Below are 115343 nucleotides of genomic sequence, written 5' to 3' on the forward strand. Positions count from 1 at the left end.
AAATTCTTTTACGACCTTCCTTTTAAAGACCTCACTGAAAGTTTGGGGAGGCAATGGATTTTTAGAATGTTTTCTTTCTGTTGACATAATTACATCTATTATAGTCAACTTTTTTCAGGACGAGACAAATTATAAAAAAACCGCCTCAATCAAGAAGCGGTTAAGTTAGACTTAGTGTAGCGGTATTATATTTTTATTTATTTTTCAATAGATCTCTAATTTGTGTAAGCAATTCTTCCTGAGTTGGTCCTGCTGGCGGAACAACAACTTCTTCTTTCTTTTTGGCGTGATTTATCCCTTTGATGATAATAAACAATACAAAAGCAACTATTATAAAGTTAATTACTGCTGACAGAAACAAACCGTACTTAACACCTCCAAACGCAGTTAATTCTTCGATAGTTGATAAATGAGCGGCATCTAAAGCAGGCTTCAACAATAAAGGAGTAATTACATCCTCAATAAATGAGCTTACAATTTTACCAAAAGCAGCACCAATGATCACACCGACAGCTAAATCAACTACGTTGCCTTTCATTGCAAATTGTTTAAATTCTGAAAAAAATCCCATAATTGTTACGTTTAAGTTTATAAATATTGATACCGAAAATACGTAATTTTCCTTAAAAAAACCACATTTTTCATTCACATTTAAACCACACAAGTCATATAAGAAATTATAAGCCCTGTATAATTGAAATGCATAATCAACCAAAAAAAGAAACAAGTCCAACTAAAATGAACTTATATCACTTATATGGTTTAAAAATAATGCTATCTAAAAAATACCCGCTTCACACGCTGCGAAATACTAGTCATTATCTCATATGGAATCGTTTTTAGTGCCGCAGCCATCTCAACAACTGTAGGGCTTTCGCCGAAAATAATCACTGAATCGCCTTCTTTACAATCGATATGACTTACATCTACCATCAGCATATCCATACAGACACTGCCTACAATATTTGCTTTCTGATTTTTAATAGTAACAAAACCAACTTCATTTCCCCATAATCTCGAAATTCCATCAGCATAACCAATTGGTATTGTAGCAATTTTTGTTTCTTTCTGAGCCATAAAACGACGTCCGTACCCTACGCTGTCACCACTCGGAATAACGCGAACCTGAGAAATAATCGATTTTAAAGTTCCTACATTCTCCAGGTATTTTTGTTCTGTCGGATCATTAGAAACGCCATACAAACCAATTCCTAAACGAACCATATTAAATTGCGCATTCGGGAAATTGCTAATTCCGGATGTATTTAAAATATGACGAATTGGGTTTATATTTAATTCTGCTATTAATTTTGAAGATAATTGTTCGAATAAAGCTATTTGCTTTTCAACAAATCCAAAGTGTTTTGGTTCATCGCTTGTCGCCAGATGTGATAAAACACTTTGAACACGAACGCTTGAATTGTGTTTTAAAGTTTCAATTAATTCCTCAATTGTATTTTCTTCAAAACCCAAACGGTGCATTCCTGTATCTAATTTAATGTGAATTGGAAAATCTTTCAGATTCTTTTCTTTTGCAATTTTCAAAAAAGCGTTCAGTCCTTTTAAACTATAAATCTCCGGTTCTAACTGGTACTGAATAATCGAAGGAAAACTGGTCGATTCAGGATTTAAAACCATAATAGGCAATTTTACTCCGCCATTTTTCAATGAAATTCCTTCATCGGCGAAAGCCACACCTAAATAATCTACTTTATGATGTTCAAGTAATTTGGCAATTTCCAAACCTCCGTTTCCGTAACCAAAAGCTTTTACCATCACCATGATTTTTACATCACTCGCCAGTTTTGATTTGTAATAATTTAAATTATGACTTATAGAATCCAGATTGATTTCGAGTACTGTTTCATGTGTTTTTTCTTCAAGAAGCGAAACAATTTCTTCAAACTGAAATGACCTTGCTCCTTTTATCAAAATCGTTTCATTACTGAAGTTTAGATTTTCAATTTCTGCTATAAATTCGGCCGTATTTTCAAACATTATACTGTTTGGGAATTTACTCTTAAAAGAAGAAATCGTTGATCCAATTCCAATCATTCGGCTTATTTTATTATCTGAAACCAGTTGCGCCAGTTTAGAATACAACTCTTCATTTGAAAATCCGCTCTGGAAAATATCCGATAAAATAATGGTTTTCGTTGCGTTCTTTTTTTGCTGACTTTCTAAAAAATCCAAAGCAATTTTGAGCGATTGAAAATCAGAACTGTAACTATCATCAATTATACTGCAATTATTTATTCCGTTTTTAACCTCCAGGCGCATGTGCACCGGATATAGCATTTTGACTCTGCTTTGGATCGTATTAAAATCGTATTTAAAATAAAGCAAAACCAGCAAACAAGAAATGGTATTTTCTACAGAGGCTGAATCATTAAACGGAATTTCTAAATCGAAAGTTTCATTCTGATACTGATACTGAATGAATACATTATCGTTTTTAGTTTCTTTTTTCAGAATAAAAACATCTGCAGTATTATCTGTAAAACTCCATGAAAACAGCACTCTTTCTTTAACTAAATATTGATTACAAAAAGTTTTTAGACTTTGATCTACCAACTGCTCTTTTTGATAAATAATTACGCTCGATTCTTTAAAAAGCAATAATTTCTCCTGGATTTTTTGCTCAAGATCATCAAAACCTTCATCATGCGCAGAACCAATACTGGTTAAAACTCCAATGGTTGGTTTAATTATTTTTTCGAGATTAATCATTTCGTTAATCGTCGAAATTCCGGCTTCAAAAATTCCTAAATTATGTTTCTCATTGATCGCAAGAACCGATAACGGAACGCCAACCTGAGAGTTATAACTTTTGGGACTTCTGATAATATTATAATCAGGGCTCAATAAAAAGTTAAGCCATTCTTTCACTATTGTCTTTCCATTACTTCCGGTTAAACCAATAACCGGAAAATGATATAAATCGCGATAAAAAGCGGCCAACTGCTGAAATGCACTTAAAGTATTTTTTACCACCAAAAAATTGGCTTTGTCTTTTACATTTTCAGGAATATATTGCACCACAAAATTCTGAACTCCTTTTTCAATAAGTTCAGCAATGTATAAATGAGCATCATTATTTGCACCAGACAAGGCGATGAATAAAGTTTGCGATCCGTTTTGCAACGAACGACTGTCGATTGAAATGTGATCTACAAAAATATCCGTTTCATTACCCAACCATTTGGCATCAAGAACCGGGACAAGGTTTTTAAGATTTATGCTCATTTTAGAAATTCTTTTTGTCAAATTTAAAAAAAGGTTTGCCACGAATTGCTTCTTTAGAGGAAAAAGTTTGCCACGAATTACACCAATTTCCTCTAATTTTATTTTTTCCTTTGCCACTGATTTTATATCTCTTTAATCCTCTTATCCCGATAGCTATCTGGAGTAGCGAAAAATAAATCAAATGTTAATTAACAAAAATCAAATTCGGGAAAATTCGTGTAATTCGTGGCAAAAACCATTATTTGATTATATTTGTTTTTACACCCTTAAATACCGCATTTTGAAAAGAATCCTGCCATTATTCTCCTATATCTTACATCCTGTTTTTATTTCGATGTATGCTACCTTATTTTACCTTTTTTGTAAAGATGATGCATTTACCAATCAGGAAAAATACTTTGTATTGTTTCAGATTCTTATTATTACGATTCTGGTTCCTGTTTTATTTTTCCTGTTGCTAAAATCAACCGGTCATGTAAGTTCAGTTATGGTACATGAAACTTCGCAGCGCAAAATTCCGCTTATTTTACAATGCTTTTTGTATATTTTATTGGTAAAAAGAAGTATTATTATAGCACGTTATCCAGAATTGCATTTCTTTTTTCTGGGGGCTTTATTCAGTACTATTTTGGCTTTAGTCTGTTCTTTATTCAAAATAAAGGCAAGTTTACACACTTTGGCTATAAGTGGTTTTGCGATTTTTGTAATTGGTCTGAATATGCATTTGCAAATGCAAAACCCATATTGGCCGGCATTATTAATCCTTCTAACAGGCGTTGTAGCTTCATCAAGATTAGAAATGAATGCTCACACGCCCAAAGAAATTGTTATTGGTCTTGCAATTGGAGTAATACCGCAGCTTTTATTTTTGTATTTGTGGCTATAAAATGTAGAAGATCAATCCGGCATTTAGTGTTTTTAATTTGATCTCTTCGCCACTTATAGTTCTAACCGATTTATACAACGGAGCAGCTCCGTAATACACATAAATATTCCATGTATTAAATCCTGCCGAAAGATAAGGACCATATTGAAATTGATTAATATTTGGGTTGTTATTTATCCTGTATTTTGTTTCTCCGTCATCTAAAAGAGAAGAACTTGAAAACACATAACTTAATTTCACACCCAAATATACCCTCCAAAACTTAGTGCTTTCAAAGGTTGAAGTACGCCATCTAAACTCGATAGGAACATCTACAGAGTATTGTCTGTATCGATTAGAAACAAACTCTCCATAATCGGAAACACTATAAACTATTTGATCTGATCCGTCTCTGGACACCGTCAGGTTTTGGTAATAATTTTGATAACTCAATCCAATACCTGCTGCAATTGCATATGTACGGGCTTTATTGATGGGCATATCACGCAAAAAACCTCCAGAAAGTCCGGCTGAGAATTTATTTTGCTTGAAATTATCCGGCAAATTTGTAAACATATTATACGTTACCGTGAAATAAAACTGATCTTCACGATATAAAGAATCAATTTTAACGACTGGTTTTACTTCGGGTTTCACCTCATCCTGAGAAAAAGCATTGAAAAACGAAACTAAAAACAAACAACTAAAAAGTATTCGCATATCGTATTTTGGTTTAATGGAAGTTTTCAAGTAAACGTTTTTTGGGGTTGATTTATTTTACATACAAATATAATATAATGCTAGTTCAAGATGAGATTTGAAAGCAATAATTCTCTTTTTCACGACGAACAAAATCTTTTGTTGCACTTTTTTCAATAAATCAGTAATAGAATTAAAAAAATGAACCACTTTTTCATTGCTCTTTTATACCTTTGTCCTTAATGAAGAAAAAGCAGCTCATAATAAGTCTTTCTATGGCGCTGACAATATTGTTCTCAATATTGTTTCAGTCTGTACATAGTTATGAGCACATTATAAAGCAGCTTTCAGAAAAACAATGTCATCACGATTACAATGATCCAAGCGGAGAAATAACGCATCAGCATCATAATTATGATCTTTGTTATGTTTGTAATTTTGCTTTTGGAAGTTACATTGTTCCTGAAAACTTTTCCTTTCAGTTTTATACTTTTCATAAAGAAATCCCTTATTTCTTTGCCTTTTCAGAAAATATAGATTCATTTTCAGAAAGCGCTTATTTCTTACGTGGCCCCCCAACTGCTATAGTTTCTTAAATTTTCGGAATATCCGAATACAACAACATCTTTAAATCTGAATTTAAAATCACGACGAGTTTCCTCATCCTATTTACTAATTAGGATCAGAAAGCTTAGACGTCTGTTTTATATTCATTTTGAAAGAAAATCAATTAACTATAGCATCATTTTCAAATGAAAAAAATAATATTAGCCCTTATTCTGGGGTTTTCGAGCCTTTTATCTGCTCAAAATTCTGTAACAGGAATTGTTACCGACGTTCAAAATAAACCTGTACCGGGTGTTTCAGTTTATGCCCCGGAATTACATAAAGGAACTACAACAGACGAGAACGGAAAATATGAACTAAAAAATCTGCCAAACGGAACTTTGCGTCTTGCTTTTTCTTTCGTTGGATTTGCTCCTCAAAATAAAACAATTGCAAAATTAGTAAAGCAAAACACCTTAGATATTACACTTTTAGAATCTATTCTGGAAATGGATGAAGTGGTAGTTTCAACGCCTTTCAACAAATTGCAATCGCAAAACGTAATGAAAATTGAGCATGAAAGCATCAAAACATTACAACAAAAAGGAACTTCAACTTTAATCGAAGGTTTAGCCACAATTCCTGGAGTTTCTCAGATTTCTACAGGAACTTCCATCGGAAAACCTGTTATTCGAGGACTTAGCGGAAATCGTGTTTTAGTGTATTCTCAGGGAGTTCGTATCGAAAACCAACAATTTGGAGATGAACACGGTTTAGGTTTAAACGATGCCGGAATCGAAAGTGTTGAAGTGATTAAAGGTCCTGCTTCTTTATTATATGGTTCTGACGCGTTGGGTGGGGTTTTATATTTTAATCCTGAAAAATTTGCTGATGCCGGAACTTTTAAAGCTAATTTCAGTCAAAAATATTTTACTAATACACAGGGAAGTAATTCTTCTATCGGATTAAAAACATCTACAGATAACTGGAAATTTTTAGCGCGTGGAAGTTACAACACGCATTCTGATTATAAAATTGCAGATGGCGATCGCGTAACAAATTCACGTTACAATGAAACCGATTTTAAAACCGGAATCGGATACAGCAACTCCACTTTTTCAAGCGTTTTAAGATACAATTACAACAAACTGGACATTGGAATTCCGGAGGATGGAATTGCAGAACAATCTTCAAGCAAAGACACACAATTTCCAAGACAAGGCATATTCAACCATTTATTGAGTTTGAATAATGTTGTCTTTTTTGAAAATTCCAAACTGGATGTTGATTTAGGTTATATCGCAAATGACAGAAGTGAATTTGAAGACAGTAACGACGCTTCTCTTCACATGAAACTGAATACTTTCAATTATAATGCAAAATATCATTTTCCAAAATTCGGAAAAATCGAAACTATTTTAGGCGTTCAGGGAATGCATCAAACGAATAAAAATTCGGGTGAAGAGTATTTGATTCCGGATGCCACTACAAATGATTTTGGTGTTTTTGGAACTGCAAATTACGAATGGAACAGCAGTGTTATTCAGGCTGGATTACGTTTTGACAACCGGAATATTAATTCTATTGCACACGGAACAGCGGGTGAAGAAGGCTATTTTGAGGCTTTGGACCGATCTTTTGACAGTTTTAATGCTTCTCTGGGGTACAAAACTAAATTAGCTGAACCTTTAACGCTTCGTTTAAATATAGCAACCGGTTTTAGAGCTCCAAACTTAGCTGAATTAACTTCTAATGGTGTTCACGAAGGAACAAACCGATATGAAATTGGAAATGCTGACTTAAAGACAGAACAGAACGTTCAGACCGATCTAAACTTAGAGTATAAAAATACGCATTTTGAGTTCTTTGTTAATGGATTTTACAATCATGTAAACAATTATATTTATACTTCACCAACCGGAGAAACTTTAGACAATAACGATGTTTTTGCTTATATTCAGGATAATGCAAAATTGTATGGAGGAGAAGTTGGTTTACACTTTCATCCGCATCCTTTGGATTGGTTGCATTTTGAAACTAGTTTTGAAACCGTGACCGGTAAAAAAGACAACGATGATTACTTACCTTTAATTCCGGCTAACAACTGGAACAACACACTTCGAACTGAATTCAACATTAAAAACTGGTTAAGTGAAGGTTTTGCTTCTTTGAATGTTTCCTCAACTTTTAATCAGGATAATGTTAGTGGTTTCGAAACGGCTTCAAAAGGATATACTTTGGTAAATCTGGGCTTTGGAGGAACCGTAAAATTGGGAAAAACAGCTTTTGATGTCAACTTAAACGGAAACAATTTATTCGATAAAAAATATATTGCACATCTTTCGAGATTAAAAACAGACGGTATCCCGAATATTGGAAGAAATATCGTTCTTGGAGTTAATTTTAACTTATAATTTCCTTTACCATATAAGCCATATAAGTACACTTAATCAAGACTTTGCTAATATTTACTTATATGACTTATATGGTTTAATTTTTCAAAACAAAAAGTGCTATTTTTGTTAAAAACCGACAAACTTATTTATGAAAAAAACATTTTTACTAATGGCCATTACTACTGCAGGAATTTCATTTGGACAAAATAAAATTCAATATCCGGAAACCAAAAAAGGAGAAACTGTCGATGTCTATTTTAATACAAAAGTAAGCGATCCTTACCGCTGGCTTGAAGACGACAAATCTGATGAAACCGGTGCCTGGGTTAAAGCCGAAAACAAAGTAACATATGGTTATTTAGAACAGATTCCGTTTCGCGAAGAACTTAAAAAGCGAATGGAAAAGCTTTGGAATTATGAAAAAATTGGCGCTCCGCATACCGAAGGAAAATTTACTTATTATTCTAAAAATAACGGTCTTCAGAATCAATCTGTTGTTTACCGAAAAGATAAAAGCGGTAAAGAAGAGGTTTTTCTTGACCCAAATACATTTTCTAAAGACGGAACCACTTCACTTGGTGGTTTAGATTTTTGTAAAGACGGCAGTAAAGCCGCATATTCAATTTCTGAAGGAGGAAGCGACTGGAGAAAAGTTATTATTATTGATGTTGTTACTAAAAAAGTTTTAGAAGATACTTTAGTTGATGTAAAATTCAGTGGCATTTCATGGCACGGAAATGAAGGTTTTTACTATTCTAGTTACGACAAACCAAAAGGAAGCGAATTATCTGCCAAAACAGATCAGCATAAATTGTATTTTCATAAGTTAGGAACTTCTCAAAAAGAGGATAAAGTTATTTTTGGTGCCGACCTAAAAAGAAGATATGTTGGTGGTTACGTTACTGAAGACAGCCATTATTTAGTCATTACAGCGGCGAATTCTACTTACGGAAACGAATTGTATATTAAAGATCTAACGAAACCAAACAGCCCTATTGTCACAATCGTAGATAACTTTAATAGTTCAAATTCTATCATTGAAAACGAAGGTACAAAATTGTTTATCGAAACTGATTTTAATGCTCCAAACGGACGTGTTGTTACTGTTGATGTAAGCAATCCGAAACCTGAAAACTGGAAAGATTTTATTGCTGAAACACAAAATATTTTATCTCCTTCTACTGGTGCTGGTTATTTCTTCGCTAATTACACGAAAGATGCTGTTTCATTTGTGCAGCAATATGATTACAACGGAAAATTAGTTCGCGAAATCAAACTTCCTGCAGTTGGTACAGCAGGCGGATTCGGTGGAAAAAAAGACGAAAAGACATTATACTACAGTTTTGCAAATTACACCACTCCGGGAAGCATTTACTCTCTTGAGGCAAAATCCGGTAAATCTGAAGTGTATCAAAAGCCAAAAGTGGATTTTAAAAGTGAAGATTATGAGTCTAAACAAGTATTCTATACTTCAAAAGACGGAACAAAAATCCCGATGATTATTACCTACAAAAAAGGAACTAAATTAGACGGTAAAAACCCAACTATTCTTTACGGTTACGGTGGATTCAACATTAGTTTAACGCCAAGTTTCAGCATTGCAAATGCTGTCTGGATGGAAAACGGAGGTGTTTACGCTGTTGCCAATTTAAGAGGCGGTGGTGAATATGGCAAAAAATGGCATGACGCAGGAACAAAATTGCAAAAACAAAACGTATTTGATGATTTTATCGCTGCTGCCGAATATTTAATTGCTCAAAAATATACATCTTCTGATTATCTGGCTATTCGCGGAGGATCTAACGGAGGTTTATTAGTTGGTGCAACAATGACACAACGCCCTGATTTAATGAAAGTAGCTTTACCTGCGGTTGGTGTTATGGACATGCTTCGTTACCACACTTTTACAGCTGGTGCGGGTTGGGCTTACGATTATGGAACTGCTCAGGATAACAACGAAATGTTTGAATATTTAAAAGGTTATTCTCCGGTTCAAAATGTTAAGAGCGGAGTAAAATATCCTGCAACAATGGTTACAACTGGTGATCATGATGATCGTGTGGTTCCGGCTCACAGTTTTAAATTTGCTGCCGAATTACAAGATAAGCAAGCTGGAGATAATCCTGTTTTAATTAGAATTGATGTTAAAGCTGGTCATGGTGCAGGAAAATCTGTTGCGGCTACAATTCAGGAAAATGTAGACATTCAGGCGTTCACACTTTACAATATGAACTATAAAGCTTTACCTAACAAGTAAACCTTTAAACTATTTTTTTAGCCGCGAATTCACGAATTATTTCTGAATATCGTGGCTTTTTTTGTTTCACGCAGATTCAGCAGATCTAAGCCGATTTAATTTAAAAACTGTACTCATCTTTTCAAATATGCGTGAAAAAATAATTCGTGAATTCGTGGCCATCTTTTTCATAAGAAATTAAGTGGATTAAAAAAATCTGCACATATCTGCTAAAATCTTTTTAAATCTGCGCGAAATAAATTCGTATAATTCAAGCAATTTAGTACCACATTTTTAAACATGCAGATTAAAAAAATTCGTGAATTGCTTCGCCTATTCGCTATCGCTCGAGTCGTGGCTAACTTTTTTCTCTTAAATTTGAGAAACTTAAAAAACTTAAAATGAAAATTATAAAATGGGGAATTATAGGCTGCGGGAATGTAACCGAAGTTAAAAGCGGGCCAGCATTTCAGAAAGCTCCCAATTCTGCCTTGGTTGCCGTGATGCGCCGTGATGCAGCACTTGCCGAAGATTATGCCAAACGCCATAACGTTCCGAAATGGTATTCTAACGCAGAAGATTTAATTAATGATCCTGAAGTCGATGCCGTTTATATTGCAACTCCGCCTTCTTCACATAAAGAATATACCATTTTATGCGCCAAAGCCAGAAAGCCTGTTTATGTAGAAAAACCAATGGCTTTGACTTTTGAGGAATGCAACGAAATGATCAGCGCATGCAAAGAGCACAATGTTCCTTTATTTGTGGCCTATTACAGAAGAAGCCTACCCAGATTTTTAAAAATTAAAGAAATAATTGACGAGGGAAAATTAGGCAACATCAGACACGTAAATTGTGTTTTATATCATCCTTTTGAAGAACGTTACGATGACGAAATAAATCTTCCATGGACCGTTTTGCCACATATTTCAGGAGGAGGAATATTTGTTGATCTCGCCTGCCACACTTTAGATTTTCTGGACTTTGTTTTAGGTCCGATAAAATCGGTTCGCGGACACGCAACTTCTCAGCTTAAAGCATATCCTGCCGAAGATTCAGTCTCGATGTCATTTTTATTTGAAAATGGAATTCACGGTTCCGGTTTATGGAATTTTGCCAGTTTTGAACGATACGATAATACCGAAATTGTAGGTGACAAAGGAAAAATTTCTTTTTCAACATTTGGAAATGATCCAATACATATTCAATATACCAATGGAGAAAAAGAAAGTATCACAATCGAAAATCCGCTTCATATTCAACAACCTTGCATTGAAACTGTTGTTGCTGAACTTTTAGGTAATAATGATGTTTCGCCATCTAAAGGAACTTCCGGCGCGAGAACAACCTGGGTTATTGATGAAGTTTTGAAAGAATTTAGGGCATCGAAGTAAAACCCTGTCATTTCGACGTAAGGAGACTCGAGCGGCAGCGAATAGACGAAGTAAATCGCACTCGGGATTACGCAATGAGAATCGCCAATCTTTGTCGAGTTTCTAGTGCGATTTCTCCTTACGTCGAAATGACAAAAAACAAAAAAAGAGGATATTCTTTCGAATATCCTCTTTTAAAAACTATAAAAAAAATGGAAAATTATAGGCTATACTTAACTCCTAAAGTTAATCCTAAACCAGAGATTCCAACATAAGAGCTTAACTCATCCATTGGTTTATCTTTGTTTACACCATTAGGATTAGTTAATGCGTTGTTTGAATTAACATCTAAACCATCTCTGTAGTTTGTATGAATTTGAGCTGTTGATCTTGTAGCTAAAGCATCATTACCATTAACTGTAAAATCTGTTGTTTCTTTAGTTTTTCCGTGTACTGTGAAGTTACGGTATTCTAATTCAGCGAAAGCTGAAATATGTTTTCCTAATTTATAAGAAGTTCCCATTGCAGCTGTAAATCCTAAAGTAGGATTAGGCTTCACTTTATCAACACTATGAACATTACCAAAAGCTGTTGGAACTCCTGTTGGGCTAAACGCAATTGGAGCATAGGCATCAGAAGTAATTTCTAAATCCCCATGAATAGGAACTAAAACACCTACTTTTGTATATGGTTCAAAACCGTGAGCTTCACCTAAAAACATTACAAGGGCAGGAGCTACATCAAAAGCAGTAATTTGACCTACTGATTTAAAGCTATAAACACCAGCTGGTGTAATAGGTAAATCTGAAGTTGTTTGGGCCATTTTCTTATCATTACTAGTGTAGTAATTAACACCTAATTCAACACCTAAACGTACTGAAAAACGGTATCCAGCTGCTATACCCGTTCTAAAACCTTGTCCAAAAGAACCTGTAACACTTTTTTCAGATACTAATTTTCCTCCAACATAAGTTCTGTCCATTGCGTCATGTCCTCCAACAGTTGGAAATTCAGTTGAAGCAGTTTGGTTGAAATAAGATCCACCCAATTTAAAATACCAGCTTTCTGGCTTATCTGCTTTTTCTGTTTGCGCCATTGTGGCCATAGAGCAAACTAATAATCCTAATAAAAATAGGTTCTTTTTCATAATTCTGATTTAATTAATTTATGCAAACATAAAATATTTTAACATATTCTTAAGGTCTGCAAAGTTAGACTTGGTACGAAAACGTTGTAATTTCGGGCAATATTACTAAAAAACTATTATGCATGCATAATTTTAACATAAAAATTTTCAATATTTCTAAATTTTAACTGTTAAAATTTAATTCAGCTTAAAGTTTATCTGCATTTTTTCTAATTCCTGCAATAATTCCGTTGAAATTCTTATCTTAAGCCTACGACTTGGCATAGTCAATTTGGTAACAACTTTTACCTCTTCTACCTCTTTTACTTCCTGCATTTTAGCTTCTCCGGAAACTGTTTCATTGTCGTCATTTTCATCAACAAAAACAGCATCTTCGTTATCTTCAAATTCACTTGTGGTTTCGACTTCTATTAAACGCTTTACGTTTTCGATTTCCATGATTTCAAAAGTCACCGAATTATCGCCTTTATTCTCATTAAATAAATGACTTAATCTATGAATAAATTCCGTTTGAAGATCTTTAATATTTAATAATAAAACTAATTTTTTAGCAAAAAGCCCTAGTATATCTTGTAGTTGTTTTGCGTCTACAAATTGCATCCTCGGATCTGATTTTTTACCAGTATCTCTATTAACCCAACCGTCTTTTATCAGAATTTTAAAAAAAACGAAATTATTAGGTAGTAAGTATCTATGAAAGTTTAAATACTCTTCTCCAAAAATCTTAAATTCAAAACTCTCATCATAGCCTTCTAAATTAAAAGAAGCCCATTCTTTACCATTCTTAGCGACACGTCTTTGTACATTCGAAACAATACCCGCAAAATTCAAATTTTTCCCAACATAGTCATTCATGTTTTTCAACATTTCCAAGCGAGAATTACAGAAATATTTCATCTCAAATCTAAAATCATCAAGTGGATGACCCGATATATAAATTCCAACAACTTCTTTCTCTTTTGCTAGTTTTTCCATTGTACTCCAATCTTCACATGCAGGAATAATTGGTTCTTCAATCTGCACTTCACTTGCTTCTCCAAACAAACTTACTTGTGAGGAATTTTCATTTTCCTGAAACTTCGATCCATAACGAATTGCTTTTTCATAAAACGTAATCCCGTCGCCATCATTATGAAAATATTGTGCTCTGGTTGTTCCTTCAAACGAATCAAAACCTCCTGCAAGCACTAAATTTTCAATCGCTTTTTTGTTGGCCGCACGCAAATCAATTCGCTTCGCTAAATCAAAAATCGATTTATATCTTCCGTCTTTTCTGTTTTCTACAATCGTTTCTACTGCTCCCGAACCTACACCTTTGATCGCCCCCATTCCGAAACGAACGGCATAATCATCGTTTACCGTAAATTTATAGTAGGATTCGTTTACGTCTGGACCCAAAACTTGTAATCCCATACGTTTACATTCTTCCATAAAAAACGAAACTTGTTTAATATCGTTCATGTTATTCGAAAGTACCGCTGCCATATATTCTGCAGGATAATGCGCTTTCAAATACGCCGTTTGGTATGCAATCCATGCATAACAAGTCGAGTGCGATTTGTTGAAGGCATAACTCGCAAAGGCTTCCCAGTCTTTCCAGATTTTCTCCAGAATTTTGGCATCGTGGCCTTTTGCAGCTGCTTGCTCGACAAACTTAGGTTTCATTTTATCTAGGACTTCAATTTGCTTTTTACCCATTGCCTTACGTAATACATCGGCATCACCTTTTGAAAATCCAGCTAAAGATTGAGACAAAAGCATTACCTGCTCTTGGTAAACCGTAATTCCGTAGGTTTCTCCCAGGTATTCTTCGCAAGCATCTAAATCGTATTTGATTTCTTCTTCGCCGTTTTTTCTTCGAACGAAAGACGGAATATATTCAATTGGTCCTGGACGATACAAGGCATTCATCGCAATTAAATCTCCAAAAACCGTTGGCTTCAGGTCTTTCATGTATTTCTGCATTCCGGGTGACTCGTATTGGAAGATTCCAACCGTTTCTCCTCTTTGGAAAAGTGCATAGGTTTCTTCATCATCAATTGGGAAAGTATCCGGATCCAGATCAATGTTGGTTCTGTATTTTACCAGTTTAACGGTATCTTTTATCAGCGTAAGGGTCTTCAGACCCAAGAAGTCCATTTTTAGCAGTCCGGCACTTTCTGCAACCGAGTTATCGAACTGAGTTACATATAAATCAGAATCTTTGGCAGTCGTAACAGGCACATAATTGGTAATATCCGACGGCGTAATGATTACCCCGCAAGCGTGAATTCCCGTATTACGCATCGATCCTTCCAAAATTTTTGCCTGCTGAATGGTTTCTCCAGCCAAATCATCTTCATTGGCAATGGCGATTAATTCTTTTACAAGTTCAAATTCATCAGCACCTTTTAATGCTTTTTTAACATCATCCTCTGATTCAGAAAGGAAACGCGCCAGATTCCATTTTCCCGGCATCATTCCCGGAATCAGTTTTGCAATTCTGTCGGCTTCAAACAAAGGTAAATCCAGTACACGCGCCGTATCACGAATTGCCGATTTGGTTGCCATTTTACCATAAGTGATAATCTGAGCCACCTGTTTTTGACCGTATTTATTGATTACGTAATCCATCACACGTCCACGACCCTCGTCATCAAAGTCGATATCAATATCGGGCATCGATATACGGTCAGGATTTAGGAAACGCTCAAAAAGTAAGTCGTATTTAATCGGATCAATATTAGTAATCCCAAGACAATACGCAACGGCAGAACCCGCTGCAGATCCACGGCCGGGACCAACCGAAACGTCCATTTTTCTAGCTTCGGCGATGAAATCCTGTACAATCAAGAAATAACCCGGATATCCTGAATTCGAAATCGTCAGTAACTCAAAATCCAAACGTTCCTGAATCGATTCGGTAATTTCACCATATCTTCGTTTGGCACCTTCCATAGTAAGGTGTCGCAAATAAGCATTTTCACCACGAACACCATTGTCTTTTTCATCTTCAGGATCGACAAACTCTTGTGGAATATCAAATTTTGGAAGCAGTACATCTCGGTAAAGCGAGTAAATTTCTACTTTATCGACAATTTCCTGAATGTTAATAATAGCTTCGGGAATATCAGAAAAGAGTTTTTTCATCTCATCCTGAGACTTATAATAATATTCCTGATTTGGAAGTCCGTAACGATAACCACGACCACGTCCAATTGGCGTTGCCTGTTTTTCACCGTCTTTTACACACAATAAAATGTCGTGTGCATTGGCATCTTCTTTATTTAAATAATAGGTATTATTGGTTGCAATAAGCTTTACATTGTTCTTTTCGGCAAACTCAATCAGGGTTTTATTTACACGATTTTCATCTTCCTGATTATGGCGCATCAATTCAAGATAAAAATCATCTCCAAATTGCTCTTTCCACCAAACTAAAGCTTCTTCGGCCTGATTTTCACCAATGTTCAGAATTTTACTCGGAATCTCCCCGTATAAATTCCCGGACAAAACCATGATGTCTTCCTTGTATTGTTCAACAATAGCACGGTCAATCCTCGGAACATAATAAAATCCGTTGGTAAAGGCAATCGAAGACATTTTTGCCAGATTGTGATAACCATTTTTGTTTTTGGCTAATAACACAATCTGATTTCCGTTGTCTTTTTTGCTTTTGTCTAAGTGGTTTTCACAGACATTAAATTCACAACCAACAATTGGTTTAATTTCTGTTTCTGTTGGTTCTTCTCCGGCTTCAACCAAAGCTTTGTTTTTTCCGGAAGCCGCTTTATTATGATTCATAACAGCGCTCACAAAATGGAAAGCTCCCATCATGTTTCCGGTATCCGTCATTGCAACGGCCGGCATTCCATTTTTGGCTGTAGCCGAAACAATATTTCCAATTCCGATAGTCGATTGAAGAACCGAAAACTGCGTATGATTGTGTAGATGCGAATATTTTGCGGCTTTAAAATCTGCTCTTTCTGAATCTGAAACAGCAGGTTTTTTATCATCAACCTGTAAAGCTTTAATCTGCTCTCTGATTTTATCAGAAGCCGCTTTTAAATTGATGTGTTTTAAACCAATTAAAGGAAATTCCTGTGGATTTCTTTCTTTAAATTCTTTAAAATATTCCTTCGGAACATCCAGTTCTTCTTTCGTAAAAACTTCTCTTCTTACTAACTCTAAGAAACAACGCGTAGTTGCCTCGACATCGGCAGTTGCGTTGTGCGCTTCGGCGAAAGGTTTATCGAAAAGATAACTGTGTAATTCTGTTAATGTTGGAAGTTTAAATTTTCCTCCACGACCTCCCGGAAGCTGCAATAATGAAGCGGTAACTTCGGTACAAGTATCAAGAACAGGCATAGAACTCATTTGAGACTCTACTCCCATTCTATGAAATTCGGCGCCCATAATATTAACGTCAAAACCTAAATTCTGACCTACAATAAATTTGGTTTTGCTTAATGCGATGTTGAATTTCTCCAAAACCTCAGCCAGCGTAATCCCATCGGCTTCAGCCAATTCCGTCGAAATTCCGTGAATACGTTCGGCGTCATACGGAATATTAAATCCATCTGGTTTTACCAAATAATCCTGATGCTCGATAAGCTGCCCCATTTCATCATGAAGCTGCCAGGCAATCTGAATACAGCGAGGCCAGTTATCTGAATCGGTGATTGGCGCGTTCCAGTTTTTTGGTAATCCGGTTGTTTCGGTATCGAATATTAAATACATAGAATTGTAAAAAGTCAAGTTTTAAAGCTCCAAACTCCAAGTCATTCCTGTTGCAAAATACTGACAACATGAAACATAACAAAATGCGAAATGAAAATGGAAGGAATTCAAATTTACGCTTTTTTATCAGAAAGAAAATGGATAATTTCTTAAAAAGACATTCTTATTTTTTTATCAGATTTTCTCTTAAAATTCATAAAATTTAATAAAAAATCACTTCTTGGATGTCGTAGTATTTTGGCGTTTTATTGATTCTAAATAAGACGAAATAAAGCCTCTTTCGAGCTTGAAAAAACAAAAAGAACATCACTTTACAATAGAATTCAAAAATAACAATTATTACTATTTTTACTCCTTTTGTTACATTTTTTCAAACAAAACACTCTATTTGATAGTGATTTTAAGATAAATTTGCCAACTATTAAAATTAAAACAAGTGAAGCAAAATTTAAATTAAAAAAGAAAATCAAAATTAATTTATGTTTTATTTTTTGATCAAAATTCAAAGTACAAAACTGTATTCGCAATTTGTATTTTAGTTTGGGTATCGTATATAATGAAATATTGAAATTGACGCTTTTGCATCTTTTTTTACTTTTGTTTTGCTATTATAATGAACAGGGAATTGCTGTGGTTATAGAAATTACAATTAAAAAAAAATAAAAATGAGTAAGACATTATTTGACAAAGTATGGGATTCACATGTTGTGCGTAAAATTGAAGATGGACCAGATGTGTTTTTTATTGATCGCCATTTCATTCATGAAGTTACGAGTCCTGTTGCTTTTTTAGGATTAAAAGCCAGAGGCGTTAAGGTTTTATACCCAGAGCGTACTTTTGCAACTGCAGATCACAATACCCCTACTATAAATCAACATTTACCAGTTGAAGATGCACTATCGGCAAATCAGCTTAAAGCACTTGAAGATAATGCTGCCGAATACGGAATTTCACACTGGGGATTAGGTCACCAAAAAAATGGAATTGTACACGTAGTTGGTCCTGAAAACGGAATTACATTGCCAGGTGCTACTATTGTATGTGGAGATTCACATACATCTACTCACGGTGCCTTTGGAGCTATTGCTTTCGGTATCGGAACTTCTGAGGTTGAAATGGTACTTTCTACACAATGTATCATGCAGCCTAAACCAAAGAAAATGCGTATTAACGTAAACGGACAACTTAGTAAAGGTGTTGGTCCAAAAGACGTTGCATTATATATTATTGCTCAGTTAACTACTTCTGGAGGTACAGGTTATTTTGTTGAATATGCTGGTGATGTTTTTGAAAACATGACCATGGAAGGCCGTATGACGGTTTGTAATTTAAGTATCGAAATGGGTGCTCGTGGAGGAATGATTGCTCCTGACCAGACTACTTTTGATTTCCTTGAAGGAAGATTATACGCTCCAAAAGGAGAAGCCTGGACTAAAGCTGTTGAATATTGGAAAACACTTAAAACTGATGCCGATGCTGTTTTTGATGCTGAATTAAACATCAAAGCTTCGGATATTGAACCAATGATTACTTATGGTACTAATCCTGGAATGGGAATTGGTATTTCTAAACATATCCCAAGTGCAAAAGAAGTTGAAGGTGGTGAGGAAACTTACAAAAAATCTTTGGCTTACATGGGCTTTCAGGAAGATGATGTAATGATCGGAAAACAAATCGATTACGTTTTCTTAGGAAGTTGTACAAACGGTCGTATTGAAGATTTTAGAGCTTTCGCTGAAATTGTAAAAGGAAGAAAAAAAGCAGATAATGTTACGGCTTGGTTAGTTCCGGGTTCTCACGTTGTTGAAGCTCAAATTAAAGAAGAAGGAATTTTAGACATTTTAACAGAAGCTGGTTTTGTATTACGTCAGCCTGGATGTTCTGCTTGTTTAGCCATGAACGATGATAAAGTTCCTGCTGGGAAATATGCAGTAAGTACCTCAAACAGAAACTTTGAAGGTCGTCAGGGTCCTGGTTCAAGAACGCTTTTAGCAAGTCCGATTATGGCCGCTGCAGCTGCTGTTACAGGAAAATTAACAGATCCGAGGGAATTATTCTAATTCTCGCTGTAAGCTTTAAGCAATAAGCTTTAAGCTAAAAACACAATACATAATACAACCTGTAGGAAAAGTCTAAAGCTTAAAGCCTACAGCCTAAAGCAAAAAATAAAATGGCATACGATAAATTTAATATACTTACAAGCAGTGCAGTGCCACTGCCAATCGAGAACGTAGATACGGATCAAATCATCCCGGCTCGTTTCTTAAAAGCTACAAAACGTGAAGGTTTTGGAGATAACCTTTTTAGAGACTGGCGATATAACGGAGACGATACTCCAAAAGCTGATTTCGTTTTAAACAATTCAACTTACTCTGGAAAAATCCTTGTTGGAGGAAAAAACTTCGGTTCAGGATCTTCAAGAGAACATGCTGCATGGGCTGTTTACGATTACGGATTCCGCGCTGTAGTTTCTAGTTTCTTTGCCGACATTTTCAAAGGAAACTGTTTAAATATTGGTGTTTTACCAGTTCAGGTAAGTCCTGAATTTGCTGAAACTATTTTCAAAGCTATTGAAGCTGACCCAAAAACAGAATTAGAAATTAATCTTCCAAACCAAACGATCACTTTATTGCCTACCGGACAACAAGAATCTTTTGCTATTAACGGATACAAAAAGAACAATATGATTAATGGCTTTGATGACATTGATTATTTGCAAAATATTAAAGAAGATATTGTGGCTTTTGCCGATAAGCTTCCTTACTAACAACCAACCTAAAAAAAGCAGTTACTCAAGACTCAACTTTAAAGGTTGATCTTGGTAACTGCTTTTATAATTTAAAAGTGAATTCCATCGAAAATTAATACCAACCAATTAAGCACTTACCAAAAATGGATGACAATCGTATTGAATTACCCAAATCTTACTCAGATATCAAAACTGATTCTGAAAAAATTTCATTTTCAATGCCTTCAGATCTACAAACAGGAAGTCTTCTCAGAACATTGGTTGCAACAAAAAAAGAGGGTAATTTTTTAGAATTAGGAACCGGAACTGGTTTATCTCTTGCATGGATAGCGGATGGAATGTGCGAAAATTCAAAATTGACTTCTATTGACAATTTACTAGAATATCAGAACATTGCAAAAAAACACATTCAAAATCCAAACATTTCATTTGTTTGTGAAGATGCCGAAAAATGGATTTTAAATTATACAGATTTAAAGTTTGATTTGATTTTTGCCGATGCATGGCCTGGAAAATACTCTGTTTTAGAAGAAACGCTAAACTTGCTGAATTCGGGCGGGATTTATTTGATTGACGATATGTTACCGCAATCAAACTGGCCAAAAAATCACGGTAAAAATGTCGAAGTTCTTATTCAGGATTTAGAAAAGAGAAAAGACATTCAATTAACAAAAATGCGTTGGTCAACGGGCTTAATTCTGATCACCAAAAAATAAATAGTAATGAACTTGTAGATCATTAAAGCTTACAATATAATAATGGAAAAAAGAAAAATTGAAATAATGGATACGACGCTTCGTGATGGTGAACAAACCTCGGGAGTTTCATTTTCTGCTGCAGAAAAACTGACCATTGCACAATTGTTGTTGGAGGAATTAAATATTGACAGAATCGAAATTGCTTCAGCACGTGTTAGTGAAGGAGAATTTCAAGCCGTAAAAGGCATTACTTCGTGGGCTGAAGAAAAAGGATACATTAATAGAATTGAAGTGCTTTCATTTGTTGATGGAGGTGTTTCTATTGAATGGATGAAAAAAGCCGGTGCCAAAGTGCAGAATTTATTGACCAAGGGCTCAATGAACCACTTAACACATCAATTAAAAAAAACTCCAGAACAGCATTTTTCCGAAATTGCACAAATTATTGCATCAGCAAAAGAGAATAATATTGAAACTAATGTTTATCTGGAAGACTGGAGCAACGGAATGCGAAACTCTCCTGAATATGTTTTTCAATTTCTGGATTTCTTAGCAACACAACCTGTAAAAAGAGTTTTACTTCCTGATACATTGGGTGTTTTAATTCCGTCTTTAGCATTTGAATTTATTTCTAAAATCAGAGCCAGATATCCTCATATTCATTTTGATTTCCACGCACATAACGATTATGACTTAAGTGTTGCCAATGTGATGGAAGCCATAAAAGCCGGTATAAACGGACTTCACGTTACCGTAAACGGCATGGGTGAACGTGCCGGAAATGCACCGCTAGAAAGTACTGTTGCCGTAATAAATGATTATCTGCCGGAAGTTAGCATCAACATTAAAGAAACATCTTTGTATTCTGTAAGCAAGTTAGTAGAAACTTTTACCGGTTACAGAATTCCAGCCAACAAACCAATTGTTGGTGATAATGTTTTTACGCAAACTGCCGGAATTCATGCAGACGGAGACAACAAAAACAATTTATATTTTAATGATCTTCTTCCGGAACGTTTTGGAAGAAAAAGAAAATATGCTCTTGGAAAAACTTCGGGAAAGGCCAATATCGAAAAAAACCTTCAGGAATTAGGCTTAAAACTGAACAACGAAGATTTGAAATTGGTTACCCAGAGAATTATCGAATTGGGCGATAAAAAAGAAACCGTAACCAAGGAAGATCTTCCATACATTATTTCTGATGTTTTGGACAGCCACACTTACGAGGAAAAAATAAAAATCGAATCTTATATATTAGTTCACTCAAAAGGAATGCGTCCGTCAACTACTTTATCCTTAAATCTTAATGGAGAAATTATTGAAGAAAACGCACAAGGAGACGGTCAGTTTGATGCTTTTATGAATGCTTTATCTAAAATTTACAAAAGCAAAAAACTAACACTTCCAAAACTGATTGACTATGCCGTAAGAATCCCACCGGGAAGTAGTTCTGATGCGTTGTGCGAAACCATTATTACATGGGTAAACAACGGAAAAGAATTTAAAACCCGCGGATTAGATTCAGATCAAACCGTTGCAGCAATTATTGCAACGCAGAAAATGCTTAATATAATTACCTAAGGCACTAAGAGACTAAGGTTCTGAGGTTCTAAGATTTTTCTTTGACCTAAGAACCTTAGCAACTTAGAACCTTTAAAAAACTAAGCCCTAAAAACAAAACCTTAGCAGCTTAGCAACTCAGAACCTTAGAACCTTTTTAAAAAATAAAAAATGAAATTTAACATAGCCCTTTTAGCCGGAGACGGAATCGGACCAGAAGTAATAAACGAAGCTGTAAAAGTATCTGATGCTATTGCAAAAAAATTTGGACATGAAATCACATGGAAACCAGCTTTAACCGGTGCTGCCGCAATTGATGCAGTAGGCGAACCTTATCCAGACTCAACACATGAAGTTTGCAAAAATGCTGATGCCGTTCTTTTTGGAGCGATTGGTCACCCAAAATACGATAATGATCCTTCTGCGCCTGTAAGACCAGAACAAGGTTTACTAAAAATGCGTAAAGCATTAGGCTTATTTGCCAACGTAAGACCAACTTTTACATTCCCATCTTTATTAGATAAATCTCCTTTAAAAAGAGAAAGAATCGAGGGAACTGATTTGGTTTTCTTAAGAGAATTAACAGGCGGAATTTACTTTGGCGAAAAAGGAAGAAAAGACAACGGAGATACTGCTTACGACAATTGTGTTTACACAAGAACAGAAGTGCAGCGTTTAGCTAAAAAAGGTTTCGAATTAGCCATGACACGTTCTAAAAAATTATGCTGCGTTGACAAGGCAAACGTTTTGGAAACTTCTCGTTTATGGAGAGAAACTGTTCAGGCAATGGAAAAAGAGTATCCAGAAGTTACGGTTTCTTATGAATTTGTTGATGCGGTTGCTATGCGTTTAGTACAATGGCCAAACTCTTATGACGTATTAATTACTGAAAATTTATTTGGAGATATCTTAACAGATGAAGCTTCAGTAATTTCTGGCTCAATGGGATTAATGCCTTCTGCATCTATGGGAGCTGAAGTCTCTTTGTTTGAACCTATTCACGGTTCATATCCACAAGCTACAGGATTAAACATTGCAAACCCAATGGCTACCATTTTATCAGCTGCTATGATGTTTGAAAACTTCGGATTAATGGAAGAAGGAAAAGCAATGAGAGATGCTGTAAACAAAGCTTTAGAAGCTGGAATAGTTACTGAAGATTTAGCTGATGGCGGCAAAGCTTATGGTACTAAAGAAGTAGGTGACTGGTTAGCTGCGAACATTTAAAGTTATTTTTGTTTCAAGTTTTCAGGTTTCAATCCCGATAACTATCGGGACTGAAACTTGAAACAAATAAAACCTGAAACAAAAAAAGGGATCAACTTTCGTTGATCCCTTTTATATTTTAGAAAAAAAATATTAATATCCTCCTCTGTTTCCACCACGGTCGTTTCCACCACGGTTGTTTCCGTAACCTCCGCGGTCATTTCCACCACGGTTGTTATTGAAGCTTCTTCTTTCTCCTTCAGGCTTTGGCTCAGATTTATTAACCACAATTGTACGACCTTGAACAGTAGCTCCGTTCAATTCATCAATTGCTTTTTGAGCTTCAGCATCGTTTGGCATCTCTACGAAACCAAATCCTTTGCTTCTTCCAGTAAATTTATCAGTGATAATTTTAACTGAATCAACTGCTCCATAAGCCTCGAAAGACTCTCTTAAATCTGCTTCCTCAATACTGAATGGAAGGCTTCCAACAAAAATGTTCATATGTACTTATTTATAATAATGTAGCAAATGTACTCTTATTTTTTTCTAATCTACTATATATTAGTTAATTTATGTTTTTATTTTGATTTGAAAAAACATTTAATAAGAATGAACGAATTCATAGTTAAAGATTAGAATTCTGCGTTGGAATAACCGGAATCTTATAAAAAACACCTTCTGTAAAATTGCGTGTTGTTTTTTCAGTATCAGTAAGATCTTCGTTTACTGCAGTAAATTTGAATGTCCCTGAAATAGTGTTAGTTTGTGTATTAAACTCTGTAATTACAACTTGTCCGCTCCCTATATTTTCTGCTGTCGAAAAATTCTCCTTTTGCTCCGGAAGAATATTAATATAAGATGCTTTTGACACATCATCAACTCCCAATACATACGTTTTTGGGGTTGGCGAAGCAGTCTGCAAAACAATTTTCTCATACCCTAAAAAACCTTCAATAACCATATTACCATTTGTGTTTAAGTAAGCCGTGTAACTGGTCGATCTCCAAAAAACATTATCTTTTAAAGTTTGAAATGCAGGATTATTAAACTTTATTTCATCAACACAGGATGTAGCAATAAAAAATAGTGATAAAAGAAAGAAGTGTTTTTTCATAAGAGTATGAATTTTAATGCAAAAGTACTGCATTTGAGATCATTAAGTAAAAAATTTAGTTTAAATCACCAAAAAAACGGTAAAAAGCTCCTTGGAAAAGATTTAATATGGTTTGGAACGTGTAATTGATAAAAAAATTATATCTTTGCGCCCTTAATTAACGGAGGTCGAGTACCTCAAAATTTAATCATAAGATTATGTCAGTAAAAATTAGATTACAAAGACACGGTAAAAAAGGAAAACCTTTTTACTGGGTTGTAGCTGCAGATGCACGCTCAAAAAGAGATGGTAAATACTTAGAGAAAATCGGTACTTACAATCCAAACACTAACCCAGCAACTGTTGAGTTAAACCTTGACAGTGCAGTTAAATGGTTACACAATGGTGCACAACCAACTGATACTGCAAGAGCAATTCTTTCTTACAAAGGTGCTTTATTGAAACACCACCTTGATGGAGGTATCCGTAAAGGAGCTTTAACTCAAGAACAAGCTGATGCTAAATTAGCTGCTTGGTTAGAGTCAAAAGCTGGAAAAGTTGATGCTAAAAAAGATGGTTTATCAAAAGCGCAAGCTGATGTTAAAGCTAAAGCTTTGAAAGCTGAAAAAGAAGTAAACGCTAAACGTGTTGCTGCTGCTGCTCAAGCTGAGGCTGATGCTATCGCTGCTGCAACTGCTACTGAAGAAGTTGCTGAAGTTGAAGCTGCTACTGAAGAAGCACCTGCTGCTGAAGAGAATAACGAAACAACTGAAGCATAATTTTATTTAGCGAGAATGCGTAAAGAAGAATGTTTTTATTTAGGTAAAATCGCTAAAAAATTTAGTTTCAAAGGTGAAGTTCTGATCTATTTAGACACAGACGAACCTGAGTTATACGAAAATCTGGAATCAGTGTTTGTTGAACACAACAAACACTTGGTTCCTTTTTTTATTGAAACAAGTTCTTTGCACAAAAACGACTTTCTTAGAGTTCGTTTTGAAGACACAAACACCGAAGAAGATGCAGACGCCTTGATTGGAAATGCAGTTTATCTTCCTTTAACAATGTTGCCAAAACTTTCCGGCAACAAATTTTATTTTCACGAAGTTATTGGTTTCGAAATCGAAGATCAGCGTTTAGGCGTTTTCGGCAAAATCACTTCTATTAATGACTCTTCTGCTCAACCTCTTTTTGAAGTTTTAAATGGCGAAGTAGAAATCTTAGTTCCGATGATTGATCATTTCCTTGTAAAAATTGATCGTGATAACAAAAAAGTGATCATGAATCTTCCTGAAGGATTGGTTGAAATGTACCTTTAATTAGATTTTTAGACCTTTTAGATTCTTGGATTTTTAGACTGTTGTAATCTTTCAAATCCATTTTTAACTTTAATCAAAATCAAAATGTTTCAATTTAAGCAATTTTCTGTGAAACAAGACAAAACTGCTATGAAAGTGGGAACCGATGGCGTTTTACTTGGTTCGTGGGCTCCAATAAATCATAATCCGTTTAGTGTTTTAGATATTGGTGCAGGAACCGGAATTATAGCTTTGATGCTTGCGCAGCGTACTCATGCGGAACAAATTGATGCTCTTGAAATTGACGAAGATGCTTACGAACAAGCTGTTGATAATTTCGAAAATTCTCCTTGGGGAGATCGTTTATTTTGTTTTCATGCCGGTTTGGATGAATTTATTGAAGAACCGGAAGATGAGTACGATTTAATTGTTTCAAATCCGCCTTTTTATGCTGAAGATTATAAAACCGAAAATGAGCAGCGTGATTTAGCCCGTTTTCAGGATGCAATGCCTTTTGAAGAAATTGTTGAAGCTGCAGATTTATTACTTTCAGAAAATGGAGTTCTGGCTATCATCATTCCTTTCAAAGAAGAGGAAAAATTTATTGCTTTAGCCAAAGAAAACGAATTATACCCTATCAAAATTACACGTGTAAAAGGAACCCCAACATCTGAAATAAAACGCAGTTTATTAGCCTTTAGCCGAAATGAAATTTCAGAAATAGAAATCGATGAACTAATAATCGAAATTGACAGACACATCTACACGCCTGAATACATTCAATTGACTAAAGATTTTTATTTAAAAATGTAATAACTCAATGCAATATTTGTAAAAAAACATCAAACTTGTTCGAAAATGCTTTTAAATTGATACAGCACTCTTTCTATTAATCGTAAATCTTCAGTCACAATTTCTGCACTTCCTTTCATTTCCTGTTGAAATACAATTTGTTTTTTATAAGAAGTCTCCAATCCGTTTGGTAATGCAACGTCAAGCAATAAATTTCCGTCTTTATCAGGCACCAGTGAAATATTCTGAATCGTGCCTCTTAAAACACCAAACTCCCTGTCCGGAAAGTTAGCGAGACGAATATTTACTCTTTGTCCGACTTTTATTTTTCCTGAATTTAAAGCTGGGGCTTTTACTTTCCCAATAAATCCATTTTTTGCATCCGGAATAATTGAAAAAACATTATCACCCACATTTATGGTCTGATTTTCTGTCCAAACCTGTAAAAAAGTCACCACGCCACTTACAGAGGATTTTAGTGTATAAGCCATTTCCCAGTCTTTTATCACTTTTTTGAGCTGATAAAAGGATTGTGCCATGTTGCGACCAAGGTTAACTTCTTCTTTGGTACTGTTTATATGCGAATTCTGACTTGATTTTGTATTATCAATCAAAGACGACCTTAATTGAGAAATTGACGACAAAAGGCTTCTGTAATTCTTTTGCGCTTGCAGAAAACTAAGCTTTTTAACTTCCATTTCCTGAGCTGAAATTATTCCTTTATTGAATAAAATCTCAAAACGGGCAAGTTCATTTTTTTGAAGTTCGAGTTCACCTTCATTGATTGCTTTTTGCTGTTGCAAAATATTTAATCGTTCCTGTATCTGAATTTTTTCAGAAGATTGAGCGCGACTCTCTACTTCAAAAGGATGTAAATCTTCATTTAGTTTTTGTGCCTGATAATCTTTTTGAAAAACAGCATAAGCGCTTTCTATTTCTCCCAATTGGGCATTTTTCAATTTTGAAAATGGAAAATCGCTTTTTGGATCATTAATATTATAAGCATTCACTATACTGTTTAATAAAAACACATCTTGATAATTGGCTGTATTTTCTATAATTGCAAGTGTTGTATTTTTAGGCACTGTCGCTTTATTCTTTACCAAAATTGCTTCTATACGTCCGGAAGATTTTGCCACGATTTTCTCTGGTGGAATATTCGTTGTAATTAAAATTTCGGTATTAACCACATCCGGGTATTTTACAAACCAGGAAACAAAAAACAACATGACTATAATAACAAATATTAAAATAGTTCCCCATCGAATCATCCAATGCGGCACTTTGGAGAGGATATCCTGAACCTCTTCACTTCGTAACTCAAATGTAGTAGTATCTTCAGCCATATATTAATTCCCTAATTGCAGTTGATTTTTCACCAGTTCAAAATAATTCCCTTTTTGCTCTACCAGTGTTGAATGATTTCCTATTTCAATAATTTTTCCTTTGTCCAAAACCACAATTTGATCTGCATTCATTACCGTACTTAATCGGTGTGCAATTACAACAACTGTTTTATTTTTAAAGAATATATCGAGTTTTCTCATGATTTCTTTTTCATTATTGGCATCCAGAGCCGATGTCGCTTCATCAAAAAATAGTATTTCAGGGTTTTTATAAACGGCTCTTGCTATAAGTAATCGTTGTTTCTGTCCGGTACTCATTCCTACCCCTTCAGAACCAATTTTAGTATTGTAACCAAGCGGTAAACTACTAATATACTCTTTTATATTTGCCACATCTGCAGCATATAGCAAACGTTGTTTGTCTACTTTATCTACACCAATTGCAATGTTATTGGCAATTGTATCACTAAAAATAAAACCTTCCTGCATAACAGCTCCAATGGTAGATCTCCAGGCTTTTTGAGAGATATTTGACAGTTGCGTATTGCCAATAGTAATTTCGCCCTTATCCGGATCATAAAACTTAAGAAGTAATTTCATTAAAGTTGTTTTTCCGCTTCCACTTACACCAACAATGGCTGTAACTTTATTTGAGGGAATTACCAAATTTAAATTTTTAAGAACCGGAATATCAGATCCCAAATAGCGATACGACAGATTTTTTATTTCAATATCAGAATCATACAAAACATCATTTGTCTGATGAACTTCCTGTTGCGTCTCATCTTCTTTTTCATGAATTTCAGATAACCTCGCCAGGGAAATTTTTGCATCCTGAAGCTCTCTCACAAACTCAATAAGTTGCGTAATTGGTCCGTTTAAACTACCAACAATTGAACTGATGGCTAACATCATCCCTAACGTTATAGAACCGTCAATTACCAATTTGGCCGAAAGAAATATTATAAAGATGTTCTTTAACTCATTTATTACTGAGGAACCAATTGTTTGTGTTTGTTCTAAAATCAATCCTTTTATCGAAACTCTAAAAAGTCTTGCCTGCACATATTCCCATCCCCATCGTTTTTGTTTTTCGGCATTATGGAGTTTAATTTCCTGCATGCCGTTTATAAGTTCAATAACCTTGCTTTGCTCTTGAGAAATTTCGGCAAATCGTTTGTAATCCAGAATTTCTCTTCGTTTTAAGAACAAAGTGATCCAACCAAAATAGACTAGACTTCCGACAAAAAAGACAAAAAATATCTGAAGATTAAAATAGGCCAGTACGCCGCCCATTACAAACATATTAATAACCGAAAAAAGAACATTTAACGATGATGTGGTCAGGATTTTCTCGATTCTTCGATGGTCATTAATTCGCTGCATGATATCGCCCGTCATTCGTACATCAAAAAAGGCTATTGGCAGATTCATTAATTTAATAAAGAAATCTGAAATCAATGAAATATTTATCCTGGTGGAGAGATGAAGCAAAATCCAGCTTCTGATTAATTCTAAACCTGTTCTTCCGGCAAAAAGAAATAATTGTGCAAAGAGAATTAAATAAATAAAATGGATATTCTGATTTTGTATCCCAATATCAACTATACTTTGGGTTAAAAACGGAAAAATCAACTGCAGCAAACTGCTCGCCAACAATCCTATACTTAATTGGATCAGAAATGATTTATATCGTAAAACATATTGTGACAAAAGTCCAAAACCTAAAGCCTGATTATCTTCTTTGTCAAAATCTGATTGAAAAAATTTTGGTGTAGCTTCAATTAATAATGCAATCCCTTCTTTAGTCTGATCGTCTGCATTATTTCCGATCCAGAATTTTAAAAAATCCTGCAGATTATACTCTATCAAACCAAAAGCAGGATCTGAAATATAATAGATTCCTTTTTTGATTTTATAAAGTACTACATAATGATTTTGGTTCCAGTGCAAAATGCATGGTAAAGGAGCTTCTATTAAACGTTCGCTGCTTAATTTTACTCCCAAAGTCCTAAAGCCAATTTTCTCGGCAGCATCGCTTAAAAAAAGCAAATTACTTCCTTCACGAGTTGTTTCGCTTATGTCTCTCAACTCCTGAATATTGATTGTTTTGCCGTAGTGCTTTGCTATAATTTTTAAACACGTCGGACCACAATCCTTATAATCTGCCTGTTTATAATTGGTGAATTTTTTCAACTATGATTTGGTTTATCTTACAACAATATTATACAAAAATTCTTAAAAAAAAGAAAAAATCATTGTCTAATATGCTAAATATAAATTTTATTCATAATCGCTTTAATCACTATTCACAAGTAGCTTCAAGTCAATATATTGAAACAGGAACCTGATACTGTCTGTGATAACTATCGAAATATTTTTTAATCTTGTAAGAATCAATAAGTAATTTTTCTAATTCTTCAGGCCTAATGTTTTTTCTAATAATCTCTCCTTTACTATTAAGAAGATAATTAGTGGGAAATGAGAAGATTTTTTCTTTAGATGCAAAGACAGCATTCTCATCAAGATAATTTTTCCAAGGTATCTGTTTTTCGATTATTCTTTTCTGCCAGTACTTTTCTATGTTTTCTGTTTTATCTGTAGAAATACCAATAATATTAAGTCCATCTGTGCCGAATCTTTGGTAAAGATCCACCCATTTCGGTATTTCTTGTAAGCAAGGGAGACAACGGCTAAACCAAAAATCAATTAAAGTATATTCCGCTTCTGGTATCAGTACTAATTCCGGGATTAAATCGATATTTTTTAAAACTATTTCTGGAAACTTATGATTTACTTTTATCTTGATATCTGAAAGTTCCTTGTCTAAAATTTTCCAAAGTTTTTCATTTTTCATCTTTTTTGAAAAAGAATGCAGGCTTTTTTCATATACTTCATTATATCCCTCTAAATTAAATCTTCCGATTAGAAACCAAAGGGCAACATAGGAATCGGGATTCTCATTGATATAACTGTATAACTTCTTATCTAAATTTTCATCAAAATTGTAAAAATTAAAACTTCCTTTTTTTTCTTTAAAAACATACGGAATAAATTTTTCTAAAAATTCTTCATTAGTTACTCCATTTGATTTTTCTAGTATGTAACTAGAATCAAAAGTTATTTCAGTTGTAGTATTATCAATAAAACAACAATCAATTCTAAATCTACCACTATTTTTTTCACTATCTAGAGCCAACATATACATTTGTGGATAAGGAGAACTAAAATCTAAATTGAATATATTATTAGTAATTTTTGCTTTTAGAACCTTATTTTCATAGTATTTCTCGCCAGAAAACAAACCTTCCACAAAAGTAATACTATCGTTTATGGCTTCTTTTGCCAAAATGTTTCCGTGTACTGTAACTATAGCTTGCGAATAAATCAAACTACAATTAAACAGATAAAAAAGTATCGCCTTCTTTAACATCTTCTAATTTTTTTAAACAAATTTCACTACAGTATTGTAGTAATTAACTCACTTCAAAACTACAGAACTTAACCTATAGTTTTTGCTATTGTCTAGGATTATTTTAGGATTTTATTTACAAAATAAATATTTTAGTTATCTTTCTCTTATGTAAAATGGATCTTAAACTTAAATTATGAAACAGGAAAAACTAAAAAATATTAGAAAAGAGAAAGGACTTTCACAGGTTGAAATGGCGCAAATGGTAGCAATGGAACAAACAACCTATTCAAGAAAAGAAATAGGAAAATCGCCAATTAAAGATCATGAATGGTTAAAATTTGCAGAAGTACTAAAAGTTTCTGTAAAAGAAATAAAAGAAGTAAATACCACTTTAAGAGAAAATAATCCTGTTTTAGTGGAAATAACGAAACTTAAAAAAAGTTTTAATAGCTGTCAAAATGCATTTGACATTGCTGTTAAATACAATAAAATACTTGAAACAGAGAATGAAATACTAAAACGTGAAATTTTAGATTTGAAACATCAATTTAAAAGAAAATAAAAATGCCTTTTTGGGAAATATTAATTTAGACAAATACAAGCTTACACGGTATTTCAAACAAAAAGGCTTTGTTAAACAACAAAGCCCATTTTTATTCAAATTTATTTAAAAATTAGTGATCCAGTAAACAGCTCTCTTCAATAACCGACTGGCAACTTTCACCTTCATTTACATGTATAACTCCTGCAAAAGAACCATCAGGACAATAACATGCCTCAATACCGCCTCCACCTCCAAAAATACTTTTCTTTTCAACAACACTTAAAACTTCAACTCCAAATAAATCTTTTAATTTTTTCATAATTTGTTTTTTTGATTTGTTATTGCTTCAATCCTTCTAAGACAGTCGAAGCCTCTGTCTTATCATTTTTCATTATAATGCTTGTTGGGTAAAAAAGAGAGAGGAATAAAAAATTCCTCTCTGAGATTTGTAAACCATGTCAAAAATTAACAAGTTCACTGTATTTAAAACGTCTATTCACATGGCTCATTAGGATCGCTTACGCAAATCCAATAAGCTGGTGAGGTTGCCGTTCTTGGACATCTTTTTGCAGTAGTATTTTCTTCGCAAACTGGCGCATTACCACCATTAATTCCTTTTTGTTCTTCTTTGCTTAATTCAGCAGCTCCATGTAATTCAAAAATTTTCTTTAACATAATTTGTGGTTCTTTTGTTTTTTGTTAATGCTTCAATCCTTTTAAGACATTTGAAGCTTCTGTCTTTTCAGTTAAATTGTAGTTAAAAAAAAAGCAGCCAGAAATTCTTTTCTTACTGCTTATAATTATTTCAATTATTTTCACTTAATTTCTCTAGGATCTGCCACTGGTTAACCCTAACCAATTAAAATCAACACAGCGGCTAACTTCCTGAGAATCCCGACACCAATCATCAATGTGGGGATATTTGCTCAATGTTCCACGATCGAGCGCCTACAAATTAAAAAAAACATGACTAAATTTTAATAAGGCTTAATATTGTACTACTAATAAATTTTTACTGTTAAAAAAACTTAGCAACACAAGCGGTTTGTTCCACATATTCCAGGGGTTGTCTCTACAGGACAAATCCCACCGGTTGGTATTAAAACACAACCTGCTTCAATTGCAAAAACCCAGCATTCAGGAATTCCACCCGACATGTTTTTTTGCTCAGCTTTTGTAACTTCCTGAGCATTTTCCAGATTTAATATATTTTTTAACATTACTATTTAATTAATTTTTAATCCTTTGAGAGTTCTATCTTCCATTACACTGCTTGATAGTGAGCCGGATCATTCAAACAAACAATTTCACTTGTATACCATGCCGTATAACCACATATTGGTTCTTGAGGATATACTTCACTATTAATATTTTTTTTCTCATTTATTGTTAATTCATGAGATCCTTCCAGATTTAAGATACTTTTCACCATAACAATAGTTTTTTATTTGGGTATACCTCAAGCTTTTAAAGACATTTGAGGCTTCTGTCTCTTACTTTTAAGCTATTTTTTCAAGAACAGCTTCCTTTTCATCTGTTAAATCATTTAAAAAATACTTTAACTCACTTAATTCATATTCACTTGGAAATAATTTTTCATTTACAATCCTTACCGGGGTATAGTTAAAATTATTCTTAGAACACCATTCGTATTGTTTGTTTATTTCCTGGCCCACCATCATACTCACATTCTCAACATGCCATTTCTTTAGCCACTTTTTCAGATTCATTTTTTTAATATGCCAATCTGATATTGCTTCGACCGTTTTTCCCGGAGTTGATCTGTTAATGGTCAACAATCTTTCTACCACAACCTTAAATGGATTTTCGGTATTATCAGGATTTATATTAAATAATATATTTAAATTCACTTTTTCCGGAAATTTCAAAACCATATCAAAAGCTTCCTGAAATGTTTTATGACAATGTCCGCAGCTAGGACTTATAATTATGGTTAATTTCACTGTCGCATTTCTATTACCAAAATTTAATCCTCTTAAATTTTCAAATCCATTTGTGAAGGAAACTTTTTTTGATAAAAAATTTAATAATGAATAATTCCTCTTAAATTTTTTCAAATCCTTTAAGCTGTTTTCGGTCTCCAAAACTCCTTTTAACATTGATTTAGCCACTAACCAAGTTGGTAACAGAACCGCAAATGAAAATACAAACGGAAAGATACTTTCAAAGCTAAATGTCAATGTAAAAAGATCGGATGCAAACCATACAATACTTTGCACTAAAATTAAGAACGAAACTGCCAGACACATCATGCACCATTTTTGAATTTCAAACTTCTGAATCCAAATTGACGATACAATTACCGGAATTGTCAATAAGCTCAAAAAACCAATAAAAACGGCAGATTCTAATGGCTGTATTAAAACTGCAATAACACTTGAAGCGAAAAACAATAACGGCAAATCTGAAAAACTAAATAATCTGTTTTTATTCTCCTCTTTATAATTTATAACTGAAGCACATGATGAATTTGAAGTTAGATTACAAAACTTTGTAATGATACTATTTTTAAACCCTAACTTTTCCTGTACTATAAAAACACTGACTATAAGTCCTGTTATAGACGTTGTTAAAAAAACAAGACTAAACAAATCAAACGAGTTATAAAAAAGAGCCAACCCAACTATTAGGATAAAAGGAAAAGAATACTTTAACCAATTATACTCAATTTTAAAATTCTCTTTTGCAACAGCATTATTTGGCTCAATTGCTACAATTACCCCATTCCAGTCTAACAGAAATTTTTCGTACGAAATTTTTTTGCTTCCTTTTTTTATTGTTGTTATACGAACATCATTTTTAAATTTTTCAACCAACGTAAGTTCCTCTTTAAAATAAGCGAGAAAATTTGTTGGCAGATCAACTATCTGTTCTTTCGAAACTCTGACAGCTGCATTTTCTATTGCTAATAAATCTAACGAATCTGTTATCGCAAATAAACTTGGATAATTAGGATGAGAAAGAAATAAATCTTTAAACTCATTTTTAATTTCCGAGTATCTATTTATTTGGAGAAATTTTTGAATAAGTTTTAACATCTTTTTCGAATCGTTTAATTCATAATTACACTGCAAAGATTGCTGTTTTTATTGATAAAATTCTCGTGACAGCAGACATTTTATCAATTATACTACATACAATTTATAAATTATGCCTATCAAAACAAAGTGTTAATCACCTGAAAAATAAAGCATTACGTCGATAAAATCTTCTTCAAAACCCTCAAAAGCCAAATCTCGACCAAGCGTTTTGCTTTTTATCTAGCTTTGACATATCAGTAATCCAGACAAGTTAAAAGAGGGAAAAATTTATAGTAAAATACTAGATCTCTTTTGAAATAAAAAGATCAAAAAAGACGAAAATTCATATACTGAAACGAGTTTTAAAACGATATAATTTATAAGTTAAAAACTACAAATTATAAAAATTTTTAACTCCAAAAAAACGAATAACTAACCCCTTTATATCTCAAATTAATAATTAATCAACATCAAAAATTTGAAAAATATGAGGAAAAAAGTGAACAAAAAGTAGTTTAAAAAAGAAAGCCGCGGAATTACAACATGGCAAAAGACCCCAAAAATAGCGTAAAAAACAGCTATTATGTTTTACAAATAAATCAATATATAACTATAATCTTATTATCATGACAACTAACAAAATGACATTCGACAATTTTCAAGCCGAAAAACTAACTAAAACGCAACAAAAAACGGTACGTGGCGGAGATACCGTAGTCGTAGATCCAACAGATCCAAAATATGATCCTACTAAAGGTGGAGGCGCTGGAAATGGATAAATAGTAGCCCCAAACCAAGTCAGATATTTTCGCAAAAGAACTGGAATTCCCATTTCTTTTGCGAAATATTTTTTTAACCAATAATCAAATATTGCTTGCAAATTGAGCGGGAGAAACACCGGTTCTTTTACGAAATGATTTTGCAAACGAAACGGCATTTTTAAATCCGACACTTTCTGCAATTGCCTGGGTCGAATATTTGCGATACATATGATTGGTAATCATTTCATTGATTACGTAGTTGATTTTTAATTCATTCGAATATTCCCCAAATGATTTTCCAAATCGTTTATTAACAACGTATGACAAATAGGTAGTGTTTGTTTTTATTTTTTTCGCTACGTATGGCAAAGTAAAATCGGCATTTAGGTATTCTAATTTACTTTCGAGTGCTAGTAACTTTTCGACAATTTTATTTTCTTTGGCTTCATCAATGCTTAAATTGACATTTTCTTTTTTAAGCTGAACATCTTCCAGTTCTTCTTTTTCAATTACGACTTCTTCAATAACCTCATTTTCCTTTTTCTCCAAATTGGCTTTAAATTCTTCAATTAAAGCATTCATTTTTTTATGGGCTTTATTTTTATCCCGTATATTTTTTATGAGTAAAAATATTATTCCAACAACAAGTAAAACATAGAATACTTTGAGTGCCTTATTGAGCAAAACTTCCGTTTTATATTTCTCCTGAATAGTAACCATTTCGGTTCCCAAATCTTCCAGACCTAATTTATAGTTTACCTCCAGAGCTTCATCTCTTAGCTTTGTTTCAGATTTTTCATAACTATCCAGATAAATCTTCGAATGCTTGTAAGCCTGTTCAGGCTCATTCATTATATTATAAATCTTTGCCTGCAAATAATTTGACTTCAAATAACTGGCATCCAAAACTTTATTCTTTAACGAAATAGAATCTACTTTCCTGAAACAAACCAAAGCTTTATCGTATTTCTTGTTCCAAAAATACAAGTCACCTAAATTATAGTTTGCAGCCTGAAACAATTGCTCCGAATTATTTTGCTTAGATAAAAACAAAATGTCAAAATATGTTTTTTCAGCATTCACAAGATCATTTTTTATTAAATAAATGTTCCCTAAGCTCATTTTTGCAGAAATCTTATTGGTCACAAAATTTTCTGAATAAGTAACTGCTTTTTTATAAAAGTATTCAGCAGAATCAAGTAAATACATCTTATCGCGATTCTTCATATAATAACTTTCATATGAGCCTGCTAAATTCATATTAATGTTACTTTTACTATTTTGAAACTGTTCTTTTGTGTAAACACTTTCATTTTTATTAATGAAGTCATTATTTTGCCTCAAATTCTTGATTGACAATTGATAATTTCCAATCTCTTCATTAATTAAAGCAATATTACTTTTAAATTTTACCATTTGAACAACATCATTCACTTCTGTCGAAAACTTGATGCCTTTTTGATAATTATCGAGTGCTTTGCCCAGGTTTCCTCTTTTCCATTCTGATAAGCCTTTATAATTATAGAGATATCCTGTTACTTTTGTTTTCTCAGGAGAGGCTGGCATTTTATCTAAATATTGAAAAGCTGTTTTGGAGGCTTGATCAGATTTGGCAACATTACCTTTCAGTTGATATAAATACGAAGCTGCGCCGTTGGCAAAAGCCAAATGCCCGTCATTAGTAGATTTCATCAATTCTTTAGTGTATGCAAGACCCTGATCGAAGTTTGAATTCATACTGAATCGAATCTTGTCCTGCAACTCTAAATATTCCTGCTCGCTTATTTGAATTTTTTGTGCAAACCCAATTGTGAGAACATGAAAAAGTAAAAAAGAGATGATTAGCCTCATTTATTTGTTTTTGGTATTCAAAAATAGTTCATATATTTTCAATAAACTAAAATTAATTTGCTTATCCATTGTTAATTTTGTTACAAAATTAAAATAATACAACAATTTTACTTTGTTTTGTTATATTTATATTACGTAAATTTGTTTTGAAAAATCTTATACAAAATGAAACCAGACTTATTTCAATCTCCAGATTATTACAACCTTGACGATTTATTAACAGATGAGCACAAATTGGTTCGCGAGTCTGCACGTGCATGGGTAAAGAGAGAAGTTTCTCCTATTATAGAAGAATACGCTCAAAAAGCAGAATTCCCAAAACAGATCATAAAAGGTCTGGGAGAAATTGGCGGTTTTGGCCCTTATATCCCTGTTGAATATGGTGGTGCAGGTTTAGACCAAATTTCATATGGTTTAATCATGCAGGAAATTGAGCGTGGTGATTCTGGTGTAAGATCAACTTCATCCGTACAATCTTCTTTGGTAATGTATCCGATCTGGAAATACGGCAACGAAGAGCAACGTATGAAATATTTACCAAAATTAGCAACTGGTGAATACATAGGTTGTTTTGGTTTAACAGAACCTGATCATGGGTCTGATCCCGGAAGCATGATTACCAATTTTAAAGACATGGGAGATCATTATCTTTTAAATGGTGCAAAAATGTGGATTTCAAATGCCCCTTTTGCTGACATTGCGGTAGTTTGGGCAAAAAATGAAGAAGGCAGAATTCATGGTTTAATCGTTGAGCGCGGTATGGAAGGTTTTACAACTCCGGAAACACATAACAAATGGTCGCTGCGCGCATCAGCAACCGGAGAATTGATTTTTGACAATGTAAAAGTTCCGAAAGAAAACCTTTTGCCAAATAAATCAGGATTAGGCGCACCACTAGGATGTTTAGATTCTGCACGATACGGCATCGCGTGGGGAGCAATCGGAGCAGCAATGGACTGTTATGACACCGCTTTGCGTTACGCAAAAGAAAGAATCCAGTTCGGGAAACCAATTGGAGGCACACAATTACAGCAAAAGAAATTGGCTGAAATGATTACCGAAATTACAAAAGCACAATTATTAACCTGGCGTTTAGGCGTTTTAAGAAACGAAGGAAGGGCTACAACAGCTCAGATTTCGATGGCAAAACGTAATAATGTCGATATGGCTATTCATATTGCACGAGAAGCAAGACAAATGCTGGGCGGAATGGGAATTACGGGCGAATATTCAATTATGCGTCATATGATGAACCTTGAAAGTGTAATAACTTACGAAGGAACTCATGATATCCATTTGTTAATCACGGGAATGGATGTAACTGGAATTCCAGCTTTTAAATCATAAATAACTATTAAAATATATACAAAAACAATTTAAAAAGCTTCTTCTAAACAAGAAGCTTTTTATCTTTGCACTAAAATTTACATATTCATGAATATTGAAACTATACACAATAGCATTCAACCTCAAAAAGAGCAACTTTTAAAACATTCATTATACGGTAAAATCCAGACACTTGACGATCTACATAGCTTTGTAGAAAATCACGTTTTTGCAGTTTGGGATTTTATGTCCTTATTAAAAGCATTACAAACTAAACTTACCTGTACAACAACACCTTGGTTTGCTACTAAAAACCCTGAAACAAGATATTTAATCAATGAAATTGTTCTTGCCGAAGAAACCGATTTAAGTATCGACGGAAGAAGACAAAGTCATTATGAAATGTATCTTGAAGCCATGCAGGATTGTGGCGCAAATACAACAGAAATTGATAAATTCCTAAGCGAAGTAAATTCGCTTCATAATATTTTTGTTGCCATAAAACAAAGTTCATTACACCCGGAAATAAAAGCATTTCTTGATTTTACTTTTAGAGTTATTGAAGAAGGAAAACCGCATCAGATTGCCGCTGCCTTTACTTTTGGAAGAGAAGATCTTATCCCGAGTATGTTTACTGAAATCCTTAAAAACTTTCAGAAAAACCTTCCGGAAGTCGATTTGAAAAAACTACTTTATTATTTTGAAAGACATATAGAGTTAGATGCAGATGAGCACGGGCCAATGGCAATGCAAATGATTACAGATTTATGTGAAGATGATGCACAAAAATGGAAAGAAGTAGAAGAAGTTTCGATTCTTGCCTTAGAAAGACGTATTGGACTCTGGAATGCTATTGAAGAAGAAATTATTATGAAAGCAGAAATGGTCTAAAAATGATAACGAGGTATTTTTTACCTCGTTTTTTATTTTAAAAACAAACCAAATTGTTTTCCGTATCTTTGGTATTCCCTGATTGTAAACCAGATACAACATGAAAATTGTAGATTTCAGTCCAACAGAACCATTAAAACCTTTCATAAAGACGTATAGAATTATCGAAAGTCAGGACGAATTAGTTAATCGGGTTTTGCCTGGTACTTCGCTTACAATCGCTTTTAGATGCAAAGGAGATGTTAATTATATCACCGAAAATCATCATAACAAACTACCCGTTTCTACCATTTCGGGAATTCGCAAATCAGTACGTTTAATTCAGTATGCTAAAGATACAACCACTCTGGTTGTTCTATTTAAAGAAGCCGGAGCAACAGCCTTTTTTAAAGAACCGCTTCATGAATTATTTGAAGAAAGTGTTTCACTTGATAATTTTATTCCGCAGCAAAAAATAAACCTGATAGAAGAACTTCTGGCCGAAGCAAAAACCAACAATCAAAAAATTGCCATTATAGAACAATTTCTATTATCTAAATTGTACAACTATAAACCAGATCAATTAATTTCTGCCGCTATCTCAATCATTCAGGGCAAAAAAGGAATTGTCAAAATAAAAGAACTCGCCGACACGCTTTTTATCAGTCAGGACGCTTTCGAAAAAAGATTCAGAAAAACAATCGGATCATCGCCAAAACAATTCTGCAATGTTATTCGGATAAAAGCAATTATCGACCAGAAACAACATAATAAAAACCTCATCGATCTGGCAATTGATGCAGGATATTTTGATCAGCCGCATTTTAATAAAGATTTTAAACTATTTACAGGACAAACTCCAACCGAGTTTTTCAGCTTTCCTTCTTTTTGGTAAATCAATGATTTTTTACAATGATTTAGTTTCCACAATTCTCAATTTTACTTCAACAAAAATGGAGAACTATGAAAACAAATCTTTTAATCGGAATCGTCTGTCTGAGCTTATTTAGCTACAAAGCAAATGCACAAACAGCAAGTATTAATTCACAAACTGAAACCAAAAAATCAGAAAACATGAAACAGATCTTTATTGATAAATTTATCGTACCCGAAAAATCCAAACAAGAATTCCTGAAAAGAGTAAGCATTAACAGAAACATCATAAAACAAATAAATGGATTTATAAAAGATGACGCTTACGAACGTACAGATGAAAAAGGAAATCTAATTTATATGACCATTGCAATTTGGGAAAACGAAATTGTTCTAAAAAAAGCAAAAGAAATCGTTCAGGCCGAATATAAAAAAGAAGGTTTTGATATTGCTGAAATGTTTACAAGATTAAACATTACTATAGAAAGAAATATTTATAACGAAGCCGGAAAACCATAACGAGCTATTTAACGTAACTATTTGTTTAAAATGGCCTTACAATTAATGCATCAAAATCATGAAAACTCATTTCACACAAATAGTTACGATACTACTTTCAGTATTTTTATTGAGTTGCAGCAGTGACGATTCAAACTCAGAAAATTCAGGAACTCCCAAACCTGTAGATCCGCCGGTTAATCCTGTTTCAAAATCAATAAATTATCTGGCATTGGGCAATAGTTACACAATTGGTCAAAGCGTTTGCGAAACCTGCCGCTATCCGGAGCAACTCAAAACAAGTTTAAAAACAACTTTTCCTGAAACCTCTTTTTCATTAAAAGTAATTGCAACTACAGGCTGGACAACGGGCGACTTAATTTCGGCAATTAACAAGCAAAACCCTGACTCAAATTATGATTTAGTAACGCTTTTAATTGGTGTTAATAATCAATATCAGCATTTAGACTTTTCTGTCTACGAAAAAGAATTTCCACAACTATTAAACAAAGCAATTGCCCTGGCAAAAGGCGACAGCAAAAATGTAATTGTACTTTCGATTCCCGATTATACTTATACGCCATTTGCCGCAAATTATACCGATGCAAACCGAACAAAAATCTCTAATGAGATAAATCACTACAACGCTGTTGCCGAGACTTTCTGCATAGCTAAAAACGTCACTTTTATTTCTATAACAGATATTACAAGACAAGGATTCAATAATTCCGGTTTAGTGGCTTCAGACGGCTTACATCCTTCTGAAAAGGCTTATAAAATGTTTGTCGACCGCATGCTGCCAAAAGTAAAAATGATTCTTCAGGATTAGTTTTTCTTTTGTTCAGGAGCAGAATATTCCATTTACAAAACAAGTTTAGTCCCGCTATCCATTATATCTTTTATGATCTCGTTAAAGAAACGAGACCATAAAAGGATATCATTCCTATCGGGGCTAGATTAGATGTCTTGGTTTTTTCAAGAACTTTAGTTAAGTCCTAATCCTTACTTTCAATTTAAAAAACCATTAACACACCACTATTTTAAAATTAGGTACATTTGTTAATCAACAAAAAACCATGCAAGTCTTACCAATAAAAGAACTAACGCCTTATATCAAGCATTATCTTTTTTTAGAAAATAAAGGCAGTATCCAAAAACTCCGCTTATTTTCTGATGGTAATACTGGTGTTGTATTTACGCTAAAAAGCAAATTAATATCTGGTTCTGTCAATTATAATGCACAAAATTGTTTACCAAGTTCTTTTCTATACGGACAATTAAATGGCTTTAAAGACATTTATTCTACTGAAGAAATGGCAATTGTAATTGTCGTTTTTCAGCCCAACGGTATCAATCATTTATTAGGAATTAACGGCAGCGAATTACGAGATTCTATCATTAGCATCGATGCTATTTTTGGCAAAAAAGCTGTTGAACTTCAGGAAAAATTAGCCGGACAAATTACAATTCAGGACAAGATAAATCTCCTGAATCAGTTTTTTTATCAGCTTGAAACAAAAAAAGCAACAACCAATCAACTTATTGCAAATGCTTCGCTGGATTTTATAACCAAAAACAACGGACAATTTTCTTTAAGCCAATTGGTGAATTATACCGGATATACAGAAAGACATATTGAACGAAAGTTTACCGAATGCGTGGGCTTAAACCCTAAAAAATTTGGCAATATTATAAAATTACATCACTTTTTAAAACTCTTAAAAAGTAAAGAACAGGAAACCAGCCTTACCTCACTTTCTTATCAGACAGGATTTTCTGATCAGTCACATTTAATCCGGGAATTTAAAAAACATACCGGAATAACTCCAAAAGAATATTCTAACAATACCGGAAAACTAGCGAACAACTTCATTGAAACCTTTCCGAAAAACAAACTTTAAAATGTCGGTTTTATACAATTTATAAAATACGACAAGCACTATTTTTGAATTTCATTAATAGTGAATAAAATGAAAAATCTAAAAATAGCAACCGCACAATTCGAAAACAAAAGCGGTGATAAAAAGTACAATTTATCTGTAATCGAAAAACTTTCTAAAGAAGCCTCAGCTAAAGGCTGCGATGTAATTGCATTTCATGAATGCTCTATAACGGGATATACTTTTGCCCGAAAATTATCAAAAGAACAAATGCTTGATTTGGCCGAATTTATTCCCGATGGAGACAGTATTTTAAAACTTACCGAAATTGCCAAAAACAACAACATCACTATATTGGCAGGGCTTTTTGAAAAAGATGAAAACGACAATTTATTCAAAGCTTATGTTTGTGTCAATAAAAATGGTTTAGTGGCAAAATATAGAAAACTACATCCTTTTATAAACCCACATCTTACTCCCGGAAATGAATATTGCATTTTTGAAATCGAGGGCTGGAAATGCGGTATTCTTATTTGTTACGACAATAATATTATCGAAAATGTTCGCGCTACAAAACTTCTGGGCGCCGATATCATTTTTATGCCGCACGTTACGATGTGTACACCTTCTACCCGTCCCGGTGCAGGTTTTGTTGCTCCTGAACTTTGGGAAAACCGAGAAAGCGATCCCACTTCACTAAGATCAGAATTTGACGGAATGAAAGGCCGCGACTGGCTAATGAAATGGCTCCCGGCAAGAGCTTACGACAATGCCATTTATGCTGTTTTTTCGAACCCGATTGGTATGGATGACGACCAGTTAAAAAATGGATGTTCGATGATTGTTGATCCTTTTGGCGACGTAATTGCCGAATGCCGTTCTTTTGAAGATTCTTTTGCAACTGCAATACTTACTCCAGAGAAATGCACACAGGCTGGAGGAAGCCGTTATATAAAAGCAAGAAGACCAAATTTATACAAAGATATTATTGGACAAAATCATCACTCAGAGCAAAATGTGGTTTGGTTAAATACCGATGAAAAAAGTTAAAACTAAAAATTAAAAAGACTTTTACTTCTCAAAAATCTATCTTTGGTAATAGAATAATTTACAGAATAAAATCCCCTACAATGCAATTCCTTAAAACAACAAATACTGATATCGATGCTGTTTTCGATATTTATAACAAAGCTACATCTTATCAAAAAACAGTCAATAATAAGAGTTGGAGAGGTTTTGAAAAATCGCTGATTGAAAAAGAAATTGCCGAAAACCGTCATTTCGTAATCAAAGAAAACGACGAAGTTGCCTGTACTTTTGTACTTACTTTTAATGATGCTATTATCTGGAAAGAAGCTGCTGCAGATCCGGCAATTTATTTGCATCGAATTGCAACAAACCCAAAATTCAGAGGGCAATCGTACGTCAAAAAAATTGTTGAATGGGCAAAAGTTTACGCCAAAGAAAATGGTAAACAATATATTCGTCTGGATACACACAGCGGCAACGAAAGAATAAACAAATACTACACCAGTTGTGGTTTTGAATACAAAGGAATAAGCACAATAGAATGGACGCCAGAATTACCGGAACATTACAAAGAAGGTTCTTTTAGTTTATTTGAGATTAAACTTTAAAAATACATTCAAATCAAAAAAACCTTAAAATCACTTTTAAGGTTTTTTTATTTCAATCTAAAATTGACGTTTATAAAACTCATTTTGCTTCCCAAAAGCAGCGTTTAGGAGAAACTATTAAACCTTCATCCTTCAGCTTTTTCATTGCTTTATCTACTTCTTTACGATCCAGTTTTGTTAATTCAACTACTTTACCTGCATTTACAGGCTGTGCCGCTTTTTTTATAGCGTCTAATACTTGATTTTTGATTTCCATAATTCTTTCGCTTTGATAAAACGTAAAAATAGTAAATATTTTCTTATAAAAAATAATATCAAAAAACGTATTTTTGTATCAATAATGAAAACCGTATCTTACAAATACAAGCCTGTTTTTTACTAAAATCTATTTTTCTCTAAAATTTTAAATATCTTTGATTTATGAGCGCAACAACAAAACCATATCATATAGGGCGAAAAATAAGCCGCATTCGTGAACTTAAAGACATGAAACAAGAAGCTTTAGCACAGGCTTTGGGAACAAATCAGCAAGCAATTTCAGCTATGGAAAACAGCGAAACTATTGACGATGAGAAACTAAAACAAGTTGCAAAAGCTCTTGGCGTAAGCGTTGAAGCAATTCAAAATTTTACGGAAGAAAATATGATTAATTACTTCTCAAGTTTTTATGATAATAGCACTAACTCTGGAGCCATACACGCAAATCACTGTACATTCAATCCACTTGATAAATTGATTGAAGTTTATGAAGAGAAAGAAAAACTTTATGAGCGTTTGCTACAGTCTGAAAAAGATAAAATAGAGTATTTGGAGAATTTACTGAAAGGGAAATAAATTCAAAAATAGAAACAAAAAAGCGATCTTATGTACAAGATCGCTTTTTTGTTTATTCAAATAAATATCTTTAATTATTTAATTATTGAAAAACAACATAGTTACAAAAAACCCTACAAGCTTCTACTTGTAAGATTTATTAATTCAAATAATGAATCTTTAGTTTTTCGATTCTTCTCATACCTAAAATATAAATATTCATCTGTAAAAATATTATTAAGTTTAAAATCATCCAGAATCATTTCATCAGGAATGTTATGAACCATTCTATAATCCGTTAAGAAAAAATTTCCTTTTTTTTCTTTTCTATTTTCTATTATCTTTTCTTCCCAAGCATCTCCAAATCCGGCAATCCAATTATAATACAAAAGAATCTGTTCATGATTTGACATCATAGATCTCAAAATTCTCAAATAATCTCTTTTTGATTCATAAGATACTATTGATTCATTTTGTTTTACTACAAATTTAACCGTTTGAAATAGATGCCTGTAATAATGGGCTAAAATTGATTGATGTCCAGTAAAAGGCTTAAAATTAAAACTCAGCATAAGTTCATTTTTAATTTTTTTATTTGTCTTTAAACCTTTTATTAAACTATATCCTGTAATTTTTTTTATGCCTTTCGTGTGCCCATCTCTTTTTGCTTTTAATTCTTTTATGAGCTTATCAATTAAACCCTCACATAATAATCCTGTATTATCTTCTTTTAAATGTTTTTTCATTGTTTTTTTACACAATGTAGCCCCATTAAAGAAACAGCTGTAAGCACTTCCAAAAATTAATTGACTGCCAGTATTACTTTCTAATATTGATATCTTTTCTGGTTGATTTTTATAGTAACTAAAGAAAATCTTTTCACTTATAAAATATAAAGCTTCAAATTCCTTTAACATAGTTACAAAAACCTTCTTTCCCGAGGTAATTTTTTCTTTTTTTGATTTAGGATCTCCTTCTTTACTTTTGTCATCATCAATATATTCGAAACTGTAACCTTCAATAATCATTTCGTTAAGATTTTCTCTATGCAAATGAAGCATTTCATAAAATTGACTTTCAAACTGTTGCAATGTAAATTGTTCTTGCACTAACTTATTTGCATCATATTGTGCGTAAAAAGCAAATCCTGCCGCAAATACTGCAAATACTGCTATTAAAGGATTTAGGAGTCCTCCTATATAATCACCTGATGAACCAAGATTAGAATAATCTTTAATTTTACTTAATTCAATAATGCCATTGTATAAAGTAAACCCAAGTAACAACAAGAAGACAATTACAAAAAAAAGAGCCGCTTTTAACAATCTATTATTGGATTTAAAAAATAAAATATAAGAAAACACAACCACAATAATACTCGTCAAAAATATAATTATCGAAACAAAACTCATTTTTATTTAATCATTAGATTTATAATAAACTTTAGAACAATCTTGAAGTCATCAGAATTAAACCTCAAAAGAAACATATTAAATTAAAAAACATAAAAAAACCCTACAATTTTATTTTCATGAAATTGCAGGGTTTTATTTTGCAGAGAGGAAGGGATTCGAACCCTCGATACAGTTACCCATATACTAGCTTTCCAGGCTAGCTCCTTAAACCACTCGGACACCTCTCTAATTAGGTTTGCAAATAAACCTAAAAAAAGTGACTTACAAAAGTAAAATACAATAATCCTTTAGATACTTTTTCTAAATTCTTCCATAAACAGCTTTACAGCCTTTTTTTGGTATCCTTCCATCGTTAACATAAACGAATCTCGTCGTGTTGCAACTCCCGTAATTTGTATCGCTTTAAGATCGTCCCAGCCTTTTAGTGCTTTTTCGGCCACTATAGTTGCCCAATCGCTGTCCTGAACCATTTGCAATAAAGCATGAATCGAATTTAATTCAATCGAGATTTTAGGTTTCATTTTGTTTTTTGCAAACAGCTCCTCCACAAATTCTCTCGAATTTGAACCTTTTCCCGGAAGCACTAGCGGAATTTCTTCTATTTTCTTAAAAGCAATTTTATCTAAGCTAGCCAAAGAATGTGATTTTGAAACCGCCATGACCATTTGTGAGGTAAACAAAGGCACTTTCTGAATTGGAAGTCCTATTTCGTGAGAAGAAATAACTAAAACCAAATCGAATTCATTGTGAATTAATTTCTGTTCTAATGCTTCTGTAGTGCCATATTCAACCACAATTTTAAGGTGCTGATAGGTTTTAGCAAACGCATTGATAACAGGCAGAATCAATAATCCGAAAATGTAGGTAACTCCTATTCGCAATTCGCCTCCAATCATTTCATTCAAATCTTCGATCGCCTGTTTTCCATTTTCTACATTTTCGACCACTTTTTTGGCGTGAATTAAAAAAACAGAACCGGCTTCTGTAAGCTGCACTTTTTTTCCAATCCTAAAAAACAAAGGCATTCCCAGTTCTTCCTCTAGCTTTTTAATTTGCTGCGAAAGCCCTGATTGCGTTACAAAACACAATTCGGCGGCTTTGGTAAAATGCAAAACCTCAGCCGTTTTAATAAAATATTCTAACTGATATATTTCCATATTGATAAGTTTTACTACTTATTATCAGTAAAATTATTAATTTTTCTAATGTAATCATAATCCCGACCTTTGTATTAAATAATCCGGGTCATGTTTAAGGCGTTAAAATCAAAAAATTTCAAGTTATTCTTTTATGGGCAATCCGTTTCGGTAATCGGAACCTGGTTGCAAAAAACCGCTGTAAGCTGGATGGTTTACAGTATTACGGGTTCTGTATTTTTATTGGGTTTAGCTACGTTTTTAAGTATGATTCCGTCTTTGTTTCTGGCACCTTTGGCCGGAAGTATTATTGGCCGTTATGACCGACACAAAGCCATGATTTTATTGCAATCCTTGGCGATGCTTCAGGCTGGAGCTTTGGCTTTGCTGCTTTATTTAAAAATCTACAACATCAATTTTATTCTGGCATTAAGTCTTTTTCAGGGAATTATCAATGCTTTTGATATGACCTGTCGCCAGACGATGATGATTGATATTGTAGACAATAAAGAAGATCTCCCAAATGCCGTTGCACTTAATTCTACTCTAAACAACTTTGCACGTATTGCTGGTCCTGCTTTAGCCGGAATTATTCTGCACAATTACGGTGAAGATATTTGTTTTATTGGAAACTTCCTGAGTTATATTCCGGTTTTGATTTCGCTTTTGATGATGAAAATTACACCGCACATCAAAGCTGAGGATAAATTTAAAATGCTCGATGATTTTCTTGAAGGTCTGGATTATGTGAAAAAAGAAACCGAAATGGCTAGAATGCTTTTAATGTTAATGTGCAGTAGTTTATTTGTTATTTCTTTCAACACATTAATGCCTGTTTTTGCTAAGGATATCTTTAGCGGAAATGCACAAACTTTCAGTTGGTTTGAAAGTGCTGCCGGAATTGGTTCGATTATATCAGCAATCTATCTGGCAAATCTTAAAAAAGCCGATAATATGAATAAAATCATGATCGCTGCGAGTTTATTATTAGGTTTTAGTATTATCATTCTTGCTTACTCAAACAGTTTAACCATTGCGCTTATTTGCATGGCCTTGAGCGGTGTGGGAATGATGGCGCAAACCTCATCGATAAATATTTTTGTTCAGACACAAAGTTCTGTAAGCATGCGATCCAGAAGTATTAGTTATTACTTAATGGCTTATCAGGGAATGATTCCTGTGGGAAGTTTAATTATCGGATATGTTTCTCACATTATCGGAACACGTCATACGGTTGCGATTCAGGGTGTAATTTGTATTATTTCGGTGATTGTTTATGTGTATTATAAAAAACACAGTTCTTCAGAGGAATTGGAGACTTGTCCGGTTCATTATAGAAATCCGAACTTGGAAAAGTAAATTCCAATACAAAAAATTCCAAATTCCAATTGTCCGCAAACTTGTCATTTTGACGAAGGAGACCCGAGCGATAGCGAACAGGCGACTGCTCAACTTTGTCAAAGTTTTAAACTTTGACAAAGTTATTGACCGCAAACCAATTTGGAATTTATGTTTACGATATTTCCCCACGAAGTGCGGTTTCAAAAACGTCTTTGAATTCGTTTTGCGGAATATTATGTCCCAACAAATACATTAATTTGGTAATTGCGGCTTCTGTCGTAATGTCTTTTCCGGAAATAACTCCTAAAGATTTCAAGGCTGTGCTTGTTTCGTATTGTCCCATGTTCACGCTTCCGCCAGAACATTGAGTTACGTTTACGATATGCATTCCGGATTGGATTGCTTTTTCGATTAAATTTAAAAACCAATCTTCGGTTGGAGCGTTTCCAGATCCGTAGGTTTCTAAAATAATTCCTTTTAAATCTTTAATAGACAGAATCGAAGCCAAAACGGTTTCGCTCATTCCGGGAAACATTTTGATTATCGCAACGTGATTGTCTAAATTTTTATGGACAATTAATTCGGCGTCTTTTTTTACGGGAAGAAATAAATGCGAATTTAATTTTAAATGCACTCCGGATTCTACCAATTCAGGGTAATTTGGCGCTGTAAAAGCTCTAAAATGTTCGGCATTTACTTTTGAAGTTCGGTTTCCGCGGTATAATTTATATTCAAAATACAAACACACTTCATTGATAACCGGTTTTCCGTTTTCCTGAAGTGAAGCAATTTGTATTGCTGTAATTAAATTTTCTTTAGCATCGGTACGTAAATCCCCAATTGGCAATTGAGAACCTGTAAATACGACCGGTTTTGCTAAATTCTCCAGCATAAAACTCAATGCTGAAGCAGAATATGACATTGTATCTGAACCGTGAAGTACCACAAAACCATCAAAAGAAGTGTAATTTTCTTCGATAAGTTCTGCAATTTTTGTCCATTCCTGAGGATTCATGTTGGATGAATCTATAGGCTCTTCAAATGAAACGGTTTCGATCTCGCAATCTAGTTGTTTGATTTCGGGAATCTTTTGCAATAATTTACTAAAATTAAAGGCTTTAAGTGCTCCGGTTTCAAAATCTTTGCTCATACCAATGGTTCCACCGGTATATATCAAAAGTATATTCGCTTTAGATGACATCCTGATATTTCAATTTATTCACAACCGGATTGGCATACATTGCTAAAAATCCTTGTCTTGTTACTGGATTATCGCTTCCGATACGCATTTCTAAACGACGCTCAAAAAGTGATTTTTCACTGTCTTTGTATTTGTGAGCAAATCTATCTGTCTTGTTCAAAATATCGTAAGCAATAAAATTAGTTGGCCATAATTGGTAATTCTTTAAAACCGAATCATCAATTGCCTGAGCTAATGCCTGAACTTGCTTGTTGGCGTTATCATTCTCGGCAACAATCTGGTCAATTTCTGTATCCAAAACGTCTCCAACTGAAATATGTATTCTTTTCTTAGTTCCCATAACACCACTTAAAATGGTCATGAAATCTTCGTTTTTTTCTTTAATGTAAACTTCGTTATTTGCTTCTGCCATTAATTGTGGCATTTTTAGAACATCGGTAGGATCATATTCGTAAGAGATAGAAACCGGAACGATTTTTAATTTCTTGAAGTAATCCATTAAATTAGGTTCGTCAGATCCCATTCCGATCATTTTTAAAACTCCGGGATTGGTTTCGTCATTTCCGTCTTTTGTTCTTCCTTCTCTTTGAGCAATCCAAACCGAACGGTTTTCGCGAAGCAATAATTGTCCGATGTATTCTGAAAGTAATTTAGAACTTTGCAACATTTCACGAGGTGTTAATCCTCTTAAAACCAAAAAGTTTCTGTTTAATTTTGCTAATGTTGACAGGAAAGCTTTTTTAACCAGGTTGTCTCCAATTGCCGAAGCTGTCATAACTAAACCGTGCTCAAACAAACAGACGTTTAGTAAAGTAGTATCTAAAAGAATATCTCTGTGATTGGAGATAAATAAATAAGACGTGTTTTTTTCCAGTTTTTCAAAACCGGAAGTTGTTAAGCCTTCAGAACTTCTCTCCAGAACTTTCTGAATTGTATTGTAAATAAAGTTGCACTGAAAATCACGTATCGAATGTGTTTTCTTAAGCTGATCCTTCCAAACCTCATCTTCTACTTCCGGAAAAGTAAAATTCATCATGGCCTTCATCATCGGATGATTGACAACACCATGAAGTGCTTCATTTATTTCGGAATCATAAAACGGTCGAATGGCATCAAATTTCTGCATTATTTATTTGGGTTTAAGTGGGCAAAAGAACAAAAAAAAAATTAAAGTTTTGTAAGGTCATAGTTAAATCCCAAAAACGTCTTTTGAGTTTTGAGTTGTAATTGCTGCAATTTCTTCGGCAGAAACATTATATATATCGCTCAACTTGGTTATAACATTGACCAGATAACTGCTTTCATTTCGTTTTCCTCTGTACGGAATTGGCGCTAAATAAGGCGAATCTGTCTCGAGAACGATATGTTTTAAATCGATTTGATTTAAAAACTGATCAATTTTTCCGTTCTTAAATGTAACAACGCCACCAATTCCTAATTTCATATTATAAGAAATCGCTTGCAATGCTTGTTCTAAAGTTCCGGAAAAACAATGAAAAATCCCAAATAAATCTTCAGATTTTTCTTCTTCAAGCACTTCAAAGATCTCATCAAATGCTTCACGGCAATGAATTACAATAGGTAATTTGTATTGTTTTGCTAATTGAATTTGTCTTTTAAAAGCAATTTGTTGCTCTTTTAAATGTGTTTTATCCCAGTATAAATCGATTCCGATTTCTCCAACGGCGTAGAATTTTCGTTTAGACAATTCGGCTTCAACATGCGCGAGTTCGTCCAGATAATTGTCTTTCACGTAAGTGGGATGCAAACCCATCATCAGGAATATATTATCAGGATAGTTTTTTTCTAAATCGTACATTGATTGTGTCGCTGCAGCATCGATTGCAGGAACAAAAAAACGTGTAATCCCGGCATTTATAGCACGCTGAATCATTTCATCGCGATCCTGATCAAATTCTTCAGAATATAAATGGGTGTGTGTATCGGTAATTATTGGTGTTGAATTCAATTGTCTAAATTTTAAAGCGGTCAAAATTACGACAATATTAAAAGAATAGCAATTTCGTGTGAAATGGGACACGGATTTAACGGATTCACTTCGTGAAAACGCGGATTTTAGCGGATTTTTTTCTTTATTAAAACTAAAAAAACCTTTGTAAAAGTTTAAAACTTTGACAAAGGTTTTAGAAAACAAATTTAGAATTTGGATTTTATTTATTGGAATTTAAAAATATTATTTTCCACTTTCGATAAACAGTAAAGCGCGATCTAGAACCTCGTCTTTTCCTTCCTGAATTCCTTTTATGGTTGGTTTTATTTCAATATCAGGAACAATTCCAATTCTTTGTGTTTCTCTGCGGTCTGGATAGTAAACACCTAGTCCCGTAAATCTTGAATAAAAGGCTTTCATTAAATCAAAATCACTGACATTTCCATCTGCACCGGCAGTTTGGCTTCCAATAATAGTCGTATTTTCCGCTGTCTGAAAACACATTGCAGTCCATTCTGACTGACTTATTGAGCATTCGTTTAATAAAACTATCACTTTACCTTTGTAATTGTTTTTATTATTTGCGCCTGATTTTGTTCCTTCTACCCATCTATATTTTCCAGGATAATTCAAATATGGTGCGGTGTAAATGGCAAATAGTTTTTCTTCATTATTTAAAAATGATGAAACCTCTTCGAAAGTTCCATTTGGATAGTTACGCATATCAAATACAATAGCTTTGGCCGACATTAATTTTTCAATCATTAAAGGAACATGTATCGTTTTTAAATTGCCCATGTTGACATAACCAATATTCTTATCCAGCATTTTAAACTTTACTTTTTTAGGAGCGCTTTTCATGAACTCATTTCTATGAGAATCGCGATATTCATAATATTGTAATACTCTTGAAGAGTATTTTGAATCTTTTAAAAATTCTAATTTCGCAGAAACTGTATATCCTGATTCAATTAATTCGGCAACATCTTTTAAATATCGGGATTCATTTGAAGCACTTACATTTAATCGGTGTTCTGCAATAATTTCTGCAATCGTTTTATCATTCACTTTAGTGATAACATCACCAACATTTATATTCTCCGCCTGAGCAAGACTATCAGCCAAAATTTCTGTTACGACCAATTTTTCATCAATAATCTTTGACTTAAATGGAAAAAATTTTCTTTCTTTTTTTTCATCTGAATATCGATTAAAAACAACATGACTGTCATTAAGTCTGGCTGACAATTTTTCCATTGCATTGTAAAACTCCTCATCATTTTTTGATGCTATAAAAGCAGGTAACATTTCTGTTAACGATACATCCCATTTTTTATCCATATGATATTTATATGGAAAATAATATTCTATTAAATTCCAATACATAAACATCCCTAAAAGCCTTGAATTTAATTCATCATACTTTAAATTTTGAAAATCTTCATTTTTAACAAAAATATTATCTGCGTCATGTTTCTCAACATAATACTGTGAACCCTGAAATCTATTTTCTTCGATAAATTTTAGTTTTTTTGAAAGTTTTTTAGAAAATACTTTATTATTAAACCAGCTTAAATCGAAGTTTTTATCAAAAATTTCCACCTCTTTTGGAATGATGATTGGCGCAATTTCTTTTATCGCCCCCAAATCGTCAATCCAATTTTCTAAGATTAAGGAAAACTCTTCTTTGGTTTGGGCTTTTTCAATTTTAGGAAGTTTTTCCAGAAGCTGTTCATCCCAATTTACTTCTCCGCCAGCAACTTTTGGATGATAATATTTCAGGAATCCCCAGACTTTGCAGGTTGCGGTGAGTTTTTCGGTTTCGGTAATTTTGGTAGTGCCAAAGAGGGCTTGATAGAATAGAATAAGGAAAAGTAAAATAGCTTTTTGCATTGAACAAATAGGATAAAATAATAGTTTGTTTTTGGTTTGTTAGTGGTATAAAATAAAAATCGAATTTAGATTTAAAAATCCAAATTCGATTACGGGTTTACGTAAAAAAAGTATGTTTTTTTTTACTATTTTGTTTTCAACTTTATTATAAAGAGTTTCTAGCCTAAAGCATCTAAAAGATCCTGAACTTCATCATAATCTTCATAATTCTGAGAAATGGTTTGCAACAGTCTTTTGCAGGAATCATAGTCTCTTTGTTTTAGTTTGGATAATGCCAAATACCAGATTGCTTTTTCTTTGTAAGGAGAATCTCCTGATTTTAATTCATTAAAAACTTCTTCGGCTTTTAAATACTGACTTTGCTCTAATAAAGAGATTCCGTAGAAATATTGTATTTCGGGTGTTTTCCCTTTTTCGAGAACGGCTTCAAAATGCGGAATTGCCAACGAATATCTTTTACTGTTAAATTCCATTTCTGCTTGTTTTAAAGGGCCGCCTTCACTTCCTCTTTCGGCAAATGAAGCTTGTTCGGGATCGTTGTAATCTGCAAAAACCGGATTCTGGTTGTAATTAAAAAAGAATAATCCGAACAAAATAATAATCGATCCTGCAACCGCAAAATACCATGGTTTTAAACCTGCAGCTTTTGGCTTCTTGTTAAAATGATTTTCTGAAATCTCGGCAAGATTTTCTTTAAATGCTTGTCTTTCCTGCTCAAATCCAGCTATATTTTCTGTCTGAAGTTCAAAATCTTCAGTCTGGGTAATTAATTCCAGTGCCGATTCATTTATAGAGATCACATCTTCATGAACTGTTACACCTTCATTAGATATTTTTTTAAACTCTTTGAGCCATTTTCTTTTGCATAATAAGAGAAAGTAAGTATCAAATGAACATTTCAGATTTAATCCCTTTGATTTAGCCTGATTAAAAAGCAGCAACAAAACTTCTTCTACTACTGCTTTGGCTTTTTCTTTATCACCGGAATTATTGAGAACAAAAAAAACGACTTTGGGCACAAACTTCTCATAAATTGATTCTATAATTTCTGAATCATTTGAAGCGATTCCATCAATATACTTTTGGTCGCTATGTGTTTTAATTTTATCCATAAAAAAACTTTTGATCTTATAAAGTTAAAAAAGAATCTTAAATAATTTTAAATATGCGATAACATTTACTAAATCAGCTTTGTATAAGATTTAAAAATACTTTTTTCGGTTTTATTTTTATGAAGAAAAAATCAGGAAATTATATCTATTATATCGCTAGTTTTTTGATTCTAATTGGCTTATTTTTGATATTCAATCATTATCTAAAATGGAAAATCTTCACGCAGTTCTCAAAAAAGAGAAATACAAAAAAATAAAATTTAAGGTTACCAAAACGCAGCATCTTCAGATTAAAGCCAAAATCAATGGTATATCCGGAAATTTCATTTTAGATACAGGAGCTTCAAATACCTGTATTGGGTTTGAAAGTATTGAACGTTTTGAACTGGCAGCAAAAAAATCAAAAACCAAAGCTTCGGGCGCTGGCGGAACGGGAATGAAAACACAAATTTCTTCTGAAAATAAATTGCAATTGGGAAGCTGGAAAAACAAAGATTTCAGTATTGTAATTTTTGATCTTTCGCATGTAAATGAAGCTTTAGAATCCTTTAAAGCAAAACCGGTTCACGGTATTATTGGTGCTGATGTTTTATTGCAGGGAAAAGCGATTATTGATTATTTTAACCATTATCTATACCTTAAATAGAAATTTCAAATAAAAAGAGTCTTCATTATAATGAAGACTCTTTTGTTTATACTATTCTTATTTGTTGGTTTCTACTTTTGGAACTGTATGTTTTTTTAATGAAAAATAAGCAACTAATGTACTTAACAACATCAAAAATCCACCTAAAATAAATGGTGCTCCGGCAAATTTAAAAGGCGCATCACTGTGGGTAAAAAAGTAAAAGGTATTGGCCATCATAGGCGGACCAATTATAGAAGATGCACTCATTAAACTTGTTAAAGTTCCCTGAATTTCTCCTTGTTCACTTGGTGATACTTTACTGGCTACTACAGATTGTAATGCAGGACCAGCGATTCCGCCAAGGCAATATGGGATTAAAAACACAAACATCATCCAGCTTTCTGTTGCAAAGGCGAATAATAACATTCCGATTGTATATAAAGCTAAACCAATGTAAATACTTTTCTCGTTTCCTATTTTTGGGTTGATATATCGAACTAATCCTCCTTGCACTACTCCAACTAATAATCCTATAATTCCTAATGAAATTCCGATCATTCGTTCATCCCAATTAAATTGGTATATGGTAAAGAAACTCCAGTTACTTTGTACGGCATGCGAACCTACATACAAAAGGAATATTGCAGAAATTAATCCGATTAATTCCGGATGTTTTTTTAAACCTAAAATCGCTCCGACCGGATTGGCACGTTTCCAGTCAAAATCTCTTCTGTTTTCTTTTTTAAGAGATTCTGGTAAAATGAAAAATCCATATAAAAAATTAACCATACATAAAACGGCTGCTGCATAAAACGGAACTCTTGAACCGTACTGCCCCAATAAACCACCAATAACGGGACCGATAATAAATCCTAATCCGAACGCGGCTCCAACTAAACCAAAGTTTTTCGCTCTGTTTTCAGCTGTACTTACATCTGCAATATAAGCAGACGCTGTTGTTATACTAGCTCCGGTAACTCCTGCTATAATCCTACCAATAAACAACCAAAGAATTGTTGGTGAAAAAGCAAGCAAAAGATAATCCAGAGAAAATCCAAAAAGTGAAATCAGAATAATAGGTCTTCTTCCGAATTTATCGCTCAGATTTCCGATAACGGGTGCAAATACAAATTGAGTTATCGCATACGCGAAGGTTAACCAGCCACCAATTTTTGCGGCTTCGCTAATATCACCATGAATTAATTCTTCGATTAATTTTGGAATTACAGGAATAATAATTCCCCATCCGGTAATGTCAATTAACATGGTTATGAAAATGAAACCAATTGCCGCAGATTTATTTTTTTGTAACATAGTGGTATTAGTAAGGTGATGCAAATAAACGAAAAAGCCGATATTTAATTTAAATTCCAATAAAAAAAATCCAAATTCCAATTGTACGAAACTGACAATTTCATTAAAACTGCTTATAATTTTTTCACGCAGATTTAAAAAGGATTTTAGCAGATAAACAAAGATTTTTTCTAATGTAATCCACGTGAAAAAAATTAAAAAAATCAATAAAAAAAATCCCAAATTCCAATTAAGGAATCTGGGATTTTCAAATCAAAATTAAATCAATTAGTGCGTATGTTTTGGGTTAAAACCGTCTTCGCTTAATTCTGTATGCACATAGTCTGCATGCATTTCAGCTTCGTAGTCGATTTTTTCTCCTTTAGAGAATTTATGAATTAATTTCTCCATGATATTATAAATTACAGGAACTACAATCAGGGTTAGGAATAAAGAAGAAATTAATCCTCCAATAATTACCCAAGCCAATCCGTTTTTCCATTCAGCTCCAGCTCCAGATGCTAATGCAATTGGGAACATACCAAATACCATCGCAATTGTTGTCATCAAGATCGGACGTAAACGAGCGTGATTCGCCTGAATTAATGCCGTTCTGATTGATTCACCAGCTGCTCTTCTTTGGTTGGTATAATCGACAAGCATGATCGCATTCTTACATACCAGACCAATCAACATAATGATACCTAAAATGGTAAAGATGTTTAAAGAGTTGTTTGTTAATGCTAATGCCATCATCGCACCAATAAACGAAAGCGGAATAGCAAACAATACTACGAATGGATGCGCGAAACTGTCATACAAACTCACCATTACAAGGTAAACCAAAATAATAGCGGCCAATAAAGCGATTCCTAAAGTACCAAATCCTTCCGATTGGTTCTCCTGGTCACCACCCCAGATGTAGTTTACTCCGGCTGGTTTTTTCAATTTATCTAATTTCACTTGCCATTGCTGAACAATTGTTCCAGAAGGAACCCCAACGTTTTGCCCTTTTACGGTTACAGACGCAGATTTATCTCTACGCTCTAACTGAGAAGGTCCAGAACCTTCGGTAATATCAGCAAACTGAGACAATTTAATTTGTTGTCCTGCAGCATTGATGAAAATCAAATTACTAACGTCAGTAATACTTTTTCTGTCGAATGCATTGTATCTGATGTTGATATCGTACTCGTATTCTCCAGCTCTGTATTTACCATCTGTGTTTCCACTAAAAGCAGTTTGCATCGTTAAACCAACTGTTTGAAGTGTTAAGCCTAAAGCAGCCATTTTATCACGGTCTACTTTAACGTTAATTTCAGGATTTCCGTCCTCAACCGTTAATTTGATCTCTGTTGTTCCAGGAATTGTACGTAATTCTGCTTCCGCTAATTTAGCAAATGCCATTGCTGCTTCTGTTGAAGGACCCGTTACAATTAATCCTAAAGTTGCATCTTCGGCAGTACCTAAGATACCTACAGGAACTGTTTTAACTTTTGCTCCAACTAATACTTTTTCTAACTTACGTTTGATTTTTGCTGCATAAACGTTCGCGTCATCAGTACGGTCTTTTTGCTCAATCATTTTTACGTCGATCTCTGCTTTGTAAGCCGTAGCTTGTGATGCTCCAAAACCTTCAGAAGTTTGTCCTACCGTTGTAATTTGACTGTGAACATATTCCTGAGCTTTCAAAAATGCTTCTGCTTTTTGTGTCATGAAGTTGGTTTGTTCTAACGAAGCATCTTTTGGCATCTCGATTTGAACTAAGAACTCTCCACTATCAGAAGAAGCAAAGAACTCTCCTCCAATGAAACCTCCACCCATTAACCCAACGGTTGAAGCAAGGAACAATATAATTACGACAATAAATGTTTTTACATAATGATCTAAACACCAAGTCAACAAATGAGAAACCCAATCCGTGAAACGTGTTAAATAGCTTTCGAAACCAAGAATAATTCTTCCAAATAAATTCTTTCCTTCAATATGCTCTAATTTTCCGAAACGAGATGATAACCAAGGAATAATAGTAAACGAAGCCAACAATGATAACATCGTTGAGATAATTACCGTAACACAGAATTGTGTAATAATGTTTGATACCAATCCAGAACTCATCGCGATCGGCAAGAATACCACCACAATTACCAATGTAATCGAAGTTACTGTTCCTCCAATTTCTGCAGTTCCATCATAAGACGCACGGATTCTGCTTTTACCCATTTCCATGTGCCTGTAAATATTCTCTAATACCACAATCGCATCATCCACAAGAATACCAACAACAAGAGATAATCCTAATAAACTCATTAAGTTTAATGTATATCCCATTAAATAAATTCCGATAAACGTTGCAATCAACGATGCAGGAATAGATACCATTACGATCAACGAGTTTCTAATACTGTGCAAGAAGAACAACATTACAAATGCTACCAGAATAACTGCAATCAATAAATCGTGAACAACAGAATCTGCTGCTTCAAGCGTAAAGATTGTACTGTCTTTTGCAACTTCTAGCTTAAGTTGATTCTCTTTATAATCTTTTTCAAGAACTGCAATAGTTTTCAACAAGTGCTCACTTACCGCCACCGCATTTGCATCTGATTGTTTTACAATTTGTAAAACGATGGCACTTTTTTGATCTACACGTGATATTTTTTCAGCAATTTTTTGTGTATCCTGAACATCGGCAATATCACTTAAACGAATTTGAATTCCGTTTTGAGAAGAAACTACTAAGTTTCTTAATTCTTCAACGCTTTTATATTTACCCGCTAAACGAATTAATATTTTCTGATTACGAGTCTGAATGTTTCCTGTTGGGAAATCCAGATTTGAAGTCAATATATTTTGTTGTACCTGAGGAACAGAAAGTCCGTAACCCTGCATTTTTACAGCGTCAAGATTTACCTGAATTTCACGCTCAGAACCACCAATAATATTTACCTGCGCCACACCTTGTACACGAGACAAAATTGGAGCAACTTTTTTATCAATTAAGTCATAAAACTCCGCTTCATCCATTTTACCATTGGCACCAAGGGTCATAATTGGTAAATCACTCAGCGAGAATTTAGTCAGTGCCGGTGTTTTTACATCATCTGGCAAATCACTAATTATGGCATTAATTTTACGCTGCGCATCATTTAGTGAGAAATCGACTTTTGCATTTGATGTCAATGTTATCGAAACAATAGACAAACTCTCATAAGATTTCGAGTCAATCTTTTTTACATTCTCTAAGGATGCAATCGCATCTTCAATTTTTTTGGTTACGGTATTTTCAACCTCACTTGGAGAAGCTCCAGGATAAACAGTAGAAATTGTAATAACGTTTTGTTCAAATTTTGGGATCAGCTCGTAGCCCAGTTGGCTGTAGCTGAACAATCCACCAAGAGTCAGAATTGTAAACAATACAATTACTAACGACGGACGTTTTATGGATATTTCGGCTAATTTCATTTCTTTGGCTTTATGCTTTAGGCTTTAGGCAATAAGCTTATGGCTTATAGCTTACAGCTTACGGCTTATTTAATAATTTCTACTGTATTTCCGTCTTGTAAGTTAATCTGACCTGTAGTAATTACTTTTTCACCATCAGATAATCCGTTGATGATTTCTACCTGATCTCCTAAAATTCTTCCAGCAGTTACTTTTTTCAATTTTGCAACACCGTTTTCAGCAACAAAAATTTCATTACTGCTTACACTTCCTACGAATGCATTTCTAGGAACCACCATAAGGTTTTGTTTTTGCTGTTTAGACGCAAAATTTGCTGTTCCGTACATACCTGCTTTTAAGTCGTTACTTGAATTATTGATAATTTCAATTTCAACCGGGAAGTTTAAACTTTCATCTGCTTTTGCTGCGATAAATGTAATTTTTCCTGTAAATGATTTATCTGGATAAACACTTGCTGTAACATTAATGTTATCTCCCTTTTTTAAACTTGCAACCTGATTTTCGTTTACAGTAACTGTTAATTTTAATTTAGAAACATTTACAATATCAAACAAAGCTGTTGCAGGCATTCCAGTAAGAATTGATCCTGGCTCGATATATTTTTTATTGATAAATCCGTTGATTGGTGCTTTTACTTTTGTATCTCCAACATTGATGTTTGCTTGTTTTAAATTAGATTCTGCATTAGTTAAAGCTAATTTTGCCTGATCTAATTGTTGTCTTGTAACACCACCTGTTTTAAAAGCATTTTCATATCGTGCATAATCAGACTTTGCATTTTGATAAACTGCCTGAGCTTGTTGTGCACTTACATTAATAATATCACCTCTCATTGTTAATAAAGTCTGACCAACATGAACGTAGTCACCTTCTTTAGCTAAAACACTAATTACTTTACCTGATTTCTCAGCAGAGAAAGTCAATTCCTGAATTGGAGCAAAGTTTCCGTTTGCAACGAAATCTAAAGAAACTTCTTCTGTTTTTACAGGAGTAACTTTTACAGAAACCGCAGCATTTTTCTCTGCAACAATATCAGTTTTCGCCTTATTTTCTTTCTTATTGTTATTTAAAACATATCCAATCACACCCAAAGCTGCGATTATGATTACGATTGTTATAATAGTTTTCTTCATTGTAATTAGTTATTTAATAAGAGTTTTTAGTTCGCCTTTTGATTTGATTAATGCCACTTCGGCAATTTTATAATTTAATACAGCTCTGGTATAATTATTCTGAGCTTCCTGATGTGCATTTTCTGCATCTAATAAATCGGTTAAAGATGCTAAACCTTGCAGATAGTTATTTTTTGTATCGCTCAAAATTTCACGAGCTAAACGCATATTTTCTTGTTGATTTCCAATAGTCACAAGGTTATTATCAATTTGTGCCATTGCATTTCTATAATCCAGATCAAGAGATAGCTTGGTATCTTTCATATCTTCCTGAAGTGTTCTGATATCTACATCAGCCTGTCTTACTCTTGCACGAGTTCCAAAACCTGTAAAGATTGGCACACTTAAATTCAATCCGATTCCTGAATAATCTGACCAGTAAACACCTGAAGACGGTTTCGCAAAAAGAGGAAACTCAGGACCCTGACCAATAAAATTATAACCTGCAGTCAAAGAAAGTTTTGGATAATACTCAGCCTGAACTGCTTTCTTTTGAAACACTAATAATTCTTCTTGTTTTTTCAAAAGCAAATATTCAGTTCTGTTTTCAACATTTGGAACTTCTGTTAATGCTGCCGGAACTGCTTCAAATTCTTCTTTAGGGATCACGATTTGAGTCTCAATCGGCATACCCATATAGAATTTCAATGCATTTTCCTGTAAAGTAATTTGATTTATAACTTGTTGACGGTCTGTATCAATATTTGATAATTTTACCACGATACGATCTAAATCAATCTTTTTAGCTAAACCATTATCAAATTGTCCTTTTACAATATCATGAACTTTAGTAGTATTTAAGTAAGTACTATCTAATAATATTAATCTTTCGCGTTGTACATAAACTGAGTAATAATTGTTTGCTACTCTTTCAATTACTTGTTCTTCTGTTAACTGATCGTTTATTTGATAAAATTCACGTGTAGATTTTGCAGCTCTCAATCCGGTAAAAACAGATTGATCAAACAAAGCTTGTGTCAAATTAACCCCTGCTCCCGATGTCCATTTTTGACCAAAAGTTGCCTGAATACTAGTTCCCGGCTGACCAAAAGACCCTCCATCAATTACACTGGTTTGTAAAATTGGATTGTAAGTCAGATTTCCGTTTGCATGAATTTGTGGCAAAGCTCTGGAACGAATTTCCTGAATTTGGTATTCGCTGTTTTCAACCTGTAATTTTGCCTTTTTAGCATCGGCTTTATTTTGAAGCGCATAATTAAGCGCGTCTTTTAAGGTTAAAGTGACTTGTGCATTGGCTGACAGGCCAAGAGTACACAAAAGTATTACAATTATTTTTTTCATAAATTATAGATTGACGATTAAGCGGTAATTTTTTTAAGTTGTTTTTCTAATTCCTTTATTCCTTCTTCAGTTGCCATAGCTCTGGTGTGATATTCAAGAGCTTCTAATTCTATTTCCTGTGCTTCTTTTTCTGAAATTGTAGTTTCGTTAATATGAAAAATTAAAGTGTAATAAAATTTAACATAGATATCAATATTCAAATCCGGACGATACAATCCTTCACGAATTCCTTTTTCTATATTAACTCTAAAATACTGTGTACATTGCTCAATTTCGTATGACAGTACATTTTGATAGATTTCCGGATAATGTTTTTTGAGCTGATAAATCGGAGAAGTGTCTATATTGTTTTTAAACATATCACGAAACATTTCTCTAATTTCAAAATTCTCCTGAATTGAATTGTAATCTTTGGCCACAATAGTTCGAATTATCTCGTGCACTTGCTTGTGAACCATTGAAGTACTTTCTTCAATTAAAACTTCTTTATTGCAGAAATATTTGTAAATCGTTTTTTTCGATATACACATTTCTCCTGCAATATCATCCATTGTAACACTTTTAAAACCGAGCTTTAAAAACAACTCGCTCGCTTTTGATATGATTTTATCTTTCATTTTGACTTTCCAATTGTATTGCAAATATACTTCGGAAACTAAAAGCTAAAAAATAGTTTCCACTATATTTGTAATAATTTTACATTAACTTATTCATTCTTTAAGATTTATATGCTAAATTCTAAATTTGCAATAAGCTTAATATCTCTTCCAAGTGCCAAGCCTCCGTTGTGATGAAATGAATTGTAGTCTAAACCAAAATCCTGACGTTTAATATCTCCTTTAATTTCAAAAGCCACTTTTCTTTCTCCGTTGTAAGTATTAACCCCAATAAATTCGGCATCAAGTTCCACCACTTTGGTAACATCTTTAATTGTTAAATCACCTTTAAAAAAATTGATATTATTATTGATTTTTTGAAAAGAAGTCGATTTAAAACTAATAATCGGATGCTCATTTACATCAAAAAAGTCCTGAAGTTGTAAATTAGTATCTACTTGCTGAAAACTGTCAATCTTATTATTGATATCTAAAGAAAATTCTACAGACGCATCTTCAATTTCATTGTCTTCTATGTTTACATAACCACCAAATTTATTAGTAGTTCCTCCCATATAAGCAATTATAGAATGTCGCATTTTAATTAAAACATCTGATTGACTAGAATTTAAAGTCCATGTTGTTTTCATAAGCATTTGATTTTATTGAGTTTATAAATTCTCGAAATCTTTCACGGAAACTATTATAGTGTTTACAGTTTCCGTTTAACGGTGCAAATATAGACAGGAAACTCAGAATACCAAAAAAGTTTCCAAGTTTTTTTTAAAATATTTTAACCGATTAAAAATGAGAGTTCTCTAAACTATTTATTAAATCATTATCAGCATTTAACTTTTAAGAAGGAATTATTCATAATTGAATTGTATCTTTGAGCCTCATAAATCAGAATTTCATTTTATGCACGATATTAGTCAGTACCAGGATTTTTTTATTACTTATTTAAAAAAACAAAGCATACGAAAAGAACCTAAAAACCTTTACGAACCAATTGAATACATTTTAGGACTTGGAGGAAAAAGAATGCGTCCGGTACTAACTTTAATGGCTGCAGAGGTTTTTGACACCGATTATAGTACAGCACTTCCCGCAGCAATGGCTGTTGAAGTTTTTCATAATTTTTCGCTTGTTCACGACGATATTATGGACGACGCACCTTTGCGAAGAGGAGAAGTTACCGTTCATGAAAAATGGAATATTAATACCGGAATTTTGTCTGGCGACGCTATGCTGATTCTTGCTTATCAATATTTTGAGCAATATGAGCCGGCTGTATTTAGAGATTTAGCCAAGTTATTCAGTAAAACTGCGCTTGAAGTTTGCGAAGGCCAACAATGGGATGTTGATTTTGAAGAAAGAAACAATGTTACCATTCCGGAATATCTAAAAATGATTGAATATAAAACAGCCGTTTTAGTTGCAGCAGCCATGAAAATGGGTGCTATTGTAGCCAAAACAACTGAAAAAGAAGCTGATTTAATCTATGATTTTGGACTAAATTTAGGATTAGCTTTCCAATTGCAAGATGATTATCTGGACGCTTTTGGTGATCCGGAAACTTTTGGAAAACAAGTTGGCGGCGACATTATTGAAAACAAAAAAACGTATTTATATCTAAAAGCATTAGAATTTTCAACTCCTGAAAAAGCTACAGAATTAGAAAAATTATTCCGCTTGCAATTAGACGATAATTCTGAAAAAATAGAAACTGCCAAAGCCATTTTTAACGAATCAGGCGCTTCAAAAGCGACGCAAGACGCGATTGAAATGTATACTTTTAAAGCATTTGAAACTTTAGAAAAAATGGAAATTAATACTGAAAAGAAAAGTATTCTAAGGACTTTTGGCGAAAATTTAATGGGAAGAAAAGTTTAAAAAAACACGATAACAATGTCAATGACAATATCAAAAATCAATCAAAATTGAAATACCTTAATTTAATTTTGAAATTGAAATTGTTTTTTTTTAATTGTTATTGCCATTGATATTGATTTTTAATATTGAAATTGATTTTTGAAATTGAACAATTATGTTTGTAGCACCAATTAATACCGAAGCTTTATTAGCGCAAGCACAAGCGGAGACTTTGTATTTAAGTCTGATTGAGCAAATTAATAAAGATTTCAATTTGGCCAACGAAGGAATCGATTTCCCTTTAAGCATTTCGCCCGACGAATTAAAAATTCAGCTGCACGAAAAAATCTACCGAATGATTCAGTATAAATTTGCTGAATATTTAAACCTCCTTTACATTATTGACGTTCCCGAAAATGACATCAAACAACTCGACGGATCGGATTTAGTGATTCTTGCCGAACAAGTTGCTTTTTTGATTTTAAGAAGAGAATGGCAAAAGGTTTGGTTTAGAAATTATTACAAGTAAAGGTTCTGAGGTACTAAGATGCTAAGGTTCTAAGTTTTTTTTTCATTGGGACGAACTATATTGTGCAATTTATCTAACTCTGTCCATAGCCCAAAATACTGGGTATCAATTTTACTTCCGATAATTTGAAAACGACCGCATTTAAAACAGATTTTTGCTATTCCAATCGTTTTTTCTTTCTTTTTAAAAATGAAGATATCACGATACTCTGCGACGCATGCATATCCGTCCATTTGTAAAGAATCTTGTACGCTGAATATATTTTCAATTTCCTTTTGCTGTTTAATTGTAAGATCAGATTTCTTATAATTATGACTTAGTAAAATTTCTTCAAAATCCTTAGGAATGCTATCAGGGAAATACCCCATAAATAAACCTTCAAACTCTTGATGCTTTTTTGACTTTCTACTTTTTTCCTCAAAATTAATTATGCTTTCAAGAGTATAATTCACATAATAATGATCAATTTCATCAGAATCAAAAAAAGGTCGCAATTCTTTTTTCGCAACCTTTTCATTGTTAACATCTAATTTCTTTGAATTATTACAGCTTAAAATTATAATTGCTGTAAATACAAAAATAAATTTCTTCAAATTTCTACATTTTAAAAACCTTAGTCCCGAAGCTTCGGGATACTATCTCAGCAACTTAGAAACTTAGAAATAAACCCTCACAAAAGGCATAAATCCAGATCCGTATAAGCTTTTATTAGGATTGTACAAAACATCGTAACGCGCACCAACAGTAACATTCTTTGTCCTATAACCTGCCCCAAGATACAAAGCTGTATTCCAATAACTATCTGAATACGGAGGATAATAATTTTGATAAACATCATATCTTGCTTCATATTGAGTATCAACTCTTACTTGTTCTAATTCCGCAGACAACTGGATTTCCGGAATTGGATTTACTAAAGTTATAAGACTTCCTCCCCAAACGAAAGATTCGTAATAATTTTTTTGATATAAATAACCAAACTGCAGACCTGCTCCAACAGCTACAATTTCATTAACATTATAAATAGCACTCGGCATAACCGAAATATTGGTATACCCGGAACCGAAACCTAATCCGAGTCCACCACCAAATTGTACTTTGTCCCAAAAATGATTGCTATTGTCAATTACGTATTTTTGCTGTGCATTTCCAGAGTTGGAAAATAAGAGAAGCGAAATCACAAAAAAAGAACTGAAAACGATTGAAATTTGATTTTTACTCATAGTTAACGTTTATTTTAACAAATTTTTACGTAAAAGTACGTAAAAAAAGGATTTAAATAAAGGCGATTGTTGTACTTTTGCGATTCTATTTAACAAAAAGTATATTCACTAATATTATGGATAGGTTTTCATTTTTAAATGCAGCGCATACAGAGTTTTTTGCACAATTATACGATCAATATTTAGTAAACCCAGACAGCGTTGAGCCTAGCTGGAGAAGTTTCTTTCAAGGTTTTGACTTTGGACAAACAACTTATAATGACGAAAATCCGGTGCAAACGATCGTTGAGTACGTGACTAGCCCAAGCACAGACGACAGTCAGGTTTCAGAAAAACTAAAGAAAGAATTCAACGTTTTAAAATTAATTGACGGATACCGTACTCGCGGGCATTTGTTTACTAAAACAAACCCTGTTCGTGACCGTAGGCAATCTTCGCCAACTTTAGAAATCGAAAACTTCGGATTATCAGCTGCTGATCTTTCAACTGTTTTTGATGCTGCACAGACAATTGGAATGGTACCTTCTTCTTTACAAGATATTGTAAATCGTCTTAAAGCTATTTACTGTCAACATATCGGTATTGAATATATGTACATCAGAAATCCTGGCGTTGTAAAATGGATTCAGGATAAATTAGCTGTTAATCATAATCAGCCAAATTTTTCTACAGACGAAAAGAAAACAATCTTAAATAAATTAAACGAAGCTGTATCTTTTGAAAACTTCCTTCATACTAAATATGTTGGACAAAAACGTTTCTCATTAGAAGGTGGAGAATCAATCATCCCGGCTCTTGATGCTTTAATCGAACAAGCTGCTGAAAAAGGTGTTGAACAATTCGTAATGGGAATGGCTCACCGTGGTCGTTTGAACGTTTTGGCAAACATCTTCGGAAAATCTACTCAGGATATCTTTGGTGAATTTGACGGTAAAGATTACGATCAGGAATATTTTGATGGTGATGTAAAATACCACTTAGGTCTTACGGCTGACAAAAAAACAAGATCTGGAAAAAGCATCAACATCAATTTAGCACCAAACCCTTCTCACTTAGAAACTGTTGGAGCTGTTATTGAAGGAATTACCAGAGCAAAACAAGATAAATATTACAATGACGATTTCTCTAAAGTATTGCCAATCGCAGTACACGGAGATGCTGCAATCGCAGGTCAGGGTATCCTATACGAAATCATTCAGATGGCTCAGCTTGATGGTTACAAAACTGGAGGAACTATCCATATTGTAATTAACAATCAGGTTGGATTTACAACAAACTACTTAGACGCTCGTTCATCAACTTACTGTACAGACGTTGCCAAAGTAACACTTTCACCAGTATTACACGTAAATGCTGATGATGCTGAAGCTGTTGTACACGCTGTATCTTTTGCATTAGATTACAGAATGCAGTTTGGACGTGACGTATTTATCGATTTATTAGGATACAGAAAATACGGTCACAACGAAGGTGATGAACCTCGTTTCACTCAACCGGTTTTATATAAAATCATTGCTAAACATAAAAACCCAAGAGACATCTACGCAGAGAAATTACTTTCTGATGGCGTAATCGATGCATCTTATGTAAATGGTTTAGAAAAACAATACAAATCTGCTTTAGAGGAAAACTTAGAAGCTTCCCGTAAAAAAGATTTAACAATCATTACTCCATTCATGAAAAACGAATGGGAAGGATTTGTTCAGGTAACAGATACACAAATGTTGGAGAAAGTAGACACTACTTTTGACAAAAAAGGATTGGATTCTATCATTAATACAATCTCTACATTACCATCAGACAAGAAATTCATCAGTAAAATTTCTAAAATTGTTACGGATAGAAAAACAGGATACGATAATAACACAATTGACTGGGGAACTGCAGAAGCATTAGCTTACGGTTCACTTTTAACAGAAGGATTTGATATTCGTATTTCTGGACAGGACGTAGAAAGAGGAACTTTCTCTCACCGTCATGCCGTAGTTAAAGTAGAAGATTCTGAAGAAGAAGTAATTCTTTTAAATGGAATTGAAAACAAAAAAGGAAAATTTGGCGTATTCAATTCACTTTTATCTGAATATGGTGTTCTTGGTTTTGATTACGGATATGCATTAGCAAACCCGAAAGCTTTAACAATCTGGGAAGCACAATTTGGAGATTTCTCTAATGGAGCTCAGATTATGATTGACCAGTACATTTCTTGTGGAGAAGACAAATGGAACAACCAAAATGGTATTGTTTTATTATTACCTCACGGATATGAAGGACAAGGAGCAGAACACTCTTCTGCAAGAATGGAGCGTTACTTACAACTTTGTGCAAGACATAATATGTATGTTGCAGATTGTACAACACCAGCCAACTTCTTCCACTTGTTAAGAAGACAAATGAAAACAAACTTCCGTAAACCTCTAGTAGTTTTCTCTCCAAAAAGTTTATTACGTGATCCAAGATGCGTATCAACAGCTGAAGAGCTTGCAACCGGAAGTTTCCAGGAAACAATTGACGACAATACTGTAGATAAGAAAAAAGTAAAAACTTTAGTTTTTGTTACTGGTAAATTCTACTACGATATTGTTGCAGAAAGAGAAAACAACGGAAGAAATGACGTTGCTGTTGTTCGTATCGAACAATTATTCCCTTTCCCAATTGAGCAAATCAAAGCAATCATTGCACAATATCCAAATGCTGATGATTATGTTTGGGCTCAGGAAGAACCTAAAAATATGGGAGCTTACAGCTTTATGTTAATGAACTTTGATCTTGTAAAATGGAGATTAGCTTCGTTAAAAGCTTATGCAGCACCAGCATCAGGAAGTTACACACGTGCAAAACGTCGTCATGCAGATGCAATTAGAATGGTATTCGATAAAAACTTATTTAGATAAAAAAATGTTTCAAGTTTCATGTTTCAAGTTTCAAGTTTAACAACCTGAAATCTGAAGTCTGAAACCATAAAAACCTTAAACAAAAACAAAGATGATTTTAGAAATGAAAGTCCCATCACCAGGGGAATCAATAAAAGAAGTTGAAATTGCAACTTGGTTAGTAAAAGACGGAGATTATGTAGAGAAAGATCAGGCTATTGCTGAAGTTGATTCAGATAAAGCTACTCTTGAATTACCTGCTGAAATGAGCGGTGTAATTACATTAAAAGCTGAAGAAGGTGACACAGTAGCAGTAGGTGCTGTAGTTTGTTTAATTGATACAGATGCCGCAAAACCAGCAGGTGGCGCAGCTCCGGCGGCTGAAGCTCCTAAAGCTGAGGCTCCAAAGGCAGAAGTAAAAGCTGAGGCTCCAAAAGCAGCTCCAGTTCAGGCTCCGGCAGCAACAAGTTATGCAGCTGGAACTCCATCTCCTGCAGCAAGAAAAATATTAGACGAAAAAAATATCGCTCCGGCAACTGTTTCAGGAACTGGTAAAGGCGGAAGAATCACTAAAGATGATGCTGTAAATGCAGTACCTTCTATGGGAACTCCAACTGGTGGAAGCCGTGGAACTGAGCGTACAAAATTATCAATGTTACGTCGTAAAGTAGCAGAAAGACTAGTTTCGGCTAAAAACGAAACTGCTATGTTGACTACTTTCAACGAAGTAAACATGACGCCAATCAACCAAATTCGTAACGAATACAAAGATGCTTTCAAAGCTAAGCATGGTGGTTTAGGTTTAGGTTTCATGTCATTCTTTACAAAAGCAGTTACAAGAGCTTTACAATTATATCCTGATGTTAACTCTATGATGGATGGTGACTACAAAATCGCTTACGATTTTGCTGATATCTCAATCGCAGTTTCAGGACCAAAAGGATTAATGGTTCCTGTTGTTCGTAATGCTGAACTTTTAACTTTCCGTGGAATTGAAGCTGAAATCAAAAGATTGGCTTTAAGAGCTCGTGATGGTCAAATTACAGTTGACGATATGACCGGAGGAACTTTCACAATTACAAATGGTGGAGTTTTCGGAAGTATGTTATCTACTCCAATTATCAACCCTCCTCAATCAGGAATCTTAGGAATGCACAATATTATTGAGCGCCCAATTGCTGTAAACGGAAAAGTTGAAATTCACCCAATGATGTATGTTGCTCTTTCTTACGATCACAGAATCATCGACGGACGTGAGTCAGTTGGATTCTTGGTTGCTGTTAAAGAAGCTTTAGAAAATCCATTAGAATTATTGATGAATGGCGACGCTAAACGTGCTTTAGAGTTGTAATTCTAAGTAATTTTTCACAATAATAAAAAACCTGTTCATTAATTTGAGCAGGTTTTTTTGCTTAAGATTAGCTTAATTTTGTCTTAAGATGTTAATTCTTTAAAGAAATGTAAATTTTACCCTTTAAAAAATATTTTATTTAGAATAAATAAGAATAGCTTGTGTGATTAACGATCAAATCCTAAATTTGCGTTATTAAAATTAATTCTAAATAAAAATGAAATTAAAGTTTACAATTTCTTTTTTGGCTCTGTGTTTTGTTTTGTTAGCAGGTACTTCTGCTTTAGCGCAACAAAAAGCTACAATTAAAGGTCAAATTAGTTTAACAAATAATCACGCAGCAGATAATGTTTCAATTGTACTAAAAGGAACAAAAATTGGAACTAATACAGATAATGACGGTAACTACGAAATTAAAAACGTAAAACCGGGAAATTATATTCTTAGAATTTCAGCAGTAGGATTTACTTCTAAAGAAAAAAGCATCACCTTAAATGGTGGTGATGAAATAGTTGAAAATTTCACGATCAGTTCAAACTCTGAACAACTAGACGAAATTGTAATTAACGGAGTGGCTAAAAAAAACACTTTCACTCGTAAGGAATCACAACAAGTATCAAGATTACCACTTAAAAATCTTGAAAACCCACAAGTATATTCTACAATTACAGGAGAACTTTTAAAAGAACAAGTTGTTACCAATATTGATGACGCGCTAAAAAATGCTCCAGGAATAACACAGCTTTGGTCTTCTACAGGACGTGCAGGAGACGGTGCAGGATATTTCTCTTTAAGAGGTTTTGCAGTACAGCCTACCATGATCAACGGCTTACCAGGTTTAACCAACGGAAGTTTAGATCCGGCAAATATTGACAGAATCGAAGTTATAAAAGGACCTTCGGGAACATTATTTGGAAGTAGCTTAATATCGTACGGAGGATTAATCAATATTACTACTAAAAGACCGTATGATCATTTTGGCGGGGAAATTAATTATACTACCGGAAGTTATGGTCTAAATCGTGTAACTGCCGATATAAACACTCCTCTTGATGAAGAACACAAAGTAAATTTAAGAGTGAATGCAGCTTACCATAATGAAGAAAGTTTTCAGGATGCAGGTTTTAAAAAATCATTTTTCATTGCTCCATCTTTATCGTATCAGGTAAATGACAGGTTATCATTCTTGATTAATACTGAATTCATGAATAGCGAAGCAACAAATCCAACGATGTTGTTTTTTGACAGAGGTGCTCCTTTAAGAGTCCATAATGTTAAAGAATTAGGTTATGACAATAAACGTTCTTACACAAGTAATGAACTAACCTTAAAAACACCTTCATTCAGTCTTCAGGCACAAATGAATTACAAACTTTCTGATCAATGGACATCTCAAACTGTAGTTTCGAGAGGTTCATCAAAATCTGAAGGTTACTATACTTACTTATACGAGAGCACTCGATTTTATCCTTCAATCACGAAAGGAGTTGTTTTGGGCCGTTCTTTAAACTATCAAAATGCAACTGATTTAACGACAGATATCCAACAAAATTTTATTGGCGACTTTAAAATTGGAAAAATGAGAAATCGTATGGTTGTAGGTGTTGATTATTTTAACAGAACACAAAATGACAACGGAACAGGTTATGTTACCAACGGTGATGTATATATTGGTAATGATGATTTAAAAACAGTTAACGACAGTGTGTTTAAAATTTTCAATCCTAAAAATTACATCACTAACGGAGATAGCGGAAAATTATCAAAAGCTGGTGTTGATGCACTTTTAGCTGGTGAAAATGCAAATCATAATAAAACAAAACAAGAAGTATACAGTGCATATGTTTCGAATGTACTTAACATTACTCCCGCTTTGTCTGCAATGGCAAGTTTACGTGTAGATCGTTTTATGAATAGCGGTGATGTAACCATAAGTGAGGATAATTTTAACCAAACCTCTTTCTCTCCTAAATTTGGTATCGTTTATCAGCCAATTATAGACAAGGTCTCTATTTTTGCAAACTATATGGATGGTTTTACAAATACAGCACCAAAATCAGATCGTGTAAACGGAAATCCAGTTCCAAGAACATTTGATCCGGAACATGCTAATCAATTTGAAGTGGGTACAAAACTGAATATATTCAAAGATAAATTATATGCTACTTTTAGTTACTATGACATAAAAGTAACCGATCAGGTTTATAGCATTTATAGCGATAGCGGAAATCCGGCGATTCCAAATCAAACCTCTTATCAGGATGGCGCACAAAGAAACAAAGGTTTTGAAGCCGAAATTGTTTCTAACCCTATTACAGGTTTAAACCTTGTTTTTGGATATAGCTATAATGATGCTCTTTTAACAGCTGGTGATCCTGATTTCGTAGGACACAGACCAGAAAGTGCAGGACCACAAAACTTAGCAAACTTTTGGGCAAGTTATAAATTTACTCAAGGCGATTTACAAGGTTTTGGTTTAGGTTTTGGAGGAAATTATGCAAGTGAAAATAAAATCATGAATAGAACTGTTACCGGAGCATTTACAATTCCATCTTATACAGTTTTAAACTCATCTGTATTTTACGGAACAGAAAAATACACCTTAACATTAAAACTTGATAATATTGCCAACGTAGATACTTACGATGGCTGGTCAACACTTCATCCTAGAAATATGAGAAGTCTTGCCGCAAGTTTCTCTTATAGATTTTAACAAAAAACAAACACCTTTCTGCACAATCAGGAAGGTGTTTTTAATTCTGTAAATTATGATAACAATAGCCAGTCTTGCCGTTTTTTTAGCTTTTTACACACTTTATTACACCTCAAAAAGAGCCGCTTTATCGTATGATTTAGGCTTTGAAAAATGGATGCAGAAAAATCCAAAACAAACCAAAATCACAGGGCTTTTGCTTCTTTTATTAGCCTATAGTTTATGGTTGTTTACACTTTCTTTAGGTTGTGGCACTTTGATGTTTTTTGTTCAGCTCATGACCATTGGAAGTTTAATTATAATACTAACTCCATTAAAAAAAGTAAACAGTAAACTATTATTAGCTATTCTGATTTTTGCAGCGATTTTAGAATTTTATTATTACTAAACCTAAACCTCTTTAACCAAAACCAATATGCCGGCAAATCCAAAATATTTAACCCCCTCTTTTTGGCCACGTTTTACCAAAATTACTGCTGCTATTTTAGGAGGATACTTTGTTTCAGTAACTTTTCATCTGGCTTTGGCAGCATGGTTCAATCGTGCTGATGTTCTTATAACCATGGCTTTTACTGGTTTTATTCTTTGGGTTGCCTTAATGGTAATTGCATTTCTGGCAAAAAGCGGTTGGAAAATATGGGGAATTTATATTCTGCTAACCTTACTTTTTTGTCTTTTTATATATCTCGGCCAAACCTATAACCACACCACGAACTAATTTATGAACAACCGTCATTATAATATTTATTTTCATACACATACTGTCAGCGGTATTGTTATTAGCGTAGTACTATTTGTAATTTTCTTCGCTGGGTCTTTTTCTTTTTTTAAAGATGAAATCATCAATTGGGAAAGAAGTGAATCTACAGCCATCACAAAAGAAATTCAACTAGACTATGACAAAGCGTTGCAACATCTTGATAAAAAATATATTTTACACGGCAGAAACATTACAATTTCTAAACGCGCCATAGAAGAAAGAGTTGCAGTTTACATGGAAGCAACCAAAGATTCTCTGGCTCCGGAAGAACAAAAAAAATCGGAGTTCTTTTATTTAAATAATAAAAACTTCAAATCATATACTTACGAAGAGTCGTACTCTTTAGGAGAACTATTATATCGTCTGCATTTCCTGGCACAAATACCTTATCCCGTTGGTTATTATTTATCTGGATTGGTAGCTTTGTTTTTCTTATTTGCGATCGTTACGGGAGTTTTACTTCATTGGAAAAAAATTGTATCTAACTTTTATATTTTCCGTCCAAAAGAAAAATTAAAAACACTTTGGACAGATGCGCATACTGCATTAGGAATGATCGGATTACCTTTTCAATTTGTTTATGCTGTAACAGGCGCATTTTTTATGATTAAACTTCTGATTGTCGCTCCCGCAGTAATGGCTTTGTACGGTGGAGACGAAGGCAAGCTTTATAAGGAACTCGAGTATACTGATGCAGATTACAAGTTTGAAAACAAAAAATTAGCCAATCCTTTTAATATTGATCAATTGGTTGCAAAAACCAAAAAGAAATGGTCAGATTTTGAAATCAAACGTGTCTATATACAGAATTATGGAGATGCCAATATGCATGTTTTAGTCGAAGGTGAGCTTTTGAACGATAAAAAATTCACCGGAATTGGAAAAGTAGTTTACCGTATTGCTGATGGAAAAGAGGTTGCTAAAAAAGATCCCGTTTCTCAAAACAACTATTTAGATGTTGTAAAAAATGTTTTATACCGAATTCACTTTGGTGATTATGGCGGATATGCTTTAAAAATAATAAGCTTTATCCTTGGAATAATAACTTGTTTCGTAATAATCTCCGGAGTTATGATTTGGTTAGTGGCAAGACAAAAAAACAATTTACCGGAAAAGAAAAGACGTTTTAACGCAGCAGTGGTTCGTATTTATTTGGCAATTTGCTTAAGTATGTACCCAATTACCGCATTGACTTTTATTGGATCCAAGATATTCTATCCGTTAAGCAAATCAAATCTCTTTGCCATTTATTTTGGCGGTTGGTTACTTCTTGCCATCTTCTTTATCATCAAGAAGAATGATTCCTTTACGAATAAGTTCTGTTTAATTTCAGGAAGCATTTTAGGCTTTTTAATCCCAATTACAAATGGCATTGTTACCGGAAACTGGTTTTGGAATTCTTTTATGCAGAACAAAATTCAGATTTTTGTTATTGATGTTTTCTGGATTTCTCTGGCTTCAATTTCATTATATGTGGCTTATCATTTAAAGCCGAAAAAAGCGGTTTCTTAAAAATTAGCTTAAATAATTTGCCCTCTATTGATTTAGCGTATACTTTTACGCTTTTAATCAAAAAATGGGATTTAAAACTCAAATACGTTTTCTACATAAATGGCTCGGATTAATTTCCGGGCTTATTGTTTTTATAGTTTGTATTACGGGCTGTATATTCTGTTTTCACGACGAGATAAAAGACATTACCCGAAAAGAATGGCGTTTGGTTGAGCCTGAGAACAAACCTTTTGAACTGCCGTCTGTTTTACGGCAAAAAGCAAAAGAAATCCTTCCGGACTATAAGCAGTCTATGATTTCTTTTTATGGAAAAAACCGATCTGCAATTGTATACACCTATTCCGGGTCAGAAAACCGATACCTTTACTTTAATCCTTACAATGGAAACTATCTAAAAACGGAAGATCCTGACACTGATTTTTTTATCATCGTCGAATATATTCATTTGTATTTACTTCTTCCGGATTATATTGGTAAACATATCGTAGGCGGAGCAACGATTATTTTTATTCTATTATTAATTTCAGGAATTATTCAGTGGTGGCCAAAACGTAAAAGCGATATTAAACGAAGTTTTACTGTAAAATGGTCTGCTAAGTGGCGTCGCGTAAATTACGACTGGCACAATACCTCCGGATTTTATATTGCAGCAATTGCACTTATTATTGCCATAACAGGATTAAATTTCACATATGAATGGGTGGGAGACGGTATTTATAAAGCTTTCAATTTTGGAGGCGATAAAGCCCTCGAAACAAAAGTCCCGGTAATTGATACAACAAAATTTGAATATAACAGTTTTGCAGCAATAGATAAGGCGCTTTATCAAACGATGAAGCGAAATCCAGATGGTGAAATGTTTTATGTAACACTGCCTCAGCAAAAAGGCGACATAATTAATACCGGCGCATATCCACATACTTTGCGATACGATCATCAAAGTAATTATTATTTTCATCCATACGACGGAGAATTGATTCAGAATGACGAATACAATTCAAAAAGCTTAGGCTTACAGGTTGTTGAAATGAATTACGGCATTCACACAGGACAAGTTTTAGATTTCCCCGGAAAAATAATTGCTTTCACTGTAAGCTTACTTGCCTCTGCTTTGCCTGTTACCGGTTTTGTAATTTGGTATGGCCGAAACAAAAAAACTAAAAAAACGAGCATAAAAAAACCGTCTCGTTTTTAACGGGACGGTTCTTCTATAATTTGTCGAAATCAATTAATTTCTGTTTGCCAAAGCATTTTTCTGTAGGTTTTTAACGGAACTAACTTTGCTGTCTACATAAGCTACTTCTTTTAAAGTGTCTTCATTAAAGAAAATCCATTTTCCAGTTTTCACTCCGTCTGTGTATTCTCCAACGGCTTTTTTATTTCCTTTTTCGTCATAAGATACCCAAACACCATCAAGCTTACCATCCTTAAAAAAGCCTTGTTGCTGTACATTACCATTTTCATAATAATATGTAGCTTTTACCTTGTTTCCAACAGCTTCCAATTCTGGTTTCACTTCTTGTGCAAATAACATTCCAGAGAACAACATTGCAGCTAAAATTATACTCTTTTTCATATCGTTAGGTATTAATGTTTTAGAAATCTTTATCAAATATAGTTATTTGTTTACATTAAAAAAACTTTTACTTAACAATTTGGTAACATTGGATAAAAGCTTAACATTGGAAATTTCTACAAAACAAAAAAACCAGCGCTTAAGCACTGGTTTTACTGATATTTCTCTAAAAAAGAAGTTTTACTATAACGTTATCGATTTTATACTAAATTACTTTAATAATGTATTTAATTGTTCTTCAAGTTTTGGATCAGACGGTCTTGAAGCATCTGAACTTAAAACATTTCCCTGAGGATCAATTATAATAAATCTCGGAATTCCGGTTACTCCATAATTTACAACAAACTCAGATTCCCAATCTTTATCTGCAAATAATTGCACCCCGCCCAGTTTTTTATCCGTTACAAACTTTTTCCATTTTTCGTTGTCCTTTGCTTTATCAATAGAAATGCTCACAAATTCAATGTTTTTACCGTGATACTTTTCCTCCATCTTTTGCAAATAAGGAATTTCAGCTCTGCAAGGTGCACACCACGTTGCCCAAAGATCGATATAAATGTACTTTCCTTTTAAATCGGCCAATTTTGTTTTTCCACCTTTAAAGTTTTCATAATCAAACTCTGGAGAAGCTTTTCCATTCATTTTATTTGCCTTTGCAGCTCTTTCATATTCCTCAGATGCATATTGATTAAAACTTTCGAAACTGCTTTTTAATGCTGTTTTAAATTCAGGATCAAAATCTCCTTTTTCCAGATTTTCAATATCTGTCTTTTTCTTTGTTTCTAAAAGAGCAGCAAATTCAGTTGCTTCTTTAGTAAAAGCCTCGTTTTGAAATTTTTCGTCTTTCAAAGCTTGTTGTGCCATAAAATTACTTTCATTAACACCTTTTCCTTTATAAACGATAGTTTCATCAAATTCCTTAGCATCCATTGTCAGGTTAATTTCAGAATTTGGTTTTAAATATAAATTTGAAGATTCTGTTCCGTCAGAAAAAACATAAAATCCTTTTGGAGCATCAAAAGAAGAAGCAAAAACACCTTTTTTATCAATTGGAATAACTTGTTTGAAACCGTTTCTTGATTTAATAACAAGTGTATCACTATTTCGGTTAGCGATTTTGGCCGTAAATTTTATTTGATTTTTGGTTTGTCCAACAACATTCAAAGTGCTAAAAATCAAAAGGCCAGCAACAAAAAGTTTTTTCATAAGTATTAAAGTTTGTTTTCAGTAACTCAAATCTAAAGAAATAACCGCTTTGAATTTTCAGAATTAACAAAATATTTAAAATTTATGAGCATCAGATTGCTACTTTTCTATTATAATTTGAATTTTGTGTTTACTTTTGCAATCTAAAATTTAGATCATGTATAGAAGTCATAATTGCGGCGAACTTAATGCCTCAAATATTAATACGGAAGTTACACTTGCTGGCTGGGTACAAAAGTCACGCGATAAAGGATTTATGAATTGGGTTGACTTACGTGACCGTTACGGAATTACACAGCTTATTTTTGACGAAAGCCGTACTGATAAAACCGTTTTTGAACTAGCAAAAACTCTTGGAAGAGAATTTGTAATTCAGGTAAAAGGAACTGTAATTGAGCGTGAAGCTAAAAACAAAAATATCCCTACTGGTGAAATCGAAATTTTAGTTACGGAATTGACTATTTTAAATTCGGCTTTAACTCCTCCATTTACAATCGAAGACGAAACTGACGGTGGTGAAGATATCAGAATGAAATACCGTTATTTAGACATTCGAAGAAATCCGGTAAAAAACAGTTTATTATTCCGTCACAAAGTGGCAATGGAAGTTCGTAAATATTTATCTGATTTAGATTTCTGCGAAGTTGAAACACCATATTTAATCAAATCAACTCCAGAAGGAGCAAGAGATTTCGTTGTACCAAGCCGTATGAACGAAGGTCAGTTTTATGCTTTACCGCAATCTCCACAGACTTTCAAACAATTATTGATGGTAGGTGGAATGGATAAATATTTCCAAATCGTGAAATGTTTCCGTGACGAAGATTTACGTGCAGACCGTCAGCCAGAATTTACTCAGATTGACTGCGAAATGGCGTTTGTGGAACAAGAAGACATTTTGAATGTTTTTGAAGGATTGACAAGACATTTATTAAAAGAAATTAAAGGTATTGAAGTAGATAAATTCCCAAGAATTACTTACGACTATGCCATGAAAACATACGGAAACGACAAACCAGACATTCGTTTCGGAATGAAGTTTGGAGAATTAAACGAATTCGCTCAACACAAAGAATTCCCTGTATTCAATGCAGCAGAATTAGTTGTCGGAATCGCTGTTCCTGGAGCAGGAAATTATACTCGTAAAGAAATCGACGTATTAATTGACTGGGTTAAGCGTCCGCAAGTTGGAGCATCTGGAATGGTTTACGTAAAATGCAACGAAGACGGAACATACAAATCGTCTGTAGATAAATTCTACGATCAAGATGATTTAACTAACTGGGCAAAAGCAACAGAAGCAAATCCTGGAGACATGATTTTTGTACTTTCAGGTCCAGCAAATAAAACTCGTGCTCAATTATCTGCACTGCGTATGGAATTAGCAACTCGCTTAGGATTACGTAATCCTGAAGAATTTGCTCCGCTATGGGTTGTAGATTTCCCATTATTAGAGTTAGACGAAGAAAGCGGTCGTTACCACGCAATGCACCACCCGTTTACTTCTCCTAAACCAGAAGACATGGCTTTGTTAGAAACAGAACCAGGAAAAGTTCGCGCAAATGCATACGATATGGTTTTAAACGGAAATGAAATTGGTGGAGGATCAATTCGTATTCACGATAAAGCGACACAACAATTAATGTTCAAATATTTAGGATTTACCGAAGAAGAAGCAAAAGCTCAATTCGGCTTCTTAATGGATGCTTTCCAGTTTGGTGCACCACCACACGGAGGACTTGCTTTTGGTCTTGACAGATTGGTTGCTATTTTAGGTGGACAAGAAACAATTAGAGATTTCATCGCTTTCCCTAAAAACAATTCAGGACGTGATGTAATGATCGATGCACCAGCTGCAATTGATGATGCACAATTGAAAGAATTACATATTAAAATTGATGCTATCTAAATTTTAGCATTTTAAAATAATCCAAAAAACAGCTGAAATTTCAGCTGTTTTTTTTATGCGTTTTAAGATCAAAAAACAAATGCAAAATTCACATTTGCAAATTAAAAAATTCTTACAAGGTTTCTTTTTTTATATTCTTACAATTAATGATTCTCAAATTAGGGTATTTCATATAAAAATAGATGCAATAAACCACGTAAAAACACTGTAAATCAATAATTTTTACAAAAAATTAACACCTTAGTGTCTTTTGTATGAATTTATATATTACATTTGCTTTATTATAAATTATTATTACAATTACAATGCGTACAGGTACAGTAAAATTTTTCAATGAATCTAAAGGTTATGGATTCATTACAGACGAAGAAACAGGAAAGGACATCTTCGTTCACGCTTCAGGAATTAACGCGGAAGAATTACGCGAAGGTGACCGTGTAAGCTATGAAGAAGAAGAAGGAAGAAAAGGGAAAGTTGCTGCTAAAGTAGCAGTAATCTAAGAAAAATATAAGCAATTTATTTTTTTTGCCTCTGAATGGTTTTCAAAACGTCCCGATACATCGGGACGTTTTTTTTTGGTCATTTCTTAAAAAAATATTAAAAAAAGACCATCTTATTTATAATCAATAAAAATTAGACATAAACGCCGATTCACAACCTACTTATATCTCCCTTTAGTTTGTGATTTACATACTTGAAAGTTATCTTTGTGGCTTATTCTTTAAGTAAAAACCCTAAGTTTATGCAATCTGATCAATACAGTTACATTCCTATTCTAATGCAGTTCATTCTGGCTGTTGGTTTTGTGGTAGGAACAATCATTATTTCCGGAAAATTAGGCCCAAAAAGAACCTCAGAAGTTAAAGATAAAAACTTCGAGTGCGGTATCGAATCTGTTGGTAACGCCCGTATTCCTTTTTCAGTAAAATATTTCCTTGTAGCTATTTTGTTTGTATTGTTTGACGTAGAGGTTATTTTCCTTTACCCTTGGGCAGTAAACTTTAAAGATCTTGGTGTAGAAGGAATGCTTAAAATGGTCGTTTTCATGGCTTTACTTTTAGTTGGTTTTTTCTATATCATCAAAAAGAAAGCTTTAGACTGGGAATAAATACGATTTTAGGTTTTAGATTGCTGATTTCAGACTTTGTCTCAAATTAAAATTTAAAATCTAATATCAATTGAATTTAATACTGATTTAAAAAATTGATTTTACTTTTTAAGATTTCCAAAAATCTTAATGTTAAAATCAGAAATCTAAAATAAAAATGAGCGATTCAAAAGTAAATATGGTTGCCCCTCCTGAAGGTGTTGTTGGAGAAGGCTTCTTTGCTACAAAACTAAATGACGTTGTAGGTTTGGCACGCGCGAATTCTCTTTGGCCTTTACCATTTGCAACTTCTTGTTGCGGAATTGAGTTTATGGCTACTATGGCATCACATTACGATTTAGCAAGATTTGGTTCAGAGCGTGTGAGTTTCTCTCCTCGTCAGGCCGATATGTTATTAGTAATGGGAACTATTTCTAAAAAAATGGCGCCAATTTTAAGACAAGTTTACGAACAAATGTCTGAACCTCGTTGGGTAATCGCTGTTGGAGCTTGTGCTTCTTCAGGTGGAGTTTTCGACACTTACTCTGTTCTTCAGGGAATTGACAAAGTAATTCCGGTAGACGTTTACGTTCCCGGATGTCCTCCAAGACCAGAACAAATCGTTGATGGTGTAATGAGATTACAAGATTTGGTAAAAAGCGAATCTGTTAGACGCAGAAGCTCACCAGAATACCAAGAATTATTAGCTTCCTATAACATTTCATAAGATGGCTTTAGACAATACCCTGATTCAAGATAAACTTATTGAGACATTTGATACTAATGTTTTCAATTTTCAACAAGAAAGAGATATTTTTTCTATAGAAACTACTGCTGACAAAATCACAGCTTTGATTCTTTTTTTGAAAAATGATGCTGACTTACAATTTCACTTCTTAACAGACTTATGTGGTGTTCACTATCCGGACAACGAACAAGATCGTCAATTTGCGATAGTTTATCATTTACACAACTGGATCGAAAACAAACGTATCAGAATCAAAGTTTATTTAGATGGTGAAAAACCAGAAATAAAAACAATTTCAAATATTTTCTTAAGTTCAAACTGGATGGAAAGAGAAACATACGATTTCTTCGGAATCAATTTTATTGGTCACCCGCAATTGAAACGTATTTTGAATATGGATGAAATGGTGTCTTTCCCAATGAGAAAAGAATTCCCAATGGAAGACAGCGGAAGAACTGATAAAGACGACAGATTCTTTGGAAGAACAACAACAAATTGCTAAAAAATAATTCAACATTATAAAATGTCAGAACTATTATTATCACCAGAGCATCGTTATGCTAAAATAATTAAGGAGAAACTTAATGAAGACGGAAGTGAACTTTCGGTACTGAACTTAGGTCCTACTCACCCGGCTACTCACGGTATTTTTCAAAACATCTTATTAATGGATGGTGAAAGAATTCTTGAAGCCGAACCAACTGTTGGTTACATCCACAGAGCTTTTGAAAAAATCGCTGAAAACCGTCCTTTCTACCAAATTACGCCTCTTACAGACCGTATGAACTATTGCTCCTCTCCTATTAATAATATGGGATGGTGGATGACTTTAGAAAAATTGTTAGGTATTGAAGTTCCAAAAAGAGCGCAATACTTAAGAGTTATTGTAATGGAGTTGGCACGTATTACAGATCACTTAATCTGTAACTCGATTTTAGGTGTAGATACTGGTGCTTATACTGGTTTCTTATACGTTTTTCAATTTAGAGAAAAAGTTTACGAGATCTACGAAGAAATTTGTGGAGCACGTTTAACTACAAATATGGGGAGAATTGGTGGTTTTGAAAGAGACTGGTCTCCGGAAGCTTTTAAAAAACTAGACACTTTCCTTGAAGAATTCCCTGTTGCATGGCAAGAATTTGTAAACTTATTTGAAAGAAACAGAATCTTCCTTGACAGAACTGTAAACGTTGGAGCTATTTCAGCTGAACAAGCAATGGCATACGGATTTACAGGACCAAACTTACGTGCTGCCGGAGTTGATTATGACGTTCGTATTGCACAGCCTTACTCCTCTTATGAAGATTTCAATTTTGTAGTGCCTGTTGGAAAATCAGGTGATACTTACGATCGTTTCTGTGTTCGTAATGCAGAAGTTTGGGAAAGTTTAAGCATCATTCGTCAGGCTTTGGAAAAAATGCCGGCTGGAAATGAATATCATGCCGAAGTTCCTGATTACTATCTTCCTCCAAAAGAAGACGTTTATAACAATATGGAGTCTTTAATCTATCACTTTAAGATTGTAATGGGAGAAGTTCCTGTTCCAGTTGCAGAAATTTACCATCCTGTTGAGGGAGGAAATGGAGAGTTAGGTTTTTATTTAGTTACAGACGGAAGCAGAACACCATACAGATTACATTTCAGAAGACCATGTTTCATCTATTATCAGGCATATCCTGAAATGATTAAAGGATCATTACTTTCTGATGCAATTGTGATTTTATCAAGTTTAAATGTAATTGCAGGAGAGTTAGACGCATAAAAAAGATTGCAGAATATAGATTTCAGATTATAGATTGAAAAATCTAAAATCTATCCCGATAGCTATTGGGACTAAAATCCAAAATAAAAATGGAACGTAAACATTACAAACAAGAAATAAACATGACAGAAGCATTGATGACCCGCATCAATGAATTGATTAGTCATTATCCTGAAGGTAAACAAAAATCGGCTTTATTGCCTGTTTTGCACGAAGTTCAGGATGCTCATAACAACTGGTTAAGCATTGAATTGCAAGATAAAGTTGCCGAAATTCTTCAGATTAAACCAATTGAGGTTTATGAAGTAGTAACTTTTTATACCATGTACAACCAAAAACCAATTGGAAAATACATGTTTGAGTTTTGCCAGACTTCTTGTTGCTGTTTAAATGGTGCCGAAAATTTAATGGATTATACTTCTGAAAAATTAGGCATTAAAATGGGTGAAACAACTCCGGACGGAATGTTTACCATTGCTGGTGTAGAATGTTTAGGTGCCTGCGGATACGCTCCGATGATGCAGTTAGGAGATTTCTACAAAGAAAAATTGACAGAAGAGAAAATCGATCAGTTAATCGCTGATTGTAAAGAAGATAAAATAATATTACACGATAAATAAGATGTCACAAAAAATATTATTAGATAAAATCAATATCCCTGGAATTAAAACCTACGAAGTTTATCGCCAAAATGGTGGTTATGCTTCTGTAGAAAAAGCTTTAAAAACATTAACTCCGGATGAAGTTACTGAAGAAGTAAAAAAATCAGGTCTTCGTGGTCGTGGAGGTGCAGGTTTCCCTGCCGGAATGAAATGGAGTTTTATTGACAAGAAATCAGGAAAACCAAGACACTTAGTTTGTAACGCCGACGAATCTGAACCAGGTACTTTCAAAGATCGTTATTTGATGGAATATATTCCTCACTTATTGATCGAAGGAATGATTACTTCAAGTTTTGCTTTGGGCGCTAACCTTTCATACATCTACATTCGTGGAGAATATATGTGGGTTTTCAAAATATTAGAAAGAGCAATCGCCGAAGCAAAAGCTGCCGGATGGTTAGGAAAAAATATATTAGGATCAGGATTTGATCTTGAACTTCACGTACATTGTGGAGCTGGAGCATATATCTGTGGAGAAGAAACTGCATTGATCGAATCATTGGAAGGTAAAAGAGGAAATCCTCGTATTAAACCACCTTTCCCTGCGGTTTCTGGTCTTTGGGCAAATCCAACTGTTGTAAACAATGTTGAAACTATTGCTACGGTGCCTTGGATCATTAACAACTCTGGTGATGATTATGCAAAAATCGGAATTGGACGTTCGACAGGAACTAAATTAATTTCTGCTTCTGGACACATTAAAAATCCTGGTGTTTACGAAATTGAATTAGGTTTGAGTGTAGACGAATTCATGAATTCTGATGAATATTTAGGGGGAATGTCTTCTAGCAGACCTTTAAAAGCATTTGTACCAGGAGGTTCTTCTGTGCCAATCTTACCAGCTGAATTGATTTTCAAAACAGCAAATGGAGAAGATCGTTTAATGACTTACGAATCTTTAAGTGATGGTGGTTTTGCTACCGGATCTATGTTAGGTTCCGGAGGATTTATTGTTTACAACGATACTGCTTGTGTTGTAAGAAACACTTGGAACTTTGCTCGTTTCTACCACCACGAATCTTGCGGACAATGTACGCCTTGTCGTGAAGGAACAGGATGGTTGGAAAAAATCTTATGGAGAATTGAAAACGGTCAAGGCCGTGAAGAAGATATCGAATTACTTTGGAGTATTCAGAGTAAAATTGAAGGAAACACAATTTGTCCGCTTGGTGACGCCGCTTCCTGGCCAGTAGCAGCAGCGATTCGTCACTTCAGAGATGAATTTGAATATCACGTTCGTTTCCCTGAAAAAATCAAAAATAGAGATCACTTTGTTGCTGAGCCTTTCTCACAAGTTAAGCATTTAGTAGGCGGTAAAGTAATCGTATAAAAATAAAAAGCAGAAAGTTATAAAGTTCAAAAATGTTTAAAAGGACAGCAATTCTTTTCAATATTCCGACTTTCAACAAAAAAGTTTAAAATAGTTTAAAGTTTCAAGTTTTTTTTAGTTTCAAGTGAGAACATGAAACGTGAAACCTGAAACTAAAAAAACAAAATAAAGAGATGAAAGTAACCATAGACGGTCAAAGTATAGACGTAGAACCAGGAACAACAATCCTGCAGGCTGCACGTATGATTGGTGGAGATTTGGTACCGCCAGCCATGTGCTATTACTCAAAATTAAAAGGGAGCGGTGGAAAATGCCGTTGTTGTTTAGTTGAAGTTTCTAAAGGAAGTGAAGCTGACCCAAGACCAATGCCAAAATTAATGGCATCTTGTGTAACAGGATGTATGGACGGAATGGAAGTAAACAGTAAATCTTCTGCAAGAGTTACGGAAGCGCGTAAATCTGTTACAGAATTTTTATTGATCAACCACCCATTAGACTGTCCAATTTGTGATCAGGCTGGTGAATGTGATCTTCAAAACTTAAGTTTTGAGCACGGAAACCCAAAATCACGTTTTATTGAAGAAAAAAGAACATTTGAACCAGAAGATATTGGTCCAAATATTCAACTACATATGAACCGTTGTATCTTATGTCAAAGATGCGTACAAGTTGCAGATCAATTGACAGACAACAGAGTTCACGGAGTATTAGATCGTGGTGACCACGCTAATATTTCTACCGGAATTTCAAAAGCTATCGACAATGAATTCTCAGGAAACATGATTGATGTTTGTCCGGTTGGAGCCTTAACAGACAAAACTTTCCGTTTTAAATCTAGAGTTTGGTTTAATAAACCTTATAACGCGCACAGAGAATGTACAACTCCGGGATGTTGTGGTAAAACAACAGTTTGGATGTTTGGTGGAGAAATTCAACGTGTAACTGGTCGTAAAGATGAGTACCATGAAGTGGAAGAATTCATTTGCAACAGCTGTCGTTTTGATCACAAAAACGTAAATGACTGGGTTATTGAAGGACCAAGAGAATTTGAGAAAGATTCTGTAATCAACCAAAACAATTACACTCAAAAATTAGAGAAAGTTGAAATCGATACTGAAAAGAATATCCTTTTAGGTAGAGATATTGACCGTAAAAAGATTAGTATGGCCGCAATTCCATTAACTGATAAAGATAAAAAATAGTAAGAAATGGAAAGTGCATTTATTATAGAAAAGAGTGTTGTTATTGTTGTCGTTTTTGCGATAACAATGATTATGGCAATGTATTCTACCTGGGCTGAACGTAAAGTTGCAGCTTACTTGCAAGATCGTGTTGGGCCAAACCGTGCCGGATGGGGAGGATTATTACAACCTCTTGCAGATGGTATGAAATTATTCTCAAAAGAAGAATTTTTCCCAAATACGCCAAACAAATTTTTATTTGTTGTAGGACCTGCAATTGCAATGAGTACGGCATTAATGACAAGCGCAGTAATTCCGTGGGGAGATAAACTTCATCTTTTTGGAAGAGATATTATTCTTCAGGCAACCGATATAAATATCGCTTTATTATACATTTTTGGAGTTCTTTCTGTTGGAGTATATGGTATCATGATTGGTGGATGGGCTTCTAACAATAAATTCTCATTAATGGGAGCTGTTCGTGCAGCTTCGCAAATGGTTTCTTATGAAGTTGCAATGGGATTATCCATGATTGCTTTATTGATGATGACCGGAACAATGAGTTTAAAAGAAATTTCATTACAACAACAAGGAATGAACTGGAATGTTTTTTATCAACCAGTATCATTCTTAATTTTCTTAATTTGTTCATTTGCTGAAACTAACAGAACACCATTCGATTTAGCAGAATGTGAAAACGAATTAATTGGAGGTTACCATACTGAATATTCTTCTATGAAAATGGGATTCTATTTGTTTGCTGAATACGCGAGTATGTTTATTTCTGCAACTATTATTTCTGTATTGTTCTTTGGAGGATACAACTATCCAGGAATGCAATGGATGGTAGAAAATGTTGGTGTAAATACAGCTAACTTACTAGGAATCGCAGTATTGTTTGTAAAAATATGTTTCTTCATATTTTTCTATATGTGGGTACGTTGGACAATTCCAAGATTTAGATATGACCAATTAATGAACTTAGGTTGGAGAATTTTAATTCCGCTTTCGATTATTAATATTATGATTACGGGCGCTGTTATCTTAAGACATGATATCGCAGCAGCTTTAGGATTCTAAGAAACGTAATTAGCTTCAAATAAAAATAAAATAGATTTTAAATTTGATTCACCTCAAATTGTAAATCATAAACTATAATAGTAAAAATGTCAATAGAAACTATATCATTATCGGGTAGAAAAAAAGTGGTCTCTAATAAAGAGATGTCTTTTATTGAGCGATTGTATCTTGTGGCGATTATAAAAGGTTTGGCTATTACGCTTAAACACCTTTTTAGAAAAAAAGTTACGATTCATTATCCTGAACAAGTTCGTGAAATGAGTCCGGTTTATCGTGGTCAGCACATGTTGAAACGTGATGAGCAAGGTCGTGAAAATTGTACTGCCTGCGGATTATGTGCTTTATCATGTCCTGCAGAAGCAATCACAATGAAAGCTGCCGAACGTAAAGCTGATGAAAAACATTTATACAGAGAAGAAAAATATGCTTCGATTTACGAAATCAATATGCTTCGTTGTATTTTTTGTGGTTTGTGTGAAGAAGCTTGTCCAAAAGACGCTATCTATCTAACGACTTCAAAAGTTTTAGTTCCTGCCAGTTATGAAAGAGAAGATTTCATTTTTGGAAAAGACAAATTGGTGATGCCTCTTGAAATGGCTATCAAAAATGCTCAACTTAATAATGCTAACTAAATGATACATATTCCTGATTTTGCACACGCAACAACTGTACAAATTATATTTTGTTTCTTAGCGTTTATTACGGTAATCACCGCTTTCCTGACTATTTTCAGCAGAAATCCAATTCATAGTGCTATCTATTTAGTAATTTGTTTCTTTTCGATTGCTGGTCATTACTTATTATTGAATTCACAGTTTTTAGCTATTGTACATATAATAGTCTATTCCGGAGCGATTATGATCTTGTTCCTGTTTACGATTATGTTAATGAATCTAAATGAACAAAGAGATGTACATCGACCTAGAATCACTCGTTTAGGTGCTATTGTTTCTTTTTGTTTGATTTGCATTGTTTTAATTGCAATTTTCATCAACTCTAAACCAATCGTTGGCGAATACGATTCAACAGGAGAAGATTTCCAATCTATTAAAGTTTTGGGTAAAATATTATTGAACGAATATATGGTACCATTTGAATTTGCATCAATCTTACTTTTGGTTGCAATGATTGGAACTGTATTATTGTCTAAAAAAGAAAAATTAAATAAATAATGGGTAATATATTAAATCAAATAGGTATTGAAAATTACATCTTTTTAAGTGTTGTACTTTTTTGTATTGGTGTTTTTGGTGTATTGTACAGACGAAATGCTATTATCGTTTTCATGTCGATCGAAATCATGCTGAATGCAGTAAACCTTTTATTTGTTGCTTTCTCAACGTACCACCAGGATGCGCAGGGACAAGTTTTCGTATTCTTTTCGATGGCAGTTGCCGCTGCAGAAGTTGCAGTAGGTCTGGCTATTTTAGTTTCTATTTTTAGAAATATTGGCTCAATTAGCATCGATAATTTAAAAAATTTAAAAGGATAAAATAGAAATGGATACCAATTTAGCTTTAGTTTTAGTTTTAGCTCCTTTTTTAGGATTTTTAATCAATGTTTTCTTTGGAAAAAGCTTAGGAAAAACAGTTTCCGGATTTATCGGAACTGCTGCCGTAGCTGTTTCTTTTGTAGTTACTCTTGTTCTTTTTAATCAAATTACATCTACAGGAAAAACAATTCAGGTTACTTTATTTGACTGGATTCAAATTAGTAATCTAAAAATCAATCTTGGATTTTTATTAGATCAGTTATCTGTTCTTTGGTTATTATTCGTAACCGGAATTGGATCTTTGATTCACTTATACTCTATCAGTTACATGCATGATGATGAGAATATGCACAAGTTTTTTGCGTATTTAAATCTGTTCGTATTCTTTATGATTACACTTGTAATTGGAAGCAACTTATTAGTTCTTTTCATTGGATGGGAAGGTGTTGGACTTTGTTCTTACTTATTAATTGGATTCTGGCATAAAAACCAGGATTACAATGACGCTGCGAAAAAAGCTTTCATCATGAACAGAATTGGAGATTTAGGTTTATTAATCGGAATGTTCATCATCGGAACGATGTTTTCAACATTAGATTATGCAACTTTAAAAACTGCAATCGCAGGCGCTTCAAACTTAAATTTACCATTACTTTCTTTAGCAGCTTTATGTTTGTTTATTGGAGCTTGTGGTAAATCTGCTCAAATTCCGTTGTACACTTGGTTGCCAGATGCGATGGCGGGACCAACTCCGGTTTCTGCTTTGATTCACGCGGCTACAATGGTAACTGCTGGTATCTTTATGGTAACCAGATTAAACTTTGTTTTTGATCTTACACCAGATGTACAAACCGTAATCGCTGTTATTGGAGCAATCACTTCATTAGTTGCTGCTACAATAGGTTTGGTTCAAACGGATATCAAAAAGGTATTGGCTTACTCTACCGTTTCACAATTAGGATTAATGTTTTTAGCATTAGGATTTGGTGCTTATGAAGTAGCTGTTTTTCACGTTATCACGCATGCTTTCTTTAAAGCTTGTTTATTCTTAGGTTCAGGTTCTGTAATTCACGGATTGCACGGAGAACAAGATATGCGTAAAATGGGTGGATTGCGTAAAGCAATGCCAATTACTTTCTGGACAATGTTGATTTCTTCATTAGCAATTTCAGGAGTTCCGTTTTTCTCAGGATTCTTTTCTAAAGACGAAATTTTAATGACAGCGTTCCACCACAGTATTCCATTATATGTTGTTGGATCGATTGCTTCAATTATGACAGCTTTCTATATGTTTCGTTTAATGTTCTTAACTTTCTTCAAAGAATTTAGAGGAACTGAAGAGCAAAAACATCATTTACACGAAAGCGGTTCATTAATTACTATTCCACTTATCATCTTAGCTATTTTAGCCACTTTTGGTGGATTAATTAGTTTACCTGGAAACAGTTGGTTAAATGAATATTTAGCTCCTCTTTTCACAAAAATAGCTGGAGAAGAACATCATTTAGGAGCAACTGAATACACTTTAATGGGTGTTGCAGTTTTAGGTGGATTGTTAGGAATTTTAATTGCTTACGTAAAATACTTTAAACAAGATAATGTTCCTGAAGCTGACGAAAACATTACAGGTCTGACAAAAGTTTTATACAACAAATATTATGTTGATGAAATCTATGATGCAATTTTTGTACGTTCTGTAAACGGATTATCAAGATTCTTTAGAGATTATATCGAAACTGGATTATCTGCCCTTGTTTTCGGATTAGGAAAAGCAGCGAATGAATTAGCATTCCAAGGAAAAAAATTACAAACAGGAAGTATCGGATTATATCTTTTTGCTTTTGTGTTAGGTCTTTGTGCCATTGTATCTTATATATTTTTAGCTCAATAATTTTATAACTATGAACGTTTCTCTTATATTAATTATTCTTTTAGTTGGTGCATTTATCACCTATTTTTCTGGTGACAAACTCGCTTCAAAAGTAGCTTTGTTCTTTAGTTTGGCAGCTTTGGGCTGTTCGGTTGTATTGTTGAATCATTTTTCTGCTGGTGAAAATATCAGCTTAATTAATGCATGGATTAATCAGCCTAAAATTTCATTTGCTCTAAATGCTGATGGTTTAGGTCTTGCAATGCTTTTGCTTACAACGGCTTTGACTCCTATTATTATATTTTCTTCTTTCGGGAATGAATATAAAAATTCAAAAGCTTTTTATGCTTTAATTTTGTTTATGACTTTTGCAATGACAGGAACTTTCCTTGCTGCAGATGGTCTTTTATATTATATTTTCTGGGAATTAGCGCTTATTCCAATCTATTTCATTGCTCTTATTTGGGGTAATGGCGATGCTGAAGAACGCAGAAAAGCAGTGGTTAAATTCTTTATTTACACACTTGCCGGTTCATTATTCATGCTAATTGCTTTTATTTATTTATATCAAAAAGCCGGAAGCTTCTTAATCGAAGATTTATACAAACTAAATTTATCTGCTTGTGAGCAATTCTGGATATTCTTAGCTTTCTTCCTTGCATACGCAATTAAAATTCCGATTATTCCTTTCCACACATGGCAGGCAAATGTGTACCAAAAAGCTCCAACAGTTGGAACAATGCTTTTATCTGGTATCATGTTAAAAATGGGATTATATAGTGTTATTCGTTGGCAATTACCAATTGCGCCACTTGCTGCAAAAGAATACATGAACATTTTTATTGCTTTAGGAATTGCCGGAGTAATCTACGGTTCAATCGTAGCTTTAAGACAAAAAGATTTAAAGAAATTATTAGCTTATTCTTCTCTAGCGCACGTTGGATTAATTGCTGCAGGTACCTATACTTTAACTATTGATGGTTTCCGCGGAGCAGTTTTACAAATGATCGCTCACGGTTTTGTTGTAGTTGGATTATTTTACGCTGCTGAAATTATCTACAGAAGATTTGAAACAAGAAATATTGCTGAATTGGGTGGAATCCGTACTCAATCTCCAAAATTTACTTCAATGTTCTTAATTTTGGTTTTAGCATCTGTTGCCTTACCAACTACTTTTAATTTTGTTGGAGAGTTTACTGTATTATATAGCCTTTCTCAAATTAATATCTGGTTCGCAGTTTTAGGTGGAACAACTATTATTTTAGGTGCATATTATATGTTGAAGATGTTTCAAAATGTAATGTTAGGAGAAACTAATTCAAAAACTTTTACAGATGTTTCTGTTAACGAAGGAATTTCATTGGTTGCAATTATTGCTGTTTTAATATTCTTTGGATTCTATCCAAAACCTATTACAGATTTGATTACACCAAGTTTAGAAACGATTTTAAACGTTATCAATAAAAATTAAGATTTTAGAATAGAGATTAACGATTTTTGATTTCAGATTTTATCTGATGCTTAATGTTAAGCTTCTAAAGAAATAAAAATACATTTTAAATAAAATAAATTAGGGCGTTTTAGATTTCCTAAATCAAAAAAACAAAAATGAATACATTAATAGCTATAACAGGATTGGGTATTTTTTGCCTATTGTTTGAAATTCTTAATTTAAGAAAAGGCATCATTCCATTTACCATTGTTGGTTTATTGGGCGTCTTAGCACTTAATTATTATGAATTTGGTTCTACGGCAAGTTATTACAATAACATGATTGCAGTGGATAAATTCTCGACTGCGTTTTCGTCATTGTTTATCATTTTGACTATTTTCCTTGTAGCATTAAGTCATAATTTTTACGAAAATCATCAAACTAAAATCTCAGATTTCGTTGCTATCAAAATATTTTTATTAGCAGGAGCGGTTGCGATGGTTTCTTTTGGAAATCTTGCTATGTTCTTCCTTGGAATTGAAATTTTATCAATCGCGTTATATGTTTTAGCAGCAAGCGATCGTACAAATATTAAAAGTAATGAAGCTGGTATGAAATATTTCCTAATGGGATCTTTTGCATCAGGAATTATTTTATTCGGGATTTGTTTGATCTACGGAGCAATGGGAACATTTGATGTTACCGAAATTTTTGAAAGCTCTTTATCTGCTGAATTGCCAATCTGGTTTCCTATTGGAATGATCTTAATGACAATTGGAATGTTATTTAAAGTGGCTGCAGTGCCATTTCACTTCTGGGCTCCGGACGTTTACGAAGGCTCACCTGCTTTGACAACTGCTTTAATGAGTACTTTAGCAAAAGTAGTTGCAATTGCAACACTTTATAAATTAGTAGCGGGATTAAATTTAATTCCATCATTAGAAAATCAAGATATGCTTGGAACGTTTGAGCATATTATTGTTGTAATTTCAATTGCATCTATGACAATTGGAAATATTATGGCATTACGTCAGGTAAACGTAAAACGTATGCTTGCCTATTCAGGAATCTCACATGCAGGTTTTATGTTAATGACATTTTTAACGATTGCAACATCTGCAGGAGTTTTATTGTATTATGCTGCTGCTTATGCATTGGCTGGAATTGCTGCATTTAGTGTTATTTTATACGTTTGTAAAAATCAGGATAATGAAGATATTACAAACTTTCACGGTTTAGGAAAAACAAATCCATTATTAGCTGCAATACTAACGGGTTCATTATTATCTATGGCAGGTATTCCTATTTTCTCCGGATTCTTTGCAAAATTATTTTTATTTAATCAAACAATTCAATCTGGATATATCGCTTTAGTTATTGTTGCGGTAATCAACTCAATTATAAGTGTTGGATATTATTTCAAACTTATTTTGGCTATGTACTCTAAAGAACCAAATGAGGAGCGTACAGGAAAACCATTTCTTATTTATGCAGTTGCGATCATTTCAATTACTTTAAATATTGCTTTAGGATTATTCCCATCTTTAGTTTTAGATTTATTGAAATAAAAAGATTTCTCTTTATATCATAAAACCATTCGTTAATTCGAATGGTTTTTTTATTTTAAAACAATTCTATTTAGAAGAAAAAATCATGTTAAAAATTTAACGCAAACAAGTACTCTTCAAAAAAACTCCATATATTTGGATACATTTAAAAGTATAATAAATATGAACTTCAATTCAAAAAATCCATTTTTAAGCGACAAGCGTTTCTCGTCAAATGCTGTTTCAAAAGCTGATGAAGTACACCACGCACAAATTATTGACTACAATCAAGAAATGACGCTTTCTGGTACGATCAATAAAACAGCTATTTTGTTTTTATTATTATGCGGATCAGCGATGATAACCTGGTGGATGGCTTTTCAACAAATGAACATAATGCCACTTGCATTTGGTGGTGCTATTATCGGACTTATTTTAGTTGTTATATCGGCATTCAAACCTCAGGCTTCACCGTATTTAGCACCTGGATATGCAGTTTTTGAAGGTCTTTTTATTGGAGGGATTTCAGCAATCTTTGAAGCTCGATATCCTGGAATAGTTATGAATGCAGTTGCTGCAACTCTAGTTACTTTTCTGGTATGTCTTGGATTATATAAATTTAAAATTGTAAAAGTTACTGAAACATTTAAATCAGTCGTTGTAGCTTCTACTTTGGCTATTGCAACTTATTATTTAATTTCGTGGGTAGTTTCGATGTTTACAAGCTGGCAGCCTGTTCACTATGGAAATTCTATGATGAGTATTGGTATTAGTGTTTTTGTAATCATTATTGCAGCTTTGAATTTATTCTTAGATTTCGATCAAATCGAAAAAGGAGTACAACAAAGAATGCCAAGGTATATGGAATGGTTTGGTGCAATGGGATTGATCATTACATTAGTTTGGCTATATATTGAATTCTTAAGATTACTATCAAAATTATCAAGCAAAGATTAATTTCTTTTAATAAATATCTAAGGCCTTTTTGAATCATCAAAAAGGCCTTTTTTTATGCCAAAAAAGTAATAAACAGTTCTTTTTGGATTACCATTCCTCCTTCAAAAAACACTCTGAAAGACATTATTTAATTAGAAAACAGATTCACTTAATAAAAATAAAAGACTTTATCCCCTTCCTTTTACTCTTCAAAATTTTTAATACTTACCCAAAAAAGACTTTTTGTAAGCATTTAAATTTCTAAAAGCGTGTCGTTAAAATAATCTATTTCTTACTTTAACAAAATTCCTCAAAATTTTTATAAATCTTTAAAAATTAAAATTTAAAAGAGAATTCTCACACAACGCATTATAAAAAAGAATAGTAAAAATAGCACCTCACATCATTTTTTACAATTATGTAATAAATTACAATCAATGCAATTTATTACATATTTACAATTTCAAAACTAAAAAAATTAAATTATCCGTTTTTTATTTACGAAATAATTATCAAATTCAAAATATTGTATACTTTTGTGTAATCGATTACAATTAACCACTGTAAAAGATATTCAAAAATTACTTAACAACTATTGCTAACTTTTTAACCAAAACAATTATGAAAAAAAACCTACTTTTCGTAGCTGTCTTTTTTATGACAGTTCAGTTATGGGCACAAACTGTCCAAATTAATGAAGCTTCAGGCTGGCTTGAATCTGCCTTTGTAAAATGGCAACCTGTAAGCAACGCACAAACCTACAATGTTTATTATTCTGGCGGGGGACTTACCGATAGAAAAATTGACGATCAGCTTATTAGAAGCTACGGATCTTATTTTCGTGCTGATATTCCGGGATTAGCAGCGGGATCTTATACTATTAAAGTAAAACCAGTAATTTCTGGTGTAGAAGGAACAGGAGCTACAACAAGTACATTAACCGTTTCAGCTCAGGATAGAAACGGATTTGCTTTTGAAAGCGGCAGAGTCCCTGGAGGATATAAAGCAGATGGAACTCCAAAAGACAATGCTGTAATTCTTTACATTACTCAAAACACAAAAAATACGATATCGATGAATATTACAGGCGCTAGTGCTAATCCTTGTGTTGGTTTACAAAACATCTTGTATGCTATCAAAAAAGGAAAAGATACCCGTCCTTTTATTATTCGATTGGTGGGTAATATTACTGATATGTCAGTTATGGAAGGTGGTGATGTTGTTATTGAAAACGCCAACAACGCATCTAGTTATGTGACGATTGAGGGTGTTGGAAATGATGCTGTAGCTAATGGATGGGGAGTTCGTCTTAAAGCAGCTTCTAATATTGAAGTTAGTAATATCGGTTTTATGAATTGCAACTCTACTGCTGGAGATAATGTTGGAATGCAACAAGATAACGACCACATTTGGGTTCACAATTGTGACTTATTTTATGGAAATGCAGGAAGCGATGCCGACCAAATAAAAGGTGACGGCGCTCTTGACAACAAATCTTCCACTTATATCACTTTGTCTTATAACCACTTTTGGGATAATGGAAAAGCAAGTCTTTTAGGATTAAGCGAGGGAACTACAACTGGTTTGTACATTACGTATCACCATAACTGGTTTGATCATTCTGATTCTCGTCATCCACGTGTTCGCTACTATTCTGCACACATTTACAACAATTATTATGATGGAAATGCCAAATACGGAGCTGGTTCAACTTTAGGATCTTCCCTTTTTGTTGAAGGAAATTATTTCCGTAACGCAAAACATCCAATGATGACTTCATTACAAGGTACTGATATTTGGGATGAAGCAAATCAAGTGAACAATGCCGGAACTATGGGAACTTTCTCTGGAGAAGCTGGAGGATTCATAAAAGCATTTAATAATACTTTTGATGCTTCAAACGGAACAAATAATATGCGTTTTGTAGCTTACAATGACCCAAATCCGTTATATAATATATCAGGAAAAATAAGTTCTGTTACAGATTTTGATGCTTATCTAGCCACTTCAAGAGGCGAAACAGTAAGCAGTTCTATTAAATCTAAATCTGGGGCAAATTCATATAATAACTTTGATACTGACGCTTCATTATATATCAAAAACCTAGTTATTGATCAACCGGCAACTGCAAAAACAAAAGTAACACAATATGCCGGACGTGTTTCAGGAGGGGATTTAAAATGGACATTTGACAACAGTGTGGACGATTCATCTTCACTTGTAATTACAGCTCTTAAATCGGCACTTACAAACTATACGGGAACGTTAGTTTCTGTTCAGGGCGAAGGAAATCCACCAACAAGTTCACAAACCTTAACTTCTACAGGTAATCAAAATCAAAGTGTAACAAGCGGAACAGCAATTGCGTCAATCGTATTTACGTGGGGCGGAGACGCTACAGATGCAACTGTAACAGGATTACCTGCATCTGGAATTAGTTTTGTAAAAAATACAACTGCAAAAACAATCACTATTACAGGAACTCCAACGGCAACTGTTTCTTACTCTATTGCAACTACAGGAACTGGAACTCCTGCAACGGGATCTGGAACAATTACGGTTACAGCAGCGGGAACTCAGACTTTAACTTCAACCGCTAATAATAATCAAACTGTAACTAGTGGAACTGCAATAAATTCTATTGTTTTTACTTGGGGCGGAAATGCTACTGATGCAACTGTAACAGGATTACCTGCATCTGGAATTACTTTTGTAAAAAACACATCGGCAAAAACAATCACAATAACAGGAACTCCAACTGCAACTGTATCGTATTCGATTGCAACAACAGGAACAGGAACTCCTGCAACCGGATCTGGAACAATTACAGTAAATACCGGAACACCAAGTGGAAATGAAATCCATAATTTTACAACTTCAGGAAAAACCAGTTCTTTTTACTCTATTACAGGAAACATGAACTCTACTGATGGTTCTGTAACTTATGCAGGATTAACATTAACAAAGCGTTTAAAAATCGAATCAAGCACATCTATAACCTATACAACGACTAGTGCATCTACGTTAACACTAGTTTTTGACTCAAATTTTACAGGAACAATTAAAGTAAATAATGTGTCGTATACCGCTTCTGCCGGAATTGTTACTGCTTCAATTCCTGCTGGCTCAAACACTATTACTAAAGGATCTGTTGCCAATTTATTCTATATCGCTACTGAATATACAAGTGGAGCAACTTTAAGAATGGCTCAAACAGCTGAACTTACAGAAGAACCTCAAGCTGCAAAAGTAGTTCTATATCCAAACCCGGTTTCTGATGTTTTATATGTTTCGAATGGAACTCAAACTATTGAAAAAGTCTTAGTGTACAATATGTCCGGAACATTAGTAAAAAGTACCGGAAAAGATACAGAAAGCATTGACGTAAGCGGATTAATTCCCGGAACTTACTTAGTAAAAGTTTACACAAATGATGGTTCATTCAATCAAACTATTCTGAAAAAATAAACTACACCCATAACTTAACTAACTTATTTTTAAAGTAAAAGGCTTCCGAATTTGGAAGCCTTTTTATCTTTTTAAAATCTCAAATAATATCTTTTAACAATTTACCAACTGGCCTTCGGAAGCGTTTCTACAATTGTATCCGGATTATCACTTGCAAATAACATTTGTCGTTTCAATTTAAACTCTCCTATTTGATGTTCACTAGGTAAACTATCGTGCAATGTATTCGTCACTTCATGATCATATTTGCCAGAAATAAGATCGTATTCACTTGTGAGCCAAGAACCGGCACCACTATGAAAAGTCCCTATACTAACAATAACTAATTTATCATTTATAAATTTATATGTAGCTTCTCTATTCCCAACAGGTCCCATTCCTTCAAGTAAAATATGCAATTTCCTTTCAGAATCTATAGAAATATCACCGAGTCTATGGTAATCTGGATATTCTGGACCTACTGCTTCCCATGAAAGTTCCTGCAATTTATATCCTCCTCCTTCTTGCTGCAAAAGAACTAAAGTTGCTCGTGAATCTTCACTATTATTACTATTCTGCAAAACAATTACGATGTCTTTAAGGTTGTCATCATTTAAAAATCCTTCAGCTTTCATTTTTATTTCACAAGGTTCTAAAACAAAATCCTCAACATTTTTCCCTGTTTTTGGAAATTGAAGTTCCTTTAAACTCAATCCAGATTCCTCTCCTTCATATTCTTCCTCAAAAACATTTTTATTCAAAGTATCTTTAACCGATACTATCGTTTTTACATCTTTTTTTTTATTACAACTCAATATAGAAATTGTCAAAAGCAACAAAAATATTTTTCGATTCATCTGATACAAATTTTTCAATCAAAAATAAGTAAACTACTATAAATTCAAAATAAAAAAACCGCTATTTCATTAATTTGAAATTAGCGGTTTTCAATGAAATTATTTAAATATTACAAATCAAATTTTATCCCCTGTGCCAAAGGTAAACTTGTAGTATAATTAATTGTATTTGTCTGACGACGCATATATATTTTCCATGCATCAGAACCTGATTCACGGCCACCTCCGGTTTCTTTTTCTCCACCAAAAGCACCACCAATTTCAGCTCCGGAAGTTCCGATGTTTACATTGGCAATTCCGCAATCTGAACCTACTACAGACAAAAATCTTTCTGCTTCACGTAAATTGTTCGTCATAATTGCAGATGATAATCCTTGTGCTACTCCGTTTTGAACTTCAATAGCATTCTCAACCTCTCCAGAATATTTAATTAAATATAAAACCGGGGCAAAAGTTTCGTGCTGCACAATTTCAAATGAGTTTTTAGCTTCTGCAATTGCAGGTTTTACGTAGCATCCGCTTTCGTAACCTTCTCCTGAAAGCACTCCACCTTCAACAAGAATGTTTCCTCCTTCGGCTACCACTCTATTTAAAGCTGTTGCATACATTTCAACTGCATGGGTATCAATTAGTGGTCCGACATGATTATTTTCATCAAGCGGATTTCCAATTCGCAATTGCTTGTAAGCAGCAACTAAAGCGTCTTTTACTTTATCATAAATACTTTCGTGAATAATTAATCTTCTAGTTGAAGTACAACGCTGACCTGCCGTTCCAACAGCACCAAACACAGCACCAATTACAGTCATTTTAATATCAGCATCCGGTGTAACAATAATGGCATTGTTTCCGCCTAATTCTAATAATGATTTACCTAAACGACCTGCTACTGCCTGAGCCACAATTTTGCCCATTCTGGTCGATCCTGTTGCAGAAACTAGTGGGATACGAGTATCCGCAGTCATCAATTCCCCTATTTTATAATCTCCATTAATCAAACATGAGATTCCTTCCGGAAGATTATTTTCTTTAATAACCTGAGCAATTATATTTTGACATGCAATCCCGCAAAGAGGTGTTTTTTCAGAAGGTTTCCATACACATACATCTCCGGAAATCCATGCTAAAGCTGTATTCCACGACCAAACTGCAACAGGAAAATTGAAAGCGGAGATAATCCCAACAACTCCTAATGAATGATATTGTTCGTACATTCTGTGACCTGGTCTTTCAGAATGCATTGTTAAACCGTGCAACTGACGTGATAATCCTACTGCAAAATCGCAGATATCGATCATTTCCTGAACTTCTCCATATCCTTCCTGCAATGATTTTCCCATTTCGTAAGAAACCAATTTACCAAGTGCTTCTTTATTCTGACGTAATTTTTCTCCAAACTGACGCACAATTTCTCCACGTTGTGGTGCAGGAATTAATCTAAAACTTTTAAAAGCTTCTGTTGCAGACTGCATTACTTTTTCGTAATCCTGAGCTGTTGACATTTTTACCGAAGCAATTAATTTTCCGTCAACCGGCGAATAACTTTCTAAAATTTCTCCAGAAGAAAAATTCTCTAAACCCGTCGATGTTCCTTCATTTATCGATTTGATGCCCAATTTTTCCAGAGCCTCATTCATTCCAAATTGCGATGCTATTGTTGTCATTGTAACTTTTTTAGTTAAAATTGTTATATTTTTATGTAAAGATATTATTTCAAGCCGAATTTTAATTAAACCCCGCTGTTAAAATCAAAGTAATACCATTTAGATTTATATTTTAATCTAATGTTTTCTGGTATAATGCCGATGTAATATGAAAATAGCACAATGCAATTGGACTATATTGAATATACAATCGGTATAAATTTAGGGTTAATAAATAGGATTAACTCTTCTTTGGTACAATTTATTCCCATTAAATGATGAAATTTGCGGAAACAAAATTATATAAATTATGAACATTTTTTCACGGTTCGCGCTCTGCATCTTATTAATTTCAGCAAATGCATTTTCCCAAAAAGAACAAAAGGCTTCTTTTCAGGTAGTTCCTTTGGGAATAAAAGGCGGAATCGATGAAAAAAACCTTTCGGCTTATTTACTCGCACCTATTAACACGAATGATTATATAAGTCTTGATGCCGGAACCATAAATGCAGGAATCGAAAAAGCAATCGAAAATAAAGTCTTTAAAGTTTCAACCAGCGAAGTTTTACGTAAATATATTAAAGGTTATTTTATATCGCACGCGCATTTAGATCATGTTTCAGGGTTGATTATTAATTCACCCGCAGATTCATCTAAGACGGTTTATGCTACTGAAAAGTGTATGCAAATGATGGAAAATCATTATTTTAATGACGAAACCTGGGCTAATTTTGGTGATAAAGGTCCCGGAAAGCCACTAAAAAAATATCATTTTCAAACGTTAAACTTGGGCGAAGAAACTCCCGTTACCAATACAACAATGACGGTAAAAGCTTTTCCGTTAAGCCATGTGAATCCGTTTAAGAGTACGGCATTTTTAGTTAAAAATAGTGATTCTTATGTTTTGTATCTCGGTGATACAGGCCCTGATGCAGTAGAAAAAAGTAATAATCTAAAAGATTTATGGACTGCGGTTGCGCCTTTAATAAAAAACAAACAACTTAAAGGAATATTCATTGAGGTTTCTTTCCCAAACGAGCAACCTGATCAGTTTTTATTTGGCCATTTGACTCCAAATCATTTAATGAAAGAATTGCATGTTTTAGAAGACTTAGCCGGGAAAGATTCTTTAAAAGGTTTTAAAATTATTGTAACACACTTAAAACCTCCAACAAAAAATATTGTAAAACTTAAAGAACAGCTTAAAAATCAGAATGATTTGGGAGTGAAAATTATTTATCCGGAACAAGGAAAAAAACTTGAATTCTAAGATTTTTTTTATACCTATTTTACTGATTGAAACTATGATTTACTTTTCTTGATTAATCCTTCTTTCTCTAATTTGAGAAGCATTTCTTCATGTGTGATAAAGTTACCTTCTCGAAGTTCCTCTTTCCCTTGCTTGATTTTTGCCTTAAGTTCAAGTAAAAATGTATCTTCATCACTTAGCTGAGTGCCTAACTGTTTATTTTTTTCGAGATTCATTTTCAAAATTATATTAAACTATTCAAATCGTAAACCCGACAGGTTTTAGAAACCTGTCGGGTTTCGTATATATTAAATACATTATTTTTTAGCTGTAAATCTTGGATCAGTTTCCATAACAGTTCCGCAATTATTACAAGTTCTTAATTCTTCTGAATTGTAGAAATGCTCGAAATGCGGAAAAAAATCTTTCTCAATGTTATGCAATTCAAAATAGACTTCATACAATTTGTGATTGCAGTTATCACAATGCCAAAGCAAACCATCTGTATATCCTAATCCGGCACGTTTACGTTCGATTACTAAACCTATTGAACCTTCTGAACGAACTGGAGAATGAGGGATTTTTGCAGGATGAAGATACATATCTCCTGCGCTTAATTCCATTTCTTTGCGTTCGCCATTTTCCTGAATCACTACTTTTATACTTCCTTCTAACTGATAAAAAAGTTCTTCTGTTTCATTATAATGATAATCTTTACGCGCATTTGGTCCTGCAACAATCATCACAATATAATCGCCGGAATCAACATATAGATTTTTATTCCCAACGGGCGGTTTAAGTAATTGTCGGTTTTCTTCAATCCATTTTGTGAGATTGAAAGGTTTTGCTATAGCCATTTTTAAGAATGATAAATTTTATGAGAAGCTAATTTAGTGAAAGTTTTCTGTAGAGACACACTGCAATTCATCTCTACCGTTGATTTTCTTTTATTAAATAAATATAAACCGGAAAATGGTCGCTAAAACCGGCTTCTGTAATTGTATTTCGTAAAGGATATCCTTTATATTTTCCATTAGTCTGAACCAAATAAGGTTTGTTAAAAATCCCTGCTTTCCACAACATAAAAGTCGAAAAGTCCGATTTTATAAGTGATTCTGTCATTATAATTTGATCAAAAATATCCCAGGAATCCCGAAAAGCAATTGTTCCCATGCCTTTGTTCATCATTTCTTCAAACGGATTAAATATTCCAAATTCCGGAACTTCTGCTTTCTTTCCTTTTGCTCCCAATGCAATTTTTATGCTTTTGTTAAATGGTCCGTCATTAAGATCGCCCATCGTTATCACTTTTGCATTTGGATTTATCTGCTGTAGAGAATCAATTATTTTTCTGTTTAAAGCTCCTGCAGCTTCTCTAAATTTACTCGAAGCTTTTTCTCCACCCGATCTCGAAGGCCAGTGATTAATGATAATATGAATTTCCTCATTTTCCAAAAAACCGGTCACTAAAAGCTGATCTCTTGTAAAAACACGATTTTTAATTGTTTTAATTTCTACATCTCCCAGATCTTCATTTTTATCCTCCGGAAGAACAGGATTGTTTTTGTAAATTAATAATGGAATGTTCGAAAAAGACGTCGGCCTGAAATACTTTTTTTTATACAGAAGCGCAACATCAATTCCACGCTGATCTGGTGAATCAAAATGAATTATTCCATAATCTAAATCTGCTAATTTTTGCTGTTTTAGTAAATCCTCAAGAACTCCTCTGTTTTCGACTTCAGAACAACCAAGTAAAGTGGGTGAACCTGAATTTTCAGGCGTTCCTATTTCAGAAATTACCCTTGAAAGATTTTTTAATTTTTGCTCATATTTTTCTTTTGTCCAATGTTGTGCGCCTGTCGGTGTCCATTCATCATCATTTGTACTCGCATCGTTTATAGTATCAAAAAGATTTTCGAAATTATAAAAGGCCACCGTATGAATATTGTATTTCTTAGATTGTGCACATAAAATCGAAACCGAAAAAAAGAAAAGAAAATAAAGCTTATTCGTTGTACTCATTATATTATTCTAATTAAAAGTACAATTTAAACAAATTAATTATTTGTAAGAAATTTATATTATTTATTTTTCATATTTATATCTTTGTTACTTTAGAAATGTCTTGTACCTTGCTTACAAAATTTGGTAATTTATTAAATGAAAAAAAATCTCCTTTTAGTCTTTTTAGTAAGCTTTATAAGCAATATTCAGGGTCAAAAAAACAGTCAACTGGCAGACAGTATCAGAATAAAATATAAAATTCCGGAATTAGCATACGCTGTTGTTTCGTCAGATTCTATAATTGAAATTCAAGCTTTGGGTTATCAGCGTTATAACTCTTCTTTTAAAGCAAAAATGAATGACAAATTTCGCTTAGGTTCTATAACAAAAACGGTTACCAGTTATATTGCAACGCTTTTAGTTAAAGAAGGAAAGATAAAATGGGATACCAAATTCTTCGATTTATATCCGGAACTAAAGGCAAAAAGTAATCCTGCGACTTATAATTTTACATTACAGGATTTTTTGACTTTACGGGCAGCGTTAGCAGGTTGGTCGTACGGAAATAAAACGCCAACTCAAAACGAAATCAAAGGAAACAATCAGCAACAACGTTATGAATTTATTGCCTGGTTTTTTCAGCAAAATCCGGTTTTAGAAAAACAACCTATCTATTGGTCTAATCCCAGTTATGTAGCAGCTGGATTAATGCTTGAAAAAGCAACTGGAAAAACGTACGAAACTTTAGTTAATGAATTAGGAAAAGCATTAAATATTGATTTTGATTTTGGTCAGCCGAACTTGAAAAACAAAAATGAACCATGGGGACATGATGAAGATTTAAATCCCGAAAAACCTGCTTTAAACTACAAACTAAACTGGCTTTCATCTGCTGGAAATATAAACTGCAGTTTACCTGATTATTGTAAATTTACTCAGATGCAACTTCAGGGATTATTAGGAAAATCACAATTACTGACTTCCGAAGAATTCAATTATATGCATTTTGGTTTTCCTGATGTTGCTTTTGGATGGTATTCTGAAATAAATGAAAAATCAGGTCTAAAATATTCATTTCATTATGGAGATCCCGGAACATTTTTAACCAAAGTGTATATTTGCAAAGACATTAATAAAGCCTTTATATTATTTGCGAATGTCAAGGCAGAAGAAGCCGATAAAGGTTTAATGTTACTTTTGGCTGAACTGCAAAAACAATATGGAGGTTAAATTACCCATCCTTAAAAATTAATTTTATAAATTTAAGCAAAAGAAAAAAATGAATAAAAACTGCTTTGACTATATAAAGAGACATTTTGCCTTTTGCAAACTCACATTTCTTATTTTTGCTTTACAATCATTCAACTGTCAATCTCAACAAAACATGATAACACCACCTTATTTACAAAAAGGAGATACCGTAGCGCTTTTGGCAACTGCACGAAAAAATATCGACGATAATTTAAAACCAACTATAGATTTACTTAAAAGCTGGGGTTTAGAGGCTGTTGTTGGAAGTACAATTGGATTAGATTACCACCAATTGGCCGGAACTGACGAACAGCGTGCTGCTGATTTTCAGAAGCAATTAGATAATCCGAATATAAAAGCGATTTGGTGCGTTCGAGGCGGTTACGGAACTGTTAGGATGTTGGATTTATTGGATTTTACAAAATTCAAACAACATCCAAAATGGGTTATAGGTTTTAGTGATGTCACGGTTTTGCACAATCATTTAAACACGATGGGTTATAAATCGATACATGGTGTTATGCCAGTTACGATTCCGCGTGCTACTCCGGCTGCGATTAGTTCAATGAAGTCCAGTTTATTTGGTGAGCCTCTTTCCTATTCTATTGAACCAAGCAGTATGAATCGTTTTGGTAAAGCAACTGGCGAATTAGTCGGTGGAAATCTTTCTATATTATATAGTTTGTTGGGTTCTCCTTCTGCAATTGATTGTAAAGATAAAATCTTGTTCATTGAAGATTTAGATGAATATCTGTATCATATTGATCGTATGATGATGAATTTAAGACGAAACGGCTGTATCGAAAATTTAAAAGGAATTATCATTGGCGGAATGACCAAAATGAAAGACAATGAAGTTCCGTGGGGGAAAAATGCATTAGAAATTATTGACGACGTTACTAAAAAATACAATATTCCGGTAATCTTTAATTTTCCGGCAGGCCATATTCAGGATAATCGTGCTTTGATCATGGGAAATACAATTTCTATTGATGTAAATGCATCAGGAAGTACGGTTACTTTTCAGAAATAATATACTCTGATCCTTTTATTTAAGGAAATCTAAAAAATACCACATAAAAATCTCGCAAAGACGCGAAGACGCAAAATTTCAATTCTACTTTGTGTCTTCGCGTCTTTGCGTGCAAAAAACTTTAAACATCAAACGTGAAACTTGAAACAAAAAAACTATGGCAGAACATAATGAACTAGGTAAAAAAGGAGAAGAACTTGCTATGGAATATCTGGAGCAAAATGACTATAAAATTTTAGATCGAAACTGGACTTTTCAGAAAGCAGAAATAGATATTATTGCTCAAAAAGAAGATGTTTTAGCCATTGTTGAAGTTAAGACAAGATCGAGTCTTGATTTTGGTTCTCCGCAGGATTTTGTCAAGTCAAAAAAAATTCAGCTGCTCATTAAAGCAGTAAATGCCTACATAAACGATAGGGAAAAGGATTTTAATGAAAATTTAAATATTCGTTTTGACATCATTGCCATCCATAAAACCAAGGAAACATTTGCTATTGAACATCTTACTGACGCTTTTTATCATTTTTAACATATTTTTTTTATTGTTATAATTGTAACAATTTGTTTTTTTATTTATCTTTGCAGAGATTTATAACATCAAATTAACTAAACCAACCCAATTAAGTTACAAAAAAAAAGAAAAAAAACTATGAAAACCGTTTCTTCCATCGTCGAAAATTACATCAAAACAAAACCTTTTTTATTAAATGCGTTATCGCTTGGAATTATAAACCTTACTTCTCTTTCGCGGAATATTATGACCGAACTGGAAAGTGAATTTGGCAAAGAGGTAAAACAAGGTGCTGTTGTAATGTCACTAAAAAGACTTACCGAAGAACTGGATTTTAAACTAAATCATAAAATCAATAAAGTAATTAAGAATATTGGTGAAATTACAGTTCGTTCTGAATTGACAGATTACACCTTTTCTGCTTCAGAAACTGTTTTAAACAAACAAGCTGATTTAATCTCGGACATTAATGCTTTATCTGATATTTTTTATACCTCATCTCGTGGTGTAAATGAAACAAATATTGTTGTGAGCAGCAGTGTTAATCACTTAGTTGAAAAGCATTTTATGCGTGAAAAACTAATTCAAAAATTAGATAATTTAGCTTCAATTACTGTAAAACTTCCAAAAGAAAACATTGTAGTTCCCGGAATTTACTATTTCATTTTTCAACGTTTAGCCTGGGAAGGAATTATCATAAACGAGGTAATTTCTACTTCAAATGAATTTACAATTCTTGTTGGAGAAGATCAGGTTGATGTTGCTTTTAAAGTAATCAAAGACCTGAAAAACTAATTATATAAAATTTAATTTTTAAATCTTATTAATATTCAATTTTCAAAATCCTTTTGTCTTTTTAAATTAAAAAGATAAAGGGGTTTTTTATATAAAATTCAAAAAAGTAAATACAATTCCTGACGTTTTAAGCGTGTTATAAATTACTTCTGAAATTCACGGCTATTTTTTTAAAACGAATAATTCAAAGCAAACCCAAAATCATTTTTTAAGGTAATATCATTTTTTATTAATGATGGTTTAAGAGCTAACTTTTCGCTTACATTAAATTGAGATAAAGCCGCATCAACATTGGCGTCTATGATATTTAAAACATAAAAACCAACAATAAATAAAGCCGATAAATCCCTGTTTCTTTGAAATTGCTTTTGAGCAGCAATCAATTGGCTTTCGCTTAATCCCGACAAAAAAGCTGAATTACCAGTATTACCTTCCAGTCTGCTTTTGTATTCGTCTCTATATAAATTGTACTTTTTCTGATTGTCGATATACAAATAAGTGCTTGTACCAATTGCGGCATACACTAACGGAACTTTCCAGTATTTTTTATTGTAAATCTGACCCAATCCCGGTAAAATAGCCGAATAAAATGCTGCTTTTGCAGGACGAAGCGGATCGTACGTTTCTGATTTTAAAGAATCATTTGAAATGAATTTCGTTTTTTCCTGAGCAAAAATTGATGATAATCCTAAAAGTAAAAAAAGAACAATAAATTGATTCTGCATAAAAGTGGCTTTGAAAATTTGATTCAAAGAAAACTTTTTAGTTCTAAGATTTTTCTTAAATGAAAGATAAATAAAACTTAAATTTAAAATTACACTGACAACCAATAATATATAAATAATACTAACCCGTTGGGTGAAATTAAATAAAAATTGAACCTGAACATCTTATTTTGCAAGGCTTTTACAATGATTACTATATTATATATTCTCAGAAATAATTCATTCCGTAGGAATGTCTGCTCGGTAGAATTAAATTTGAATCGCGATTACACGTTCCAGAGGAACGTTTGATGCATAAAGCAGAGCCGCCATTTCTATAAAATCAGGTGTTCCTCCGGAACACAATACAAAACTATATATTCTACCGACGAGATATTCCTACGGAATATTAACGCATCAAGCTTATTAAAACAATGTAATTATACTTTTAGGAAAGGTGTTTCTGCTACGAATTCTTTTCTGCAGAGCTTTTATAATGATTGCCATAATATAATTCTCAGAAACAAGTCATTCCGTAGGAATGTCTGCTCGGTAGAATTAAAATTGAATTGCGGTTACACGTTCCAGAGGAACGTTTGATGCATAAAGCAGAGCCGCCATTTCTATAAAATCAGGTGTTCCTCCGGAACACAATGCAAAACAATATATTCTTTTTCTACCGACGAGATATTCCTACTGAATATTAAATGATAAATCATTGGTAAAATGGAATAAAATTAATTCGTGCCCAGACCGACAGCGAACGGGTGAAGCAATTCGTGGCAAACTTTTTTTTACTCTCCCAACAATTCCATTAATTCCAAAGCACGTTTAGTCGATTTTACATTCTCAAAAGTCAATAAAAGTCGTAAACCATTTGGCGTTTGTTTTTCCTTCATTTGACAAAGATTACTGTGTTTTTGCACAAAATTCAAAACCTTTCTAAATTTCGAAGACTGATAATAATCTGATTGTTGATCGGATACGAAATAACCAATCATTTTACCTTTTTTCATGACCAGTTTTTCAATACCAACTGCTGTAGCAATCCATTTAATGCGAATACTGTTCATAAGCGCATTAGCGCGCGGAGGCAATGGTCCAAAACGGTCGATTAATTTGTTTTGAAAAAGGACTAATTCTTCTTCATTTTTTACAGAACCCAATTCGTTATACAAACTCAAACGTTCTGTAACATTATTGATATATTCATCAGAAAATAAAAGCTCAAAATCGGTATCGATTTGTAGATCTTTTACATATTCTTTGGTTTCAATATCATTTTCTTCAGGATATAAATCTTTAAATTCGTTTTCTTTTAATTCTTCGATGGCTTCGTTCATGATTTTTTGGTACGTATCAAAACCAATTTCATTAATGAAACCGCTTTGTTCACCACCTAATAAATCTCCCGCTCCACGAATCTCCAAATCTTTCATGGCAATGTTGAAACCACTTCCCAATTCGCTGAATTGTTCCAAAGCCTGAATACGTTTTCTCGCATCTTCGGTCATTGATGAATATGGCGGACAAATAAAATAACAGAATGCTTTTTTATTACTTCGCCCTACACGCCCGCGCATTTGATGCAAATCTGATAATCCGAAATTATTGGCATTATTAATGAAAATCGTGTTCGCATTCGGAACGTCCAATCCGCTTTCGATGATTGTGGTTGCCACCAAAACATCAAAATCTCCGTTCATGAAACCTAACATCAATTCTTCGAGTTTGGCACCGTCCATTTGTCCATGACCAATTCCGACTCTTGCATTTGGAACCAAACGCTGAATCATTCCTGCCACTTCTTTTATGTTTTCGATTCTATTATTGATAAAGAAAACTTGTCCGTTTCTTTGAATTTCGTACGAAATCGCATCACGAATAATTTCTTCATTAAAACCAACAACATTTGTTTCTATCGGATAACGATTTGGCGGAGGCGTTGTAATTACCGATAAATCGCGTGCTGCCATTAATGAAAACTGCAAAGTCCTCGGAATTGGCGTTGCGGTCAATGTCAATGTATCAACATTTGCAGCAATCGTTTTGAGTTTATCTTTTACGTTTACACCAAACTTTTGTTCCTCATCGACAATCAATAAACCAAGGTCTTTAAAAACCACATTTTTGTTTACCAATTGATGCGTCCCGATGACGATATCAAGTTTTCCTTCGGCTAAATCCTTTAAGGTTTGTGTCTTTTGTTTTGCCGTTCTGAATCGGTTTAAGTAACCAATTGAAACCGGCATATCTTTTAAACGCTCTGTAAAAGTTCTGTAATGCTGATACGCCAAAATCGTAGTCGGGACTAAAACAGCAACTTGTTTACTATTATCAACGGCTTTAAAAGCAGCACGAATCGCAACCTCGGTTTTTCCAAAACCAACATCACCACAAACCAAACGATCCATCGGGCGATCGCTTTCCATGTCGGCTTTAACTTCTGCTGTCGATTTGGTTTGATCTGGTGTATCTTCATAAATAAATGAACTTTCCAATTCGTTTTGAAGATAACTGTCTGGCGCAAACTGAAACCCTTTTTCTAAACGTCGTTTTGCATACAATTGAATTAAATTGAATGCAATATGTTTAACGCGTGCTTTTGTTTTCTGTTTTAAAACCTTCCAGGCGTTCGATCCAAGTTTATAAATTTTTGGAGGCGTTCCGTCTTTTCCGTTGTATTTGGATATTTTATGCAGCGAGTGAATGCTCACATACACAATATCATTATCGGCATAAACCAATTTTATGGCTTCCTGCGTTTTTCCTTCTACCTGAATTTTCTGCAAGCCACCAAACTTCCCAATTCCGTGATCGATGTGCGTTACATAATCACCAACAGAAAGTGCGGTCAATTCTTTAAGCGTAATATTCTGCTTTTTAGAATAACCGTTTTTAATGTTGAATTTATGATAACGTTCAAAAATCTGATGATCGGTATACGCCGTAATCTGATTTTCTTCATCAATAAAACCTTGGTACAAAGGCAATACAATAGTGTGATATTGCTTTCGGATATTCTCTGAATTGGCTTCATCCAGCGTTTCAAAAATATCATGAAAACGTTTTGCCTGAGTTTCATTCGAACAGAATAAATAATTTTTATATCCGTTAAAATGATTGTCGCTAAGATTATTCAGCAATAAATCAAATTGTTTATTGAAAGACGGCTGAGGCTGAATATGAAATTCAAATTTCTTAGCCGTTTTATAAACCGGTTTTGACAATTCTACAACCGAAAAATCCAGCGATCGTTTTATAAACGATGCCTGATTTAAAAATAATTGATCCGGTGTGGCATGTTTTATTTCTTTCGAAAGTTTCTCAAAAGCTTCTTCTGCTCTTGCGAATTGTTTGTCTAACTGACTAAAAAGTCCTTCTGTATTTTGAATAAAAAGAACGGTTCTTTCAGCAATATAATCTAAAAAGCTTTCTCGATTTTCCTGAAAAAGCTTGTTCTCAACATTCGGGATAATCGTAATTTTTTTATGGGTCTGAACAGATAATTGTGTTTCTACATCAAAAGTTCTGATGCTGTCTACTTCGTTACCGAAAAACTCAATTCTATAAGGATGATCGTTTGAAAAAGAGAATACATCGACAATTCCTCCACGAACCGAAAATTCTCCGGGTTCTGTAATAAAATCGACTCTTTTGAATTCGTATTCGAACAAAACTTCATTGATAAAATCAATTGAAATTTTATCATTCAAAGCCACTTTTAAAGTGTTTTTATCCAGTTCTCTTCTCGTAACTACTTTTTCAAAAAGTGCTTCAGGATAAGTAACAATTATGGCTGGTTTTTTTCTTGAATTGATTCGGTTTAAAACCTCAGCACGAAGCAAAACATTGGCATTATCTGTTTCGTCAATTTGGTACGGACGACGAAATGAAGCAGGATAAAACAAAACATCCTGTTCGCCGATCATCTGTTCTAAATCGTTCAGATAATATGCAGCTTCTTCTTTATTGTCTAAAACAATCAAAAAAGGCAATTCGGTTTTCTTGAAAACAGAACGTATGATAAATGAAACAGCAGATCCTAGTAATCCGCTAATGTTCATTTTTATCTGGTTTCCTTCCAGTAAACTTGTGGCAATCTGCTGTGCTTTTGGCAGATTATCGTAGGTTGTATATAAGGCGTTTTTACTCAACTTTAGGCGAATTTTTGTCTAGATTATGCATTCTGGCCGGATCAACAGGCGTACTTTGAATGGCGCGGGTTGTATCTAACATTCTCAGGAAATCTGCTTCTCCTTCTTCTTTTGGAATCTTGGCTTTCTGAACAATTTTGTCCATTTGTCTTTCCAGCGAAACAATTTCTTTGTTAATATCTCCAATTAAAAAGGTTACTTTTTCATCTGGAATTGCACTTAAATGAATGAACAAATCCATCATTTTTACCTTGGTTATCAAGATAGAAATTCGGCTTTTTATGGCTGGCTGATTTAATTCTGCCGGAATATTATTATTTAAAGCAACTGCTTTTTTTGAAATCGCTTTTGACTTTTTCTGAAATGCCCCAATGGTTTTTCTCGGTTTATCTCCAAGTTCTTTTAAAAAATCTCTCCACTCATTCCATGAGCTCACTTTTTGTTCTGCAATCTCATTGATTGGTTCATCTATAAAAACCCAGGCTTTATTGATATTGTTAAAAATCTTTTCATTCTTTTTTGCTTCTTTTTCATTTTCAGCACGACGCTTTTCGTCTTCATTCTGGCAGGATTGCAATACAAAAATTAAAAGCAGAAAAAGAGATATTTTATATTTCATTTGGTAAAACATTAAGCTACAAAGTTACGAAGTAAATTTACAATTACGAATTCTGTTTTTTGCTAAAGATTCTATAAATCAACGTTAGTTTTTTGCCACTGATTAAAAAGATTTACACCGATTATTTCTTTCAAGAATACATGAAAAAATCCTTTCTAATCTTTTAATCTGTGGCGAAATTCCTCCACTATATCAATCTTGTATTAATGCACTCACAACGAATAATCCAAAAAACAAACTTCATCCTTATTAAATTTATAATTTATGATTCTGAAAAGTAAAATTATTTGCGAAAACGTTATATTTGCGTTACTAAAAAACAACACAAATGAATCCAAAAATATTGATCATTGGCGCATGCGGTCAAATTGGGACGGAACTGACCCAAAAACTTCGCAAATTATACGGTACAGAAAATGTTATTGCTTCTGATATT

Annotated in this window: 101 protein-coding genes and 1 tRNA gene (1 of these 102 running past the window's edge); 59 read left to right on the plus strand and 43 right to left on the minus strand. The window is 33.6% G+C overall.

Annotated features, from left to right (window positions below; genetic code table 11):
* Positions 1-193: 193 nt before the first annotated feature.
* Both mscL and KHA98_RS13145 read right to left on the minus strand, forming a co-directional pair.
* Positions 194-571, minus strand: a complete 378-nt coding sequence (mscL, locus tag KHA98_RS13140) for a large conductance mechanosensitive channel protein MscL (RefSeq protein ID WP_213258395.1) — start codon at positions 569-571, stop codon at positions 194-196.
* Between the two features lie 203 nt (positions 572-774).
* Positions 775-3246, minus strand: coding sequence for a bifunctional UDP-N-acetylmuramoyl-tripeptide:D-alanyl-D-alanine ligase/alanine racemase (locus tag KHA98_RS13145; protein ID WP_213258396.1), 2472 nt, complete (start codon positions 3244-3246; stop codon positions 775-777).
* A 181-nt stretch (positions 3247-3427) separates the two neighbouring features.
* Here KHA98_RS13145 and KHA98_RS22920 point away from each other — a divergent pair, with 181 nt between their 5' ends.
* Positions 3428-4132 carry a hypothetical protein gene (locus KHA98_RS22920; RefSeq protein WP_246522336.1) on the plus strand — a complete coding sequence of 235 codons (705 nt, stop codon included), beginning with the start codon at positions 3428-3430 and terminating at the stop codon, positions 4130-4132.
* Here KHA98_RS22920 and KHA98_RS13155 read toward each other — a convergent pair.
* Complete coding sequence (locus tag KHA98_RS13155; RefSeq protein WP_317192578.1) at positions 4127-4861, minus strand: porin family protein; 735 nt, start codon at positions 4859-4861, stop codon at positions 4127-4129. The genes KHA98_RS22920 and KHA98_RS13155 overlap by 6 nt on opposite strands.
* A 224-nt stretch (positions 4862-5085) precedes the next feature.
* Here KHA98_RS13155 and KHA98_RS13160 point away from each other — a divergent pair, with 224 nt between their 5' ends.
* From KHA98_RS13160 to KHA98_RS13175, 4 genes are all read left to right on the plus strand, one after another.
* The gene (locus tag KHA98_RS13160) at positions 5086-5406 is read left to right on the plus strand and encodes a hypothetical protein (RefSeq protein WP_246522338.1); all 321 of its coding nucleotides are present in this window, start codon (positions 5086-5088) and stop codon (positions 5404-5406) included.
* Between the two features lie 156 nt (positions 5407-5562).
* Entirely contained in the window at positions 5563-7770 is a 2208-nt protein-coding gene (locus KHA98_RS13165) for a TonB-dependent receptor (protein WP_213258398.1), read from the plus strand.
* 130 nt (positions 7771-7900) lie between these two features.
* Positions 7901-10009: a prolyl oligopeptidase family serine peptidase gene (locus tag KHA98_RS13170; protein ID WP_213258399.1), complete on the plus strand. Its 2109-nt coding sequence runs from the start codon at positions 7901-7903 to the stop codon at positions 10007-10009.
* 380 nt (positions 10010-10389) lie between these two features.
* Complete coding sequence (locus tag KHA98_RS13175) at positions 10390-11382, plus strand: Gfo/Idh/MocA family protein (protein WP_213258400.1); 993 nt, start codon at positions 10390-10392, stop codon at positions 11380-11382.
* A 199-nt stretch (positions 11383-11581) separates the two neighbouring features.
* Here KHA98_RS13175 and KHA98_RS13180 read toward each other — a convergent pair whose 3' ends face one another.
* Both KHA98_RS13180 and dnaE read right to left on the minus strand, forming a co-directional pair.
* The gene (locus tag KHA98_RS13180) at positions 11582-12508 is read right to left on the minus strand and encodes an outer membrane beta-barrel protein (RefSeq protein ID WP_213258401.1); all 927 of its coding nucleotides are present in this window, start codon (positions 12506-12508) and stop codon (positions 11582-11584) included.
* Between the two features lie 177 nt (positions 12509-12685).
* Positions 12686-17227: a DNA polymerase III subunit alpha gene (gene dnaE, locus KHA98_RS13185; protein ID WP_213258402.1), complete on the minus strand. Its 4542-nt coding sequence runs from the start codon at positions 17225-17227 to the stop codon at positions 12686-12688.
* Between the two features lie 665 nt (positions 17228-17892).
* On the opposite strand from dnaE, the gene leuC reads away from it, so the two are divergent.
* From leuC to leuB, 5 genes are all read left to right on the plus strand, one after another.
* Entirely contained in the window at positions 17893-19287 is a 1395-nt protein-coding gene (gene leuC / locus KHA98_RS13190; protein WP_213258403.1) for a 3-isopropylmalate dehydratase large subunit, read from the plus strand.
* Between the two features lie 110 nt (positions 19288-19397).
* Positions 19398-19994, plus strand: a complete 597-nt coding sequence (gene leuD, locus KHA98_RS13195) for a 3-isopropylmalate dehydratase small subunit (protein ID WP_213258404.1) — start codon at positions 19398-19400, stop codon at positions 19992-19994.
* A gap of 125 nt (positions 19995-20119) precedes the next feature.
* Positions 20120-20692 carry an O-methyltransferase gene (locus KHA98_RS13200; protein ID WP_213258405.1) on the plus strand — a complete coding sequence of 191 codons (573 nt, stop codon included), beginning with the start codon at positions 20120-20122 and terminating at the stop codon, positions 20690-20692.
* Positions 20693-20734: 42 nt separating this feature from the next.
* Positions 20735-22255, plus strand: coding sequence for an alpha-isopropylmalate synthase regulatory domain-containing protein (locus KHA98_RS13205; RefSeq protein WP_213258406.1), 1521 nt, complete (start codon positions 20735-20737; stop codon positions 22253-22255).
* 150 nt (positions 22256-22405) lie between these two features.
* Positions 22406-23461 carry a 3-isopropylmalate dehydrogenase gene (leuB, locus tag KHA98_RS13210; protein ID WP_213258407.1) on the plus strand — a complete coding sequence of 352 codons (1056 nt, stop codon included), beginning with the start codon at positions 22406-22408 and terminating at the stop codon, positions 23459-23461.
* A gap of 132 nt (positions 23462-23593) precedes the next feature.
* Here the strand turns inward: leuB and KHA98_RS13215 are convergent, their stop codons facing one another.
* Positions 23594-23944, minus strand: a complete 351-nt coding sequence (locus tag KHA98_RS13215) for an RNA recognition motif domain-containing protein (protein ID WP_213258408.1) — start codon at positions 23942-23944, stop codon at positions 23594-23596.
* A 124-nt stretch (positions 23945-24068) separates the two neighbouring features.
* Entirely contained in the window at positions 24069-24557 is a 489-nt protein-coding gene (locus KHA98_RS13220) for a DUF6252 family protein (RefSeq protein WP_213258409.1), read from the minus strand.
* Between the two features lie 197 nt (positions 24558-24754).
* Between KHA98_RS13220 and KHA98_RS13225 the strand changes: the two genes are divergently transcribed.
* The 3 genes from KHA98_RS13225 (at position 24755) to KHA98_RS13235 (ending at position 26647) form a co-directional block, all read left to right on the plus strand.
* The gene (locus tag KHA98_RS13225; protein WP_213258410.1) at positions 24755-25315 is read left to right on the plus strand and encodes a 30S ribosomal protein S16; all 561 of its coding nucleotides are present in this window, start codon (positions 24755-24757) and stop codon (positions 25313-25315) included.
* A 15-nt stretch (positions 25316-25330) separates the two neighbouring features.
* On the plus strand, positions 25331-25855 hold the full coding sequence (gene rimM / locus KHA98_RS13230) for a ribosome maturation factor RimM (RefSeq protein ID WP_213258411.1): 525 nt from the start codon (positions 25331-25333) through the stop codon (positions 25853-25855).
* Between the two features lie 84 nt (positions 25856-25939).
* Positions 25940-26647, plus strand: a complete 708-nt coding sequence (locus tag KHA98_RS13235) for a tRNA1(Val) (adenine(37)-N6)-methyltransferase (protein ID WP_213258412.1) — start codon at positions 25940-25942, stop codon at positions 26645-26647.
* Between the two features lie 29 nt (positions 26648-26676).
* On the opposite strand, the gene KHA98_RS13240 is transcribed toward KHA98_RS13235, so the two are convergent.
* The 3 genes from KHA98_RS13240 to KHA98_RS13250 form a co-directional block, all read right to left on the minus strand.
* Positions 26677-27972 (minus strand): HlyD family secretion protein, encoded by a 1296-nt coding sequence (locus KHA98_RS13240; protein WP_213258413.1) that lies wholly within the window; start codon positions 27970-27972, stop codon positions 26677-26679.
* A gap of 3 nt (positions 27973-27975) precedes the next feature.
* Entirely contained in the window at positions 27976-30168 is a 2193-nt protein-coding gene (locus tag KHA98_RS13245; protein WP_213258414.1) for a peptidase domain-containing ABC transporter, read from the minus strand.
* 130 nt (positions 30169-30298) lie between these two features.
* A complete protein-coding gene (locus tag KHA98_RS13250; RefSeq protein WP_213258415.1) occupies positions 30299-31405 on the minus strand; it encodes a TlpA family protein disulfide reductase in 1107 nt (368 codons plus the stop codon).
* A gap of 175 nt (positions 31406-31580) precedes the next feature.
* Between KHA98_RS13250 and KHA98_RS13255 the strand changes: the two genes are divergently transcribed.
* Positions 31581-31949, plus strand: coding sequence for a helix-turn-helix domain-containing protein (locus KHA98_RS13255; RefSeq protein WP_213258416.1), 369 nt, complete (start codon positions 31581-31583; stop codon positions 31947-31949).
* 112 nt (positions 31950-32061) lie between these two features.
* Here the strand turns inward: KHA98_RS13255 and KHA98_RS13260 are convergent, their stop codons facing one another.
* The 5 genes from KHA98_RS13260 to KHA98_RS13280 all read right to left on the minus strand — a co-directional run bounded on the left by KHA98_RS13260 (position 32062) and on the right by KHA98_RS13280 (position 34990).
* Positions 32062-32250, minus strand: coding sequence for a hypothetical protein (locus KHA98_RS13260; RefSeq protein WP_213258417.1), 189 nt, complete (start codon positions 32248-32250; stop codon positions 32062-32064).
* A gap of 173 nt (positions 32251-32423) precedes the next feature.
* On the minus strand, positions 32424-32606 hold the full coding sequence (locus tag KHA98_RS13265) for a hypothetical protein (RefSeq protein WP_213258418.1): 183 nt from the start codon (positions 32604-32606) through the stop codon (positions 32424-32426).
* 353 nt (positions 32607-32959) lie between these two features.
* On the minus strand, positions 32960-33151 hold the full coding sequence (locus KHA98_RS13270; protein WP_213258419.1) for a hypothetical protein: 192 nt from the start codon (positions 33149-33151) through the stop codon (positions 32960-32962).
* 44 nt (positions 33152-33195) lie between these two features.
* Positions 33196-33363: a hypothetical protein gene (locus KHA98_RS13275; RefSeq protein WP_213258420.1), complete on the minus strand. Its 168-nt coding sequence runs from the start codon at positions 33361-33363 to the stop codon at positions 33196-33198.
* A gap of 67 nt (positions 33364-33430) precedes the next feature.
* Complete coding sequence (locus KHA98_RS13280; protein WP_213258421.1) at positions 33431-34990, minus strand: vitamin K epoxide reductase family protein; 1560 nt, start codon at positions 34988-34990, stop codon at positions 33431-33433.
* 608 nt (positions 34991-35598) lie between these two features.
* On the opposite strand from KHA98_RS13280, the gene KHA98_RS13285 reads away from it, so the two are divergent.
* The gene (locus tag KHA98_RS13285; RefSeq protein ID WP_213258422.1) at positions 35599-35751 is read left to right on the plus strand and encodes an rSAM-modified peptide; all 153 of its coding nucleotides are present in this window, start codon (positions 35599-35601) and stop codon (positions 35749-35751) included.
* Positions 35752-35835: 84 nt separating this feature from the next.
* On the opposite strand, the gene KHA98_RS23080 is transcribed toward KHA98_RS13285, so the two are convergent.
* Positions 35836-36282: a helix-turn-helix domain-containing protein gene (locus KHA98_RS23080; RefSeq protein WP_379732060.1), complete on the minus strand. Its 447-nt coding sequence runs from the start codon at positions 36280-36282 to the stop codon at positions 35836-35838.
* Positions 36283-37749: 1467 nt separating this feature from the next.
* On the opposite strand from KHA98_RS23080, the gene KHA98_RS13295 reads away from it, so the two are divergent.
* The 8 genes from KHA98_RS13295 (at position 37750) to KHA98_RS13330 (ending at position 44668) form a co-directional block, all read left to right on the plus strand.
* The gene (locus KHA98_RS13295) at positions 37750-38931 is read left to right on the plus strand and encodes an acyl-CoA dehydrogenase family protein (RefSeq protein ID WP_213258424.1); all 1182 of its coding nucleotides are present in this window, start codon (positions 37750-37752) and stop codon (positions 38929-38931) included.
* An 87-nt stretch (positions 38932-39018) separates the two neighbouring features.
* Positions 39019-39801 (plus strand): DUF3050 domain-containing protein, encoded by a 783-nt coding sequence (locus KHA98_RS13300; protein WP_213258425.1) that lies wholly within the window; start codon positions 39019-39021, stop codon positions 39799-39801.
* A gap of 100 nt (positions 39802-39901) precedes the next feature.
* On the plus strand, positions 39902-40675 hold the full coding sequence (locus tag KHA98_RS13305) for a helix-turn-helix transcriptional regulator (protein ID WP_213258426.1): 774 nt from the start codon (positions 39902-39904) through the stop codon (positions 40673-40675).
* A gap of 68 nt (positions 40676-40743) precedes the next feature.
* On the plus strand, positions 40744-41172 hold the full coding sequence (locus tag KHA98_RS13310; protein WP_213258427.1) for a hypothetical protein: 429 nt from the start codon (positions 40744-40746) through the stop codon (positions 41170-41172).
* A gap of 58 nt (positions 41173-41230) precedes the next feature.
* The gene (locus KHA98_RS13315) at positions 41231-41980 is read left to right on the plus strand and encodes an SGNH/GDSL hydrolase family protein (protein ID WP_213258428.1); all 750 of its coding nucleotides are present in this window, start codon (positions 41231-41233) and stop codon (positions 41978-41980) included.
* Positions 41981-42227: 247 nt separating this feature from the next.
* Positions 42228-43052 carry a helix-turn-helix domain-containing protein gene (locus KHA98_RS13320; RefSeq protein WP_213258429.1) on the plus strand — a complete coding sequence of 275 codons (825 nt, stop codon included), beginning with the start codon at positions 42228-42230 and terminating at the stop codon, positions 43050-43052.
* A 69-nt stretch (positions 43053-43121) separates the two neighbouring features.
* Positions 43122-44081 (plus strand): nitrilase family protein, encoded by a 960-nt coding sequence (locus KHA98_RS13325; RefSeq protein WP_213258430.1) that lies wholly within the window; start codon positions 43122-43124, stop codon positions 44079-44081.
* 80 nt (positions 44082-44161) lie between these two features.
* Positions 44162-44668, plus strand: coding sequence for a GNAT family N-acetyltransferase (locus tag KHA98_RS13330; RefSeq protein WP_213258431.1), 507 nt, complete (start codon positions 44162-44164; stop codon positions 44666-44668).
* A gap of 79 nt (positions 44669-44747) precedes the next feature.
* Here the strand turns inward: KHA98_RS13330 and KHA98_RS13335 are convergent, their stop codons facing one another.
* On the minus strand, positions 44748-44924 hold the full coding sequence (locus KHA98_RS13335; RefSeq protein ID WP_213258432.1) for a transcriptional regulator: 177 nt from the start codon (positions 44922-44924) through the stop codon (positions 44748-44750).
* Between the two features lie 164 nt (positions 44925-45088).
* Between KHA98_RS13335 and KHA98_RS13340 the strand changes: the two genes are divergently transcribed.
* Entirely contained in the window at positions 45089-45502 is a 414-nt protein-coding gene (locus KHA98_RS13340) for a helix-turn-helix domain-containing protein (protein ID WP_213258433.1), read from the plus strand.
* Between the two features lie 113 nt (positions 45503-45615).
* Here KHA98_RS13340 and KHA98_RS13345 read toward each other — a convergent pair whose 3' ends face one another.
* The 3 genes from KHA98_RS13345 to KHA98_RS13355 form a co-directional block, all read right to left on the minus strand.
* Positions 45616-46893: a putative phage abortive infection protein gene (locus KHA98_RS13345; RefSeq protein ID WP_213258434.1), complete on the minus strand. Its 1278-nt coding sequence runs from the start codon at positions 46891-46893 to the stop codon at positions 45616-45618.
* Between the two features lie 143 nt (positions 46894-47036).
* Positions 47037-47123: transfer RNA gene (locus KHA98_RS13350), tRNA-Ser, on the minus strand.
* A 60-nt stretch (positions 47124-47183) separates the two neighbouring features.
* Positions 47184-48053, minus strand: a complete 870-nt coding sequence (locus tag KHA98_RS13355; protein WP_213258435.1) for a LysR substrate-binding domain-containing protein — start codon at positions 48051-48053, stop codon at positions 47184-47186.
* 90 nt (positions 48054-48143) lie between these two features.
* On the opposite strand from KHA98_RS13355, the gene KHA98_RS13360 reads away from it, so the two are divergent.
* Entirely contained in the window at positions 48144-49391 is a 1248-nt protein-coding gene (locus tag KHA98_RS13360) for an MFS transporter (protein ID WP_213258436.1), read from the plus strand.
* A 154-nt stretch (positions 49392-49545) separates the two neighbouring features.
* Here the strand turns inward: KHA98_RS13360 and KHA98_RS13365 are convergent, their stop codons facing one another.
* From KHA98_RS13365 to KHA98_RS13385, 5 genes are all read right to left on the minus strand, one after another.
* A complete protein-coding gene (locus KHA98_RS13365; protein ID WP_213258437.1) occupies positions 49546-50574 on the minus strand; it encodes an asparaginase in 1029 nt (342 codons plus the stop codon).
* Positions 50564-51700 carry a 1-acyl-sn-glycerol-3-phosphate acyltransferase gene (locus tag KHA98_RS13370; RefSeq protein ID WP_213258438.1) on the minus strand — a complete coding sequence of 379 codons (1137 nt, stop codon included), beginning with the start codon at positions 51698-51700 and terminating at the stop codon, positions 50564-50566. Before KHA98_RS13370 ends, KHA98_RS13365 begins: the two co-directional genes overlap by 11 nt.
* A 63-nt stretch (positions 51701-51763) precedes the next feature.
* Positions 51764-52543: a TatD family hydrolase gene (locus KHA98_RS13375; RefSeq protein ID WP_213258439.1), complete on the minus strand. Its 780-nt coding sequence runs from the start codon at positions 52541-52543 to the stop codon at positions 51764-51766.
* A gap of 225 nt (positions 52544-52768) precedes the next feature.
* Positions 52769-54418: a S41 family peptidase gene (locus tag KHA98_RS13380; protein WP_213258440.1), complete on the minus strand. Its 1650-nt coding sequence runs from the start codon at positions 54416-54418 to the stop codon at positions 52769-52771.
* A 158-nt stretch (positions 54419-54576) separates the two neighbouring features.
* Positions 54577-55530: a tetratricopeptide repeat protein gene (locus KHA98_RS13385; protein WP_213258441.1), complete on the minus strand. Its 954-nt coding sequence runs from the start codon at positions 55528-55530 to the stop codon at positions 54577-54579.
* 208 nt (positions 55531-55738) lie between these two features.
* Between KHA98_RS13385 and KHA98_RS13390 the strand changes: the two genes are divergently transcribed.
* Positions 55739-56176, plus strand: coding sequence for a retropepsin-like aspartic protease (locus KHA98_RS13390; RefSeq protein ID WP_213258442.1), 438 nt, complete (start codon positions 55739-55741; stop codon positions 56174-56176).
* A 57-nt stretch (positions 56177-56233) separates the two neighbouring features.
* Here KHA98_RS13390 and KHA98_RS13395 read toward each other — a convergent pair whose 3' ends face one another.
* The 6 genes from KHA98_RS13395 to KHA98_RS13420 all read right to left on the minus strand — a co-directional run bounded on the left by KHA98_RS13395 (position 56234) and on the right by KHA98_RS13420 (position 64636).
* On the minus strand, positions 56234-57472 hold the full coding sequence (locus tag KHA98_RS13395) for a TCR/Tet family MFS transporter (RefSeq protein ID WP_213258443.1): 1239 nt from the start codon (positions 57470-57472) through the stop codon (positions 56234-56236).
* A gap of 267 nt (positions 57473-57739) precedes the next feature.
* Positions 57740-60916: an efflux RND transporter permease subunit gene (locus tag KHA98_RS13400; protein ID WP_213258444.1), complete on the minus strand. Its 3177-nt coding sequence runs from the start codon at positions 60914-60916 to the stop codon at positions 57740-57742.
* A 65-nt stretch (positions 60917-60981) separates the two neighbouring features.
* On the minus strand, positions 60982-62049 hold the full coding sequence (locus KHA98_RS13405; protein ID WP_213258445.1) for an efflux RND transporter periplasmic adaptor subunit: 1068 nt from the start codon (positions 62047-62049) through the stop codon (positions 60982-60984).
* 9 nt (positions 62050-62058) lie between these two features.
* Positions 62059-63390: a TolC family protein gene (locus KHA98_RS13410; protein ID WP_213258446.1), complete on the minus strand. Its 1332-nt coding sequence runs from the start codon at positions 63388-63390 to the stop codon at positions 62059-62061.
* A gap of 17 nt (positions 63391-63407) precedes the next feature.
* Positions 63408-64007, minus strand: a complete 600-nt coding sequence (locus tag KHA98_RS13415) for a TetR/AcrR family transcriptional regulator (RefSeq protein ID WP_213258447.1) — start codon at positions 64005-64007, stop codon at positions 63408-63410.
* 107 nt (positions 64008-64114) lie between these two features.
* Positions 64115-64636 (minus strand): YceI family protein, encoded by a 522-nt coding sequence (locus KHA98_RS13420; protein WP_213258448.1) that lies wholly within the window; start codon positions 64634-64636, stop codon positions 64115-64117.
* 268 nt (positions 64637-64904) lie between these two features.
* Between KHA98_RS13420 and KHA98_RS13425 the strand changes: the two genes are divergently transcribed.
* Complete coding sequence (locus tag KHA98_RS13425) at positions 64905-65879, plus strand: polyprenyl synthetase family protein (RefSeq protein ID WP_213258449.1); 975 nt, start codon at positions 64905-64907, stop codon at positions 65877-65879.
* Between the two features lie 154 nt (positions 65880-66033).
* Positions 66034-66387, plus strand: a complete 354-nt coding sequence (locus KHA98_RS13430) for a hypothetical protein (protein ID WP_213258450.1) — start codon at positions 66034-66036, stop codon at positions 66385-66387.
* A gap of 29 nt (positions 66388-66416) precedes the next feature.
* Here KHA98_RS13430 and KHA98_RS13435 read toward each other — a convergent pair whose 3' ends face one another.
* Both KHA98_RS13435 and KHA98_RS13440 read right to left on the minus strand, forming a co-directional pair.
* Positions 66417-66980, minus strand: coding sequence for a hypothetical protein (locus tag KHA98_RS13435; RefSeq protein ID WP_213258451.1), 564 nt, complete (start codon positions 66978-66980; stop codon positions 66417-66419).
* 63 nt (positions 66981-67043) lie between these two features.
* Positions 67044-67610 (minus strand): hypothetical protein, encoded by a 567-nt coding sequence (locus KHA98_RS13440; protein WP_213258452.1) that lies wholly within the window; start codon positions 67608-67610, stop codon positions 67044-67046.
* A gap of 116 nt (positions 67611-67726) precedes the next feature.
* Between KHA98_RS13440 and KHA98_RS13445 the strand changes: the two genes are divergently transcribed.
* The 7 genes from KHA98_RS13445 (at position 67727) to KHA98_RS13475 (ending at position 78011) form a co-directional block, all read left to right on the plus strand.
* Positions 67727-70501 carry a 2-oxoglutarate dehydrogenase E1 component gene (locus KHA98_RS13445; protein WP_213258453.1) on the plus strand — a complete coding sequence of 925 codons (2775 nt, stop codon included), beginning with the start codon at positions 67727-67729 and terminating at the stop codon, positions 70499-70501.
* Between the two features lie 91 nt (positions 70502-70592).
* Positions 70593-71831 (plus strand): 2-oxoglutarate dehydrogenase complex dihydrolipoyllysine-residue succinyltransferase, encoded by a 1239-nt coding sequence (gene odhB / locus KHA98_RS13450; protein WP_213258454.1) that lies wholly within the window; start codon positions 70593-70595, stop codon positions 71829-71831.
* A gap of 217 nt (positions 71832-72048) precedes the next feature.
* Positions 72049-74544, plus strand: coding sequence for a TonB-dependent receptor (locus KHA98_RS13455; RefSeq protein ID WP_213258455.1), 2496 nt, complete (start codon positions 72049-72051; stop codon positions 74542-74544).
* A 55-nt stretch (positions 74545-74599) separates the two neighbouring features.
* A complete protein-coding gene (locus KHA98_RS13460; protein WP_213258456.1) occupies positions 74600-74932 on the plus strand; it encodes a hypothetical protein in 333 nt (110 codons plus the stop codon).
* 27 nt (positions 74933-74959) lie between these two features.
* Entirely contained in the window at positions 74960-75262 is a 303-nt protein-coding gene (locus KHA98_RS13465; protein ID WP_213258457.1) for a hypothetical protein, read from the plus strand.
* A 3-nt stretch (positions 75263-75265) separates the two neighbouring features.
* The gene (locus KHA98_RS13470; RefSeq protein ID WP_213258458.1) at positions 75266-76816 is read left to right on the plus strand and encodes a PepSY-associated TM helix domain-containing protein; all 1551 of its coding nucleotides are present in this window, start codon (positions 75266-75268) and stop codon (positions 76814-76816) included.
* Positions 76817-76880: 64 nt separating this feature from the next.
* The gene (locus KHA98_RS13475) at positions 76881-78011 is read left to right on the plus strand and encodes a PepSY-associated TM helix domain-containing protein (protein WP_213258459.1); all 1131 of its coding nucleotides are present in this window, start codon (positions 76881-76883) and stop codon (positions 78009-78011) included.
* 33 nt (positions 78012-78044) lie between these two features.
* On the opposite strand, the gene KHA98_RS13480 is transcribed toward KHA98_RS13475, so the two are convergent.
* Positions 78045-78392 (minus strand): toxin-antitoxin system YwqK family antitoxin, encoded by a 348-nt coding sequence (locus KHA98_RS13480; RefSeq protein WP_213258460.1) that lies wholly within the window; start codon positions 78390-78392, stop codon positions 78045-78047.
* Between the two features lie 210 nt (positions 78393-78602).
* Entirely contained in the window at positions 78603-79598 is a 996-nt protein-coding gene (locus KHA98_RS13485) for a TlpA family protein disulfide reductase (protein ID WP_213258461.1), read from the minus strand.
* 157 nt (positions 79599-79755) lie between these two features.
* On the opposite strand from KHA98_RS13485, the gene aspS reads away from it, so the two are divergent.
* From aspS to KHA98_RS13575, 18 genes are all read left to right on the plus strand, one after another.
* Positions 79756-81507, plus strand: coding sequence for an aspartate--tRNA ligase (gene aspS / locus KHA98_RS13490; protein WP_213258462.1), 1752 nt, complete (start codon positions 79756-79758; stop codon positions 81505-81507).
* Between the two features lie 305 nt (positions 81508-81812).
* The gene (locus tag KHA98_RS13495; RefSeq protein WP_007137066.1) at positions 81813-82007 is read left to right on the plus strand and encodes a cold-shock protein; all 195 of its coding nucleotides are present in this window, start codon (positions 81813-81815) and stop codon (positions 82005-82007) included.
* Positions 82008-82249: 242 nt separating this feature from the next.
* The gene (locus tag KHA98_RS13500) at positions 82250-82615 is read left to right on the plus strand and encodes an NADH-quinone oxidoreductase subunit A (protein ID WP_213258463.1); all 366 of its coding nucleotides are present in this window, start codon (positions 82250-82252) and stop codon (positions 82613-82615) included.
* A gap of 157 nt (positions 82616-82772) precedes the next feature.
* Positions 82773-83321: an NADH-quinone oxidoreductase subunit B gene (locus tag KHA98_RS13505; protein ID WP_213258464.1), complete on the plus strand. Its 549-nt coding sequence runs from the start codon at positions 82773-82775 to the stop codon at positions 83319-83321.
* Between the two features lies 1 nt (position 83322).
* Positions 83323-83844, plus strand: a complete 522-nt coding sequence (locus KHA98_RS13510; protein WP_213258465.1) for an NADH-quinone oxidoreductase subunit C — start codon at positions 83323-83325, stop codon at positions 83842-83844.
* 21 nt (positions 83845-83865) lie between these two features.
* Positions 83866-85104, plus strand: coding sequence for an NADH-quinone oxidoreductase subunit D (locus tag KHA98_RS13515; RefSeq protein WP_213258466.1), 1239 nt, complete (start codon positions 83866-83868; stop codon positions 85102-85104).
* A gap of 89 nt (positions 85105-85193) precedes the next feature.
* Positions 85194-85724, plus strand: a complete 531-nt coding sequence (locus KHA98_RS13520) for a complex I 24 kDa subunit family protein (RefSeq protein ID WP_213258467.1) — start codon at positions 85194-85196, stop codon at positions 85722-85724.
* A gap of 1 nt (position 85725) precedes the next feature.
* Positions 85726-87096, plus strand: a complete 1371-nt coding sequence (gene nuoF / locus KHA98_RS13525; protein ID WP_213258468.1) for an NADH-quinone oxidoreductase subunit NuoF — start codon at positions 85726-85728, stop codon at positions 87094-87096.
* Positions 87097-87269: 173 nt separating this feature from the next.
* On the plus strand, positions 87270-88298 hold the full coding sequence (locus tag KHA98_RS13530) for a 2Fe-2S iron-sulfur cluster-binding protein (protein WP_213258469.1): 1029 nt from the start codon (positions 87270-87272) through the stop codon (positions 88296-88298).
* Between the two features lie 6 nt (positions 88299-88304).
* Positions 88305-89357: an NADH-quinone oxidoreductase subunit NuoH gene (gene nuoH / locus KHA98_RS13535; protein ID WP_213258470.1), complete on the plus strand. Its 1053-nt coding sequence runs from the start codon at positions 88305-88307 to the stop codon at positions 89355-89357.
* 86 nt (positions 89358-89443) lie between these two features.
* Positions 89444-89989 carry a NuoI/complex I 23 kDa subunit family protein gene (locus KHA98_RS13540; protein ID WP_213258471.1) on the plus strand — a complete coding sequence of 182 codons (546 nt, stop codon included), beginning with the start codon at positions 89444-89446 and terminating at the stop codon, positions 89987-89989.
* Positions 89990-90529: an NADH-quinone oxidoreductase subunit J family protein gene (locus KHA98_RS13545; RefSeq protein WP_213258472.1), complete on the plus strand. Its 540-nt coding sequence runs from the start codon at positions 89990-89992 to the stop codon at positions 90527-90529.
* The gene (nuoK, locus tag KHA98_RS13550) at positions 90529-90849 is read left to right on the plus strand and encodes an NADH-quinone oxidoreductase subunit NuoK (protein ID WP_133523522.1); all 321 of its coding nucleotides are present in this window, start codon (positions 90529-90531) and stop codon (positions 90847-90849) included. Before KHA98_RS13545 ends, nuoK begins: the two co-directional genes overlap by 1 nt.
* A gap of 7 nt (positions 90850-90856) precedes the next feature.
* Positions 90857-92740 (plus strand): NADH-quinone oxidoreductase subunit L, encoded by a 1884-nt coding sequence (gene nuoL, locus KHA98_RS13555; RefSeq protein WP_213258473.1) that lies wholly within the window; start codon positions 90857-90859, stop codon positions 92738-92740.
* A 10-nt stretch (positions 92741-92750) separates the two neighbouring features.
* Positions 92751-94190: a complex I subunit 4 family protein gene (locus tag KHA98_RS13560; protein ID WP_213258474.1), complete on the plus strand. Its 1440-nt coding sequence runs from the start codon at positions 92751-92753 to the stop codon at positions 94188-94190.
* A gap of 137 nt (positions 94191-94327) precedes the next feature.
* Positions 94328-95719 carry an NADH-quinone oxidoreductase subunit N gene (locus KHA98_RS13565; protein WP_213258475.1) on the plus strand — a complete coding sequence of 464 codons (1392 nt, stop codon included), beginning with the start codon at positions 94328-94330 and terminating at the stop codon, positions 95717-95719.
* 162 nt (positions 95720-95881) lie between these two features.
* Positions 95882-96655, plus strand: coding sequence for a Bax inhibitor-1/YccA family protein (locus tag KHA98_RS13570; protein ID WP_213258476.1), 774 nt, complete (start codon positions 95882-95884; stop codon positions 96653-96655).
* 600 nt (positions 96656-97255) lie between these two features.
* Positions 97256-100102: a pectate lyase family protein gene (locus KHA98_RS13575; protein ID WP_213258477.1), complete on the plus strand. Its 2847-nt coding sequence runs from the start codon at positions 97256-97258 to the stop codon at positions 100100-100102.
* 101 nt (positions 100103-100203) lie between these two features.
* Here the strand turns inward: KHA98_RS13575 and KHA98_RS13580 are convergent, their stop codons facing one another.
* Together KHA98_RS13580 and amaB are read right to left on the minus strand one after the other, a co-directional pair.
* A complete protein-coding gene (locus KHA98_RS13580) occupies positions 100204-100938 on the minus strand; it encodes a hypothetical protein (protein ID WP_213258478.1) in 735 nt (244 codons plus the stop codon).
* A 110-nt stretch (positions 100939-101048) separates the two neighbouring features.
* On the minus strand, positions 101049-102602 hold the full coding sequence (gene amaB / locus KHA98_RS13585) for an L-piperidine-6-carboxylate dehydrogenase (RefSeq protein WP_213258479.1): 1554 nt from the start codon (positions 102600-102602) through the stop codon (positions 101049-101051).
* 289 nt (positions 102603-102891) lie between these two features.
* Between amaB and KHA98_RS13590 the strand changes: the two genes are divergently transcribed.
* Positions 102892-103851, plus strand: a complete 960-nt coding sequence (locus KHA98_RS13590; RefSeq protein WP_213258480.1) for an MBL fold metallo-hydrolase — start codon at positions 102892-102894, stop codon at positions 103849-103851.
* Positions 103852-103883: 32 nt separating this feature from the next.
* Here KHA98_RS13590 and KHA98_RS13595 read toward each other — a convergent pair whose 3' ends face one another.
* The 3 genes from KHA98_RS13595 to KHA98_RS13605 form a co-directional block, all read right to left on the minus strand.
* Positions 103884-104066, minus strand: coding sequence for a hypothetical protein (locus KHA98_RS13595; RefSeq protein ID WP_213258481.1), 183 nt, complete (start codon positions 104064-104066; stop codon positions 103884-103886).
* Between the two features lie 81 nt (positions 104067-104147).
* Complete coding sequence (locus KHA98_RS13600; protein WP_213258482.1) at positions 104148-104687, minus strand: 3-hydroxyanthranilate 3,4-dioxygenase; 540 nt, start codon at positions 104685-104687, stop codon at positions 104148-104150.
* Between the two features lie 73 nt (positions 104688-104760).
* Positions 104761-105855 (minus strand): endonuclease/exonuclease/phosphatase family protein, encoded by a 1095-nt coding sequence (locus KHA98_RS13605; protein ID WP_213258483.1) that lies wholly within the window; start codon positions 105853-105855, stop codon positions 104761-104763.
* 138 nt (positions 105856-105993) lie between these two features.
* Between KHA98_RS13605 and KHA98_RS13610 the strand changes: the two genes are divergently transcribed.
* The 4 genes from KHA98_RS13610 (at position 105994) to KHA98_RS13625 (ending at position 109427) form a co-directional block, all read left to right on the plus strand.
* On the plus strand, positions 105994-107067 hold the full coding sequence (locus tag KHA98_RS13610) for a serine hydrolase domain-containing protein (RefSeq protein ID WP_213258484.1): 1074 nt from the start codon (positions 105994-105996) through the stop codon (positions 107065-107067).
* Between the two features lie 154 nt (positions 107068-107221).
* Positions 107222-108121, plus strand: coding sequence for a S66 peptidase family protein (locus KHA98_RS13615; RefSeq protein ID WP_213258485.1), 900 nt, complete (start codon positions 107222-107224; stop codon positions 108119-108121).
* A gap of 157 nt (positions 108122-108278) precedes the next feature.
* On the plus strand, positions 108279-108650 hold the full coding sequence (locus tag KHA98_RS13620) for a YraN family protein (RefSeq protein ID WP_213258486.1): 372 nt from the start codon (positions 108279-108281) through the stop codon (positions 108648-108650).
* A 120-nt stretch (positions 108651-108770) separates the two neighbouring features.
* Positions 108771-109427 carry an aspartate kinase gene (locus KHA98_RS13625; RefSeq protein WP_155101600.1) on the plus strand — a complete coding sequence of 219 codons (657 nt, stop codon included), beginning with the start codon at positions 108771-108773 and terminating at the stop codon, positions 109425-109427.
* 170 nt (positions 109428-109597) lie between these two features.
* Here the strand turns inward: KHA98_RS13625 and KHA98_RS13630 are convergent, their stop codons facing one another.
* The 3 genes from KHA98_RS13630 to KHA98_RS13640 form a co-directional block, all read right to left on the minus strand.
* Positions 109598-110152: a DUF5683 domain-containing protein gene (locus KHA98_RS13630; RefSeq protein WP_213258768.1), complete on the minus strand. Its 555-nt coding sequence runs from the start codon at positions 110150-110152 to the stop codon at positions 109598-109600.
* Between the two features lie 773 nt (positions 110153-110925).
* On the minus strand, positions 110926-114288 hold the full coding sequence (gene mfd / locus KHA98_RS13635; RefSeq protein WP_213258487.1) for a transcription-repair coupling factor: 3363 nt from the start codon (positions 114286-114288) through the stop codon (positions 110926-110928).
* A complete protein-coding gene (locus tag KHA98_RS13640; RefSeq protein ID WP_213258488.1) occupies positions 114281-114907 on the minus strand; it encodes a hypothetical protein in 627 nt (208 codons plus the stop codon). Before KHA98_RS13640 ends, mfd begins: the two co-directional genes overlap by 8 nt.
* A gap of 328 nt (positions 114908-115235) precedes the next feature.
* Between KHA98_RS13640 and KHA98_RS13645 the strand changes: the two genes are divergently transcribed.
* Positions 115236-115343, plus strand: partial view of an L-threonine 3-dehydrogenase gene (locus KHA98_RS13645; RefSeq protein ID WP_213258489.1) — the beginning only. The gene runs 831 nt beyond the window's last position; 108 of the gene's 939 nt are visible here — the first part of the coding sequence; its start codon is at positions 115236-115238; its stop codon lies beyond the right edge, outside the window.

The organism is Flavobacterium branchiicola, assembly GCF_018383905.1.
Taxonomy (GTDB): domain Bacteria; phylum Bacteroidota; class Bacteroidia; order Flavobacteriales; family Flavobacteriaceae; genus Flavobacterium; species Flavobacterium branchiicola.

Excerpts from the sequence above, each read along its gene's own strand:
- mscL (WP_213258395.1), bottom strand. The coding sequence starts at position 571 with ATGGGATTTTTTTCAGAATTTAAACAATTTGCAATGAAAGGCAACGTA.
- KHA98_RS13145 (WP_213258396.1), bottom strand. The coding sequence starts at position 3,246 with ATGAGCATAAATCTTAAAAACCTTGTCCCGGTTCTTGATGCCAAATGG.
- KHA98_RS22920 (WP_246522336.1), top strand. The coding sequence starts at position 3,428 with ATGTTAATTAACAAAAATCAAATTCGGGAAAATTCGTGTAATTCGTGG.
- KHA98_RS13160 (WP_246522338.1), top strand. The coding sequence starts at position 5,086 with ATGGCGCTGACAATATTGTTCTCAATATTGTTTCAGTCTGTACATAGT.
- KHA98_RS13165 (WP_213258398.1), top strand. The coding sequence starts at position 5,563 with ATGAAAAAAATAATATTAGCCCTTATTCTGGGGTTTTCGAGCCTTTTA.
- KHA98_RS13170 (WP_213258399.1), top strand. The coding sequence starts at position 7,901 with ATGAAAAAAACATTTTTACTAATGGCCATTACTACTGCAGGAATTTCA.
- KHA98_RS13175 (WP_213258400.1), top strand. The coding sequence starts at position 10,390 with ATGAAAATTATAAAATGGGGAATTATAGGCTGCGGGAATGTAACCGAA.
- KHA98_RS13180 (WP_213258401.1), bottom strand. The coding sequence starts at position 12,508 with ATGAAAAAGAACCTATTTTTATTAGGATTATTAGTTTGCTCTATGGCC.
- dnaE (WP_213258402.1), bottom strand. The coding sequence starts at position 17,227 with ATGTATTTAATATTCGATACCGAAACAACCGGATTACCAAAAAACTGG.
- leuC (WP_213258403.1), top strand. The coding sequence starts at position 17,893 with ATGAGTAAGACATTATTTGACAAAGTATGGGATTCACATGTTGTGCGT.
- leuD (WP_213258404.1), top strand. The coding sequence starts at position 19,398 with ATGGCATACGATAAATTTAATATACTTACAAGCAGTGCAGTGCCACTG.
- KHA98_RS13200 (WP_213258405.1), top strand. The coding sequence starts at position 20,120 with ATGGATGACAATCGTATTGAATTACCCAAATCTTACTCAGATATCAAA.
- KHA98_RS13205 (WP_213258406.1), top strand. The coding sequence starts at position 20,735 with ATGGAAAAAAGAAAAATTGAAATAATGGATACGACGCTTCGTGATGGT.
- leuB (WP_213258407.1), top strand. The coding sequence starts at position 22,406 with ATGAAATTTAACATAGCCCTTTTAGCCGGAGACGGAATCGGACCAGAA.
- KHA98_RS13215 (WP_213258408.1), bottom strand. The coding sequence starts at position 23,944 with ATGAACATTTTTGTTGGAAGCCTTCCATTCAGTATTGAGGAAGCAGAT.
- KHA98_RS13220 (WP_213258409.1), bottom strand. The coding sequence starts at position 24,557 with ATGAAAAAACACTTCTTTCTTTTATCACTATTTTTTATTGCTACATCC.
- KHA98_RS13225 (WP_213258410.1), top strand. The coding sequence starts at position 24,755 with ATGTCAGTAAAAATTAGATTACAAAGACACGGTAAAAAAGGAAAACCT.
- rimM (WP_213258411.1), top strand. The coding sequence starts at position 25,331 with ATGCGTAAAGAAGAATGTTTTTATTTAGGTAAAATCGCTAAAAAATTT.
- KHA98_RS13235 (WP_213258412.1), top strand. The coding sequence starts at position 25,940 with ATGTTTCAATTTAAGCAATTTTCTGTGAAACAAGACAAAACTGCTATG.
- KHA98_RS13240 (WP_213258413.1), bottom strand. The coding sequence starts at position 27,972 with ATGGCTGAAGATACTACTACATTTGAGTTACGAAGTGAAGAGGTTCAG.
- KHA98_RS13250 (WP_213258415.1), bottom strand. The coding sequence starts at position 31,405 with ATGTTAAAGAAGGCGATACTTTTTTATCTGTTTAATTGTAGTTTGATT.
- KHA98_RS13255 (WP_213258416.1), top strand. The coding sequence starts at position 31,581 with ATGAAACAGGAAAAACTAAAAAATATTAGAAAAGAGAAAGGACTTTCA.
- KHA98_RS13260 (WP_213258417.1), bottom strand. The coding sequence starts at position 32,250 with ATGAAAAAATTAAAAGATTTATTTGGAGTTGAAGTTTTAAGTGTTGTT.
- KHA98_RS13265 (WP_213258418.1), bottom strand. The coding sequence starts at position 32,606 with ATGTTAAAGAAAATTTTTGAATTACATGGAGCTGCTGAATTAAGCAAA.
- KHA98_RS13270 (WP_213258419.1), bottom strand. The coding sequence starts at position 33,151 with ATGTTAAAAAATATATTAAATCTGGAAAATGCTCAGGAAGTTACAAAA.
- KHA98_RS13275 (WP_213258420.1), bottom strand. The coding sequence starts at position 33,363 with ATGGTGAAAAGTATCTTAAATCTGGAAGGATCTCATGAATTAACAATA.
- KHA98_RS13280 (WP_213258421.1), bottom strand. The coding sequence starts at position 34,990 with ATGTTAAAACTTATTCAAAAATTTCTCCAAATAAATAGATACTCGGAA.
- KHA98_RS13285 (WP_213258422.1), top strand. The coding sequence starts at position 35,599 with ATGACAACTAACAAAATGACATTCGACAATTTTCAAGCCGAAAAACTA.
- KHA98_RS13295 (WP_213258424.1), top strand. The coding sequence starts at position 37,750 with ATGAAACCAGACTTATTTCAATCTCCAGATTATTACAACCTTGACGAT.
- KHA98_RS13300 (WP_213258425.1), top strand. The coding sequence starts at position 39,019 with ATGAATATTGAAACTATACACAATAGCATTCAACCTCAAAAAGAGCAA.
- KHA98_RS13305 (WP_213258426.1), top strand. The coding sequence starts at position 39,902 with ATGAAAATTGTAGATTTCAGTCCAACAGAACCATTAAAACCTTTCATA.
- KHA98_RS13310 (WP_213258427.1), top strand. The coding sequence starts at position 40,744 with ATGAAAACAAATCTTTTAATCGGAATCGTCTGTCTGAGCTTATTTAGC.
- KHA98_RS13315 (WP_213258428.1), top strand. The coding sequence starts at position 41,231 with ATGAAAACTCATTTCACACAAATAGTTACGATACTACTTTCAGTATTT.
- KHA98_RS13320 (WP_213258429.1), top strand. The coding sequence starts at position 42,228 with ATGCAAGTCTTACCAATAAAAGAACTAACGCCTTATATCAAGCATTAT.
- KHA98_RS13325 (WP_213258430.1), top strand. The coding sequence starts at position 43,122 with ATGAAAAATCTAAAAATAGCAACCGCACAATTCGAAAACAAAAGCGGT.
- KHA98_RS13330 (WP_213258431.1), top strand. The coding sequence starts at position 44,162 with ATGCAATTCCTTAAAACAACAAATACTGATATCGATGCTGTTTTCGAT.
- KHA98_RS13335 (WP_213258432.1), bottom strand. The coding sequence starts at position 44,924 with ATGGAAATCAAAAATCAAGTATTAGACGCTATAAAAAAAGCGGCACAG.
- KHA98_RS13340 (WP_213258433.1), top strand. The coding sequence starts at position 45,089 with ATGAGCGCAACAACAAAACCATATCATATAGGGCGAAAAATAAGCCGC.
- KHA98_RS13345 (WP_213258434.1), bottom strand. The coding sequence starts at position 46,893 with ATGAGTTTTGTTTCGATAATTATATTTTTGACGAGTATTATTGTGGTT.
- KHA98_RS13355 (WP_213258435.1), bottom strand. The coding sequence starts at position 48,053 with ATGGAAATATATCAGTTAGAATATTTTATTAAAACGGCTGAGGTTTTG.
- KHA98_RS13360 (WP_213258436.1), top strand. The coding sequence starts at position 48,144 with ATGTTTAAGGCGTTAAAATCAAAAAATTTCAAGTTATTCTTTTATGGG.
- KHA98_RS13365 (WP_213258437.1), bottom strand. The coding sequence starts at position 50,574 with ATGTCATCTAAAGCGAATATACTTTTGATATATACCGGTGGAACCATT.
- KHA98_RS13370 (WP_213258438.1), bottom strand. The coding sequence starts at position 51,700 with ATGCAGAAATTTGATGCCATTCGACCGTTTTATGATTCCGAAATAAAT.
- KHA98_RS13380 (WP_213258440.1), bottom strand. The coding sequence starts at position 54,418 with ATGCAAAAAGCTATTTTACTTTTCCTTATTCTATTCTATCAAGCCCTC.
- KHA98_RS13385 (WP_213258441.1), bottom strand. The coding sequence starts at position 55,530 with ATGGATAAAATTAAAACACATAGCGACCAAAAGTATATTGATGGAATC.
- KHA98_RS13390 (WP_213258442.1), top strand. The coding sequence starts at position 55,739 with ATGGAAAATCTTCACGCAGTTCTCAAAAAAGAGAAATACAAAAAAATA.
- KHA98_RS13395 (WP_213258443.1), bottom strand. The coding sequence starts at position 57,472 with ATGTTACAAAAAAATAAATCTGCGGCAATTGGTTTCATTTTCATAACC.
- KHA98_RS13400 (WP_213258444.1), bottom strand. The coding sequence starts at position 60,916 with ATGAAATTAGCCGAAATATCCATAAAACGTCCGTCGTTAGTAATTGTA.
- KHA98_RS13405 (WP_213258445.1), bottom strand. The coding sequence starts at position 62,049 with ATGAAGAAAACTATTATAACAATCGTAATCATAATCGCAGCTTTGGGT.
- KHA98_RS13410 (WP_213258446.1), bottom strand. The coding sequence starts at position 63,390 with ATGAAAAAAATAATTGTAATACTTTTGTGTACTCTTGGCCTGTCAGCC.
- KHA98_RS13415 (WP_213258447.1), bottom strand. The coding sequence starts at position 64,007 with ATGAAAGATAAAATCATATCAAAAGCGAGCGAGTTGTTTTTAAAGCTC.
- KHA98_RS13420 (WP_213258448.1), bottom strand. The coding sequence starts at position 64,636 with ATGAAAACAACATGGACTTTAAATTCTAGTCAATCAGATGTTTTAATT.
- KHA98_RS13425 (WP_213258449.1), top strand. The coding sequence starts at position 64,905 with ATGCACGATATTAGTCAGTACCAGGATTTTTTTATTACTTATTTAAAA.
- KHA98_RS13430 (WP_213258450.1), top strand. The coding sequence starts at position 66,034 with ATGTTTGTAGCACCAATTAATACCGAAGCTTTATTAGCGCAAGCACAA.
- KHA98_RS13440 (WP_213258452.1), bottom strand. The coding sequence starts at position 67,610 with ATGAGTAAAAATCAAATTTCAATCGTTTTCAGTTCTTTTTTTGTGATT.
- KHA98_RS13445 (WP_213258453.1), top strand. The coding sequence starts at position 67,727 with ATGGATAGGTTTTCATTTTTAAATGCAGCGCATACAGAGTTTTTTGCA.
- odhB (WP_213258454.1), top strand. The coding sequence starts at position 70,593 with ATGATTTTAGAAATGAAAGTCCCATCACCAGGGGAATCAATAAAAGAA.
- KHA98_RS13455 (WP_213258455.1), top strand. The coding sequence starts at position 72,049 with ATGAAATTAAAGTTTACAATTTCTTTTTTGGCTCTGTGTTTTGTTTTG.
- KHA98_RS13460 (WP_213258456.1), top strand. The coding sequence starts at position 74,600 with ATGATAACAATAGCCAGTCTTGCCGTTTTTTTAGCTTTTTACACACTT.
- KHA98_RS13465 (WP_213258457.1), top strand. The coding sequence starts at position 74,960 with ATGCCGGCAAATCCAAAATATTTAACCCCCTCTTTTTGGCCACGTTTT.
- KHA98_RS13470 (WP_213258458.1), top strand. The coding sequence starts at position 75,266 with ATGAACAACCGTCATTATAATATTTATTTTCATACACATACTGTCAGC.
- KHA98_RS13475 (WP_213258459.1), top strand. The coding sequence starts at position 76,881 with ATGGGATTTAAAACTCAAATACGTTTTCTACATAAATGGCTCGGATTA.
- KHA98_RS13480 (WP_213258460.1), bottom strand. The coding sequence starts at position 78,392 with ATGAAAAAGAGTATAATTTTAGCTGCAATGTTGTTCTCTGGAATGTTA.
- KHA98_RS13485 (WP_213258461.1), bottom strand. The coding sequence starts at position 79,598 with ATGAAAAAACTTTTTGTTGCTGGCCTTTTGATTTTTAGCACTTTGAAT.
- aspS (WP_213258462.1), top strand. The coding sequence starts at position 79,756 with ATGTATAGAAGTCATAATTGCGGCGAACTTAATGCCTCAAATATTAAT.
- KHA98_RS13495 (WP_007137066.1), top strand. The coding sequence starts at position 81,813 with ATGCGTACAGGTACAGTAAAATTTTTCAATGAATCTAAAGGTTATGGA.
- KHA98_RS13500 (WP_213258463.1), top strand. The coding sequence starts at position 82,250 with ATGCAATCTGATCAATACAGTTACATTCCTATTCTAATGCAGTTCATT.
- KHA98_RS13505 (WP_213258464.1), top strand. The coding sequence starts at position 82,773 with ATGAGCGATTCAAAAGTAAATATGGTTGCCCCTCCTGAAGGTGTTGTT.
- KHA98_RS13510 (WP_213258465.1), top strand. The coding sequence starts at position 83,323 with ATGGCTTTAGACAATACCCTGATTCAAGATAAACTTATTGAGACATTT.
- KHA98_RS13515 (WP_213258466.1), top strand. The coding sequence starts at position 83,866 with ATGTCAGAACTATTATTATCACCAGAGCATCGTTATGCTAAAATAATT.
- KHA98_RS13520 (WP_213258467.1), top strand. The coding sequence starts at position 85,194 with ATGGAACGTAAACATTACAAACAAGAAATAAACATGACAGAAGCATTG.
- nuoF (WP_213258468.1), top strand. The coding sequence starts at position 85,726 with ATGTCACAAAAAATATTATTAGATAAAATCAATATCCCTGGAATTAAA.
- KHA98_RS13530 (WP_213258469.1), top strand. The coding sequence starts at position 87,270 with ATGAAAGTAACCATAGACGGTCAAAGTATAGACGTAGAACCAGGAACA.
- nuoH (WP_213258470.1), top strand. The coding sequence starts at position 88,305 with ATGGAAAGTGCATTTATTATAGAAAAGAGTGTTGTTATTGTTGTCGTT.
- KHA98_RS13540 (WP_213258471.1), top strand. The coding sequence starts at position 89,444 with ATGTCAATAGAAACTATATCATTATCGGGTAGAAAAAAAGTGGTCTCT.
- KHA98_RS13545 (WP_213258472.1), top strand. The coding sequence starts at position 89,990 with ATGATACATATTCCTGATTTTGCACACGCAACAACTGTACAAATTATA.
- nuoK (WP_133523522.1), top strand. The coding sequence starts at position 90,529 with ATGGGTAATATATTAAATCAAATAGGTATTGAAAATTACATCTTTTTA.
- nuoL (WP_213258473.1), top strand. The coding sequence starts at position 90,857 with ATGGATACCAATTTAGCTTTAGTTTTAGTTTTAGCTCCTTTTTTAGGA.
- KHA98_RS13560 (WP_213258474.1), top strand. The coding sequence starts at position 92,751 with ATGAACGTTTCTCTTATATTAATTATTCTTTTAGTTGGTGCATTTATC.
- KHA98_RS13565 (WP_213258475.1), top strand. The coding sequence starts at position 94,328 with ATGAATACATTAATAGCTATAACAGGATTGGGTATTTTTTGCCTATTG.
- KHA98_RS13570 (WP_213258476.1), top strand. The coding sequence starts at position 95,882 with ATGAACTTCAATTCAAAAAATCCATTTTTAAGCGACAAGCGTTTCTCG.
- KHA98_RS13575 (WP_213258477.1), top strand. The coding sequence starts at position 97,256 with ATGAAAAAAAACCTACTTTTCGTAGCTGTCTTTTTTATGACAGTTCAG.
- KHA98_RS13580 (WP_213258478.1), bottom strand. The coding sequence starts at position 100,938 with ATGAATCGAAAAATATTTTTGTTGCTTTTGACAATTTCTATATTGAGT.
- amaB (WP_213258479.1), bottom strand. The coding sequence starts at position 102,602 with ATGACAACAATAGCATCGCAATTTGGAATGAATGAGGCTCTGGAAAAA.
- KHA98_RS13590 (WP_213258480.1), top strand. The coding sequence starts at position 102,892 with ATGAACATTTTTTCACGGTTCGCGCTCTGCATCTTATTAATTTCAGCA.
- KHA98_RS13595 (WP_213258481.1), bottom strand. The coding sequence starts at position 104,066 with ATGAATCTCGAAAAAAATAAACAGTTAGGCACTCAGCTAAGTGATGAA.
- KHA98_RS13600 (WP_213258482.1), bottom strand. The coding sequence starts at position 104,687 with ATGGCTATAGCAAAACCTTTCAATCTCACAAAATGGATTGAAGAAAAC.
- KHA98_RS13605 (WP_213258483.1), bottom strand. The coding sequence starts at position 105,855 with ATGAGTACAACGAATAAGCTTTATTTTCTTTTCTTTTTTTCGGTTTCG.
- KHA98_RS13610 (WP_213258484.1), top strand. The coding sequence starts at position 105,994 with ATGAAAAAAAATCTCCTTTTAGTCTTTTTAGTAAGCTTTATAAGCAAT.
- KHA98_RS13615 (WP_213258485.1), top strand. The coding sequence starts at position 107,222 with ATGATAACACCACCTTATTTACAAAAAGGAGATACCGTAGCGCTTTTG.
- KHA98_RS13620 (WP_213258486.1), top strand. The coding sequence starts at position 108,279 with ATGGCAGAACATAATGAACTAGGTAAAAAAGGAGAAGAACTTGCTATG.
- KHA98_RS13625 (WP_155101600.1), top strand. The coding sequence starts at position 108,771 with ATGAAAACCGTTTCTTCCATCGTCGAAAATTACATCAAAACAAAACCT.
- KHA98_RS13630 (WP_213258768.1), bottom strand. The coding sequence starts at position 110,152 with ATGCAGAATCAATTTATTGTTCTTTTTTTACTTTTAGGATTATCATCA.
- KHA98_RS13640 (WP_213258488.1), bottom strand. The coding sequence starts at position 114,907 with ATGAAATATAAAATATCTCTTTTTCTGCTTTTAATTTTTGTATTGCAA.